Annotated in this window: 87 protein-coding genes (2 of these 87 running past the window's edge); 42 read left to right on the plus strand and 45 right to left on the minus strand. The window is 46.9% G+C overall.

From position 1 onward, the window contains the following. The 4 genes from folP to SGRA_RS13400 form a co-directional block, all read left to right on the plus strand. Positions 1-529, plus strand: partial view of a dihydropteroate synthase gene (gene folP / locus SGRA_RS13385; protein ID WP_015693272.1) — the 3' portion only. 326 nt of this gene lie to the left of the window's left edge; the window shows 529 of its 855 coding nt (coding positions 327-855); its start codon lies beyond the left edge, outside the window; it ends in the stop codon at positions 527-529. Positions 530-532: 3 nt separating this feature from the next. Then, positions 533-1,135, plus strand: coding sequence for a MiaE family protein (locus SGRA_RS13390; protein ID WP_015693273.1), 603 nt, complete (start codon positions 533-535; stop codon positions 1,133-1,135). A gap of 494 nt (positions 1,136-1,629) precedes the next feature. Then, a complete protein-coding gene (locus tag SGRA_RS13395; RefSeq protein WP_015693275.1) occupies positions 1,630-4,533 on the plus strand; it encodes a hypothetical protein in 2,904 nt (967 codons plus the stop codon). Positions 4,534-4,612: 79 nt separating this feature from the next. Then, positions 4,613-5,734: a hypothetical protein gene (locus tag SGRA_RS13400; RefSeq protein ID WP_041329927.1), complete on the plus strand. Its 1,122-nt coding sequence runs from the start codon at positions 4,613-4,615 to the stop codon at positions 5,732-5,734. A 247-nt stretch (positions 5,735-5,981) separates the two neighbouring features. On the opposite strand, the gene SGRA_RS13405 is transcribed toward SGRA_RS13400, so the two are convergent. Beyond that, on the minus strand, positions 5,982-8,021 hold the full coding sequence (locus SGRA_RS13405; RefSeq protein WP_015693277.1) for a DUF5689 domain-containing protein: 2,040 nt from the start codon (positions 8,019-8,021) through the stop codon (positions 5,982-5,984). 188 nt (positions 8,022-8,209) lie between these two features. After that, complete coding sequence (locus tag SGRA_RS13415; protein WP_015693279.1) at positions 8,210-11,065, minus strand: carboxypeptidase regulatory-like domain-containing protein; 2,856 nt, start codon at positions 11,063-11,065, stop codon at positions 8,210-8,212. A gap of 299 nt (positions 11,066-11,364) precedes the next feature. On the opposite strand from SGRA_RS13415, the gene SGRA_RS13420 reads away from it, so the two are divergent. From SGRA_RS13420 to SGRA_RS13465, 7 genes are all read left to right on the plus strand, one after another. After that, a complete protein-coding gene (locus SGRA_RS13420) occupies positions 11,365-12,426 on the plus strand; it encodes an endonuclease/exonuclease/phosphatase family protein (RefSeq protein ID WP_015693281.1) in 1,062 nt (353 codons plus the stop codon). A gap of 487 nt (positions 12,427-12,913) precedes the next feature. After that, on the plus strand, positions 12,914-15,325 hold the full coding sequence (locus SGRA_RS13430) for a TonB-dependent receptor (RefSeq protein WP_015693284.1): 2,412 nt from the start codon (positions 12,914-12,916) through the stop codon (positions 15,323-15,325). Between the two features lie 594 nt (positions 15,326-15,919). Beyond that, entirely contained in the window at positions 15,920-16,300 is a 381-nt protein-coding gene (gene gcvH / locus SGRA_RS13440; RefSeq protein ID WP_015693287.1) for a glycine cleavage system protein GcvH, read from the plus strand. Continuing rightward, positions 16,293-16,628 carry a VanZ family protein gene (locus SGRA_RS13445; RefSeq protein ID WP_015693288.1) on the plus strand — a complete coding sequence of 112 codons (336 nt, stop codon included), beginning with the start codon at positions 16,293-16,295 and terminating at the stop codon, positions 16,626-16,628. Before gcvH ends, SGRA_RS13445 begins: the two co-directional genes overlap by 8 nt. Before the next feature lie 30 nt (positions 16,629-16,658). After that, on the plus strand, positions 16,659-17,645 hold the full coding sequence (locus tag SGRA_RS13450; RefSeq protein WP_015693289.1) for an energy transducer TonB: 987 nt from the start codon (positions 16,659-16,661) through the stop codon (positions 17,643-17,645). 505 nt (positions 17,646-18,150) lie between these two features. After that, complete coding sequence (locus SGRA_RS13460; RefSeq protein ID WP_015693290.1) at positions 18,151-19,857, plus strand: AMP-binding protein; 1,707 nt, start codon at positions 18,151-18,153, stop codon at positions 19,855-19,857. A 59-nt stretch (positions 19,858-19,916) separates the two neighbouring features. After that, positions 19,917-20,699 carry a hypothetical protein gene (locus tag SGRA_RS13465; RefSeq protein WP_015693291.1) on the plus strand — a complete coding sequence of 261 codons (783 nt, stop codon included), beginning with the start codon at positions 19,917-19,919 and terminating at the stop codon, positions 20,697-20,699. Between the two features lie 385 nt (positions 20,700-21,084). Here SGRA_RS13465 and ychF read toward each other — a convergent pair whose 3' ends face one another. After that, a complete protein-coding gene (gene ychF / locus SGRA_RS13470; RefSeq protein WP_015693293.1) occupies positions 21,085-22,188 on the minus strand; it encodes a redox-regulated ATPase YchF in 1,104 nt (367 codons plus the stop codon). 113 nt (positions 22,189-22,301) lie between these two features. Then, complete coding sequence (locus SGRA_RS13475) at positions 22,302-23,378, minus strand: 3-oxoacyl-ACP synthase III family protein (RefSeq protein ID WP_015693294.1); 1,077 nt, start codon at positions 23,376-23,378, stop codon at positions 22,302-22,304. Between the two features lie 540 nt (positions 23,379-23,918). Between SGRA_RS13475 and SGRA_RS23840 the strand changes: the two genes are divergently transcribed. Both SGRA_RS23840 and SGRA_RS13485 read left to right on the plus strand, forming a co-directional pair. Then, on the plus strand, positions 23,919-24,086 hold the full coding sequence (locus SGRA_RS23840) for a hypothetical protein (RefSeq protein WP_015693297.1): 168 nt from the start codon (positions 23,919-23,921) through the stop codon (positions 24,084-24,086). A 196-nt stretch (positions 24,087-24,282) separates the two neighbouring features. After that, on the plus strand, positions 24,283-24,738 hold the full coding sequence (locus SGRA_RS13485; protein WP_015693298.1) for a hypothetical protein: 456 nt from the start codon (positions 24,283-24,285) through the stop codon (positions 24,736-24,738). 249 nt (positions 24,739-24,987) lie between these two features. On the opposite strand, the gene SGRA_RS13490 is transcribed toward SGRA_RS13485, so the two are convergent. The 8 genes from SGRA_RS13490 to SGRA_RS13530 all read right to left on the minus strand — a co-directional run bounded on the left by SGRA_RS13490 (position 24,988) and on the right by SGRA_RS13530 (position 34,494). Next, positions 24,988-25,527 carry a TrmH family RNA methyltransferase gene (locus SGRA_RS13490; protein WP_015693299.1) on the minus strand — a complete coding sequence of 180 codons (540 nt, stop codon included), beginning with the start codon at positions 25,525-25,527 and terminating at the stop codon, positions 24,988-24,990. A gap of 62 nt (positions 25,528-25,589) precedes the next feature. Next, the gene (locus SGRA_RS13495; protein WP_015693300.1) at positions 25,590-26,807 is read right to left on the minus strand and encodes an acyl-CoA dehydrogenase family protein; all 1,218 of its coding nucleotides are present in this window, start codon (positions 26,805-26,807) and stop codon (positions 25,590-25,592) included. 370 nt (positions 26,808-27,177) lie between these two features. Then, positions 27,178-28,827 (minus strand): S8 family serine peptidase, encoded by a 1,650-nt coding sequence (locus tag SGRA_RS13500; protein WP_015693302.1) that lies wholly within the window; start codon positions 28,825-28,827, stop codon positions 27,178-27,180. A gap of 341 nt (positions 28,828-29,168) precedes the next feature. Continuing rightward, entirely contained in the window at positions 29,169-31,562 is a 2,394-nt protein-coding gene (locus tag SGRA_RS13510; protein WP_015693303.1) for a hypothetical protein, read from the minus strand. A gap of 316 nt (positions 31,563-31,878) precedes the next feature. Continuing rightward, positions 31,879-32,352, minus strand: coding sequence for a TlpA family protein disulfide reductase (locus SGRA_RS13515; RefSeq protein WP_015693304.1), 474 nt, complete (start codon positions 32,350-32,352; stop codon positions 31,879-31,881). Positions 32,353-32,355: 3 nt separating this feature from the next. After that, positions 32,356-32,934, minus strand: coding sequence for a hypothetical protein (locus SGRA_RS13520; RefSeq protein WP_245538558.1), 579 nt, complete (start codon positions 32,932-32,934; stop codon positions 32,356-32,358). A gap of 134 nt (positions 32,935-33,068) precedes the next feature. After that, entirely contained in the window at positions 33,069-33,677 is a 609-nt protein-coding gene (locus SGRA_RS13525) for a hypothetical protein (RefSeq protein WP_015693306.1), read from the minus strand. A 22-nt stretch (positions 33,678-33,699) separates the two neighbouring features. Further along, positions 33,700-34,494 carry a M48 family metalloprotease gene (locus SGRA_RS13530; RefSeq protein WP_015693307.1) on the minus strand — a complete coding sequence of 265 codons (795 nt, stop codon included), beginning with the start codon at positions 34,492-34,494 and terminating at the stop codon, positions 33,700-33,702. A gap of 183 nt (positions 34,495-34,677) precedes the next feature. Between SGRA_RS13530 and SGRA_RS13535 the strand changes: the two genes are divergently transcribed. The 4 genes from SGRA_RS13535 (at position 34,678) to SGRA_RS13550 (ending at position 39,413) form a co-directional block, all read left to right on the plus strand. After that, complete coding sequence (locus tag SGRA_RS13535) at positions 34,678-35,088, plus strand: hypothetical protein (RefSeq protein WP_015693308.1); 411 nt, start codon at positions 34,678-34,680, stop codon at positions 35,086-35,088. A 91-nt stretch (positions 35,089-35,179) separates the two neighbouring features. Further along, complete coding sequence (locus SGRA_RS13540) at positions 35,180-36,046, plus strand: helix-turn-helix domain-containing protein (protein WP_015693309.1); 867 nt, start codon at positions 35,180-35,182, stop codon at positions 36,044-36,046. A gap of 379 nt (positions 36,047-36,425) precedes the next feature. Continuing rightward, a complete protein-coding gene (locus SGRA_RS13545) occupies positions 36,426-37,286 on the plus strand; it encodes a PorV/PorQ family protein (protein WP_015693311.1) in 861 nt (286 codons plus the stop codon). A 27-nt stretch (positions 37,287-37,313) separates the two neighbouring features. Beyond that, a complete protein-coding gene (locus tag SGRA_RS13550; protein ID WP_041329668.1) occupies positions 37,314-39,413 on the plus strand; it encodes a ComEA family DNA-binding protein in 2,100 nt (699 codons plus the stop codon). Between the two features lie 208 nt (positions 39,414-39,621). Here SGRA_RS13550 and SGRA_RS13560 read toward each other — a convergent pair whose 3' ends face one another. The 4 genes from SGRA_RS13560 to SGRA_RS13575 form a co-directional block, all read right to left on the minus strand. Then, entirely contained in the window at positions 39,622-40,275 is a 654-nt protein-coding gene (locus SGRA_RS13560; protein WP_015693313.1) for an HNH endonuclease, read from the minus strand. Positions 40,276-40,277: 2 nt separating this feature from the next. Beyond that, positions 40,278-41,477 carry an AAA family ATPase gene (locus tag SGRA_RS13565; RefSeq protein WP_015693314.1) on the minus strand — a complete coding sequence of 400 codons (1,200 nt, stop codon included), beginning with the start codon at positions 41,475-41,477 and terminating at the stop codon, positions 40,278-40,280. 55 nt (positions 41,478-41,532) lie between these two features. Next, the gene (gene lipA, locus SGRA_RS13570) at positions 41,533-42,423 is read right to left on the minus strand and encodes a lipoyl synthase (protein ID WP_002657330.1); all 891 of its coding nucleotides are present in this window, start codon (positions 42,421-42,423) and stop codon (positions 41,533-41,535) included. 371 nt (positions 42,424-42,794) lie between these two features. Then, positions 42,795-43,544, minus strand: coding sequence for a hypothetical protein (locus SGRA_RS13575; RefSeq protein ID WP_015693315.1), 750 nt, complete (start codon positions 43,542-43,544; stop codon positions 42,795-42,797). A 179-nt stretch (positions 43,545-43,723) separates the two neighbouring features. On the opposite strand from SGRA_RS13575, the gene SGRA_RS13580 reads away from it, so the two are divergent. Beyond that, a complete protein-coding gene (locus SGRA_RS13580; RefSeq protein WP_041329669.1) occupies positions 43,724-46,321 on the plus strand; it encodes an FtsK/SpoIIIE family DNA translocase in 2,598 nt (865 codons plus the stop codon). Between the two features lie 199 nt (positions 46,322-46,520). On the opposite strand, the gene SGRA_RS13585 is transcribed toward SGRA_RS13580, so the two are convergent. The 6 genes from SGRA_RS13585 to SGRA_RS13615 all read right to left on the minus strand — a co-directional run bounded on the left by SGRA_RS13585 (position 46,521) and on the right by SGRA_RS13615 (position 57,767). Beyond that, positions 46,521-49,541 (minus strand): CHAT domain-containing protein, encoded by a 3,021-nt coding sequence (locus SGRA_RS13585; RefSeq protein ID WP_015693318.1) that lies wholly within the window; start codon positions 49,539-49,541, stop codon positions 46,521-46,523. Between the two features lie 207 nt (positions 49,542-49,748). Then, positions 49,749-53,222, minus strand: a complete 3,474-nt coding sequence (locus tag SGRA_RS13590) for a S8 family serine peptidase (RefSeq protein ID WP_015693319.1) — start codon at positions 53,220-53,222, stop codon at positions 49,749-49,751. Positions 53,223-53,597: 375 nt separating this feature from the next. Continuing rightward, positions 53,598-54,371 (minus strand): triose-phosphate isomerase, encoded by a 774-nt coding sequence (gene tpiA / locus SGRA_RS13600; RefSeq protein WP_015693321.1) that lies wholly within the window; start codon positions 54,369-54,371, stop codon positions 53,598-53,600. 15 nt (positions 54,372-54,386) lie between these two features. Continuing rightward, entirely contained in the window at positions 54,387-55,040 is a 654-nt protein-coding gene (locus tag SGRA_RS13605; protein ID WP_245538559.1) for a SanA/YdcF family protein, read from the minus strand. Between the two features lie 193 nt (positions 55,041-55,233). Next, entirely contained in the window at positions 55,234-56,940 is a 1,707-nt protein-coding gene (locus SGRA_RS13610) for a S8 family peptidase (RefSeq protein ID WP_015693323.1), read from the minus strand. Positions 56,941-57,032: 92 nt separating this feature from the next. Next, positions 57,033-57,767 carry a L,D-transpeptidase family protein gene (locus SGRA_RS13615; RefSeq protein WP_015693324.1) on the minus strand — a complete coding sequence of 245 codons (735 nt, stop codon included), beginning with the start codon at positions 57,765-57,767 and terminating at the stop codon, positions 57,033-57,035. Positions 57,768-58,052: 285 nt separating this feature from the next. Between SGRA_RS13615 and SGRA_RS13620 the strand changes: the two genes are divergently transcribed. Continuing rightward, on the plus strand, positions 58,053-59,195 hold the full coding sequence (locus SGRA_RS13620; RefSeq protein WP_015693325.1) for an OmpA family protein: 1,143 nt from the start codon (positions 58,053-58,055) through the stop codon (positions 59,193-59,195). A 226-nt stretch (positions 59,196-59,421) separates the two neighbouring features. Here the strand turns inward: SGRA_RS13620 and SGRA_RS13625 are convergent, their stop codons facing one another. The 5 genes from SGRA_RS13625 to SGRA_RS13645 all read right to left on the minus strand — a co-directional run bounded on the left by SGRA_RS13625 (position 59,422) and on the right by SGRA_RS13645 (position 62,783). Then, the gene (locus SGRA_RS13625; RefSeq protein WP_015693326.1) at positions 59,422-60,417 is read right to left on the minus strand and encodes a DUF3137 domain-containing protein; all 996 of its coding nucleotides are present in this window, start codon (positions 60,415-60,417) and stop codon (positions 59,422-59,424) included. A 185-nt stretch (positions 60,418-60,602) separates the two neighbouring features. Then, on the minus strand, positions 60,603-60,998 hold the full coding sequence (locus tag SGRA_RS13630; RefSeq protein ID WP_015693327.1) for a c-type cytochrome: 396 nt from the start codon (positions 60,996-60,998) through the stop codon (positions 60,603-60,605). Positions 60,999-61,005: 7 nt separating this feature from the next. Beyond that, positions 61,006-61,641: an SCO family protein gene (locus SGRA_RS13635; protein WP_015693328.1), complete on the minus strand. Its 636-nt coding sequence runs from the start codon at positions 61,639-61,641 to the stop codon at positions 61,006-61,008. 13 nt (positions 61,642-61,654) lie between these two features. Continuing rightward, the gene (locus SGRA_RS13640; protein ID WP_015693329.1) at positions 61,655-62,110 is read right to left on the minus strand and encodes a hypothetical protein; all 456 of its coding nucleotides are present in this window, start codon (positions 62,108-62,110) and stop codon (positions 61,655-61,657) included. Continuing rightward, positions 62,103-62,783, minus strand: a complete 681-nt coding sequence (locus SGRA_RS13645) for a DNA alkylation repair protein (RefSeq protein WP_015693330.1) — start codon at positions 62,781-62,783, stop codon at positions 62,103-62,105. Before SGRA_RS13645 ends, SGRA_RS13640 begins: the two co-directional genes overlap by 8 nt. 202 nt (positions 62,784-62,985) lie before the next feature. Here SGRA_RS13645 and SGRA_RS13650 point away from each other — a divergent pair, with 202 nt between their 5' ends. Then, positions 62,986-63,744 (plus strand): hypothetical protein, encoded by a 759-nt coding sequence (locus SGRA_RS13650; RefSeq protein ID WP_015693331.1) that lies wholly within the window; start codon positions 62,986-62,988, stop codon positions 63,742-63,744. Positions 63,745-64,009: 265 nt separating this feature from the next. Beyond that, positions 64,010-65,809, plus strand: coding sequence for an acyl-CoA dehydrogenase family protein (locus tag SGRA_RS13655; RefSeq protein WP_015693332.1), 1,800 nt, complete (start codon positions 64,010-64,012; stop codon positions 65,807-65,809). Between the two features lie 228 nt (positions 65,810-66,037). On the opposite strand, the gene SGRA_RS13660 is transcribed toward SGRA_RS13655, so the two are convergent. From SGRA_RS13660 to porU, 9 genes are all read right to left on the minus strand, one after another. Beyond that, a complete protein-coding gene (locus tag SGRA_RS13660; RefSeq protein ID WP_015693333.1) occupies positions 66,038-67,072 on the minus strand; it encodes a radical SAM/SPASM domain-containing protein in 1,035 nt (344 codons plus the stop codon). Continuing rightward, the gene (locus SGRA_RS13665; RefSeq protein ID WP_015693334.1) at positions 67,065-67,595 is read right to left on the minus strand and encodes a DinB family protein; all 531 of its coding nucleotides are present in this window, start codon (positions 67,593-67,595) and stop codon (positions 67,065-67,067) included. Before SGRA_RS13665 ends, SGRA_RS13660 begins: the two co-directional genes overlap by 8 nt. Then, a complete protein-coding gene (locus tag SGRA_RS13670; protein WP_015693335.1) occupies positions 67,580-68,173 on the minus strand; it encodes a leucine-rich repeat domain-containing protein in 594 nt (197 codons plus the stop codon). Before SGRA_RS13670 ends, SGRA_RS13665 begins: the two co-directional genes overlap by 16 nt. A gap of 313 nt (positions 68,174-68,486) precedes the next feature. Beyond that, positions 68,487-69,074, minus strand: coding sequence for a hypothetical protein (locus SGRA_RS22000; RefSeq protein WP_081477735.1), 588 nt, complete (start codon positions 69,072-69,074; stop codon positions 68,487-68,489). A 94-nt stretch (positions 69,075-69,168) separates the two neighbouring features. Further along, on the minus strand, positions 69,169-70,365 hold the full coding sequence (locus SGRA_RS13680; protein WP_015691783.1) for an IS256 family transposase: 1,197 nt from the start codon (positions 70,363-70,365) through the stop codon (positions 69,169-69,171). A 521-nt stretch (positions 70,366-70,886) separates the two neighbouring features. Continuing rightward, positions 70,887-72,026 carry a cystathionine gamma-synthase gene (locus tag SGRA_RS13690; RefSeq protein WP_015693339.1) on the minus strand — a complete coding sequence of 380 codons (1,140 nt, stop codon included), beginning with the start codon at positions 72,024-72,026 and terminating at the stop codon, positions 70,887-70,889. A 97-nt stretch (positions 72,027-72,123) separates the two neighbouring features. Beyond that, entirely contained in the window at positions 72,124-73,242 is a 1,119-nt protein-coding gene (locus tag SGRA_RS13695; RefSeq protein ID WP_015693340.1) for a DUF1015 family protein, read from the minus strand. A 224-nt stretch (positions 73,243-73,466) separates the two neighbouring features. Next, positions 73,467-74,744, minus strand: coding sequence for a type IX secretion system outer membrane channel protein PorV (gene porV / locus SGRA_RS13700; RefSeq protein ID WP_015693341.1), 1,278 nt, complete (start codon positions 74,742-74,744; stop codon positions 73,467-73,469). Positions 74,745-75,187: 443 nt separating this feature from the next. Further along, the gene (gene porU / locus SGRA_RS13705) at positions 75,188-79,078 is read right to left on the minus strand and encodes a type IX secretion system sortase PorU (protein ID WP_015693342.1); all 3,891 of its coding nucleotides are present in this window, start codon (positions 79,076-79,078) and stop codon (positions 75,188-75,190) included. A gap of 316 nt (positions 79,079-79,394) precedes the next feature. Here porU and SGRA_RS13710 point away from each other — a divergent pair, with 316 nt between their 5' ends. From SGRA_RS13710 to SGRA_RS13750, 8 genes are all read left to right on the plus strand, one after another. Then, positions 79,395-80,399 carry a PorP/SprF family type IX secretion system membrane protein gene (locus SGRA_RS13710; RefSeq protein ID WP_015693343.1) on the plus strand — a complete coding sequence of 335 codons (1,005 nt, stop codon included), beginning with the start codon at positions 79,395-79,397 and terminating at the stop codon, positions 80,397-80,399. A gap of 60 nt (positions 80,400-80,459) precedes the next feature. Further along, positions 80,460-81,995 carry an SUMF1/EgtB/PvdO family nonheme iron enzyme gene (locus tag SGRA_RS13715; RefSeq protein WP_015693344.1) on the plus strand — a complete coding sequence of 512 codons (1,536 nt, stop codon included), beginning with the start codon at positions 80,460-80,462 and terminating at the stop codon, positions 81,993-81,995. 314 nt (positions 81,996-82,309) lie between these two features. Then, positions 82,310-83,194, plus strand: coding sequence for a mechanosensitive ion channel family protein (locus SGRA_RS13720; protein WP_015693345.1), 885 nt, complete (start codon positions 82,310-82,312; stop codon positions 83,192-83,194). Next, positions 83,187-83,885 carry a DUF4956 domain-containing protein gene (locus SGRA_RS13725; RefSeq protein WP_015693346.1) on the plus strand — a complete coding sequence of 233 codons (699 nt, stop codon included), beginning with the start codon at positions 83,187-83,189 and terminating at the stop codon, positions 83,883-83,885. Before SGRA_RS13720 ends, SGRA_RS13725 begins: the two co-directional genes overlap by 8 nt. 279 nt (positions 83,886-84,164) lie before the next feature. Next, positions 84,165-84,833: a VTC domain-containing protein gene (locus SGRA_RS13735; RefSeq protein WP_015693348.1), complete on the plus strand. Its 669-nt coding sequence runs from the start codon at positions 84,165-84,167 to the stop codon at positions 84,831-84,833. Positions 84,834-84,842: 9 nt separating this feature from the next. Beyond that, positions 84,843-85,589: a hypothetical protein gene (locus SGRA_RS13740; protein WP_015693349.1), complete on the plus strand. Its 747-nt coding sequence runs from the start codon at positions 84,843-84,845 to the stop codon at positions 85,587-85,589. Positions 85,590-85,818: 229 nt separating this feature from the next. Beyond that, on the plus strand, positions 85,819-86,793 hold the full coding sequence (locus tag SGRA_RS13745) for a toxin-antitoxin system YwqK family antitoxin (RefSeq protein ID WP_015693350.1): 975 nt from the start codon (positions 85,819-85,821) through the stop codon (positions 86,791-86,793). A gap of 6 nt (positions 86,794-86,799) precedes the next feature. Next, positions 86,800-87,945 carry a vWA domain-containing protein gene (locus SGRA_RS13750; protein ID WP_015693351.1) on the plus strand — a complete coding sequence of 382 codons (1,146 nt, stop codon included), beginning with the start codon at positions 86,800-86,802 and terminating at the stop codon, positions 87,943-87,945. Between the two features lie 2 nt (positions 87,946-87,947). Here the strand turns inward: SGRA_RS13750 and SGRA_RS24270 are convergent, their stop codons facing one another. Continuing rightward, on the minus strand, positions 87,948-88,070 hold the full coding sequence (locus SGRA_RS24270; RefSeq protein ID WP_015693352.1) for a hypothetical protein: 123 nt from the start codon (positions 88,068-88,070) through the stop codon (positions 87,948-87,950). A gap of 3 nt (positions 88,071-88,073) precedes the next feature. Next, positions 88,074-88,388, minus strand: coding sequence for a YbjQ family protein (locus SGRA_RS13755; protein WP_015693353.1), 315 nt, complete (start codon positions 88,386-88,388; stop codon positions 88,074-88,076). A gap of 384 nt (positions 88,389-88,772) precedes the next feature. On the opposite strand from SGRA_RS13755, the gene SGRA_RS13760 reads away from it, so the two are divergent. Next, a complete protein-coding gene (locus SGRA_RS13760) occupies positions 88,773-89,978 on the plus strand; it encodes a GTP-binding protein (protein ID WP_015693355.1) in 1,206 nt (401 codons plus the stop codon). 525 nt (positions 89,979-90,503) lie between these two features. Here SGRA_RS13760 and SGRA_RS13765 read toward each other — a convergent pair. The 3 genes from SGRA_RS13765 to SGRA_RS13775 form a co-directional block, all read right to left on the minus strand. Continuing rightward, positions 90,504-91,154 carry a hypothetical protein gene (locus SGRA_RS13765; protein ID WP_015693357.1) on the minus strand — a complete coding sequence of 217 codons (651 nt, stop codon included), beginning with the start codon at positions 91,152-91,154 and terminating at the stop codon, positions 90,504-90,506. 5 nt (positions 91,155-91,159) lie between these two features. Continuing rightward, a complete protein-coding gene (rseP, locus tag SGRA_RS13770; protein ID WP_015693358.1) occupies positions 91,160-92,500 on the minus strand; it encodes an RIP metalloprotease RseP in 1,341 nt (446 codons plus the stop codon). Positions 92,501-92,924: 424 nt separating this feature from the next. Further along, positions 92,925-97,586 carry an MG2 domain-containing protein gene (locus SGRA_RS13775; RefSeq protein WP_015693359.1) on the minus strand — a complete coding sequence of 1,554 codons (4,662 nt, stop codon included), beginning with the start codon at positions 97,584-97,586 and terminating at the stop codon, positions 92,925-92,927. A gap of 249 nt (positions 97,587-97,835) precedes the next feature. Between SGRA_RS13775 and SGRA_RS13780 the strand changes: the two genes are divergently transcribed. The 6 genes from SGRA_RS13780 to SGRA_RS13810 all read left to right on the plus strand — a co-directional run bounded on the left by SGRA_RS13780 (position 97,836) and on the right by SGRA_RS13810 (position 106,036). Next, the gene (locus tag SGRA_RS13780) at positions 97,836-98,237 is read left to right on the plus strand and encodes a hypothetical protein (RefSeq protein ID WP_015693360.1); all 402 of its coding nucleotides are present in this window, start codon (positions 97,836-97,838) and stop codon (positions 98,235-98,237) included. A 51-nt stretch (positions 98,238-98,288) separates the two neighbouring features. After that, entirely contained in the window at positions 98,289-99,137 is an 849-nt protein-coding gene (lgt, locus tag SGRA_RS13785; protein WP_015693361.1) for a prolipoprotein diacylglyceryl transferase, read from the plus strand. A 390-nt stretch (positions 99,138-99,527) separates the two neighbouring features. Continuing rightward, on the plus strand, positions 99,528-99,827 hold the full coding sequence (locus tag SGRA_RS23345; protein ID WP_148268352.1) for a hypothetical protein: 300 nt from the start codon (positions 99,528-99,530) through the stop codon (positions 99,825-99,827). Positions 99,828-100,148: 321 nt separating this feature from the next. Further along, a complete protein-coding gene (locus tag SGRA_RS13800; protein WP_015693364.1) occupies positions 100,149-103,163 on the plus strand; it encodes a hypothetical protein in 3,015 nt (1,004 codons plus the stop codon). 67 nt (positions 103,164-103,230) lie between these two features. Further along, on the plus strand, positions 103,231-105,093 hold the full coding sequence (locus tag SGRA_RS13805; protein ID WP_015693365.1) for an AAA family ATPase: 1,863 nt from the start codon (positions 103,231-103,233) through the stop codon (positions 105,091-105,093). Continuing rightward, the gene (locus SGRA_RS13810; protein ID WP_015693366.1) at positions 105,077-106,036 is read left to right on the plus strand and encodes an HNH endonuclease; all 960 of its coding nucleotides are present in this window, start codon (positions 105,077-105,079) and stop codon (positions 106,034-106,036) included. Before SGRA_RS13805 ends, SGRA_RS13810 begins: the two co-directional genes overlap by 17 nt. Here the strand turns inward: SGRA_RS13810 and aroB are convergent. The 4 genes from aroB to SGRA_RS20735 all read right to left on the minus strand — a co-directional run bounded on the left by aroB (position 106,025) and on the right by SGRA_RS20735 (position 108,849). Further along, the gene (gene aroB, locus SGRA_RS13815; protein ID WP_015693367.1) at positions 106,025-107,113 is read right to left on the minus strand and encodes a 3-dehydroquinate synthase; all 1,089 of its coding nucleotides are present in this window, start codon (positions 107,111-107,113) and stop codon (positions 106,025-106,027) included. The genes SGRA_RS13810 and aroB overlap by 12 nt on opposite strands. Before the next feature lie 455 nt (positions 107,114-107,568). Beyond that, a complete protein-coding gene (locus tag SGRA_RS13825; protein ID WP_015693369.1) occupies positions 107,569-108,096 on the minus strand; it encodes a 1,2-dihydroxy-3-keto-5-methylthiopentene dioxygenase in 528 nt (175 codons plus the stop codon). Between the two features lie 12 nt (positions 108,097-108,108). Continuing rightward, complete coding sequence (locus SGRA_RS13830) at positions 108,109-108,411, minus strand: DUF4286 family protein (protein ID WP_015693370.1); 303 nt, start codon at positions 108,409-108,411, stop codon at positions 108,109-108,111. 18 nt (positions 108,412-108,429) lie between these two features. Continuing rightward, positions 108,430-108,849: a Fur family transcriptional regulator gene (locus SGRA_RS20735; RefSeq protein ID WP_015693371.1), complete on the minus strand. Its 420-nt coding sequence runs from the start codon at positions 108,847-108,849 to the stop codon at positions 108,430-108,432. Positions 108,850-109,143: 294 nt separating this feature from the next. Between SGRA_RS20735 and SGRA_RS13840 the strand changes: the two genes are divergently transcribed. The 6 genes in view from SGRA_RS13840 to nqrF are tightly spaced (at most 52 nt apart) and all read left to right on the plus strand, a layout consistent with a single transcriptional unit that may run on beyond the window. Next, positions 109,144-110,787 (plus strand): Na(+)-translocating NADH-quinone reductase subunit A, encoded by a 1,644-nt coding sequence (locus SGRA_RS13840; protein ID WP_015693373.1) that lies wholly within the window; start codon positions 109,144-109,146, stop codon positions 110,785-110,787. A gap of 52 nt (positions 110,788-110,839) precedes the next feature. After that, positions 110,840-112,141: an NADH:ubiquinone reductase (Na(+)-transporting) subunit B gene (locus SGRA_RS13845; RefSeq protein ID WP_015693374.1), complete on the plus strand. Its 1,302-nt coding sequence runs from the start codon at positions 110,840-110,842 to the stop codon at positions 112,139-112,141. After that, positions 112,131-112,940 (plus strand): NADH:ubiquinone reductase (Na(+)-transporting) subunit C, encoded by an 810-nt coding sequence (nqrC, locus tag SGRA_RS13850; protein WP_015693375.1) that lies wholly within the window; start codon positions 112,131-112,133, stop codon positions 112,938-112,940. The genes SGRA_RS13845 and nqrC overlap by 11 nt, the downstream gene beginning before the upstream one ends. 48 nt (positions 112,941-112,988) lie before the next feature. Beyond that, complete coding sequence (locus SGRA_RS13855; RefSeq protein ID WP_002657242.1) at positions 112,989-113,654, plus strand: NADH:ubiquinone reductase (Na(+)-transporting) subunit D; 666 nt, start codon at positions 112,989-112,991, stop codon at positions 113,652-113,654. A gap of 43 nt (positions 113,655-113,697) precedes the next feature. Beyond that, positions 113,698-114,303 carry an NADH:ubiquinone reductase (Na(+)-transporting) subunit E gene (gene nqrE, locus SGRA_RS13860; protein ID WP_015693376.1) on the plus strand — a complete coding sequence of 202 codons (606 nt, stop codon included), beginning with the start codon at positions 113,698-113,700 and terminating at the stop codon, positions 114,301-114,303. A 40-nt stretch (positions 114,304-114,343) separates the two neighbouring features. Next, positions 114,344-115,343, plus strand: the 5' portion of a protein-coding gene (nqrF, locus tag SGRA_RS13865; RefSeq protein WP_015693377.1) for an NADH:ubiquinone reductase (Na(+)-transporting) subunit F. It continues 329 nt past the right edge of the window; 1,000 of the gene's 1,329 nt are visible here — the first part of the coding sequence; the start codon lies at positions 114,344-114,346; the stop codon falls past the right edge of the window.

The raw sequence follows: 115,343 nt of genomic DNA on the forward strand, positions 1-115,343 counted from the left end.
AGCAGCCGAGGGCATTCATTTGGTCAATGATATATCGGCGGGCTCCATAGACCCTAAACTTTGGTCGATAGTGGCCAAGTTGGGATTGTCTTATGTATTGATGCATATGCAGGGTAGGCCAGAAACGATGCAAGATAAACCCCAATATGAGTCAGTAGTTTTAGAAGTCTATGACTTTTTTGTGGAGCGTCTGGGCGCCTTGCGTCAGTTGGGCGTTAAAGATATTATATTGGACCTTGGCTATGGTTTTGGAAAAAGCCTGGGGCAGAACTACCAGTTATTGGCGGGGGGGCAAGCTTTTCGGCAGTTAGGACTGCCTATTTTAGCGGGGGTTTCTCGCAAATCTATGCTGTACAAACTTTTGGATAGCCAGCCGCAGGAAGTTTTGCCCGCTACTACTGCGGCGCATATTTTTGCCCTAGAAGAAGGGGCTCGCATTTTGCGGGTACATGATGTAGAAGCGGCTCGTCAGGCTATTGGAGTTTGGCAGGCCTATCAGGAAGCAAAAGAAGAATTAAAGATAAACTAGTTTATGGAACTAACAACTAAACGTGTTTTGGGCCTAGAACTACCTACCGACCCACGTTGGGTAGATTTGGCGGCCATGCAATTGGAAGATATTTTGACCGATCATGCTTATTGTGAGCAAAAGGCGGCGACCAGCTGCATTTCGCTTATTCAGCGTTATTCGGATTACGAGCGCTTGGTGGCTGAACTCGCCCCCATTGTTACGGAAGAGTGGGGCCATTTTCGTTCGGTTTTGAAAGAGCTCAAAAAGCGGGGCTTAAAGTTGGGGCGGCAGCGCAAAGATGAGTACGTCAATAAGTTGTTTACCTTTGTGCGGAAAGGGGGGCGTCCAGAAGCGGCCTTATTAGATAAGCTTTTGGTTTGTGCCATGATTGAGGCTCGAAGTTGTGAGCGTTTTCGTTTGTTGGCCACCCAATTAGAAGAAGAGCATCTGCGTAAGTTTTACCATGGTTTTATGGTTGCTGAGGCGGGGCATTATAAGCTTTTTTTATCTTTGGCCAAAGAGTATTGTGGAGAAGAAACGACCATGGCTCGTTGGAAAGAGTGTTTGGCTTTTGAGGCGGAGATTTTGGCCAGTATAGAACTACGGGCCGACCGCATGCACTAGTTTGGGCAGGCCTTGCTCCCTTTGGATGGAACAGGGCGCGCAGCGCCCGCAAAGGAGCGTAGCGACTGGCTATAGCCAAATTTAAACGCACTCACTTTTATAGTTTGCAGCAATTTCCCGCTAGTCGGCCCTATTTTTCTCGGCCATAGCGAAGGCTATGCCCTTAAAAAATAGCTGGCCTAGCCAAAAATTCATAGCAAACTATGGCCAAAGCAGCGCGATTAAATCTGGCTGAGGGATGGAAAGGGGGGCGGCGCAGCCGCAGACCCAAGGCAGGCATCGCCTGCCTGCAGGGCCGAGCGAAGAGCGAGCCCCGACACAGCCCGACCCGAGCCGATAGGCGAGGGGCAGCCCCAAAAAAACAATAAGCATAGCCTCCTTAGGGAGGAGAACTCTTAAAATAGGGGCTTCTCGGCGGCTTTTGTCCTTTTTTCTGTAACTTATGAGGGTGTGAAAGACTTATCCCTTTAATTTTCCCCAAAATATATATTTATATGCGTCATATTCTACTTTTATTGATGGGCTGTATGCTAATGGCTGGCCCCTCGCTTTTTGCTCAGCAGGGCTGTAATACCGTTTTTGACCAAAAAGTAAGCATGAGTGATCGTCAAAAGATTCGCTCCAAATCTATTATTGTACATAGTCAGACCTCTTTGAGTTATCAATTTGTTTTGCAGGTTGATGATGACGGGATTATTTTGGAAGTAACCTCTACCGATGAGCACCCTTTGGAAAAGGGGAACACTAAAATCATGTTGATTTCGACTAGTGGGGAAAAGCGTTTGTACGACTTTATTTCGACGGCGGAGCAGATTAAGGTAGGAAACCGCAAGGGCTACCAAAACAGTATTCAGCTCAATATGGAAAACCTCAAGTGGTTGGCGGTGAATAAAGTACGCACCCTTCGATTGGTAGACATGACCGTGAGTAAAATGTATGTTCGTCCAGTTTCGAGTACGCGTCAGGAGGAATTGAAAAACACGGCTTATTGCTTAACGCAGGTGATCAACCAAGACCTCTTGCCCTATAAAGAAGTGAATGTTACCATTGCTGGGGCGAAGAAATCGGGGCCAGTGGCCTCTTCTAGAGGGGGGGAGAAGCCCAAGGAGGACCCCAAGAAAAACAACTCTACGGCATTGATTGCCCGGGCGCAATCTTCTCCTTGCGAAGAATTTTCGGATGAGGAGATTAAGAAATTGAAGTATGAGTTGAATGTACAAAAAGAATTGACGCAGGAAGCGATTCGGAACGAAAAGCAGAAGGCGGCGGATGCTCGGGAGAGCATTCAGCGTTCTTTGGCTACGGCTCGGGAGAATGCTTCTAAGGAAAAATCGGCCATTGCGGAAGAGGTAGTTGCAGTGCGTCAGAAGGCCCAGGAGGAGATTGCCAAGGCCAGAGAGGCTATGCGCAAAGCCATTGAGGATGCGCAGGCCACCGCCAACAGCTTGATTGAAAAAGCGCAGTTGGAGGCCATGCAAGTGCGGCAAAAGGCGGATGCTAAAATCAGTGAGATTCAGGCCAATGAGGCTAAGAAAGTAGCCGAGGCCCAAAAGAATGCTGCCGAGCGCATCAAAAGTGCCAAAGAGCAGTACGTATCGGCCAAGGCGCAGTATGATGCTGAGGTAGAGCTAGCCAAAGAAACCTCTGATGAAAAAATCAAGAGCATTCAGGAAGAAATGGCAGCGGAAATTGCGGCGGCTAAAGAGAAGGCCAAAAAGCAACAAAATTTAACGGCTGCGGATGTAGACCAGTCTCGCAAGACGGCTGCAGAGAAAATTGCCGAGGCCGAAATTGCGGCTGCTAAAAGCATTGCGGCAGCCAGAGAAAAAGCGGCCAAGGAAAAAGAATTGATTCAGATGGATGTTTTGGAGGCGCGCCGCAAAGCCGCTGAAGACATTGCCTCTGCTCAGGAGAAGTCGGCCCAATCGGTGGCGGCAGCCCTAGAAAAGGCGGCCACAGAAAGAGAGGCCATTGCCGCTCAGATTGAGAAAGAGCGCAAAATTGCCGCCGATGAAATTGCCCGAATTAAGTCGGAAGTTAGAGACGATAAAGCCGATGCAGCCAAAGAAAAAGCCCAAACTGCCGAAGAGGTAGCCGAAGCGAAAAAGAAAGCCGCTGCGGAAATTGCCAACTCTAAGGAATTGACCAATGAGGAGGTGATCAAAGCTAGAGAAGAGGCCCAAAGCATGAAGCGAAAATTGGCAGCCGATGTGGCCACCGCCAAAGTGAAGGCCGAAGAAGAAATTCAGCGTATCCAGAAAGAAATTCAGGAGCAAATTAAGGCCGCCAAAGCCAGAGAGGCTGAAATTAAGGCCGCTGCCGCTAAGGAAATTGCCGAGGCCAAAGAAAAGGCCGCCGAGCAAATTGCCGCAGCAGATGCCGAAGCTCAAAAAGAAGCACAGCAGGCTAGTAAAGATGCCGCCGCTGCTAAGGCCAGATATGCCGAGGCGGTACAGGAAGCCCAGGCTGAAGCCGTGAAAAAGCAGAAGGAAATTCAAGAAAAGGTACAATCTGATATCATTACGGCTAGAGCCAAGGCCGATGAGGTGAGCCGTATGTCTCAGGACGAAATGAAAGAGACCAAGGAAATTGCCGCCGAGGAGGTCCTTTTGGCCCAAGAAAGAGCCCTAAAAGAGATTGCCGAATTGCGCAAAAAGGTCGCTTCAGAAAAGGCGGCCGCCTATGCCGATATGGCTGCCTCTGATCAGGAAAAAGCCAAGAAGATTGCCGAAAATAGAGAGGCTCAAGCCGAGGCCATCCGCGCCGATAAGGAAAAAGCCGCTATCGAACGCCAAAAGATTTTGAGCGAAGTGGCCGCCACCAAAGAAACGGCCGCCTTTGAAATTGCAAAAACGAAGGAAGAATCGGCCAAAGCCATTCAGGAGATTCGCAGCAAGACCGTTTTGGCCGAAAAAGCCGAAACCGAACGCCTACTTAAGGTGAAGGAAAATGTAGCCAACCAAATTGCCGATACCAAGGAAAGAGGCGCTAGCGAAATTGCCCTGGCCAAAAAGGAAACGGCAGCCAAAAAGCAAGAATTGCAAGACTCGCTCAATGCAGTCATGAAACTCAATGCCGAGCAAATTGCCAAGGCCCAAGAAAATGCGGCCCAGAAAATTGCCGAGGCCAAAAAACGCTCTGAAGAAGAAATCAAAAGCATTCAGGCCGATAATCTTGCCGCCAAACAAAAACTAGCCGAAAACCTCAAGGCCGTGGAGGTGGAGAATATGGCGAAGATTGAAGCTGCACGCAAAGCCACCCAAGAGCAACTGGATAAAATTCAGGCAGAAATTAAAGAGAAGGAAAATAAATTGGCCTTCTTGAGAAAACAGATTGAAGATGAGGAGAATGCCCTCAAGAAAATCAAATCTGAACGCCGACTAGAAGAAGGCAAATAGCGCCTGATTTAACTAGTTTAGAGCCCGATTTATCTGAGGATGTCGGGCTCTTTTTTTGATCTTTTTTGACTCTTTTTTTATGCCTAACAGCAAACGCCTTTCCCTAATTGCTCGCCTTTGTGGCCTGATGTTTTTTGCTCAATTGCTGCTCTCGGCCCCTGCTTGGGGCTTGGGCCAACGTTTTTTTCCTATGCAGGGCCTCTTGCCCTTGCCCCTGGGCGCCCCCTATTTTTATGCCTTAGTTTTGGCCCTAATAGCAGTTGTATTTCGCCCCAACCGCTATAGTTTATCGGCTGCGGCACTCCTTTTGGCCTATGGATTTTTGGCCGACTTACAACTGCTACAAGCCTGGAGCTATCAGTATTTTTTCTTCTTTTTGGTCCTGGCCTGGGCCCAATGGCAAAGCGATAAAGAGGGGCTGGTTCGGCAGCTTTTGGCGCTCTTTATGGCTTGCTGCTACCTTTGGGCGGGCTTGCACAAAATCAATCCGCTCTTTGCTACAGAGGTTTTCCCTTGGCTAATGGGCATTTTTTCTTGGACCGAAAGCTGGGCCGATTGGCCCATGGGCGGCTACCTCCTGGCCATTTTTGAGGCCCTTTTGGGCTTGAGCTTTTTCTTCCCCAAATTGGCCCGTTATAGCCGCTGGCTGCTCATTCCCTTTCATTTGGGCATCTTGCTTTTCCTCTTTTTCGACGACTGGAACCGGGTGGTTTATCCTTGGAATTTGGGCATGCCGCTCTTGGCCCTTCTACTTTTTGCTCCTCAAAAAATGCCCGCATCTATGCCCTACAAGCAGCCTGCTTTTCTGCTCAGTTTCCTGCTTTTTGGCCTGCTTCCTAGCCAGCGAAGCACGGGCTACTGGCCCTATCCGCTGTCTTTTTCCATGTATTCGGCCTGTTCTACGGAGCTGCATTTGGGCTTTTCGGAGGAGCAATTTAATGCCCCCAGCCTCAAGCGACAAATTCCGCTCAAGGTCCTAAAAACGGCCTATCGCAGTGGGGGGCTATACTGGCTATCTGTAGATGATTGGAGCATCATGGAGTACGATTTACCCAGCTTTTCCAACAAGCCTTATTTACGAGCTTGGGCCAAAACTTATTTGTCGCAAACGCCCTGGCCAGCCATTCAGTTGAGGTGGGTAGAGCGCAAGGGACTTTGGCCCAAAAAGGCCGAGGAGGAGCTAGAGGTATTGAGGAAGTAGGGGAGGGGCTGCCCCTACGGCCCTTTGGGCCTTCGGGTCGGGCTATGTCGCAGCTCGCTCTCTGCTCGGCCCTGCGGCGGCTTTGCCGCCTAGGTCTGGCCTTCGGCCACTGCTTTCTATCCCTCAGCCTGCGGGCGCTTTGCGCCCTGTAGGTCGCAGAAAGGGCCAGTAGGGCAGGGCCAAAAAAAAGATGCTCACTAGCTAAAAGCTAGTGAGCATCTTTTTATATAAACTATATCCTTATGGTCTACTGAACATCAGCAGTGCTACGGATAAGGATTTGGTAATCGGTATTGTATTGGCCCAAGATTCCAGTAATATTTACAGTGCCCGTAGGAACAGTTTGTCCTTTGAAGTTTGCACCATTGCTGGTATAGAAATCCATAGTACCAGAAGCATCAGTAATATCATTGAAGCCATAGGTAGCATCACCGCCAATAGTAGCGCCGGTGATTTGGACCAAAGTAGATTCCCAGTCTTCAGCATTGGCCAAAATCTGAGCAACAGTAGCTGTGCGAACAGCAGGAGTTACCCCAGAAGCGATAAGTGTAGCGTTGGTGGTCAACAAGGCATCTACTTGAAGAAGACCGTTGTACTCACTTACTACACCGTTATTCAAGATCACCTCTACAGAGTCACCTAGGTTGAAAGAGTGGGCATTAGAAAAACGAAGGGTAATCCCTGCTGTACCATCTTGGATCACCAAGTTTTGGTTATTGATATTGCCATTGGCTGCATCAGAGATAACAACACCACTTACTTTTTTGGCATTTACAGTAACATTGCTACCCGTATAAAGCATACGGATGCTATCAATAGTAGTCAAGTCGGCAGGACCAGCAGTACAAGTAGTACCGCCTACCACATCATTAGCGGGGTTACGCAACTGAAGTTGGTAGCTAGTAAATTGGCCAACAATAGCCGTTACTTCTAGGGTGCCGCAAGGAACGGCATCGCTAGCGAAAGTAGCGCCAAAGCGAGTGAAGAGATCCATAGTACCGGTACCATCATCGATAATCAAGTTGCCAGAGTAAGTAGCTCCACCAGAAAGGCTAGCATTAACTACTTTGACAAGCATAGACTCATAAGTTTCGGCATTGGTATTTAGGTCGCTAAGCGTTACGGTAGTAGCGGGAACAGCGTTATTGCTGCTCAAGATGCCTACATTGGCGGTGTTTACGCCTTCTAGTTGTAGCAAGCCGTTAAACTCGTCCAAAGTAGCGCCATCGATACCAATTTCTAGTTGGTCCCCTTCATTGAAGTTATGAGCAGAAGAGAAACGGATAGTGATACCAGCGGTACCATCAGTAACGACCATATTTTGGTCTACCAAGTTATCTGTATTGCGGTCAGAGATCACATAAACATTGATCTTAGAGTTGGCGGGAGCTACCGTAGTGCTACCGGTATAAGCAGCGCGGAGGGTCGTCAAGTCGATGAGGTTACCACCAACAGTTACGCTACAGCGGGCATCATTAAAGTTGATATCATCGGTATCGCGGATATAAAGTTGGGCATCAGAGCCAAAGTTAGAGTGGATACCGAAGATAGTACCTTTTCCGCTAGGGGTAAGTTCGCTAACGAAGTCAGAGTAGCCAGAGCTACGAAGGAGGATAGACTCTCCATTACAGTCTACGATAGTGCGGTTAGCAGATTGCTGAGCGGCTGCATCGGCATAGGGTTGGCCAGCGTCTGCAGTAGCGAATTGGGCATCATCGATTTGGACCAACATATTACGGTACTGCGTGCTGCTTTTGATGTCGGCGATAGTCACAACAGGAGCGTTGATGGGTTGGTCACGTTCACCGGCGACGATAATCTCGGGCAAAAGGCCTTCGGGGATACGGTCGCCATTGGCGTTGATGGTCAATTGGTAGTTGCCTTCATAATCGCCTAGGTAGAGGCCATTACAGTTGATCCAAACTTGGCGGCCAACGGGGTAGTCGTTGTAGAGGTTGTTCATTTCTATGCGGATTTCTACACCACCGGTAGCATCCTGAACGATAAGTTGCTTATAGAAGTTACCGGCTTCATCGGAAGAGACGACAATGGCCTCGACGATGATATCGCCAGAGATAGAGTCGGCGGGGTCGCCGATCGTGTGCATAGCTTGTAGCTGGGCTACGGTTGTGTTGCCAGTAAGGCTAGGGAGCTCACGGATGGGGGGCTCATCAAAGTCTTTCTTACAACTTTGGAAATTGAGGCCAAAAAGCGTGAGGCCCAAGAAAAGCGCAAAAATGCGATAAGACATACTTTTCATAATATGGTATTTTTCAGTAGAAGTCATTGAGGCTGGTTTGGGGGCATCCGGGCGGCCATTGGCCTAGCGATGTGCAGCAGTGGCCGTCAGGCCAGACCGAGGCAGCGGAGCTGCCGAAGGGCCGAGCGAAAAGCGAGCTGCGGAACGTAGCGCCCGCCGCAGGCGGGAGGCCCCAAAACCAACTAAATAAAAGTCAGAAAAAAATGAAGATTCATCTACATAGGTAGACGGTAAGTAATACTTGCGAAGTAATTGATGCCGTAGCTATAGAAGTAACGAGTAGGGAACTTCTCGGGATCTTTTTCTTCAAAGTCGTAACGAAGTTGTTCAAAGCCACCGCTAACCATGTTGCGGTTGTTCAAGATATTATTTACCCCTAGGTTAAAGTAGAGGAAGTAGGTTTTGCCTTTTTTGGTTTTTAGGCGAAGCGACTTACCTGCGAAAAGGTCTACGGTAAAGGCGGCGGGTAGTTCTTCTTGGGCCAAAATGGCATTCCACTGATCAGAGTCGGGGACAACGGCCTGTTGTTGGTAAGTGGGGTCGGCGCTGTAGGTAACGGCTTCATAAGTGCGGCGGTCGGGGTTAATATCGACGAAGCTGCGGGCCATATAGTTGAAACTGAGGTTCACAAACCAGTATTTAGGTGAGCGGTAGTTGATTGCAAAAGAAGTTGCGATTTGGGGAGATCCGGCTACATAAGCGTTATTCATGTAGGCGGTACGGCTAGACACCTGAGTATTGGGGTCATTATCTAGGTAGATCGAGATATTGGGGCGGCTGGTGTAGATATTTTCGCCAACAGCGGCAACGGCTCTTAGTTTGAGGCCGGTAAGTACTTCATATTCTCCGGCTAGTTCGAGGCCCATATGGCGGCGGTTGATACCATCCATAACAAAGTTTACATAACCGCTTTGTAGGCTTCCGTCATCGGCGGCAAAGGCGTTATCAGAGAAGAAGCTACGGTTATAGAATTCGTTTTGGAAAGCGGTATAGTATCCAGAGATACGAGCCTTGGCCTTAGGTGCTTTGAGGAGGTAACCTCCTTCTACGCCATAAATCGTTTTGCTTTCTAGGCCGGGAACGATTTGGTCGCGGGTACGAGCCGAAACATAAGAGTTGCGGAAATAGGGGGCTTTTGTGCCATAGCTTCCGTTGAGGAAGAAAAAGTTGCGGCCATCTAGTTTATAGGTGGCGCCCGCCTTAAAGTTGTAGTTGAAATCAGAGAAAACTTCACCTTTACCTAGAGAGTTATCGGGGAAGCGGCCATTGCGCATATTTCCTTCTCTCCAGAACTGGGTATAGCTAAGTTCGGCAGCGCCGAAGAACTCGAGTTGTCCGTATTTGAACTGACCTTGTCCCCAGGCGGCAACATTTTGGATATGCGACTCATAGTCGTAGCCAAAGACATCGCCTTCAGAAAGTTCTGCATTGGGGTTATCGAGATCATTTTGGTAGAAATCTTCATTTTGGGCCGAGTCGCGTAGGGCAAATTGGTCTACATCTACATAATAATCAGCACCGAGAAGATCGTTCAGGATCTTGTAGTTGTGGCCGATATAGTATTGGCCATTAACACCAGCGTTGAGAGTTACATTTTCGTTGAGGAAATTGCGGTAGATACTATTGAAGTTAAATTGTTTCACATCGTAGCGACGTTCTTCAACGATATACTTTGCGCGAGTTTCTGTGCTAGAAATAGACTCATCGTAGCTATTGCGGTTTACTTCATAGAAGTTATCCCAATCGAGTTGTAGTTGCTCGGGGTTGGCTACATACTGTGCACGTAGGGCATCGGCAGTAGCTTGGTCGGTATTATCAAAATAGCTAGGCCATTTGCGGTAGTACTCGGGGCGGGGGTCAGAGGCATTATACCAGTTAAGGGCAGTGCTTCCGTTTTCGCCAAACTGATAGCCAAAGCTAGTGGTCAATTTAGAAGAAGGCGTGATTTTCCAGTCATGCGTAAGCATAATAACGGGAATATGCGTGTAAGAGTAGCGAGAGTTACGCTTTACCCGGCTGCCATCTTCTTGAGTTTGCCAGCCCCAGTAAGGGTTGTAAAAATAGCCATCATCGTCATTGGCTTCGCGGGCAATTTCTTGCATTTCAGCGGTAACAGGGGCATTTTTACCTCGGGCTCTAGGAGCGCCAAAAATAGAAAGGTTGATCGCATGTTTTTTACCAATGCGCTTTTCAGCGGCAGCATAGTAAGAACCAGCATTATAGTAGGTACCGTCTACCTGTCCTTGTTCGGCCAAACGCAAAGATCCACTTACAGAAAAGGCCCAGCCGTTAGGCATTAGGCCAGTAGAGTAGATAAACATAGGACGAACGCGGTAAGAGCGGTTAGAAGCAGCTAGACCCACGCGAAGTTGCTTCCATTGTGTAGAGGCACGCATATCAATTTGAGTAGCGCCACCAATTCCACCAAAGGTATAATCAGTAGGGGCCAAACCAACGGTATTACTACGGTTGCGCATAGCGTCATTAAGACCACCCCAAAGGCTCCAAGTAGCAAAGCCGTTCTCGGGAGAGTTCATGGGCAATCCATTGATATAAACCGTAGAGTGCTCAGAATCATAGCCACGAATACGGAAACGCAAGGGGCTAAATGCAAAAGCGGCAGTACTATAAAATACATCTCTAGAAGAAGTCAATAGACCAGAGACATTAGAGCCGCCAGCACCAGAGCCTCCAGAAACATCTTGGTCCGAAAGGCTAACAGTGGGAATGAGGTCCTCACTAGAAAGCATATCAATGCCTCCTTCTTGGACCATGATGATTGTCCCTAGATCTTTGGTTCCTTCTGTAAGGTTTACATCTAGGCGGTAGGTGTTCCAACCTGCTTTGCTAAAAATAAGGGTGTGGCTACCTGCCGATAGCCCAGATAGCTCAAAGTAGCCCTCTTCATTAGAAGAACCGGCAGCTTCTTGGCCATCTACACTTAAGGCAACTCCATCTACAGGCCGGTTGTCACTATCCTTAAGCGAGCCTTTTAGCCCCGCCCCAGATTGTGCCCAAACCGTCTGCCCTAAGAGCAAAAGCAAGGCGAATAATGTGGTTAACTGTTTCATAAGCAGAATACTGTGCTATTTTAATAGTAAAATGAAGACCAACCTTTACCCTTGGCAAATCGATGCAAGCAAAAGCTAGCCCCTCCTTTTCGGGGGCAAAGTTAGCACAAATAAGAGAGAGCCCACCGAAACTTTCTTCGGAATTAACAATAAGTTAAAGTCATATTTGAACGAAACAGCACCTAAAAGCGGCCCAAGCCTTTATCTTTGCCTCGTTTTGGCCCTGTTTTGGCCCATCCGCTAGCAGCTTCGGCTGATTCAGATCTTATTTTTTTGCTCGAAACTAAAGAACGACTATCATGCACGCTCTCTTTAAACTTCCTGTTTTGGCCCTAGGCCTTTGCCTCTTGGCTTTGCAGCAACCCCTTAGCGCCCAAGATTATCAGGTGGCGCCAATCGGCTTTTATAACCTCGAAAATCTTTTTGATACCCTAGATACTCCCGATAAACGAGATGAGGAGTTTACGCCCACAGGCCGCAATAAATACAATACAGAGGTCTATCAATCCAAAATGAATAACCTCTCTAAGGTGATTAGCGAAATGGCTACCGATATTACCCCCGATGGAGTAGTTATTCTGGGCGTTTCCGAAATCGAAAACCGCAAGGTGCTCGAAGATTTGGTCCAACAACCCAAAATTAAAGACCGCAATTATAAAATTATCCATGAAGAGTCTCCCGATGCCCGCGGTATCGATGTGGCCCTGCTCTATAACCCTCGCTATTTCCGCGAACTTAGCCACAAAACCCTAGCCGTGAATTTTCCACGCAATGAGGGCGATGGCACTTACCACTCTCGCGATATCCTTTGGGTAGAAGGTGTTCTCGGCGGTACCGATACTATGCACATTTTTGTCAATCACTGGCCCTCTCGCCGTGGCGGAGAAAAACGCTCTTCTCCCCGCCGAGAACATGCCGCCAAACAATGTAAGGCCGTGATCGACTCGCTCATCAAGATTAACCCCAATACCAAAATCTTTATTACTGGCGACCTCAATGACGACCCCGTTAGCCCTTCTGTAAAAAATGTTTTGCAAGCCAAAGGCAAAAAGAAGGAGGTGCAAACTGGCGGACTCTTTAACCCCATGTGGAAAAAATACAAGAAAGGTAATGGTACCCTGGCCTGGAACGATAGCTGGAACCTCTTCGATCAAACGATCATTTCTTCGGCTTTCCTCAATAAAAAACAAGAGGGCTTTTTCTTCCAAAAGGCGGTGGTTTTCCGCAAAGGTTACCTTTTCCAAAAAGAGGGCAGATTCAAAAATGCCCCCAAAAGAACTTACTCTTTTGGCACTTTTATCGGCGGCTATAGCGATCACCTTCCCGTCTACAGCGTTTTCCTCCGCCGAGTACAACGATAAGCAATTAAACTTTTTCTCCACAAAAAGATCTAAGGCCCATGCTTTAGGTCTTTTTTCTTTTGGGGCTGCCCCTACGGCCCTTTGGGCCTTCGGGTCGGGCTGTCCGCAGCTCGCTGCTCGCTCGGCCCTGCAGGCTTTTTCGCTTCGCCACAAAAGCCTTTGGTCTGCCGCCTTCGGCGGCCCTGCTCTCATCCCTCAGCCGCGTCGCTGCGCTCCTTTTCAGGCCGCTGCGCGCCCTGCTAAATCCAAAAAAATAAGGCCCCATCAAAAATAATCGCCCCCCATTCTATTCGGCGGAGCAGCCTTCGCCCCACCAAATATTGTTTTTTGTTTGGCTTCTCTTAACAAAATTTATAAAGTTGTTTTTTAGGGCAATCCCCTTGAAAAAGGCTATTTTGGCCGCCGTAGAGCAGTTAAGCAAGGGAAATTATAACATTTCTCTAGGCTTCTCTTTTTATTCAAAAACGGACTACTGATAATTTTATCAATGATGCAGAATTTTAAAATGAGCAGCCTCTTTTTGCTGCTTTTTGGCCTCTTTTCTTTTAGCCTTATGGCCCAAAATGGCGGAATAAGGGGGACTCTTTTAGATGATGAAACGGGAATGCCTATCCCTTTTACCCCCGTCTACCTCAATAACGGAGAGTATAATGCCCTCTCTGGAGATGATGGCTTCTATACCATCGCTAATGTGCCTGCAGGCAGCTATCAACTCAAATGCCGTAGCCTCGGCTATGATAGTTTGGTAGTAGATGTAGAGGTTGTCGCCGGTAAGTTTATGACCGTAAACCTCAATATGGTCCCCTCAGCCGAACAGGTAGGTACGGTAACCGTAGATGCAGATAAGGAAAAAGCCCAAAATACAGTGCGGGTCTCTGTGGTCCAAGTTACCCCCAAAGATATTAAACGCCTGCCCTCTACAGGTGGCGAGGCCGATATCGCCCAATACCTACAAGTTATTCCAGGTATTGTCTTTACCGGCGACCAAGGCGGACAGTTCTATATCCGTGGTGGCGCCCCCGTCCAAAATAAAATTCTACTCGATGGCATGACCATCTCTAACGCTTTTCACTCTATCGGCTTTTTCTCGGTCTTCGAAACAGAACTGATCCGTAGCGCCGATGTCTATACCGGCGGCTTTAGCGCCAAATATGGCGGCCGCTCTTCCGCTATTGTCGATATCCGAACCCGAGATGGAAATAAAAAGCGCACAGCGGGAATGATTAGTATCAACCCTTTTGTCGCTAAAGCCCTAATTGAAGGCCCCATTATCCCCCTAGGCGATGATGGCGGAAGTAGCCTCTCTTATTTTGTGACAGCCAAGCATTCTTACCTCAATGAAAGCTCTAAGTTACTCTATAAGCCTATCCTCAGCCGTGAAGGAACTGCCGTTTCTGATAGCACACTCCCTTATAGCTTTACCGATTTTCACGCAAAGCTCTCTTTTAATGCCGCCAACGGTAGCCGACTAAATGCCTACGGCTTTAGCCATAATGATGTGGCCAATTTTGGCGATGTAGCTAAGTATAGCTGGAATTCTGCCGGCGGTGGAATCAATTTCCGTATCGTCCCCGGCGCAGCCAAAATTATTATGGATGGTACCCTGGCCTACTCACTCTATGGCTCTAACTTTGAAGAAGGCGACGGTAGCCGCGAACGCCGTAGCGATATCTCTAATTTTAACGCCAACTTTAATTTTACCTATTATATGGGCCTCTCTAGAGAGCTCAATTATGGCCTAGAGTTCAATAGTGTCGGTACCGATTTCGCCTTTGTGAACAATAACGGTATTCCCATCGGCCAAACTCAATCGAATACAGAGGTGGCCGGCTATCTCCGCTATCAAGGCCGCTTTGGCAATTTGGTGATCGAACCTAGTTTGCGCGCTCAATATTATGCCTCTTTGGGCGAGTTTAGAGCAGAACCCCGCCTGGGCCTTAAGTATAATATTACCGAAAATATCCGCATCAAAATGGCGGGCGGGATGTACTCCCAAAACTTAATCAGCTCTGTAGACGAACGAGATGTAGTTAACTTGTTTGTCGGCTTTTTGGGTGGCCCCGACCAACAGGTGTTCCGAATTACGGGCTACGATGAAGAAAGTCAATCGCCTGTTTATGAGGCCACCAATTCTAAACTGCAAACTTCTATTCATGCTATCGGCGGTCTAGAGTTTGACGCAGGCAAACATTTGGTCTTTAATGTAGAACCCTATATCAAATGGTTTCCCCAAATTATTGGCTTAAACCGCAACCGCACCGCCGATACCGACCAACTACAACCCACTTACATCGCCGAAGAAGGAAAAGCCTATGGCCTCGATCTCTCCGGAACTTATGAAAAAGATCAACTTTATCTCTATCTGGCCTACTCTCTAGGCCATGTCCGCCGAGATGATGGCCTGCAAGAGTTTCCCGCTCACTTCGACCGCCGCCATAACCTCAACTTTGTGGGCGCCTATAAGCTGAAGTTTAAGTCCCTACCCGAAGACCTTTCTGCAGAGGAACGCCGCAGACGTACCGAGTACCCCCTAGAGCTCTCGCTCCGCTGGAACCTCGGCTCAGGTTTCCCCTTTACGCAAACTCAAGGCTTTTTTACTAATTATAGCTTCCAAGACGGCATCAATAGCGATTATATTACCGCCAATAATAATCCCGATACCGAATTGGGCGTGCTCTACAGCGATGAACTCAACGGTGGCCGCCTGCCTTATTACCATCGCCTCGATTTCTCGGCCACTTATACCTTTGACCTCGGCCGCTATAGCAAGCTGCTCCTCAATGCCAGTGTGACCAATATGTACGATCGGGCCAATATTTTTTACTTTGATCGCGTCCGCTACCAAAGAGTAAATCAATTGCCTATCCTCCCCGCCCTAGGCGCTGTACTCAAGTTCTAAAAGGAACTATTATATATATAGAAAAGCCCGATTCTTTAGAGTTGGGCTTTTTTTATTGTTTTTTGGGGCCTGCCGCCTGCGGCGGCCGGGCCATTGCGCAGCTCGCAGTTCTGCTCGGCCCTGCGGCGCTTGCAGCGCCTTGGTCGGCCGCTTTGCGGCCCTGCTACATGTCCCTAGGCCTGCGGCGGCTTCGCCGCCTGTCCCCCGCAAAAAAATACCTTTTTTTAAAAAGGCGGCCACCAAAATACAAGCCGCTTACATCTAGTTAAATAGAGAAAGCGCTTAAAGGAGAAGAAGACGGCTCTGCCGCCTCTGGCCCAGAGAAAAAAAATACTTTTTTTTACAAGGCAAGCACCAAAATACAAGCCGCTTACATCTAGTCAAATAGAAAGTTCTTAAAGACGAATTGGGCGGCAATATATGCAGCCCCGCAAGGAAAAAAGCGAAATTAAAGGAAGTGCTTTAGTGATTTCCCCAAAAAAAAATTATTTTTGGCAGCAAATGCCCCAAAATGGCGGCCCAATAACTTCGGGCCAATCTATTCTTGTGGGCCAATCACAATTTTAATATCCTTTAATTAAGCTAGTTTCGCTTATGAACATTCCAGAAAATCTGAAGTACAGTAAGGACCACGAATGGGTTCGCCTAGAAGGGGAGTTCGCTTTTGTTGGTATTACTGATTTTGCCCAATCCGAACTCGGAGATATCGTTTATGTTGATATTTCTGAAGAAGGGGAGGACCTAGACGCTGATGAAATCTTTGGCTCTGTAGAAGCTGTGAAAACAGTTTCAGACCTAATGATGCCTATTAGCGGAGAGGTAGTAGAATTTAACGAAGGCCTAGAAGATAGCCCCGAGTTGGTTAACTCTGATCCCTACGGCGAAGGCTGGATGGTTAAAATCAAAGTTCGAGATGCTGCCGAAATGGACGATTTGATGGATGCCGCTGCTTATAAAGCAGCCATCAATGCTTAAGCGACTTTTTTCCTCAGCCTATTTTTTGGCCCTGATTGCCTTGGTCTTGCTCTCGCTTTGGCCCCTGCAATTGCCCGCTAGCCTAAATGGCTTGGGCTGGGATAAATTAGCTCATTTTCTTTTTTACTTTGGCCTACTGCTCTTGGGCAATAGCGTCTGGACCAAAAAAAGAAATAATCTCTATTTTAGCCTCGCTTTGGGCCTTCTCCTAGAGTGTTTGCAAGACCTTAGCCCTTACCGTCAATTTGACTATTGGGATCTGGCCGCAAATACAATGGGCGCCCTGATGGGCTACTATTTATTAAGGAAATATTCATTGTTTCAATAAACTATTTTTTTCACCCAAAACCACAGAATTATGCTGTTAGGATTCCTCTCTAACGACTTTCTGATGGCGAGCATTATGGTCTCTGGAAGCCAAATTGTAATTAGCCTCGTTGGGCTGATTGCGGTTTCTGCCGGAGCTATTTTTGGCTACAAATCCTATTTGGCTAAGCAGAGCGAAAAGCTCATGCAGGCCAAGGAAGGAAAGGAAGATGCCAATTACTCGGCCATTACTAGAAAGTACGAGGAGGTGAATGTGTTTAAGCACTCGCCCATGGTGTACCGGGCAGGTTTGGCATGTTCGCTCTTTGTGGTCTTCTTGGCGCTAAACTGGACTCAAACCGAATGGGAAGAGTTTGCTTTTGAGGAGGAAACGGTGATCGAATCAGAAGAAATTCTGATTGATGTGCCTAACACGCCACCACCTCCGCCTCCGCCACCACCGCCACCACCACCGCCACCTCCTCCCACGCAGGTACAAATTGATGATACCAAGCCGGAGCCTCCCCCTGAGCCACCTTCTCAGGATGATGAGCAACAGGATCAGGAAGGAGATAAAGATGGTAAGGAAGGAGGAACAGGTGCTCCACCTCCCCCTCCGCCCCCGCCACCTCCTCCCCCCCCTCCACCTCCCCCCAAAGCCCCCGAGGTTTTTGAGTTTGTGGAGCAGTTTCCTCGCTTCCCCGGTTGTGAGGATAAGGAAGGCTCTGATGCAGAAAAGAAGCAATGTGCTGATTTGAAGCTCCGTGCCTATTTGGCCAAAAAAGCAGGTTATCCCGCTATGGCCCGTGAAAATGGCATCGAAGGAACCGTTTACGTTCGTTACATCGTACTAGAAGATGGCCGTATCGCCAATGTTGAAGTCGTTCGCGACATGACTGGCGGTGGAGGACTAGCAGAAGCTGCCCTCCGTGCTGTGAAAAGTATGAATAGTATGAAGGAAAAATGGACCCCCGGTCGCCAAAGAGGTAATCCCGTACGTGTACGTATGGTAGTGCCCATCAAGTTCCAATTGAACTAAATCTTGGCTTAGGCCAAACGCTATAGAGCTACTCCCTTGGGAGTAGCTTTTTTTTTGGCCCAAAGCAAGGCATCTTGGCCCAAAACGACCGAAGGGAGTAAGGCGCGCAGCGCCTCGGCTGAGGGATGGAAAGCAGGGGCCCGAAGGGCCAGACCCAGCCGCCAAAGGCGGCGCAGGGCCGAGCAGACCTGCGAGCTGCGACACAGCCCGACCCGAGCCGATAATTCATGAGGGTTTCAACCCTCATTTTATATCGCTTCGCAAAGCGATACCGCTTTGCGCTGGGTTTCAACCCGGCGGAAGGGGCAGCCCCAAAAAAATAGCCTCCTAATAAAAATGAGGGCCAAAGCTTAAATAAAAAAGAAGATTGTGTATATTTTGGGTCTTGGAATCAAAAGTTTGTTTGCTTCCCACTAAACTGACATCAACAATCAATTTAAGCTGCTGCTTAGTTGCCTCATAATTAGGCAGTAAGGAGGCAGAAGATAGAAAAACAACAAAATATATGTCTACTGTAGAAAAACGATGGCTGAAAAATTACCCCCAAGGCGTTCCTCATGAAATCGATTTTGGAGGATACACCAGCTTAGTAGATTTGGTTAATGAGAACCTGAAAAAATATGCAAACCGTCCCGCTTTTAGAAGTTTTGTGGGCAGTTCAGAAAAGGCCCTTAGCTTTGCGGAGGTAGATCAGTTATCGAAGCAGTTTGCGGCCTATTTACAAAATGATATGGGCCTTAAACCTGGCGATCGCTTGGCGTTGATGATGCCCAACCTTCTACAGTATCCTATTGCTCTTTTTGCGGCTATGCGTGCGGGTTTGACCATTGTTAATACCAATCCGCTTTATACAGCCAGAGAAATTGAGCATCAATTTAATGATGCAGAGGTAACTGCGGTGATCATTGCCGAAAACTTTGCGGCCGAGCTCGAAAAAGTAATCGATAAGACCCAAGTGAAACGCAATAAGGTGATTGTTGTGAGCATTGGGGAGATGTTTGGCGGCTTTAAGGGCTGGCTGATCAATTTTGCGGTGCGCAATCTTAAGAAAATGGTCCCTAGCTATAATTTGGCTGGGCATATCAAATTTAAAAAGGCCCTCAATAAAGGGAATGCTAGCCAGCTCAAAATGGCTACTGGCGGCCAACTCGATGATGTAATTTGCCTACAATATACGGGCGGTACTACTGGGGTGGCCAAGGGGGCCGAACTGACCAATAAAAACCTATTGGCCAATGCTTTTCAGGTAGAAGGCTGGATCAAGAGCGCCAATATCAAAGAAGGACAGGAGCGTATCTTAACCCCGCTTCCGCTCTATCATATTTTCTCCTTTACGGTAAATTTACTTTGTTTGGGGACTTCTTTTGGTGCCTGCAATGTTTTGGTGGTCAATCCTAGAGATTTACCCGCGGTGGTGGACATCATGAAAAAGACGCAGCCGTCTATTATGACTGGCGTAAATACCTTATTTAATGCCCTTTTGAATCATGCAGAATTTGCGCAGCTCGATTTTTCTAAGCTACAGATTGTTATTGGGGGAGCCATGGCTATCCAGAAACCCGTGGCTGAAAAATGGAAAAAAGTAACGGGTTCTACCTTGACAGAAGGTTACGGCATGACCGAAGCCTCTCCGGTGGTTTCTGTCAATCCGCTCTATGATGAGGGCCGTATTGGCACCATTGGTTTGCCTATTCCCTCTACCGAAATTCGCATTTGCGATGAAGAAAATAACCCCTTACCTTTGGGCGAGGCTGGAGAAATTCAAGTTCGGGGGCCTCAGGTGATGAAGGGCTACCTCAACCGCCCAGAAGCTACGGCCAAAACCATTATTGACGGTTGGTTGCGCACTGGAGATGTGGGCATTATGGATGAAGATGGCTTTGTAAAAATTGTGGACCGCATTAAGGACATGATTTTGGTTTCGGGCTTTAATGTTTATCCCAACGAAATTGAGGAGGTCCTTGCTGCTCATCCCAAAGTTTTGGAGGTGGCCGCAGTTGGCGTTCCCGATCCCAAATCTACGGAGGCCGTTAAGGTCTTTGTGGTTAAAAAAGATCCTTCTTTGACCGAAGAGGAGCTACGGGCTTTCTCTAAAGAAAACTTTACGGGCTACAAAAAGCCTAAGCATTATGAATTTAGAGAGGAGTTGCCCAAGACCAATGTGGGTAAAATCCTTCGCCGGGCCCTAAGAGATGAGGCCAAACAGGCATAAGAATTTATTTAGGACGAAAAGGGGCTTCGGCCCCTTTTTTTTGGAGAAAAAAAAGCAGTATGCTCCGATTTATGCTCATTCGGCTTCTCAAATGGAGCCTTTTCTTACTCTTGATTGGCCGAGCTTGGCAGCACTTTTTTTGGTCGGCACCCTATGAATATATTTTACCCGCCAGCTGGGGCCCCGATGGGGTCGACCGCTTTACGCATTTGATGGGCTGGTTTTATATTTTGGGCGCAGCCGCCACGGTCTTTAGCGATAGCCGAAACAAGGGCCGCATTTTTATTTGGCAGGGGGGCGCACTGATGGTCTTGGCTTGGCTTTACCAAATTGAAGCCGGCGCCTATTGGCCCAGTTTTTTTGTGCACAGTTTGCAGTTTTCTTTGCCTTTTAGCTACTATTTATTGCTCTTTAGCAAAAAACCGGTGCAGAAAATTGTCTGGCGAATGAAAATGGCCCTTAGCCTCAGTCTCTTGGCCTACGCCTTTTATGCCCTAGATATTCATGCGCCCAATCAAATCAATTGGCAGGAGGCCCTACAAGATAGTTTTGGCCTAAGCTATGGCCGCAGCCGCCTGATTTTACAAATTATGGGCGGAGTAGAGCTGGCCCTGATTCCCCTACTTTGGTTTAAACCTAGCCAAAAAGCGGCTTTTTGGGGCATTTTTGCCTGGGGAATATTTATCATGATCAGTAGCATTGGCCTACTATTTTGGGAGCTGCCTTACTGGAAATCCATGCTCCGCTCTACCTGGGAGCTCCTCTGCCTAACGCCCAACCTAGCCTTTTCTTACGTCCTTTGGCGCTATGTCGTTTTCCGCCAAAAGTATGAAGATTTTTAACTGAATTTAGCCTAGCTTTTTGCTGGGCTATTTTTTTGGGGCAGCCCCTTCGGCCTGCGGCCTCGGGTCGCTATGTTGCGGGGCTCGCTGCTCGCTCGGCCCTGCGTCGCTTCGCTCCTCGGTCTGGCCTTCGGCCACCCACTCCACAGCGCTCAGCCGCTCCACCTCATTTTTTGCTCAGAACAAACAGCTTCGGCCCTAAAACAAAAAAAGCAAGCAGCTTCCCCAAGCTACTTGCTAAATATTAATCCCCATGATTTACCCCAAACTTAATTGGATAAGACAAGGTATTTCCTTCTTGTCTATGACAAAGATAGGGCAGGGGGCATTATCTTTTTTGCTGATAAGACCTAATGCCTAAAAATAGGTAGTCTAGCCTATCGATCTAGGTATTATGCATAAACTCAAGAAGGTCACCATCTTGGACCAGATATTCTTTACCTTCTTGGCGCATAGCGCCTACTTCTTGGGCGCCTTTCCAGCCGCCTAGCTCTACAAATTTTTCATAGGCTACGGTACGGGCCTTAATAAATCCTCTTTCAATATCAGAGTGAATAACACCAGCTGCCTGAGGCGCTTTGGTTCCTCTGCGAATGGTCCAGGCACGGACTTCTTTCTCGCCAGCCGTAAAATAAGTAATCAGCTCGAGTAGGTTGTAGCAAGCCCGAATCACACGGTTTACGCCAGGTTCTTCTAGGCCCATATCGGCCAAAAATTCTTTGCGCTCTTCTTCTTCTTCTAGCTCGGCAATATCGGCCTCAATAGCAGCAGAAACGAGAATCACTTCTGCGTTTTCTTTGGCTACGGCTGCCTTGAACTTTTCGGTATGCTCATTTCCTGTAAGTACAGAAGCCTCATCCACATTACAGATGTAAATAATGGGCTTGGCCGTAAGCAATTGCAATTCTTTAAAGAATTTTTCGTCATCTTCGCTGTCTAGCTCATCAAAAGAACGAGCAGGCTGCTCTTGCTCCAAATGCGCAATGAGTTCTTCTACAATTTTGAGTTGGCGCAAAACGGTACGGTCTAGGGCTTTGGCTAGTTTTTGCAGACGTTGTTTGCGTTTTTCCAAGGTTTCCATATCCTTGAAAATCAATTCCAAATCAATGGTTTCTTTATCGCGAACGGGATCTACTCCACCGTCAACATGTGTTACGTTTCCATCGTCAAAGCAACGGACCACATGCATAATCGCATTGACTTCACGGATGTTAGCCAAAAACTGGTTGCCCAGGCCTTCGCCTTTACTCGCACCACGAATGAGGCCCGCAATATCTACAATCTCTACGGTAGTAGGAACTGTTTTTTGGGGTTGAACAATTTCCTCTAGCTTGTCCAAACGATAATCCGGAACAGTAACCACCCCAACGTTGGGGTCTTTGGTGGCAAAAGGATAGTTGGCCGCTAGTGCGCCAGCCTGAGTAAGTGCGTTGAAGAGTGTCGATTTTCCCACATTGGGCAAACCTACAATACCACATTGAAGAGCCATATATAGCGTATAGTTTTGAGGGCCTCAAAAAGAAAGGGGCCGAAGCCCCTTGTATTCATTTGCCGCAAAAATAGCGAACTTATAGAAAAAAGGGCAGAATTCCCTCTTGTTTTTTAGACATGTTTATAAACGATGCAGTTAGCGTGCATCCCACCACCTACTGAAGAGAGAATAATATGGTCTCCCGCCTCAATTTGGTGGCCGTCCAATTTTCCTTTTAGGATATGGTCCAATAACATAGGGACCGTGGCCGCCGAACTATTTCCCCATTTGCCTACGGTCAAGGGAAAAACGGTTTCGGGCATTTGGCGGTCGTGCATGCTGTATAACTTTTTACACAACTGACGAATCATTTTTTCATTGGCCTGATGAATCAAAATCTGCTTGAGGTCGGCAATATCTACATTCGCCTTTTTTAAACAGGCATCCATAGTGGCCGGCACCTTTTCCATCGCATATTTATAAACAGAGCGGCCATTCATTTTTACAAACAGACGGTCCTCATCTACTTCTTCATTATAAGAAGCTCCCATCCGAAGAAAATCGGCTCCCTGCACGCTATCGGTTACCGTTTTATGGCAGAGAATTCCCGCAGGCTCTTCCGATTCAAAACGCTCCAAAATAACCGCTCCGGCACCATCGCCAAAAAGCATAGAGTCCAAATCATGCGGGTCCAATACTCTAGACATCACATCAGAGCCAATCACCATCACCCGCTTGGCATCGCCCGAACGCAAATAATAATCCGCCTGAATTACGCCCTGTACCCAACTTGGGCAACCAAACAAAATATCATAAGCTACACAGTCCGAATTGACAATCCCCAATTTTTGCTTGACCTTAGCCGCAACATTGGGGAGCATATCAGTATAATGCGTCTTCGAGTTGACATCACCAAAATTATGGGCCACAATAATATGGTCCAAACTTTCGCCATCTATTCCAGAGCTCTCCAAAGCATTTTTGGCCGCCAAATAAGCTAAATCAGAGGTGTTGATATGCTCTTGGGCATACAAACGCTCGGTAATGCCAGAAATTTCAGCCAATTTGGCTACAATTTTCGCTGGCTCCTTTAGATTCTTCTCGCCATTGGCCTTATAAAATTGATAGTCGGTAAAATCTTGATTGGGGACCACGACTTGAGGCTCATAAGAACCTGTTCCCACAATCTTACTATAGTATGCACACATATTAAAAGCAGCTAATTATTGGTATTTAGGATATTGTTGGCCGAGTTTGCCCTCCGCCTAGGCACAAAGGTAATATTTTTAAAACGATTTCTCTTTTAGTGAGATACTTGTTGGCCCTATCTGCCCCTAGTCTGGACCTTAATATAATTTTTTTTCTATTATTTCTTTTGGGGCCCGCGGCCAGTTCGGCCTTCGGCCTCAGTTGGCCGCCGCTATGCTGCGCCGCTCGCAGGTCTGCTCGGCCCTGCGTTTTTTTCGCTACGCTCAAAAAACTGGGTCTGGCCTTCGGCCACGGCTGCGCAGCGCTGGGCCTGCACAACCTTAGTTTTTTCTCTGGTCTTTTTTCTTCGGCCCAAAAATTCCCCTTTCAATTAGCGGCTTTCAATTAGCAGCTGGGCCAAAAACTGCGGTGGTCTGTAGGTTGAAACCTACAGCCAGGCAACAAAAAGGGATTTCATTTTAAATGGAGGTTTAAAAACCTCCATAAAAAAACAGGGATGACAATTTCTTTTGGGAAAAATCAGTGGACCAAAAATCATCATGTTCAAAGCGGCAGAGGATTTTAATCCTCTCCGCACTATAGATGTAGAATGGAGTTGTTGTATGGCTGTGGGTTTCAACCCACAGATTCAAAACAACAACCGCCCAAGCACAACCGCCAAAAAAATCCCCTCGAATGAGGGGATGACAATTTTTTTCTTAGCCTAGGGCCTTGTCCCTAGGATTCCTATGAAATTTATGGGGGAGATAAAATTCCCCTTTCAATTAGCAGCTTTCAAATAGCAAGCGGCAGAAAAATCAAACTAATTTTTCTGCCGCTTTTTTGTCTAAAAAATTATTAGTCAGTCTATTGACATTAGTGTTTTTTAGTCTTAACTTTAAGAACAACAAAAAATATAGCCCCATGATAAATCTCCAGCAAAAATTTCAGGATTATAAACTGAGCAAAAAAATGCTCAAGGAATTTTACGGCATTTCTTATCCGACCTTGCGCAAACGCCTAAGAGATGCGGGTTTGGACGAATTTATTGGCCGCAGAAAATTTATGTTTGGGGAGTTTCTCCTCATTTTTCGGGCATTGGGCCAACCCGAACAAATTTTTACGGAGCTGCAAGAGCTAGCGCAAATTTATGAGCAACTCATTAACTTGGGTTTGTTGCAGGGGCAATCGCAAAAAGATTTGCCGCAAAAAGGGCAAAAAAAGGAGGAAAATCTTCCTTCTTCGCCAAAATTATGGCTTTTGCAAGCTCCTTTGACTTTGCTCCACCGCTTTATTGCTCTTTATTATCAAGTTTTGCTAAAAGGCTGGGATCTATTGTATGGTCCAACAAAAAAATATGCTGCTCAAGAAGCTGCATAATAAAACAAGAAGCAAAACTGCCGAAGAAAAAAGCCCAAAGAAAAAAATTAGATGAGCGGATGAGCGATGCGCAGCAGTGGCCGAAGGCCAGACCAAAGCGGCGAAGCCGCTGCAGGGCCGAGCAGACCTGCGAGCTGCGAAGCGTAGCGACCCGAGCCGAAGGCGAGGGGCAGCCCCAAAAGCTTATAAAAAGCACTAAAAAAAGCGAAAGAGGATTTTATCACTCTGTTCGCTCATTTTTTTCTAGACTTAGCGTCCCAAATATTGTCTGCGCATTTCCCAAAGTAAAACGCCCATGCTCACCGAAACATTTAACGAATGTTTGCTGCCAAATTGCGGAATTTCAATGGCGCCATCTACCAAAGGCAAGAGTTCGGCATCCACGCCTTTAACTTCATTGCCAAAAATGAGGGCAATGCCTTCTTGGGCGCTCCAAACAAACTGTTCTAAAGAATGGCTGCCAAAAGTTTGCTCCACGGCATACACTTTATAGCCTTTTGCTTTGGCCGCAGCTATAGCCGCTTTATTTTCTTCAAAATATTGCCAATCTACAGCTCTATCGGCGCCCAAAGCCGACTTCATAATTTCTCTTTGGGGCGGTTGGGCCGAAATTCCCGTCAAAAAAATGCCTTCAATGCCAAAAGCATCGGCGGTGCGAAAAGCAGCGCCCACATTTAGGGCCGAGCGCAAATTATCTAAAATGAGGAGCAAAGGCATTTTGGGTTGTTGCTTATACTCTTCAATGCTAGGCCGCTGTAGCTCTAGCATGCTCTTTTTTTTCAGTTCCATAATTTTGCAGACAAAAAAGCCTCCTCTACTTGATAGAGGAGGCTAAAGTTTATTGATTTCGCTTATTTAAAGGCGTTCAAACCCGTAACATCCATACCCGTAATGAGCAAGTGAATATCGTGCGTACCTTCGTAAGTCAATACCGTTTCTAGGTTCATCATGTGGCGCATGCAGGGATACTCGTTGGTAATTCCCATTCCACCATGAATTTGGCGAGCTTCGCGAGCGATGTCTAGTGCCATGGCCACATTATTACGCTTGGCCATAGAAACTTGAGCGGGAGTAGCTTTGCCGGCATCCATCAAGCCACCCAAACGCCAAAGCAAAAGTTGCGCTTTGGTAATTTCGGTAATCATTTCGGCCAATTTTTTCTGAGTCAATTGGAAACCAGCGATGGGTTTACCAAACTGCTCGCGCTCCAAAGAGTAGCGCAAAGCCGACTCATAACAATCCATAGCGGCACCCAAAGCACCCCAAGCAATGCCGTAGCGGGCTTTAGTGAGGCAAGACAAAGGACCTTTCAAGCCTTTTACATTGGGCAAAAGATTGGCTTTGGGGATGCGCGCATCTTCAAAAACCAATTCGCCAGTGATAGAAGCGCGAAGAGAAAGTTTTCCGTGAATTTCGGGTGCAGAAACGCCGGGGGTGTCCATATCGACAATCAAACCACGGATAACGCCTTCTTCATCCTTGGCCCAAACCACGGCCACATCAGCGATAGGCGAGTTGGTGATCCACATTTTTGCGCCATTGAGGATATAATGATCGCCATCTTCTTTGATGTTGGTAATCATGCCGGCGGGATTCGATCCATGATCGGGCTCGGTCAAGCCAAAGCAGCCGATAAATTCGCCAGCGGCCAATTTGGGCAAGTATTTCATGCGCTGTTCTTCGCTACCGAAGCGATAGATGGGGTACATGACCAAAGAACCTTGCACAGAAGCGGCAGAGCGAATGCCTGAGTCGCCACGCTCCAATTCTTGCATCATGAGGCCGTAAGTGGTTTCATCGGTACCTGCGCAGCCGTATTTTTCGGGCAAAGAGGGGCCAAAAGCGCCCAATTCTGCCAAACCTTTGATCAGGTGGCGGGGATAGATGGCTCGTTCGTAGCAATCCTCAATAATGGGAGAAATTTCGCCACGGACAAATTCGCGGACGGCATCGCGAGCAATTTTCTGCTCATCCGTTAGCAAATCGTCAATCATATAATAATCTTGGCCCTTAAAGCGGTCTTGTTTGGCCGAACGTTTAATGCTGTCTAGCAATTCTTGGTTTTGCATAATTGTACTATTATTTAGCTGTTAGCTTATCTTAATTTTATTTTTTTGGGGCTGCCCCTTCCGCTAGGTTAAAACCCAGCGCAAAGCGGTATCGCTTTGCGAAGCTATACAAAATGAGGGTTAAAACCCTCATGAATTATCGGTCGGGTCGCTCCCCTTAGGGCTCGCAGGTCTGCTCGGCCCTGCAGTTTTTTCGCTGCGCTCAAAAACTTGGGTCTGGCCTTCGGCCACCCTGCCGGGCAGCTCAGCCTGCGGCGGCTTCGCCGCCTGTCCTCTGCAAAAGGACCTCATTGTTGTTTTAAATGAGTGGTTTAGTCTTTCTCTAGCAAAGCTAAAAAAAACTACGAATGAGTTCAATATTTTCTAGGGCCTACTTAGTCAAAAGGGCTTTTTTCTTGGCGGGCCCCATTTTTAGTTCTAGTTGATAAAGGCCTGCGGGCAGTGTTTTCCAGTTTGGAATTTTGCATAAAAAGCGTTGTCCAAAAACGGCTTGATATTTTTTTGTATAAATCAATTGGCCAATTGGGCCATAGAGTTTTACTTCTACTTCTTCGTCAATGGCTTCGGGCCAGATGATAAAGAAATCTTCTTGGGCTTTGGCCATGGGCAGATAATAGAGATCTTCTTTTTCTTGAACCTCTAGATAGTGGCCGGCTCTGGCTTTTTTCCAGGCATCGAAAAGGGCGGGCACCCCATAGCCTAGGGCGGTATCGGGTTTTTTGTATTGGCTGCCTAGGCTTTCGGCTAGGCGAATGAGTTCTACATTGCTGTATTCGGGTAGGGCTTGCCAGAGGCAAGCCATGGCGCCGGCCAAGATGGGGGAAGAGAAAGAAGTTCCCGAATTAAAATTGTGTCGATAGCGGCCAACTTGGGCCACAATAGCGAAAAGGCCTCGGGCGGCTAGATTGGGTTTGACCAAATAGCTAGAATCAAAACCATAGGAGCTAAAAGCGGCATGAAAGCCATCGCGATCGGTGGCGCCAACGGTCAGGATGCTATCGGCATCGCCGGGGGCGGAGAGGTGGTGCCAGGGATCATTGCCTTCATTTCCGGCCGAAGTAACGACCAAAATGCCACGGCTAGCGGCTAGGTCGGCGGCTTGGGTGATGGTGGTGGTATTGCCATCTAGGTCTACATAGGCATAATCCATTTTGTCGTCATCAAAGTCGGCATAGCCCAAAGAGGAATTGATCAGGTAAACGCCAACGCTATCGGCAAATTCTGCGGCGGCCAGCCAGTTATATTCTTCAATGCGATATTCTCCGCCGGAGTCTTCGGTTTTGCATAAAAAGTAATTGGCTTGTGGGGCTGTGCCCATGACTTGGCCGGGCAAATTGGCGGCCATACAAGAGAGGACATCTCGGCCATGTTCGGAGCCTTCATAGACAAAGGTATCGAGTTGAACAAAATCGTAGCTGCCTAAAATTTGGCCCTTTTGGCGGAGCGAATCAAAGGCGGGGGTTTCTCTGAGGTCGGAAAAACCGCCATCAAAAACGGCTAGGGGCATATTTTGGCCTGCAAAACCGAGTTGGTGGAGATAATCGACTTGCAGCATATGGATTTGGTTTTCGCTCAGGCCATAAAAGTCGTCTTCTTTGGTATATTCGGATTTATATTCTCGGCGGCCGATGTAGTTGGTCCCTTCATTTTTTTTGCGGCTAAAGCCGACGGCTGCTGTTTTTTGGACAAAGGGCAGTTCTTGGACAAACTTGAGTTTTTGGCCATTGCCACGGATCACGGCGCCGTTTTTCCATTTGGAGCTATACTGAATGGCAAAGCCTTGGGCCTTTATTTGGGCCAAATAGCTAGGATCTACAGGTAAATCTAGGCTGTCGATCTTTATACCCATCTTTTGGCGGCGCTCAATGGCGGCGGAAGAGAGATACTCTTGAGGGTGAAAAATGCTGTAGGGGCTATTGTCCTTATGGTCAAATTGCACCCAAAATAAATCGTAATCTCTTTGGGCGAAAATAAGTTGGCTAGAGAGGAGAAAAACTAAAAGGTAGAGTTGCTTTAACATAGGCATTTTTATTCGTTCAATGCGGTTGGGGTTGCTTATTCTAATTTAAGCAAGATGCGGACATATTACAAAGCTTTGGGCTAAAGTTCGACCAATGGCAAAAAAAGAGGGCCAAAATGGTCTAGGGGGCGGCGCAGCCGCCCGGCTGAGGGATGGATAGTGGTGCGGCGTAGCCGCAGACCCAAGGCTTTTGAAGCAAAGCGAAAAAGCCTGCAGGGCCGAGCAGACCTGCGAGCCACGACACAGCCCGACCCGCCCGTAGGGCGGGGCAGCCCCCCAAAAAAATAAAAAAGGCCAGCCCTCGAAAAGAGGACTGGCCCAGCTGATTTAGCTTAAAAAGATTAGCCTTTACAATCTTTAGGTTTTTCGCCAATGCCAGATTCTTCGATGAGTTCGGCTAGGCGTTTTTCATAGAAATCGAGCAAAAGGTTGGTAATATTTAGCTCTACATCTACGCGGCGGTACTCGGCTCCACGCTCTTTAGAGGGGTGCTCATAGGCGCCAATTGTGATAGGAACCTTCATGAACTGAAGTTGTTCGCGGACCGTCCAGGCGCGGGCGATACCCAACTCCATATTGCTTTTTAGGTCAAAGCTCAATTCGCGTTCAGTTTTCTTCACGATAGTGTCGGCGGCTTCTTTTTCTCCCTTGCCTACAAAGTGCGTAAACTCGGTACCTTTGGGAACGCCCAAAGACTTTTTGTAGCGGTGGAAGCTAAAGGGGTGGCCATCGGTATGGCCTTCTAGGTAGATATAAAAATCTTTTTTACAGCGCATATTGGCTTCGCAGTACTTGCTTAGTACTTCGGTGTCTACCCAGGTAGCAATTTTCTTATAGTACTCGGGATCGCCCATTTTGGCGAGGTCGGTACCTTGGCAAAGGAAGGTCTGGATGACGTAGCGCACCCCAATTTTTCCGAGGGGCTCATAGAGTACCTCTGTATTACAGGGAAGTTTGTCGTTATTGAGGTCTAGGCGCATCATTTCGGCAGATTCGGGGCCAAAACGCTCGCGTTCTTCATGAGTTTCTTTTTGTGCTTGGCGCACGAGTTCCCAGTAGCGGCAGTCCCAAATTTGCTGACGAAGGCGAGTGATGCGGCAGCTCAATTCTTGATCGTATTTGAGCTTATAAGTTTTGGTATAGCTATCAATTTTGTCCATATATTCTTGGCCTTGCTCGCAGGTATTGACATTACCAACTAAGCACCAAGATTTCACCTGAGTAATTTTATCGCAGTAGTAGGGTTCTACGGTAAATTCTTCATAGATGGTGTCATTATTTTGGATAAAGCTGGCCCAAAGTTTATCGAGGGCAGCAATATCGCCACGGTATTTAGCCACTACAACTTTGAGATCCTCCCATTTGGCTTTGGTATCGGCTTGTAGGCTAGGCTTGGCCGAGGCCATCAATTTATCAATATCGGCTAGGCGTTGTTCGCCTTTGTAGCAAGCATTTACGCGGCCATCCATGATATAGGCACGGATTTGTGCTTCTTTATCGCAGTATTCAAAGGCAAAATCAATGCTATTGAGGGTATCTTGAGGAACAAACTCGGCCCAAGCTTCTTCTAGTTTAGCTTGGCGGGCGGCATCTTCCTTGACCAATTTTTCTAGGGCCTTAATTTTGGCCTTGGTCGTGGCGTCTAGGGTTGGATTATACTCTTTTTGCACCTCTGCAATTTTGCCGAGCATTTCTTCTCCAATGTTACAGTAATCTAGGGTTCCGGCCATGGTATAGGCCTTAATTTGCGCATCTTTTTCGCAGTATTCGCCCATATATTTTAGACTGGGGTCTACTTTTCCGCTGCTCGTAAATTGTCCCCAAGCTTTGTTGAGCACGGCCAAGTTTCCGTTGTATTTCTTCACTTCGGCTTCCAACCAACCGATTTTCTCGGCCAAATCGGCGGGAATATCATGGGTATTTTCGGCTTCTAGTTCTTTAATTTTGGCCAACATTTCCGAGCCATTTTTACAAACATCTACCATAGCCCGCAGCATATAAGCCTTCATATTGGGAATGGTATAACAGGTATAAAGAGGAACTTCGGGCTCAAAACCAGGCGATACATCGCTATCCATATAGGTTTTCCAAGCTTTGTTGAGCTGTCCCAAGACCTTAAAATGGGCCTTAGAGCGCTTAATTTCGCCGGGTAGACCTTCTACATCGGCAGCTTGCAAAGAGGTTTTGTCTACAATGCGCATGGCTTTGTTTTCAAACTGATTGAGGGCTTCCACCTCATTGCCTTCGCAATAATAGGCCATCGACATCATCTGATAATATTTGGCCAAGGTCCCTTTTTCACAAACTTTGCGGCCTTCTTCGGCGGCTTCTAGTTCGCCTCTAGAGACATCAAATTTCTGCAAATGACGCTTCCAAAGTACATCGACTTTGTAGTAGGCTTTCATTTTTCCTTCCAAATCGGCCAAGCGCTGCGAAAAGCCAGGATATTTATCGTACTGCGATTTATCCATACTTTTGAGCTCTTTCAAATAGCTTTCTGCATCAATCAATTCGTCGGCACAAAAGCTAGAGTTGGCATACATCAAATGATATTTGGCATAATCGCCCACGCTAGATTTTGGCGGCTTGGGCAGTTCAGAAACAGAGGCCGTCAGAGGGTCTTTTAAGAAGGCCTGCCAGGTTTCTTCAAAGTTGATGAGCTGGGCCTGCGCGCCTATACTCCCCATCAACTGAAAAATAAGCAGCAAAAACGCTGACTGTAAGATGTTTTTCATTTTTATTGGTTTTAATGAAACAGATATATGAGTCTTTCTGTGGGGTTAATTTTTTTGGGGCCCGCGGCCGGCTAGGCTTTGCCTAGGTCGGCCGCCGCTATGCTACGGGGCTCACAGGTCTGTTCGGCCCTTCGCAGGCTTCGCCTGCTCGGTCTGGCCTTCGGCCACCCACTCCGCAGCGCCAATAGGGCCTAAAGCTTTAACGAACTCTTAAAAATAGTATTTTAGCAAAGAGGAACAAAAGATTTTCAGCCTGCGCAAAAACTCGACCTAAAAGCAGGGGAACAAAAAAAACAGCCCCTAGGGGCTGTTTAGCTTAGCGGAGCGCTTTCCAGATGCGCTCTAATTTTTTGGCCTTAAAGCCAGAAGATAAAATTTCATTTTCTGCATTGAGCAGGACCAAAAAAGGCGGCTGTCCTTTTAGGGCAAAGGCTCGGCGAGCCGTGGCTTTATAATCTGTAGCATGCTGAAAAAAGGGCGTCTGTAATTGGTTGCTACTATCTTGCACATAGGTCCAAAATTCTTCTTTTTGGTGGGCAAAGGGAAAAATCGTAACAACTTGAATATCCTCTGGTGATTTGTCTTTTAAAAACTGCTCTACTTTGGTCAGGCCCTGCTGACAATGGCTACATTGGAAATGCCAAAAAAAGAGCAGGTAGTACTTGGCCTTACGGTTCTCCTTATAGTCAAAGCGTTGCTCTTTATGGTCTTGCAATTGAAAGTCAGGGGCTGCCATTTGCCCAAAAAGAGGAGCGCTAAGCAGCAAGAAAAAGAAAATGCGCCAAATCATAAATTAGTATTTATCAATCATGTATAAATCTACTAGTGGTTCTTCATTGAGAAAAACATCGGCAATGAAAACGCCTTGGTCCTTTTTGCCAGAAAGAGAGACCACATAAAAGCTAATTTGGGTCGATTTTTCTTCGGGCATTAACTTAATGGCTTTATACTGAAAACGACCCACTGCATCTTGGTTGCCTAGGGTGGTGGTCCAAACGGCCCGACCATCTACTTTTACAATTAGTTGTTTATCGCCAGCATTGGGGCGAGGCGCATAGGCAAAAACAAGGCTGTGCGGTTCAATGCTTTTTAGCTCCACATCTTGCCGAATGCTAGAGTTTTCGTCAATTTCGACAAAAGAGGTGCCTACAAAGTTATCGGCTAAGCCAAATTTTTTATAATCTGCTTCATCCGATAAAATTTGGGCCTTAATGCCGGGGCTCCCATTGCTGAGCAGAATTTCCCAACCCTCTAGGCTGTTTCGGAATTGACCATTGTTGATGAGGTTTTCTTTGTTTTGGGCAAAAAGTTGTAGGCTGAGGCTACAGAAGAGAAGTAAAACTAGGTTTTTCATTAGATGTTTTGCTTTCATAGTGTATAATATAAAATGGGGGAGGGTCTTGCTTCTAATCCAAAAATGAAGCCTTTTGCACCCTCTCCAAGACTTTTTTTCTGAAAAAGTTTAGGGAGCTAAAATGAGGATGAAAGCTGTTCTTCTAGAGCGAGTTATTTTTGTTTTTTAAGGATAGATTTTTGGAGGATAATGCTGTTTGCTGCGCTTACTTCAAAGCTTTCTTTGCCAATTTTAGCCGAGCTTTTTCGAACTTTATCTTTAGGGGCCATAATAATTTCTTTGTAGAGGGTATTTCCTTCTAGGCGGTCTACGGTAGTAATTTTATTATTGCCCACTTCAAATTGGCTATACAAGCTATTGCCCATTAAAATCATGTCAATTAGAATTCCATCTTGTTCATCGAGGATATAATGCCCTTGGGCTTGGCTTTTATCTTCTATTAAGAGGTAGTCTTTGAGAACCGCTTTGGGGACGAGTTGGCTAGAGTCAAATTCGGTGGTCCAGCTCCAAACGCCAGGCTTTTTGGCTAAAACCTCATGTCGGCAAGGAATTTTGCCTCTTAGTTGGCCATTGACGTACCAATGCATTTCGCCTTCATAGCGGCCTTCCCAATCTTTAGGAAATTGGCTAAGGCTATCTTTTGGAGAGAGAGAGGTAGCACTGGCTTCAGGGGTCACATTAGGCAGCACTTTTTTTTCTTGTTCTTTGCTTTGGCAGGCCAAAAGGCCTAGGGCCAAAAATAGGAGGATACTTTTTTTCATAGGGGAAATAGGCGCTAAAGGGTTAAGGAAGTTGATCTAAAAAGGATAAATAATTATTGCTAGAAAGCATAGTGGGAGAGAGGGGGCAGTTATTATTGCTAGCTAGGGCTGCGGACCAGTCAAAGTCAGAATTAAATCGCCAAGCCCAATCAAAATCATTTTGTCCTTCTACTCTTTGCAAAAAAGAGCGCATACTGTCAGGAGAGCTATCAATTTGGCAGAGCAGGGCTTCAAAGAGGGGTTCTAGCTGCTGCATTTCTTCTTTTTTGTAGGCTACGGTTTCTACTAGGGCCAAAAGTTGGGCGGGGGCATCGGGTTCGGCCCCAAGGGCAAGGTCCAATAAATAGCTAATAGAAAAGGCTTCTTGTAGTTGTTGGCTAATAATTCGTTGGTCAATACTGAGCATGGCATGGGCCAAAACGGCCTTTAGTTCTTCTTCATTGGCCAAAAAGCGAAGGAAGTCCGTAGAAAAATAAAGATAGCCGCCCGGGGCAACAAATAACTGCTCTTTTTCTGCTGCCTGAAAAATACGCAACTGCCAATTAAAGGTTTGGGCATGCTCAAACTGAGGCTGGGCCAAACAAAACAACAACTGACTATCTAAGTAGTTATAAGCTTGGGGGTAGTCCGTGGGCTGCAGCAGCTCTACTTCGGGCAAACTATCCCAATGGGCTACAAATTGTGCATCTATAGCTTGCCCAATTCGACTATCATCAGCAGCTTGCAACTGATGCTCAATTTTGGGGGCCTGCTTTTGGCAGGCACTCAAACTAAAGAGGATAAAAAAAGCAAGCAGATATATTCTAAAGACTGACATTTATAAGTAGTTAAACAGGCGTTAAAATGGGCCGCAAAATACAAAAAAAGGTGGCTATTTTATAATGGCTGTTTGTATCACTAAAGCGGACTAATTATCTAAAAAAGGGGCTAGGTTACTTCGATCACTTTTTATTCTGCCCGAAAGTATTATATTGTCTCCAAATAAAACCGTAGAGTCATTTTGAAGCAATTCGGATTATATTTACTCATCTGTACTTTGCTCTTGCCCCTTAGTCGGCCTTTGCAAGTATACCTTTCCTATAAGCTACAGCAAGAGCTTATAGCAGAGGAGTTTTGTGTAAATAGAAACATTCCCGATGAGTTTCCTATGTGCCAAGGTAAATGTTACTACAAAGAGCAGCTAAATAATTGGGCCGAAGATGCTGAAGAGCAGGAAGAACAAGGCCTAGACTCGAAAAAAGAGCTGCACATTAACTTTTTGTATGAGGAATTGCGTCCAGCTACAACTAGACTGAGCAATGCCCTTATTTCCATTCCCTTTATTTTAGAACCTGCCCCTTTTCCAGCCTATTATTTTTCTGAAAATCCTGGGCCAGGTCTCTCTGTCTTTCATCCTCCACTTCTAGGATAAATTCAATCCAGCATTTGAATTTTATGGTGTTCAACAAGCTAAAAATCAGTTTGTTGGGCCTGTTTTTATTATCCTAATAAAGTGGAATCTCATGACTATTCACGCTATATATCAGCCCCAAGATGGGCCGCAACTTATTGATATGCAATTGATTCAGCCCAAAGCTGAATTGCAACTTCCTTTGCTAGAAGGAGGCTATAGTTTCTTTTATTTGTCGGCTGGCCAACTTAAGATGGAGCTCAACCGTCGCCAAACAACCTTAAAAGCTGGCCAAGCACTTTTGCTTCGCCCCGATCAAATTCTGCTTTCTGCAGAAGGAGAGGCCGCAGAAGGCTATCTGTTTTCTTTTTCGCCTGCTTTTTTCGAGCAACGCTATCACAATAATATTCTCAAGGCTTTTGCCTTTGTGCAAAAAGGCCTTTTGGCCCTAGTCGATTTGCCTCAGGATGCGGTAAGCAAACTAAATGTTTTGCTGGCCTGTATGTATAATGACTACCAGCAAGAGCCGCAGCAATTGGCCGTATTGCGCTCTTATGCCAATATTATTTTCTTTGAATTGCAAGAGCGTTTTGCTCCCGAAAAAATGGCCCGCAATATTCAATTGGCCCGTCCTAACCGACAAGAAGAAAAAATGCTAGAGTTTGAGCAATTGGTAGAGGAGCATTTCCAGAGCTCTAGAGCCCCCTCTTTTTATGCGCAAAAGTTATTCATTAGCACCAATTACCTCAATAAATTGTGCAAACGCGTTTTTGGCAAAACCTCTGGGGCGGTTATCCGCAAGAGAGTGCAACTAGAAGCCGAGCGCCTGCTTTGCCATAGCAACCTCACTATTGCCGAAATTTCTCAGCAGTTGGGTTTTGAAACGCCCTCTTATTTTATTACGTTTTTCCGTAAGAGCCAAGATTGTTCTCCAGAGCAATATCGCCAAGGCCTACAACAAGAGTTGGTTTCTGCCTAAGCCTCATTTTACAGCTAAAGAAAAGACCCAAAATCCTAGATTTTGGGTCTTTTCTTTTTTAGCGGCCCAGTCTTAAGGCCGTGAACGACAAGCTTATTTTTTGTCTGCTGCTTTAATTAAACTTTAAGAAAGCCAAGCCTCTTTTGTAGAAGGCTACTGAATTATGTAATTTGTTGGGCGGCCAAGCGCTGGCTGTTTCGCTCTATTTGGCCGAAGGCCAAAATGGCCTAGCGATGCGAAAGGGGGCGGCGAAGCCGCAGACCGAGGAGCGGAGCGACGAAGGGCCGAGCGAATAGCGAGCCCTGAAGCGTAGCGCCGCAAGGCGAAGCCGCAGCGGAGGCCCCAAAAAAACGAACATCATCAGCAAATTACAGAAACTATGAGAACGCTTTACACCCTTCTTTTGGCCAGTATGGCTTTTGGACTTTTTGCCCAGCAGGGCCAACCTCAATCGGCTGCGGCCAGAGGGGCGGCCTTGGGGAATGCTTCGGTTGCTTTTACCGACATCAATGCTGCTTATAGCAACCAAGCGGGCCTTGCTTTTTTGGAAGAATTGAGCTTTTCTGCCTATGGCGAGCGGCGATTTTTGGCCGAGGGGCTCAACTCCTTTTTGTTTGCGGCGGCCTATCCCTTAGAAAATAATCAGGGGACCTTTGGGTTGACGCTAAACTACTTTGGCTTTTCGGCCTATAATGAGCAAAAAATTGGTCTGGCCTATGCCAGAAAGCTATCGGAGCGTTTTGCTTTGGGCGTACAATTAGATTATTTGGGGACAAGGATTCCGACTTATGGCTCGGCCAATAGTTTTACCTTTGAGTTGGGCTTGACGGCCAAAATTAGTGAAGAATTGACATTAGCAGCGCATGTATATAATCCAGTACATGCCAAATTGGGCCAATTGGACGAGCGTCTGCCGGCCCTTTTTAATTTGGGTTTGGCCTATCATCCCTCTGAAAAAGTGGGTATTTATGCGGCCCTAGAAAAAGACATTTACAATCAGCCTTTTGGGGCTAAGGCTGGTATTGAGTATCAGGCGCATAAGATATTTAAGTTGCGGGCGGGCATGCAGCTCAGTGATTTGAGCCAGCTTTCTTTTGGTTTGGGCTTAGACCTAGACGAGCTGCAAATTGATTTGGCCACGGCCTATCATCAGGTACTTGGGTTTACGCCTTCTTTTGCCCTAAGTTATCGCTTGCAAAAAACTGAAAAAGCCGCCGAGGCCAAAACAGAAGAAGAATAAAATTGCCCATTTAATACTTTGTCCATTATGTTAAGACGATCATTATTGGGCCTGTTTATGGGCCTGACTGCCAGCCTTTGGGGGCAGGTAGATACCACAGACGCTCCTTTAGATGACAATAGCGCCACGCAAATCCAGATTGAAAACTTGGTGGATGATGCGGATGCGCAAGAATTTGATTTTGATACGGAATTTGAAAACCTCGAAATCTATCAACGCAACCCTTTAGACATCAATAAGGCGAGCCGGGAGGAGCTACAGGCGCTGAATTTACTGTCGGCCATTCAGATTCAGGCTTTGATTAACTACCGAAATCGCTTTGGCCAAATTTTTTCGCTCTATGAACTCCAGGGCGTGCCCACTTTTGACCAAAGTAGCATTGCCAAGATTCTGCCCTTTGTCAGTCTAGAAGCTACTAAGGAAATGGAGGCTTTTAGCTTTAAACGGGCCTTTAAATATAAGCGGCAGCAAGTCTTTATGCGCTATCAGCGAAATATAGAGGATCAAGCTGGCTTTTTGCCTCAGGATGGGGAAGATCCCGACTTTTTGGGGAGCCCCGATAAACTTTATTTGCGCTATCGCCTGACCTACAAGGACCGTTTGAGTATGGGCCTGACTTTAGAAAAGGATGCGGGCGAAGAATGGCTGACGCCTTTTAGTCAGAAAAATCAGACGAAATTACCCGATTATTTTTCGGCCCATTTCTTTATCAAAGATTACAATAAATGGGTCAAAGCCATTGCCTTAGGCGACTATCAGGTCTATTTTGGGCAAGGGCTCACCACCTGGAGTGGCTTTGGTACCCGAAAGGGGGCGGCTGTGCTTAACATTAAGCGCTTGTCCAATAAAATTCGCCCCTATAGCTCGGTCAATGAGGCTTTGTTTATGCGGGGTGCTGCGGCCACGATTGGCGGCAGCAAATGGGAGGCGACAGTCTTTGGTTCGCACCGTTTTAGAGATGGCAATATCTCTTTGGTCCAAACCGACAGCCTAGATGATTCTTTTGAGGTTTTAGAGGTTTCTTCTTTGCAATTGAGTGGTCTGCATCGAACCGAAAACGAATTGGAGGACAAAAATAGCTTGCAGCAAATTACCACAGGGGCCAATATGACCTATAAGGCCAATACTTGGCGAATTGGCGCAAATGTAGTCTATAACCACCTTAGCGATTCTTTGGTCCGCACGCCTCGCCTTTATCAAAAGTATGCCTTTAATGGGCAGTCGCTGCTCAATGCTAGCCTAGATTATAATCTGGCCTACAAAAACTTACAGTTTTTTGGCGAAACGGCGGTTAGTGATAATGGCGGTTTGGCAACCATCAACGGTCTGACGGCGGCCCTAGACGAAAAAGTGAGCATGGCCCTGATTTATCGGAATTATGCCAAAAACTACCAAACCCTAACGGGCAATGCCTTTGGCGAGTCTTCTGGAACCAATAACGAAAAGGGCCTATATATGGGCCTGAATGCCAATTTGGGCCGTGGCCTGAGCTTTAGCGGCTATTTTGACCTCTTCGTTTTTCCCTGGCTGCGCTCCAATATTGACGCGCCCTCCAAGGGGCATGAGTATTTTGTTCGCCTAGATTATCAACCTGCTTACCGCTGGAACCTCTATTTTCAGTATCGCTTTGAGCAAAAAGAAGGCAACCGCTCTGATAATGCCACGCCTTACGATTATCTGATTAACAAAAAGCGGCAAAATGCCCGCATTCATTTTCGCTATCGCCTGAGCCGAGAGTGGGAAATCCGCAGCCGAGCCGAGCTATCTTTCTATGAGGATCATGAGTTCAGCAAGGGATTTATGATGTACCAAGACTTGGTTTGGTCGGCCCGTTTTGCGCCCCTCAAGGTCCAAACTCGATTTGCCGTTTTTGCCACCGAGGATTATGACACTCGCATTTATGCCTACGAAAATGATGTGCTTTATGCCTTTTCGGTGCCCGCTTATTATGGCCGTGGCAGCCGATTTTACATCAATACGAGCTATAAATTTAATCGAAAACTAACGCTTTGGGTCCGTTATGCACAAACCTATTGGGCCGATCGCGAGGAGATTAGCTCGGGCCAAAATCTAATTCTAGGCAATACTCGCTCAGAACTAAAAGTGCAGCTCCGCCTGAAGTTTTAAGCCATTTTGCCCCATTTTTTAAGCAGCAGTTCAGTTTTGGACTGCTGTTTTTTTTGGGGCCTCCCGCCTTCGGCGGGCGGGCCCTTTCAGGGCTCGCAGGTCTGCTCGGCCCTGCGGGCTCATTTCATTTCGCCCTAGGTCTGCCGCTACGCGGCCCCCTTTCAGGCCCCTAGGCCGACGGGCCTTCGGCCCTTTTTGCAGATTTTCTTTAGATAGCTACTAAGCTATAATTATTGGTCGAATCAAAAGCAGCAGGATGCGTACCTTGAAAATTACTAATAAGCTCTTCAATCACTTCTGGATGCCCTTGAAAGATAGTGTACCAAAGGCTAAAAAAGCCATGAGTTTGCGCTACTCTTACAACCCACTTAGAGGCTATCTCTCCATTTTCATAGTCTTCAAGTATATTTTGAGCAATTCCTGCTGTTTCAAAACGCTTTTCGTAACGGTCATCGCCTAGCGTGGCTGTTCCAGCTACATCTGATAAGCGAACAAGCTCGATAAATGCTTGGCCTTCTGGATTGTTAGCCGAAATTAAAGAACTATCTGGATCAACTTCGAGGTCTAACATCAGGTTGTTTGTATGGGGCAACCTAATGCCTAAAGTGATTGGGTTTTTTATGCCTTTATGGATATTACAGCTAGCACAGGCTAAGAGAAAGTTATCCCAAACGCATTCTAAATTAGGGACCAAAGATTTGGGTTGGATATGCTCTACCTGTAATGCTTTTTTATCATTGATATGTCGCTCACAGTAGGAGCAATATTCTCCTAAAGCTTGAATTAGATCTGCTTTGGCTTCTCCATAAGGAGAATCATCGGTATAGTTAGGCGCAGTAGTTGGCTTATTAAGGGGGCGCATAATTAGAGGTTTAGTTTGGCGGCCAATAGGGCGACATAAGCGGGGTCTTTACTATACTGTTTAGATAGTTCTTGGTATTTCTTTTTTGCCTCTGCAATGGCCTCAGGATTATCTTTTTGTTGGGCCAGTTTAAAAAAGGCCGTTGCTGCGGCTTCCATCTCCTTAAATTGCTGACTACGTTGAACATCCTTAACACCCATTTCTCGGCTAAGTACTTCCTCCACACTATAGCGAAAAGGGTCTTCTTCTAGGCCGATGACAGACTCACTATCTAAATTAATAAGAGACTCACTTTCTAAGCTACGAATGATTATAGGCGAGTGTGTGGTGATAATGAATTGAATGCCTGGAAATGTTTCTATGAGTTGATGACGTAATTGCTCTTGCCATTTAGGGTGTAGGTGTAGTTCTAACTCATCAATAAGTACAATTCCTTTTTCATTTAGAGGGGCATTAGAGTTAGGATAGGCCATGAAAAGTCGCATCGCTAAATCACTAGCAATGCTAACTATATTTTTTTCTCCAGCAGATAGTTGAAAAATCGAAAACTCATCATCTCCTTTTCGAAAAAAAAGGTCTGAGCTATCTTCATTTTTTCTAATGAAGATTTCGTAATCATTTCTACAAAATAAATTTTTAATGGCCTGGTTTACTATGGACAGTTTTGTTTTTGAGTCTCTGGCAGGCTGTCGGATACTTTTTTCTGACTGGCTAATCCAGGAGTAAAAAAGACTGAAATTAGCAAGTTCATTTAATGCATCTACATGTGCGTCTTTAGCCCCTTGGTTTAGATAGTTTTTAGTAGGTGTTTCTCGGAAAATTCGATCAGTAGAAAAATATACTAGCGGTTGTATAGCTGGTGTACTAGAATGCTTGGGGGTGATTTCTGTTTTTTTACCATCACATGTAATAGTATAGCTAAAAGACAGTCCTTCTTTGTTTTTAAAGAATGCCTCAATTTTGAGTGTTGAACTTTTCCTGTTGAGGTCTCTTTGTCCAATAACTTGACGGTAAGATTGACGGCGATCATATTGTTTGTCTGCAATTATGGCTAAAGGAATTCTGATAGCTTCTAAAATAGATGTTTTACCAGCACCATTTGCAGATACAATAACTAAAGGGCTGCCATCTTCTGGGAAAAGGATATCCTTTTTTTCTCTGAAGCCTCTAAATCCTTCGATAGTTAGTTGGGTGATTTGCATGCCTTAGATTTCTAGAGTGATTATAAGCTAAAAAAAGGCCCCTAGGGGCCTTTTTTTATTTCTTCTGATTGGGATAAACATGTCGTTCTGCATGATAAGAAGAGCGGACGAGAGGCCCACTTTCTACAAAGTCGAAGCCTTTTTCTAGGCCGACTTGCTCATATTCTGCAAAGAGGTCGGGATGGATATACTCGGCCACTTCGATATGCATTTTGGTGGGTTGCAGGTATTGGCCAATAGTGAGGACATCGCAGCCATGTTCGAGCAGGTCGTCCATGATTTTGAAGACATCTTCTTTGCTTTCGCCTAGGCCGACCATAATGCCGGTTTTGGTCCGTTTGCCATAGTCTTTGATGCGTTGGATTTGCTCTAAGCTGCGTTTGTACTTTCCTTGAGGGCGTACTTTGCGGTAGAGCGACTCTACGGTTTCCATATTATGAGAAACCACCTCTTGGCCGGCAGAAATCATGGTTTCTAGGGCCTCCCAATTGGCGCGCACATCGGGGATGAGGGTTTCGATGGTGGTTTGGGGCGATTGTTCTTTAATGGCCCGAACGGTTTGATGCCAAATAGCAGCGCCTCGGTCCTTGAGTTCATCTCGGTTGACGGAAGTGAGGACCGCATGTTTGACCTGCATGAGGCGGACGGCCTCGGCCACTCTTTGGGGTTCATCCTCGTCATATTCTGGTGGGCGGCCCGTGGCTACGGCACAGAAAGAACAAGAGCGGGTACAGACATTGCCCAAAATCATAAAGGTGGCAGTACCTTCGCCCCAGCATTCGCCCATATTGGGGCAGTGGCCACTTTGGCAAATGGTATGCAGTTTATATTGGTCCACTAAATCACGGACCTTTCTATAATTCTCGCCGATGGGGAGTTTCACCCGAAGCCAATCTGGCTTTTTGCGGCGTTCTTTTTTAGATTCAACGATTGGAAGTTCGAACATACAGCAAGTTTTATTTTGAGAACAGCAGAAATTGGCTTCTGTTCGGTTAGCTGATGGAAAAGAATGGGGGCAAAATTACTGTTTTTTGCCCAAAAGCCGAGGAATTTGCTCCAATTAAGTTCAGTTAGGCTGCGCCGAAGGCGCAGTGCGGCGCAGCCGCAAATTGGCCTAGCGATGTGCAGGGGGGCGGCGCAGCCGCAGACCCAGGCGCTTTGCGCCGCAGGGCCGAGCAGACCTGCGAGCCCCGGAACGTAGCGCCGCAGCTTTGCTGCGGAGGCCCCAAAACATCTGCGAGCCTTGGAACGACAACAAGCCCTTTAGGGCGCAGTTCGACGACCGAAGGGAGTAACCGCCGCAGCGGAGGCCCCAAACTACCAGCGTTTACCTAGATAAAAGTGGATAAAAATATTGACAAAAAGGCGTTCGTCGGGCTGTTCGAGCATAATGGGCATTTCTTGGAAAAAATAATCGGCAGAGAGGCCAATTTCTAGGGCTTTGGCGACCTCATCGCTGGGGCCAAAATCAAAGTAGAGGCTGCCTTGGAAGTATAGGCCTGTGCGGCCTTGTAGCTCGTCCCAGCCCATAGAAGAGCTAGATGCGCCGTTAATATCTAGAGGGTCTAAAAACTTATAGCGATTATCTTCGGAATAGGTTTCGGAGCGGATAATCACGCCATCATTGCTCGTTCTGTAGATGAGGTCCAGATAATAGGGTTTGAGCAGGCCGAGATTGAGGCCGGCGCTATAGCTCCAAGCGAGGGCGAGATTTTGTTTGCGAGTTCTGGGCGAGAGGAAAAAGCGTTGGCCAGCGCCTAGGCGGAGGCTGTAGAGGCTATTTTGTTTGCCAAAAGTGTATCGGCTTTGGCCGCTATTGCTGATAGAAATATTGTTGTCATTGTCCATCACCCGCTCTTTGGGGTGCTTGATATAGGCAAATTGGGCCTGGCCTAAAAGGGCGCGTTTGGGTTGATAAAAATGGCTGTAGGTCCCGCCTAACATATAGCCTCGGCTGTGTATGCCGCCCCCAAGAACCACCTCATGTTGATGGTTGGGGCTATTGTCATTTTGGGCAAAGGTAGAGAAAGCGCCAAGGAGGCAAAAGAGGTAGAGGATAAATTTCATAGGCGGTGGAGGTTTGCGGGGGCTAAATGAATTAAAAACGTAAAATTTGGGGTCTTTGTTTCGCTTTTGCGGCCCTAGGTCTAGGGCTATAGGGGATAAACGAGCTTTTCTTGCTAGAGGACTGGCAAAGCTACTAATTTTCCTTAAATTTGGGTTTCGCAAAACTTTCAGCAAAAAGCATGTCTAAAGCCAAGAAAAAAAAGAAGTCGGGAGGACAAATCTCCATGAATTTTTATAAAGACGAGCGCTGGCCCAAAATGATTGGGTTATTTCTCATCTTTATATCACTTTATCTATTGATTGCCTTCACTTCTTATCTGTTTACCTGGAAACAAGATTGGGACAAAGCCTATTGGGCCATCCTGCTTCGTCCGCAAGAGATGAGCAACTGGCTCGGGCGTTTGGGGGCGGTGCTTTCTCATAGCTTCTTTTATTGGGGCTTTGGGATTTCCTCCTATGTTTTTGTGGGCTTGTTTTATAAAACGGGCTACAATTTGGTGATGGGCGAGGGGATTCGTTCTATGCTCAAAATTTATCGTCGGGGCTTGGTCAGTATGGTTTGGACCAGCTGTTTGCTGCAATTTATTTTTCAGTCGGCTAGCTCTCAGTTTCCTTGGGGCGGAAGTTTTGGTGCCCTGATTATTGGCTCGCTCTCTTCTTTTGTCGGGACGGCTGGTATTGTGGGCATGCTGGTTTTTATTGCCCTAATTATTTTGGTCTGGCTACGCAACCCCAACTTTCAGGAATGGACCCCGCAGTTTTTTATGTCGAGCCTGGCCCCAAAAACAGTGCTGCGCAGCCTAAGCCGAGTGTTCAATAATTTTCTTAAGGGAGAAAGCCCCTTTCAGGCCGAACAACTGCCCAAAAATCAGCCTAAACCCAAAGATGTAAAGGCCGCAGGCGATAAAAACGAAAGCCTCAAAGAAAAAGAAGAACCCAAAACGCTTCGCCCCCGAACGCAAGAAGAGCGAGAGGCTGAGCTGCCCAAGCATACCGAAGATCAACGCCTGCGGGCCGAGGGACTTGTGGTGGAAGAAGCCCAACCCGAAAAGAAAAGCAAGAGCAAAGAATTGGAAGAACGAGTGAAGGGCCTCACTGAAAACCAACTCGAACTCAACCTAGAGGCCAAAAAGAAAGAACAGGCCGAATCGGATGGAGAACTAGATGTAGAACTTTTGTCTGATCAAGACAAATTGGCCCAAGATGTAGCCATCGCCGAGGAAAACTCCGACCATATCGAGCCCTATGATCCCACTCTAGAGCTGCCCCGATACGAAAGCCCCGTTTTGGATTTGCTAGAAAGCTATGAGGACCAAAAACCCGTTATCGACCGGGCCGAACTAGAAGCGAATAAGGACCAAATTATTGAGACCTTACTCAACTATAAAATCGAAATCGTTAAAATTAAGGCGACCATCGGGCCCACCGTCACCCTCTATGAAATTGTGCCCGCCCCAGGGGTGCGCATTTCTAAAATTAAGAACTTAGAGGATGATATTGCCCTGAGTTTGGCCGCTTTGGGGATTCGGATTATTGCCCCTATTCCTGGCCGGGGAACGATCGGTATTGAGGTGCCCAACCGCAATAAGCAGATTGTTTCGCTCAAAGAGGTCTTGGCCTCGCCCAAATTTAAAAATGCCAAAATGGACCTGCCCATTGCCTTGGGTAAATCCATTTCTAATGAGGTTTTTGTCGCCGATTTGGCCAAAATGCCTCACTTGCTGATCGCAGGGGCCACGGGCCAAGGTAAATCGGTGGGAATTAACACCATCATTGCTAGCCTGCTCTATAAAAAACACCCCTCTCAGCTCAAACTCATTCTGATTGACCCCAAAAAGGTAGAACTTTCGCCTTATAATGCCATCGCTTCGCACTTTTTGGGCTATCTGCCCGGCGAAGAAGAGGCCATCGTGACCGAAACGGCTCAGGTGATTCAAACCCTCTACTCCCTAACCGTAGAGATGGATGAACGCTATAATTTGCTCAAAAAAGCAAGGGTGCGTAATCTCAATGAGTATAACGCTAAGTTTGTGGCCCGCCGCCTCAATCCCGAAAAAGGCCACCGCTTTTTGCCCTTTATCGTTTTGGTCATTGATGAATTTGCCGACCTCATCATGACGGCGGGCAAAGAGGTCGAGCTGCCCATTGGCCGCCTCGCACAGCTGGCCCGAGCGGTGGGCATTCACCTGATTATCGCCACGCAGCGCCCCTCGGTAAATATTATTACGGGGGTCATTAAAGCCAACTTCCCCGCCCGTTTGGCCTTTAAGGTGGCCTCAAAAATTGACTCCAGAACCATTCTGGACGCTGGCGGAGCCGAACAACTCATTGGTCGAGGAGATATGCTGCTTTCTTCGGGCTCTACCTTGCTCCGCCTCCAATGTGCTTTTGTCGATACCCCCGAAGTGGAGCGAATTATTGACCATATTGCCGAGCAACCCGGCTATCCAGAACCCTATTATCTGCCCACTTATGGCGAGGAGGGCGGTAGCGGTGGCGATCAGCTTAGCCAGGTGCTGCACGATTTGGATGAGTATTTTGAGGATGCGGCTCGCCTGGTCGTCATCAACCAATCGGGCTCTACGTCCATGATCCAAAGACGCCTCAAATTGGGCTACAATCGCGCCGGCCGCATTATGGACCAACTAGAACATACTGGCATCGTGGGCCCCAACCAAGGCTCCAAAGCCCGAGATGTCCTCTTCATGGATGAAATCGAATTGGAGGAATATCTCAAACATCTTAAAGACCAAAAAAATAAGTTGAGCTTCAAATAAAGAAAAGCCCAGTACGCTAAGTATTGGGCTTTTTTATGCTGTTTTGGGGCCTCCGCCTCCCTTCGGTCGTCGGCGCTACGTTTCAGGGCTCGCAGGTCTGCTCGGCCCTTCGTTTTTCGCTACGCTCAAAACTCGGTCGGGCCTGCGGCCCCCCTTTCACATCGCTAGGCCAAGGCGCTTCGCGCCTTTCTGGACCAACTTAGGCTTCCTGCTTTCTTCTTCTTTTTATCCAAAGAAAACCGCCGCCCAACAAAAGAACTCCCGCAGCGCCTAGGCCATAAGCCCAAAGCGAAGAAGGGCTGTTCATGGGCTGGCTATCGCCAATCAAAATATAAGGCGACCACAAAAAAGGATGCGAGGTCTCATGATTGCCCGCTGCCAAAAACATGGTTTTGGCTTTTTGTAGGGCTTGGTCTTTGGGCATGCCCTGCTTGAGGTTGTAGTAAAAGTTTTCTACCAAAGCCGAGGTGGCTTGGTCATTTACCGACCAAAGAGTGGTGAAAATACTTTTGGCTCCAGCATAAGAAAAACTCCGAGCCAAAGAAATACTGCCCTCGCCTTCATTGAGCTCTCCCAAAGCTGTTTCGCAGGCAGAAAGGACCACCAAATCGGCTTTGAGCTGCATATTATAAATATCGCTCACATACAAAAACTCATTTTCTATGCTATCGGAAATTTCGGTAAAGGCCAAAAGCGAGAAATCTGGATCTTGGTCGTTGGCCATGCCATGGGTGGCAAAGTGAATAATTTTATAGTCTTCACCCAAGGCCTTAAACTTATCTTCAGTTGCTGCTTGGCCCATAAAAATATCGCCTGCGCCCCAAATTTCACGGACCCGTTCCACCTCTCTTTTATTATAAGTAAGTGGAGAAAGCGCAAAGCGCCGACCCCGCACAAAAGAAGCTGCTCCCTGCCCAAACTCAGGGGCAAAAGCCAAAAGTTCTTTTTTAGCCTTAGCGCCTTTGCGTTCTTTCATTTCTTGCCAAAGCGTAGCCGAGTAGTTGTAGCTAATGGCGTGCTTCTGGACCAAATAAGGGTGCGTCTGATAATTTGTGGGTTGATCTACTTCAGCGGTAATCATCGGCTCAAAGGGCAAAGTAGCCAAAGCGCCAGCGGGCACAATAATGAGCCGTTCGGGCAGTTCGCCTAGGGGCGCAATAAGGTCCTGATAAAAAGCCAAACCTTGCTCATAAAAAGCCTTTGCATCTTCTTTGTAGCTCTCCTCTGTTTTTTTGCCTAGGCCCAAATAATGCCCATAAATGCTATTGCGGTAGCTTTTGATGCGTTTCTTTAGCCCATTTCGGCTAATTTTATGGCGTTTTAGCTGGATTTGGTCCTTTTGGATACCAAAGCTATAAGTATATTCTTCGCCAACAAAAAACTCTAGCAGTCCTTGGTTTTGGGCCAAGGCCGCTTGGCAGCTCTTTAGGTCGCGGATAGGCAACTCATACTGCATTTGATAGTAGGCCGGATAATCTTCTTGCAACTCTTTTTGAAAGTGACTAAAGGCGGTTTCTTGGGCCAATAATTCTTTTTCCAAATTTTGGGCGGCTTGCTCCTTACTGCGTCCCGCCTCTTTATACTGAAAAATATCCTGCTTGAGAGTAGTGATTTTTTGGCGGAAGCCCTCCTCTTTATCCAGCAGTTGCTGAGGCAAGCCCGCTTCTTGTCTGGCTTTTGCTGCCTGAAAAGACTGTAAGAGTAAAAAGCTTTTGGCCCGCTCTGAGTAGTAAAAAGCCTTTTCTAGGTATTTAGGGTCTTCTTGGCCCAAAATATAGCAGGCATTGAGCGCATAGCTGTAATCGGATACTAAGAACGTAGACCAAGCCATTTGCCCTCCAGATTCATCAACCTGTTTGCGGACTTCATCCACTACAGCATCATAGACCTCCATAAGGGCCAAGCTTTTTAGCAAAAGGGCTTTGTCTTTTTCTTGGGTGTATTGCTCCTGGTAGAAGCGTATTTTTCGGGCCACAACAGCAGAAAGTAAATCAAGGTTGATGACATGATCGACCCAGTTTTTTGAAATGTTTTCTCCTACTTTGGCCTCTTCTTTTAAGAGTGCACGGCCTGCCTTGTCTAGCAGTTCTTGGGTGTTAGTCCATTTTTTTTGAGCAGTAGCCAATTCTGCAAGGAGGATAAATAAATTACATTTATCAAATGCAGTAAGCTCTGCTTCTTTCATGAGCTCAGCAATATCTTGTTCTAATGCCTTGGCCTGAAAAGCACTATTTTGAGTATGGCCACTAATTAAAACTGCAGAACGGAAGTAGTTAATCAGCTGACTTTTGTTTAGCTCCTTTTTATCAACCTGACTAAGAATTTGAATACTTTTCTCTAGCTGTTTTTTGTCATTATTATAGATGTATATATTTTGGTATCGTTCTGCAAGGTTGAGTGTGCTGTACAATATATTGGGGGCATCTTGGTTTGCTGTATAGAATTGCAGTGCTTTTTTCTCTGCATAAAGTGCATCTGTAAAGTCATCTATTTTTATTGCAACAGCCTGAATTGTATTGGCCTTTGTTAGGTAGAAATAGGCCTTAAGTTGTTGATTAGCGGCATTATTTTCTAATTTGCTTAGTTGGGGCTCCATACTATGGAATAACTGTAGCGCCTGTTTATACTGTAAAAGTTGGCTAAAGGTACTGGCTAGCTCAACTTTGATCCGAAAGGTAATTTCTTTGGCTGTATTTTGTCTTTCCGCTAGTATTAAGCCCTGTTTGAGCTTTTCATTGCTTCTTTGATAGCGAGCTGTTCTACTATAGACTACGCCTAGGTTGTAATAATCTCGAAAGAGTTCGGGATCATTGGGGTTAGCTTTTTCTCTTAGTGCCAGGGCTGTTTCTAGGGCGGGAGTGGCATCAATCAGGTTATCTTCATAGTAGTAGGTATAGCCTAGGTACTTATGAAGTAGGGCCATACCTTGACCTTGCATACCCAGCATTTTTTGGCCTTCTTTAATGGCATTTTCTAGCAATTTTCGGCTATTGGCATAGCCTAAATCATTCATTTGGCCCTTAATCCATTCGGCTTGGGCTTGTAGATATTGATCGGCTTGTCCTTGGGCCTTAAATTTTTGGGCCGCTTGTTGGTAAAGGGCCTGGGCTGCGGCTGGGCTTTCTGCTGATTGGGCCTGTTCTAAATACTCTTCGGCGGTTTGGGCCAGCAGAAGATTGGGCAAGAGAAAGGGGAGGAGGTAAAGGCTTTTTTTTAGCATAGTTAGGGGAGTTTTTGGGGGGGTGGGGCCGAAGCAAGAAGCTTAGATTTTGCTCTGCCGTTGAGCGGCCTAGCGCTGTGTAGGGGTGGCCCGCAGGGCCAGACCGAGCCGCCAAAGGCGGCGAAGGGCCGAGCAGACCTGCGAGCCCCGAAACATAGCGCCGACGAGCGCAGCGAGGCGGAGGCCCCAAAAAGTAAATAGAAAAACCTACTGCTTGATCCATTTTTGAACCTGTAGGCGATCATTTTGACGAGATTCGATCAGGTACATGCCAGCGGGCAAGGCCGAGAGGTCTAGGGTTTGGCTAGTTTGAAGCTCTAGTTGCTGCCAAACTTTGCCGTCTAGGCTCAGAATGCGAAGCCTGAGTGGACCATTTAGGCTTTGCAAGCGAATTTGGCCTTGGCTAGGGTTAGGAGAAAGCCAGAGCAGGCGCTCCTCTTCCTGGGCAGAATCATAGATGCGCTCTTGGCTCAAAACATAGTTGTCTGAGCAAGTTTGACGATCAATGGTGTTGTACAGAATTTGGCGAGCATCTTGGTAATGCAGACGACCTCCAGAGCTAAGTTTTAGGCTATCATCCGATTGTAATTTTGTGGCGGCCAACAAGAGGGCATTGCGTACTGCACAAGCCGAAGCATCGGGAAACTCATCAAAAAGTTGGGCGGCTGCACGTGCTACCTGAGGAGCGGCAAAAGAGGTCCCTGACTGGCTTTGCATAGTCGTTTGGCCAGGAACAAAGGCATCTAGCTGCCCATCGGCAGCCAAATCAATGTGCATAGCGCCATAATTGGAGTAGCTGGCCAAGAAATCGGGGTTGTTGGGGTTTAGAGAAGCCACGGCCAAAACATTGTCGTTAAAGCTCTCCTGAGGGTCCTCCTGCCAAGGCGAATTAGAGGGCCAGTGCTTTTGATTAGCTGTATTATAGCCATCGTTTCCAGCAGAAGTGACCAGAAGCAAATGCTCCTTACTGCCTGCATATTTAATCGTGTTTTCTAGCAAAATACAAGGTTCTCCATAATAGCCCCAGCTTGCATTGACCACGCGGATGCGGGCGGTATCGCCAGACGGAAGAACATCGGCATAATCGCTGGCTTGGCGAAGGGCACAAGCGGCTTCAAACACAGAGCCTGCTCCTGTTCCATCGGTATACTTATAAGGCACAATGGCAATATCATCATTGCTGCTGCTATTGGGGAGGATATTGGGGCTAGAAAAACCACCTAAAACAGAGGCTACAGCGGTTCCATGTCCGTGGTCGTCATAAACATTGCCGTTGCGGTCTAGGTAGTTCCAACCCCAGCCATTATCTATTTCACAATCGCCATCATCATCGATGCCATTGTTATCATTATCTTCTGTATTGACCCAGATGCGTTCTTGTAGGCTACTATTGTTATAGTCAATACCTGCATCAATCATCCCAATTAGAACAGGATTATTGTTGGGGTGGCTGGGGGCAAAGTTCGGGGCCGCAGCACTGCCATTACCGCCTGGGCCGAGGAGTTGGTAATTGGGGTCGGCGCTGAGGAGCTCTGCTTGTCCTCTAGTTGTACTTGCTGTATTTCTTGTTCCGAGTCCTACATTTTCCACCAAGGCCTGATTAGAAGTATCGCTAATTTCCCAAAGCTCAATAGAACCACAAACACAAGAATCAATCAGGCTAACGCCTAGCTCTTCTCTAAGGGCCAGTTTTGTTTCTGCCGAAACCGTATCTTGAAATTGTACCAGCATTTGCTGGCAGTTAATAGGAGCGCCCAAGCTATCAAAACAGTTGCCCACAATTAGGCGTTTGGGCCGGCTAACAAAGCTCTTGAGCGGAAAAGAATCATGACGCACCTCGGCAAAGTATTTCCAGACAGAATGCGCTGCCGAATCCAGTGGTCCCACTCTCAAAATATTGGGATGATCAATATCTGGCCCAGCCAAAAAGCCTGTATCTGTGGCCGTAACGGGGAAAATGGTATTATCAAAACCCTGTGGCGTGCCATCAGAGGCTAAGCCGCCTAGGCTTTCTACAGTGACGCCCTTCATTCTAAACCAACGAACCGTATTCACCAAATCGGGATCAAAGCCTACATTGGTGGGCAAAGAGACATATTTGCCAATGCCTCTCCGACGAACACCGCCCACTCCAGCACTATCAATACCCACTCCATAGGTAAAAGCAGCTAAGGTATCAAAAGGAAGACCCGCGCCAGCTCCACTATTCCAATAAGGCGGAATATAATGACTCACTGGGCCCGTAGTTCCCGCAGGAAGGTTGTTGTATACCGTAAACTGTGGGGCATTTACCGCCCGAACTAAGGTAAAGAAGTCATCAAAATGAAAGCGGTTGCCATCTATACCAATGCGCTTCAAGTTGCTAAAGTTACGAGCATTGCCAGAGGTGGACTGTAGCTTTCTAAAGTTACAATTAGAAATATCTAAGGTCTGTAAAGGGGCGTTTAAGTCCTGGGCGGTTAGAAAATCTTCTAGGGGAAAAATACCAAAGAGCCCAGGATTGCCAGAAAGGTCCAACACCTCCATAAATTCAGCGGTATTATCCGGAAAACTACTGAGCTGCCCATAAAAAAAGTTGTTATTTAAGCGCAACTCCTCAATTTCTCGATACTTATCCAAGAAGTTGTTGTCCAAACGACAAAGAATAGTATTATGAGACAAATCTAGATACTCCAAGTGATTAACGCCATTCTGCAAAGGATAAACACTATCCAACTCATTATGCGAAAGGTTGATGTATATCGCAGTCGCTTGGTCAATCAGCTTATCCAAATTGGCCGTGCCATCAAAGTTGTTGTGCGAAAGGTCCAAATGAAGGTCGTAAGGCACAAAGTTGGGCGTTGGGTCCGGAAAAGGATAAGTGGTTCCCAGCGCCACATTCATCGCAGAACTGGCCTCCAAACGACTCAAAGGACAGTTTTCTAGCAGCTCCTCAATATGAGCGCTTGTGGTCATCGCATTATTACTAATGTCAAGCAAATCTAAAGCGGTCGCATTGGAGGTGTTGATAATGCCTGTAAAGGCATTGTCCTTGGCCTTCAATACCTCTAAACTACTCATTGCCGATGCCATATCTAGCTGCCCCTCAAAGCCGTTTCCACTAATATCAAGTATTTTAAGGTTCTGAGAAGCAGCTGGATAAAAGGAAAATAAAGCGCTAGGCGTAACAAAGGTATTATGGCAGTAGAGCTCTTCCAATCCCGATTGCCCCGAAAAATTGACACTATAAAAACTGCTATCATAGGATAACATATTATTACTAATGTCAACTACTCGGAGCGCTTGCTGCCCTCCCTGAAACATAGCAGTAGGAAAAGAACCCAACAACCCACAACTGTCTAAGTAAATTTCTTCCAAAAAGAAAAAATCAGCCAAACTATAGCTCGTTAGGGGCATAGATAAAGGCAATCCACTCAAATCAATCCGAATGACATTCCCCGCAGCATCTGTATCTACCCCATACCAATTAGAGGCGGGGTTGCTAGGCGTCCAAACTTCTGTGCTCGCCAAATTAGTCGGAGAGTTCCAACTGTTGGCTATAGGTACGTTTTGTGCATCTAAGCCACCAAATTTTTGAGCAAATTCTACTAGCTCTAGAGAGTCTGTAGCGCTAATTTGTGCTTGCCCAAAAAAAGGCAAGAACATAAAGAGAAGGATAAAAGGGTAAGGGGATTTCAACATAGTTTCAGTTAGTTTAGGGTTGATTTGCTAAATGCAAAAGTCGCAGTCACAAAAATAGGGCAGGATTAGTAGTTTAGCGCAATTTATTTACTTTAACGTAAGTCAATGCCTATTTATAAGCTATTGCTACTATTATTTTATTTTCTATCTGATGAGGTTTTGGGGCTGCCCCGGCCTTTGGCCGGGTCGGGCTGTGCCGCAGCTCGCAGGTCTGCTCGGCCCTGCGCCGCCTGTGGCGGCTGGGTCTGGCCTTCGGCCACTGCTATCCATCCCTCAGCCAGCGGCTTCGCCGCCTCTAGATGCAAAATGGACCAAAGAAAAAAGCCCTTGGCAAGTAATTGCCAAGGGCTTCAAGCTAAAAAGTAGTCACACTAATTATAGTTCCTTGCGTCCAGCTTCTACAATGGCCAAAAAGTCTTCGGCATCCAAAGAGGCACCGCCCACCAAAGCCCCATTGATGTTGGGCTGGGCAAAAAGAGCTGCCGCATTGCTGGGCTTGCAACTTCCACCATACAAAATAGTCGTTTTCTGGGCCAAGTCCTCAGAAAATTGTTTGGCCAAATAAGCCCGAATAAAAGCGTGCATTTCTTCGGCCTCTGCCGGACTAGCCGTCTGCCCCGTGCCAATGGCCCAAATCGGCTCATAGGCCAAAACAATCCGCTCCATCTGCTGGGCATCTAGCTGTCCCAAAACTTCCTGCAATTGCTGCTCTACAAATGCTTGGGCTTGGCCCTCCTTCCGAACCGGCCAAGGCTCTCCAAAACAATAAATTGGCTGCAAGCCCTGACGCAAAGCTTGCTTGACCTTCTCCGTTAGCATTTTGCCATCTTCCGCAAAGTCTCTTCTTCGCTCAGAATGGCCCAAAATCACATACTTTATACCTAAATCAGCCAACATAGGCGCCGAAATCTCTCCCGTATAGGCGCCCTCTTTCTGAACATGGCAGTTCTGTGCCCCAATATATACATCAAAACGATCTTTGGCCAAGGTCTGGGCCGTCTGCAAATGAATGTAGGGCGGACAAATCACCATTTCTTTGCCCTCGGGCAAAGGATCTAGGGTCGAAATAATCTGATTGAGTAACATGATCCCCGGAACATAAGATTTATTCATCTTCCAGTTGGCTACCACTAATGACTTAGCTTTCATTTTTTATGGGCGGTTTTAAACTTGAATATCTATTTTTTCTCCCAAATACTTGGGCGCAGTTCCCAAGATATATAAATCTACCCAAGCCCCCAAACGGGCCAAATATTCTCTGTAAATCACTTTTTTATTGGACCATTTCGGAAAGTCAGCATCATAGGCAATGGCATCTATGCCACAGGCGCTAGCAATCCATAAAGCCCGAGGGTTATGAAAGCCCTGGGAAATAATAGTAATCTTTTGCTGCTGAAAAATCTTTTTGGCCCGCACCACCGAGTCTAAGGTCCGCAAACCCGCAAAATCCATCGTAATGGCCGAGGCGGGCACCCCCAACTTAATGAGTTTGTCGCGCATATCTCTGGGCTCATTATAATTGTGGTTACTGTTGTCGCCACTCACTAAAAAATGCTTGACCTTGCCCGCATGATAAAGCTCGGCAGCGGCTTTCATGCGCAAACTAAAAAAAGGGTTTTCATAGCGGCCATCGACCGAGCGAGAGGTGCCCAAAACTAGGGCCACTTCTCGGGCCTCAATCTGCTCCACATCTTGGTAAGATTGCCCTTTGGCCCAGCTCAACATAGCATAATTGACCGAAAGGAGTAAAATAAGAGCCGTAGCAGAAAGCGCTAAAGCCAAATAGGCCATTTTTTTCCAATGCTTTAATATTCTCATAGTTGGTAAATTGGTGGTTCAAATAGGGGCTTGGGAAATGGGGAGGCGGCAAAGCCGCCTTGGCCGAAGGCCAAAAATGGCCTAGCGCTGTGCAGGGGGGGCCGTAGGCCAGACCCAGCCGCCGCAGGCGGCGCAGGGCCGAGCAGACTTGCGAGCCCCGAAACATAGCGCCGCAGCTTTGCTGCGGAGGCCCCTAATGCTGCAGAATCAACTTTGCCGAAAACTGCTCGCTTTTTCGTCCTTTGGGCCAAAGATTGAGCAAATAACTCCCTTGGGGAATGGCCGAAAAATCTAGTGGCAAGCTGCGGCCCAAAAGTGGCGCATTGCCTCGGGCGACCTCTTGGCCCAATAAATTGAATAGGCGATATTCTATTTCATCATAGCTATCAGGCAATAAAACAATGAGTTTTCCTTGGCTAGGGTTGGGCAAGATACTCAATTTGTAGGCATTATCTTCCATGATGGGGTAGACTAAATTGGGACGGACCAAGGCCAGCGCCCGCCAAAGGTCTAGGCGGCCCCAACCTGCAGTAAAATTGGGATGGGCATCCTGGGCCAAGCCTCCACAATCTTCGCCAGGCAAGGGCAAGGCCGACTGCCGCAAAATTTCTTCTATGCGCTCCACATCTCCCTTGAGCTCGGGGGCGGCAGAGAGCAAAAGGGCCACGGCCGCAGCCACATGAGGGCCCGCCATACTGGTTCCCGAAGAGCTGCTGTAGCCTTCATTGAGGACCGAAGAGCGGATATTGACCCCGGGGGCGGCAATATCGGGCTTGGGCTTGTCGTTGCTTGGGGTCAGCGATGGCCCGCGACTACTAAAGCCTGCAATTTGGTCATCTATATTACTGGCAGCTACCACAAAAGATTCTCCAAAAATAGCGGCTGGATTTTGAATACTGCCGCAGCTAGGGCCCTCATTTCCAGCCGAAACCACCACCATAATACCGGCTGCTTTTAGGTTAATTACCGCTTGGCGAAGCAGGGCAAAGTTATCGGGATGGCAGCCTTCTACGGGGGGGCAGCCCCAAGAATTATTGATCACATCGGGGGCTTTGCTAGGGTCTGCATCGCTACCGCTAAGGTTTGTAGGGGCCAAAAACCACTCAAAGCACTCCAAATAGCTGGCGGGGCTCCCCCAGCCTCGGTCCATATTTCGGCAGCCAATCCATTGAGACTCTGGGGCAAGACCAATCGTTTCGTTGGGGGCAAGGCCCGCCATGGTCCCCATGGTATGGGTACCGTGAGCATGGTCGTCGCAGGGCGCTTGGGCATCAAAGCCACAGGGATTATCTGAAGTATTGTGCAAGGGGCTGGCCTCATGAATGGCATCATGCCAGTTATAATTATGGTCATTTTGGGCGGTTCCTCTATATTGGCTATTGATGGCTGGATGCTCCCAATCGTAGCCTGTATCTTGGCCAGCTAGCACTACCTCAGCGCCCTTAAAGCCCAAGGCCCAGAGAAGCTGCGCCCGTACCTGCTCGATGCCCCAATTGCTATAGCTTTTGCTGCCATGAGCTACTGGAAAACTTGCCTGCATATTGGGATTGGGAAGAATGCGGGCAATATCGGCTCGTTGGGCCAACTGTTCCAAATCGCTTGCTTTGGCCCAAACTCTTATTGCATTGACCACTAAAAAAGACTGATGCTGAAGCTCTAAATCCTTTAATTGGGCCAAAATAGGCTCCTGTGCAGCCTGCGCTTTTTGGAGTTGGGCAAAGACATAGCGGCCCTTGGCCAATTTGTCTTTTTTGGGCAAGTTCGGAAACTCAGCCTGCTGCTCCAACAATAAAAAACAATCAATTAAAGACTTTTGCTCCAGATCAATAATGGGCGAAATCTTTTGGGCCCAAAATAAGGTCGGTAAAGCAGAGAAAAAAAGCAGGTAGATGATGCGCATAGAACAAGTTGGTTTAAAATAAGGTCTGTAAAATTTTTAGCCATTGCTTAAAATACGTAGCCAAAAACTAAAAAGTGGGCTGCCCCCTAAGTTTAAGGCAGAAAAACATAGCGCTTTTGCTGTACCTCCCAAACTAAAGGCTGTTTTTGCTCTTCAAACAACTGATAAGCATCGGCCAAATTGGACCAAAAATCAAAGTAGGGGCTATCTTTATGCTTTTCTAAAGCAGCTGGCGCTAAGGCAAAGGGATAACAATGAACCTGCACCGAGGATTGTCCCGCAGATAAAGCCGCCGCTACCGCCCCATAAATTTCCTCAATCGCCGCATCGGTCATGGCATAACAACCAATAGAAACACAGTCGCCATGTACCATTAAATAAGAACCCGTCCGCCGATGGGCCCGATCATAGGCATTCGGATACCCCAAATTGAAGGCTAAATGATATTTGCTCTTGGGGTTGAGCTGCGATTTTTGGACCTCATAAATGCCCTCTGGCGCCCGACCATCGCCCTCCTTGAATTTTGGCCCCAAGCCCTTTTTTCCATAATTGCAGATAGGATAATTTTGTACTAAAATGTAGTGAGCCCCCTTCTCTTTTTGCATCCATAATTCTAGCCGCCGCTCCGCTTTGAAGATCCGAATCAAGACCGGATCCCCTAAATGCAAGCCCTCTTTTTCTAGCTGTTTGGTTAAGCTTCCTCTGGCCTCTATTTTCGCCAAATTAGACTGGCAAGAAAGCAAGAAGAAAAAAATGAATGGAAAAGATAAATGGCAAATATGGAATTTGGCCAACAAATTGGTGGTTGTTGAAAAGTAATGCAACATAAAAGTTTTATTTAAAGCAGCAGACAAGTCACTAATAAATAAAGATAAACATCCATCGTTTTTCTACAAATGTTAATTCGGAACGGCTTGTTAACCAATTTGTTGGAGATGCAAAGGGAATAGCTTATCTTTGTCTCCCGTTCTATTTGTCCGCCTCAATAGAACTCTACAGAAGTAGTCTTTTTTTGCAAGTTTTGGTCGCTAAACAAAATAATATCGCTTTATAAACGTCCTGCTAGCTGATAAACGCTCTTTTTTATGAGTTCGACATACAAACATTTGAAAATGAAATCATTTTTCCCCCTTTTCCTAGTTTGCAGTCTCCTCTTGGGTTTTTGGCCCAATACGACTACTGCTTGGGCTAGCCCCCAAGGCCCAGCAGAGGATTATCGTCCCCTCATTGATGATCATTTCTCTCATGTGGATTACCTCCCCCGATATCGTGAAAAAAACAAAAACTTTATTATCTCTAAGGTAGAATATGGCGCCAAAAAGGTCGTCTTGCATTGTATTTATATTTCTACCCATAACGATATGCTGGAGTTTGTCGGTCACGACCTCCCTTATGCCTGGGCTCTAGAAACCCCCAAACGGCCAGGTAGCCAACAAGAGGCTTTGCGCAAATTGGCCACGGTTAAAAATATTCGCCTCAATAATGAATTGCAATTAGCCGAGCTAGGAGCCGAACAACGCTTTCCTATTATGCCCCAAAAAGGCGATGTCCTTAGCTGTGAGTTGCATGTAGAAAATTTACCCTATTTCGTTAAGGTGGTTAACCTCACTGGCGGACCACAAGATGCCAATTTTAGAACGTATTTCGAGGTGAGTGACCTCATGCTAAAGTCGGCCACTAGCCCCACCCTAGGCAGCCAACAAGAAATGAAAACGAAGCTGGATAATTTCTATACAGCCTTTAGCTACGCAAAGTCTAAGGTCTATGAGTCCGAAGAACTCATCCCCAAAGCCGAAAACCTAGGCGAACGCCCCAATATGCCCATTCAATCGGCAATGCAGCCCGTAGATTATATGCCCAATATGCTCAATACGGTAGAAGATCTAGAATGCCAAAAACGGGTGATCCTCAAAAATGTCTATTTCCACGACGATAAAGCCCGCTTTTCTAGACGGGTACAGGCCATGAAAACCTTGGGTATTGTCCAAAATTATCTAGAACGATATCCTTCTGCTAAGGTGGTTTTGCACGGACATACCGATATTTTTGGCGATGCCTACAATAATCTCATCCTTTCTAAGGAACGAGTTTTGGCCGTCAAAAGAGCCTTAATCCAAAAAGGGGTGGATCGCAAAAGAATTATTACCCTACATCATGGTGGCTCTCAACCTTTGCCGCATCACGAAAATGGCGGGGCCGTTAATCGCCGAGTAGAAGCCGAAATTATTTGTGGCGAACAAGATGGTCCAAATTAAGTAATGGTCCAGATTCAAAAAAATAGCCCTCAGTAGCTGCTGCTGCTGGGGGCTTTCTTTATTCTTTTTTGGGGCCCGCGGCCGGCTAGCCTTCGGCTAGCTCGGCCGCCGCTATGCTTCGCCGCTCGCAGGTCTGCTCGGCCCTGCAGCCGCCTGCGGCGGCTTGGGTCTGGCCCTTCGGGCCACGGCTGCGCAGCGCTGGGCCAAATAAGGCCTGGCCGAGGAGCTAAGAGAGTTGCTGGGCCAATAACTCCATATAATGTTCAATTTCCTGAAACTCTTGTAAAAAAACTTTGGCCTCTTGCCGTACTGTTTCTGCACTCAATGGCTGACGAACAGATAACTCAAACCGCTTGCCCTTATGAGATAGGCCCAAATATGCTGTCTGGTCCACAAAAGCAAAATAAACAGGCCGCTCCCAACGAGCCGCAATATCGAGCAAAACCTGCTGTAAGTCCAAACGCAATAGCTTGCGGCTGCCCTCAGGGCTGTCGCCATAAACGGCATAACGCTCCGAAAATTCGGGTAGGCCCTCAATTTCAATATGCTTTTGCTTAATCTGAAGCAGCGAAAGTGCATCATTTACCCAAGAAAACCATTTAGAATTTTGGGAGTTTTTGATCAATTGTGGAATCACTAAGGTGGACCCAATTTGGCTGCTATTGGGCAGGCGAATACGGCCAAAAATTCCCTTAAACACAACAGAAATATTGACCTTTTTCTTGTTGCCACTGCGGTTTTCTGTCCGCCTTTTGGCCTCTATTTCTGAAAAATCGACGGGAAATTTACCAATTTGGCCCACAAACAAGTCTTCGCCTTTTAGGATATTGGGCGGTGGTTGAAACAAGCCCGCTCTGCGCAAGTCATCTAGGGTTAAGCTATTTTTTGGCCGATACTCAAAATGCGGATGCTGGCCCAAAAGCGGCAGCAAAAGCGCTTCTTTCACCTCGCTCCTCAGGCGGTCCAAACGATTGCGGCCCGCTCTAGAAAAGAGCACAATTGCCCCAATAAAAAAAATAAAGGCCGCCACCCCAGTAGGAATCGGAATTGCCTTGCTATCTAAATTGCTCAGAGCAATATAGGCAAAAAGCAAAGCGATGGCCAAGGGAATTAGGGCCAAGGATTTGAGCAAATAGTAGGGGATCAGCTTGCGTTTGCGCAGCTTTTCGGCCTTAGGAATCAGCTGTTCAATTTCTTGGATATGCGCATTGAGGTCAAACATAAAGAGGGAATTAGAGCAAAAAAATGGTCCAGTAGGGCGGCGAAGCCGCCCTGGCCTAGCGATGTGTAGGGGTGGCCGTAGGCCAGACCGAGCCAGCTTGCTGGCGAAGGGCCGAGCGAATAGCGAGCCCCGAAACGTAGCGCCGCAGCAAAGCTGCGGAGGCCCCAAAACAAAATACAAAAAAATTACTTTTGGCAATTTAAAAGTTGCTCTTGCACCTGATCGAGTTGTAGAAACTCCCCCTTATTGCCCCAAGAATTGCGCACATAATTGAGCACATTGGTAATTTCTACGGCGCTAAGGGCTTTATTTTCGGGCATTTCATTGTCAAATTCTTGTCCATTGACGAGAATAGGGCCATGCAGGCCGTAGCGGACCCAGCAGGCGGCGGCCGTACCGGCCTGCATCAGGGCATCGGCTTGGGCGAGGGGTGGAATCAGTTCTTCTAGGCCTTCGCCTTGGTCGCCATGGCAGTTGGCGCAATGTTTTTCGTAGAGCATGGCGCCATCGCCGTAGGCATTGGGTTGCTCGCAGGCAAAAAGGCCCAAAAGCAGGAAGGATAAAAGGAAAATGGGACGCATAAGCGGCTTATTTTTCGGCCAAAAGGATGGCAATATCTTTAATGAGGTCCTCCATTTTTTCGGGATCTGTACCATCATACATTCCCCGAATACGGCGGTGGCGATCGACTAAGGCCAGGGCCCCGCTATGGTCAAAACCACCGGGAGCGCCCTCATCGACCAAGGCCGCAATGAGATATTCTGGTGAGAGCTTATAGATATCCTCATGTTTGCCCGTGAGCAAATGCCAGCTTTTGGCGTCAATATTAAACTTATCGGCATACCAAGCGAGGCGGCCAATAGTATCGTGTTTGACATCGATAGAGTGGGAGAGGAGCAAGAAATCATCTCGGTCTTTATATTCCTTGTACACCTTTTTGAGATTGGCCTTCACCTTTGGGCAGATCGTGGGGCAGGAGGTAAAGAAGAAATCGGCGACATAGACCTTGCCCTCTACGGTAGCCTGGGTAATATTTTCGCCTTCTTGGTTGTAGAGGCTAAAATCTGGAATTTTATGTTCTGTAGAGTCATAGACGGTTTTGCCATCAACGGTTTTTTCAGTCACTTCGGGCTGGCCCAAAACGGGTAGTTTTTTTTGTGGGCTAGAACTACAGGCGCCTAAGGTTGCTATGGCGAGCAGAAAGATGAAAAATTTAGTATTCATAGTAGGACAATCTTTATTTAATCTCTTCAAGGAAGCCTTTGGCGTTTTGCATACTGCTTTGCATTAGCCTTGTGACCTCTTCAATCTTTTCTTCTTCAGTTTGTAGATAGCTCCAAAGTTCTTTTTCTGAGCTTTGGGCATAAAAGTCCTCATTGAGGTGAGGATTTTTAAAGGCATTCATCCAGTCAAACATGGCCTCATGTCCTTTTTTGAGCTGGGCCAAAATGAGCAGAGCGGCCTTTTTTTGTTCTGCGGGCAGGCTATCTGCGGCAGATAATTTACGCAGCTTAAATTGATAGGCTTCTAGCTGCCCAATTTCGGGCATAATGCTATCGTGTTTGGCCACGACAAGCGTATAGAGCGAATCTAATTGGGGAGAAAGGCCGCTTTGATTGTTGGGGGCAGGGGCGGGATTTTGGCAGGCTGCAAGTAGGAGCAAGCCAAGAAATAAAGCGTGGAATTTAGCCATTTTTTTGTTGATTTTTTAGCCATTTGAGTCCTTCTCGTCGAGAAAGACCCGAGAGTTTAGCTTCATTTGTATGAATAAAAGTAGTAACAGCTGGGCCATCGGTTTTAGAGTACTCTCGGAGCGACCAGCCGATTGCTTTTCGGATAAAAAAGTCGGTTTCGGGGGCTAGTTCTAGAATAAATTCTTGCAAGAGGGGCCAATCTGTTTTGTCTTTATAGCGAAGCTGAAAGAGCAGGGCCGTTCTTCGGAGCCAGAGGTCTTCGGATTGAACCCAGTTTTTTACCTCTGTTTTAAGGGCTGGAAAACGTTGCAAATAGGAGCCAATGAGTTTTGGACCAATATAATCGCAGCTATCCCACCAACTATTGCCTTGTAAGAGCTGGAGTAAAAAGGGCAGCAGCTCTGCATTTTCTGTTTTTTTCAAGGGCTTTTCTAAGAGCTCCATAGCCTGATAATGCAACTCTCGATAATCCTGCGCCCAAAGTAATTGTACAAAATCAAATAAATCTTGTCCCTGAGGCAGCTGCCTTTTAGCCCAAAATACTTTTTGGGTCGTTTTCCGAATAGGGGCAGGCAAGCCCAAAAAGCTAAACTGATTCCGCATATAAGCAGACATAGGCGCAGCCTTCTCTTTAATAGCCGCTTGCTGAAAACAAGAAACTAAGGCAAGCATTAAACGCTGAACTGTTTTGTCGGTCTGTTTCAAAAGTTTACAAAATTTTAATATAGGTGGGTTTAGTGAAATTTTGTTTTGGGAAATTTAAGACTTAGCCATTTTTGAGTTAATTTTAGTAAAGTGAGGAATACCCTTAATTTCTAATAAAACATTTTGCTAATCCCCCTAGAGCGTCATTTCACTCCTAAACTTAATTTTTATGAAGAATAGTTATTTGATGTTGCTCCTCTTTAGCCTCTCTTCTACAGCACTGCTAGCACAACCAGCCGAGGCCTACCTCTCAGAAGAACATTACAAAAAATTAGATGGCAACTTAGAGCGCCTTTTTCATCTGCGTCAAGGTGTTTTTCGGCAAAAGAATAAAGCCCCTAATGGCGAGCTAAAATCATGGTACGTGAATTCTGGCCAAGATAGTGTGATGCTGTATACCGTAGCCCTAGGGAATAAGTACCGAGATGGCTACTGGCTGTTGCATTATCAGTTTATGAGCAATTTGCCCGATATGCCAGTTTATACCGCCCTAGAACATATTACAGAAATTAACCGCGATAGTTTACATGGGCAAATGTATAAACTTCCTGTAGAAGTTAAATTGAGCCAGCTCTTAAAAAAGCCCAAAAAAACCCTAGGCAAAATTAAATTAGATCTAGAAGAATTAGAGGCTCTAGATGAGGAAATTTTTTATTGGAAAAGGGACTATAACAGCTTTGAAGGACACTCTTTACCCTATTTCCAAAACCAAGCAAAAAGAGAAGAGAAAAAATATACCGTAGACTACTACTATATCCACCTAGATGCCCTTTGTTTTATGGCCAAACCCGCCAAGAAGAAGGTTAGTATAGAGGTGGTCAAAAAACATATCCCTAAGGTAGAAGGCTATAAAACCTTTTTGCTCCGTAGCCAACCCTACCAAACCGCCATTTTTGAAGACTATTTTAAAAAGCCTAAAAAACGCTAAGCAGATTTTACTCCCCAAAAAACTATGTTTACCAAATTAGTTGATTATTTATTGGCCTAAATGACTGCAAATAAAAATTATTATCGGCTTTTTTGCTTAAATGCAAACAAAATGCTATTTTTAGGGTTGTGAAGATAGCCCTAGCAATAGGCGCTTTCCCATTAAAGAAGAGATAAGGCCCAAGGCCCTATCTCTTCTTTTGGGTTTAAGGAGACCCCTTAAACTATAGTAATTCTGAAAGTATAATCTATAAAAACATACAATCATGGCAGAACTTGTTGATAATAAACAAACAGAGGTGCTAAAAGGTGCGGAGTATTTGGTCCGCGATAGCCAAGCAAAAGAAACTTATATCCCCGAAGAAAGTAATGAGGAGCAGGAGATGATTCGCCAAATGGTGAAGGATTTCTGCGAAACGCATATCTACCCCAATTACGCCAAAATCGAAAAGCAAGAAAATAATATTGCTAAGGATCTTTTGGCTGTAGCAGGGGAGCAGGGCCTTCTCAGCGCACATATTCCCGAAGAATATGGCGGAATGCCCATGGATAATAATACCAATACCATTATTACCGAAGAGGTGGGCCGCTCGGGCTCTTTCTCTGTAGCTGTAGCCGCCCATACGGGTATCGGTATGCTGCCCATCCTTTATTATGGTACCGAAGAACAAAAACAAAAGTACTTGCCCGGCCTTTGCTCTGGCCAAATGGCCGCCTCTTATTGCCTTACCGAACCCGGCTCTGGCTCCGATGCCCTAGCCGCTAAAACAAAGGCAATCCGCTCTGAAGATGGAGAACATTTCTTTATCACCGGACAAAAAATGTGGATCACTAACGGCGGTTTTGCCGATGTATTTATCGTCTTCGCTCAAGTAGATGGCGATAAGTTTACTGGATTTTTGGTAGAACGTGGAGCCGAAGGCCTTAGCCTTGGCGCCGAGGAAGATAAACTCGGGATCAAAGGTTCTTCTACTCGCCAGGTGTTCTTCGAAAATGTAAAGGTGTCTAAGGATGCCGTTTTGGGAGAAATCGGAAAAGGCCACCTAATCGCCTTTAACGTACTCAATGTGGGCCGCTTTAAGTTGGGCGTAATGACCCTAGGCGCCGCTAAACGCAATGCCGACCTAGCCGTGCAATACGCTAACGAACGCCATCAATTTAAACAGCCAATTAGCAATTTTGGGGCTATCCAACATAAGCTGGCCCAACAAGCTACTCAGATTTATGCCGCAGAATCGGCGCTCTACCGTAGCTCTATGCTCCTCCAACAAAAGGCTAAGGCCCTTATGGAAGCAGGCAAAACTTTTGCCGAGGCCAAACTAATCGCCGCCGAAGAATATGCCGTAGAATGCGCTATGCTTAAGGTGATTGGCTCCGAAATGCTCGATTATGTAGTAGACGAAACGGTCCAAATCCATGGCGGAAATGGCTTCTCTGAAGAGTATTCTGCTGCCCGCGCTTACCGCGATGCTCGGATCAACCGCATCTTTGAAGGTACCAACGAAATTAACCGCCTGCTCACTTTCTCTATGACGATGCGTAGAGCTATGAAAGGCGCTATCGATATCACTGGCCCCGCTTGGGAGGTGCAAAAGGAGTTGGCTAGCATGCCCAAAATCGAAAATCTAGACGGCCCCCTCGCTCAAGAAATCAAAACGGTTAAGCAGCTCAAGAAAATGGCCCTTATGGTGGCCGGTGGTGCCGCTAAATATCAACTTGATGGCAAATTGGACCTCAAAAATGAACAGGAAATCTGCATGAATATCGCCGACCTGATGATCGACGCTTTCGTGGCCGAGTCTTTCCTTCTCCGGGTCCAAAAATTAGCCGAACTCGGAAAAGATAATAGCAACCCCGAAAAAATGCTTAAGATTTTCCTTAACGATGCCCTCGATCGCGCCGCCAAAAATGCCAAAGATGCACTCTGCTCTTTCGCCGATGGCGATGCCCTCCGCATGATGCTCAATGGCGTGAAACGCTTTAGCAAAGGCGGACAATATAATGTCAAAAATCTAGCTCGTGAAGTAGCCAAAACTTTTATCGACGCTAATGAGTACTGCTTCTAATTAGCAGAATATCAATCAAATTCAAAAAGGTCTGCCTCCTCAGAGGTAGACCTTTTTTGTTTGGGCCTTGGGGCTGTCCTGTATCCGAATAAAGTTTTACCCTAGGCGAGTCAACTTCATGAGGGTTTCAACCCTCATCTATATATTATTGCGTAGCAATACCATTGTTGCTGTAGGTTTCAACCTACAGTGATTGCAGTTCTCTAAGCCTTCAAGCGCTCCACCAAATCAATCCTCCGCCCAAACTTTACAACCCTCTGTGCAGTTCTGACAAATGTCTATCTGATCCCGCCCCCTAAATAGCAATTCTCTAAATTCCTGATAGGCCTCCGACCACCAAATTTCCTCAAAACTTGCCGACTGCAATTGCCCCAACTCATGCTGCGCATCTTTGTCAAAACAACAAGGCAATACCCGCCCATCCCAACTAATCACACAAGAGTGCCAAAGCTTCCAACAATGGTTCAATAACTCATTCTTAATGATATAACTGCCATCCGCCTGCTTGGCATAACGAGCATATTTATTTTGTGTGGGAATCAAGGGGTTGCCCTGCTTGTAATCATAGATCTGGGCGGTCTTCAATTTAACCTCATCGACCCCTATCTCTTCCGCCAAACGATAAATGTCTGGTATCTGATGCTCATTGGGCCGAACTACCAAAAACTGAAAGATCAAATAGGGCGTTTTGCTCTTCAGTTTCTTGCGCCACTTGACCATATTCCTGGCCCCCTGCAAGACATTCTCCAATTTCCCACTCTTCCGATAGGCCGAGTAGGTCTCCTGATCACTGCCATCTATAGAGATAATCAAACGGTCCAAACCAGATTCTACCGTTTTCTTCGCATTGGCCTCATTCAAAAAATGTGCATTGGTAGAGGTGGCCGTATAAATGCCCTTTTGCTTGGCATAAGCGACCATCTCCAAAAAGTTGGGATTGATGTAGGGCTCTCCCTGAAAGTAAAAGGTTAGGTAAAAGAGCTGCCCCCCCATTTGGTCCATCAAACTCCTGAAAAAATCAGCCTTGAGGTTGCCCGTTGGCCTAGAAAAGTTGCGCAATCCACTAGGGCATTCCGGACAACGAAGGTTGCAAGCCGTGGTCGGCTCTATGGCAATAGAAAAAGGCAAACCCCATTGCTTGGGCCGCCCCAATAAACGACTATAATAATAGGAGCTGTAGACTTTGACTAGATTCCAAAACCGTTTGGGCCCAATACGACGCCCCAAATTCCAGGCATCCTGCAATTTGGCTAGTTTAGACATAAGGAAGGTAACGTTCTTCTAATATATTACGATGATGACTCTCATGACCCAAGATGATGTAGGCCAAGGCCCGAACCGAACAAGTTTTGCCACTAGCTACTCCCCGCTTTAGCCAATCTTCTGCCCGAAGATGTAGGAAAAACCGCTGACTAAATTGTCGCAAACTCTGCCAATCCACTAAGAGATCGGAAAGCTTGCGCTGCTCCAAATTAAGGGCCGCAACATAGGCGTCTTCATCAAATCCCGCCAAGGCCTGCCCATCGTTCCGAACAAAACGCAGGGCTCTATATAACATAATTTGCTCGGTATCTATGCAGTGCTGTACCAATTCCTTTATGCTCCATTTGCCCTCTGCATAGGCAAAGTTGCCCGCCTCTAAAGGCAAATGCCCCAATAGCTCAAGGGTTTTGTCCATGTTCAACTGAAATTGCGGCAAGAGCGGCCTAGTCGGAACCAAGTTGATGTAGTTGGCATAAAAGGGCGCAAATTCTCCCGCTTCCGGAGGTGCTACTGTTTGTTCCATTGACAATGAATTTTCTTTTCTTTAAATAGTTCTTCCCAAGCTGCTCGACTTTCATCGGTCTCCAAACTCAAAGGGTTGCCCTGCACATAAAGTTTTTTCAAATTGGGTAGGTCTTCTAGCCAAGCAGGCAGCTGCTCCAACTGATTATCCCCCAAATGCAGTTCTTCCAAATCTTGCAATTGCCCCAATGCCTCAGGCAGTTGGTCAAGCTCGTTTTGGTCCAAATATAAAATGCGCAAGGCCTGCAAATTCGCAATGCTAGCCGGCAAAAAGGCCAGCTCGTTCTCACTCAAAAAGAGCTGCTCCAACTGCGGCTGATACTGCAATTGCTCCAAAATGACCGGCAGGTCCATATAACTCATCTTCCTCAGCCAAAGCCGCCTCAACCCCTTGGCCTGCCGCATCTCCTTGGGCCAGTCTTCTAGCTCCTTTTCATATAAATAAAGAACCCGCAAGCTGTCAAATTGCTCTCCCGCTAAGCCTGCCAAATCCCGACAAGCCCAAGATGGCGGCTGCGCTTGCCCCATCGCAAACTGCCAAAACAAAAGAAAGCAAAACAAAAAATATAATCGCCTCATCAATATCGTTTTTTGTCAAAATAAAGCCGCTCAAGCACTGAACTACCCTCAAAATACTGCTTTTCTAAAGATTTTAAAACCTTCTCTTCGGCTAAGTCCCTAGATGCTTCCCCTTTTCGCCAGCCTATATCCCCTCCCCAGCTACATCATCTCCAAAATACTACTCTTTTTTCTGCCTTTAGGAGGCTGTTTTGGGGCTGCCCCTGCGGCCTTCGGCCTTGGGTCGGGCCATTGCGCAGCTCGCAGGTCTGCTCGGCCCTGCAGCGCTTTCAGCGCTTTGGTCTGCCGCCTTCGGCGGCCCTGCTACAGCCCCTCAGCCGGCGGCTTCGCCGCCTCTAGACGCAGAATAGCTTGCCGCAAATGGAATATCCCATTTTGCAGCTGCAGAATAGCTTCCTCCAAATGGAATATGCCGTTTTGCAGCTGCAGAATAGCTTCCTCCAAATGGAATATGCCGTTTTGTAGCTGCAGAATAGCTTCCTCCAAATGGAATATGCCGTTTTGCAGTTGCAGAATAGCTTCCTCCAAATGGAATATGCCGTTTTGCAGTTGCAGAATAGCTTCCTCCAAATAGAATATCCCATTTTGCAGCTGCAGAATAGCTTCCTCCAAATGGAATATGCCGTTTTGCATCTGCAGAATAGCTTGCGGCAACTGTAATATGCCGTTTTGTAGCTGCAGAATAGGGCATAAAGGTTTTAATGGGGTGTTTTGCATCTGCAGAATAGGGCATAAAGGTTTTGATGTGCCATTTTGCAGTTTCAGAATAGGGCGTAAAGGTTTTGATGGGGTGTTTGATCTCTGTCCAATAGGGCAAAAAGGTTTTGATGAGGTGTTTTGCATCTGCAGAATAGGGCAAAAAGGTTTTGATGAGGTGTTCTGCATCTGCAGAATAGGGCATAAAGGTTTTGATGGGCTGTTTGGCGGGACTGTTCAGGATTTTGTGTATCAGAATAAAATTTGGTCAATAGAGACTAGGAGGTGAGTGGTAAAATTTAGATGACCCGGTCAGGGAAACAGACACAAAGCTGGCTGAAAACTTTGGTCCAACCAGCTCGTTTGACCTTCCATCGTTTTTGAATTTGCATAGCGGCTAAATAGATAGATTTTATGGCCGCAGCATCATTTGGAAATGAGCGTTTGTTATTGGTATATTTTCTCAGGCCAGCATTAAAGCCTTCAATAATATTTGTGGTATAAATAAGCTTTCTGATTTCTTGAGGATAGTATAAAAAGACAGTGAGATTGTCCCAGTTTTTCTCCCAAGATTTAATGATGTAAGGATAGCGATCACCCCATTTTTCTTCAAAATCTTGAAGCCGATTTCTAGCCTCAGCTTCATTAGGAGCTGTATAAATGAGCTTAATATCTTTGGCCACTTTTCTTCTATTAGAGGCTTCGACAACCTTCATAGAATTGCGAATTTGATGGACCACACAAATTTGATGAGCTGCCTGAGGAAAGACGGCCTCAACGCTTTGGTCCAAGCCAGCTAGATTGTCTGAGCAGATAAATAAAACATCCTTTACCCCTCTTGTTTTAATGTCATTCAAAGTTGTGGCCCAATTTGCAGCAGTCTCTTTTTCAAAGAGATACATGCCAATAATGTCTTGATAGCCTGCTAAATTAACCCCAAGGACAATCATGCAAACCTTGCTTTTAATCTGCCCATCTTCTCTAATTTTATAGTGAATCCCATCAATCCAAAGAATCGCATATTTCTCATCAAGAACCCGATTTTGCCACTCTCGAATACTATCTAAGAGGCTATTAGTAATGGTTGTAATTTGACTCTTAGAGTACTGCTGCCCATAAATTTCATCCATATACTCTACTATATCAGACAGGCTCATACCTTTAGCATACAATAGTGTAATCACACTCTCCAGCTTAGCCGTCATCGACTTGTGTTTGGGGACCGTTACAGGGTCAAATTTACCCTCTCGATCTCTTGGTATTTCTATTTGTAATTTGCCACTTTCCGTCTTGATCTTCTTTGAAGAATGGCCATTTCTGCGATTTTCTCCTTGGACTTCTTCGCCACGAGCATACCCTAAATGCGCTGACATTTCTCCTTCTAACAAACTTTGAATTCCTCGTTTTTTGAGGTCATCTGTTAGCTTGTCTAGCTCCTCAATGTTCTTCACATCTCCTAGTAGGCGGTTTAATAACTCTTCTTGTTTCTTGTCCATAGCGGTACTTTTTTTCTAAGTAATTAAATTGATATTAAACCTCCTAATCTTTACCCCTTTTTTAGCCCATACACAAAATTTTAAACAGTCTCTGTTTGGCTTTGGCCATGTGGCACTGCCGCTACCTGCAGCCTAAAGGCCGCAGCCAATCTTGTTGGGCCATCATCTTGCTCGCCGCAGCGGCTTAAAAGCCCCTGCTTCATTGGAGATGGGCGAAAGCATTCGGTTTTCAGGTCCTGCGGCTTTTAAGCTGCAGGCCATGGGGTGGCCAAAATCTAGCTTAGTGGTTCCGAAATTGGCTGCGGGTTTCAACCTGCAGCCATGGCCGAAGGCCAAACGGCCTAGCGATGCGGCGGGGTGGCGCGTAGCGCCAGACCCAGGCGGCGAAGCCGCCGCAGGGCCGAGCAGACCTGCGAGCCCCAAAGCGTAGCGCCTGCCGAAGGCAGGAGGCCCCAAAACAAAAAAAAAGAGCCACCGAAAAACGGCAGCTCTATATCGTATAGATTCCAAAAGGGGAGGACCTATCCTAGGGCCTTATCTAAATCAGCCAAAAGGTCATCGGCATCTTCTACCCCAACAGAAAGGCGAATGATCGAGTCGGTCAAGCCCACTTTGAGGCGCTCTTCGCGGGGAATAGCCGCATGCGTCATGCTAGCAGGATGGCCAATGAGTGATTCTACGCCACCCAAAGACTCGGCACAAGTGAAATAATGTACTTTTTCGAGCACCTTAGCGGCAGCTTCTGCGGTATCCTCCTTGAGATTAAAGGAAAGCATAGCGCCAAAGCCGCGCATCTGCTTTTTGGCAGTTTCATGTCCCGCATGATGGGCCAAACCAGGATAATACACCTTGTCTACCTTGGGGTGCTGCATCAAGAAGTCGGCAATTTTAGCGGCATTTTCGCTCGCTCTTTGCACCCGAAGATGTAGAGTTTTGATGCCACGAAGGACCAAGAAGCAATCTTGGGGACCAGGAACGGCGCCCACAGAATTCTGGATAAAGTAGAGTTTTTCGGCCAAGGCTTCATCCTTGACCACCAAAGCACCCATCACCACATCAGAGTGGCCACCTAGGTATTTAGTCACCGAGTGCATGACGATATCGGCGCCAAGGTCCAAGGGGTTTTGGAGGTAAGGCGTAGCAAAAGTATTGTCTACACAAACCATGATATTGTGCTTTTTGGCTACGGCACAAATGGCCTCAATATCAATAATATTGAGCATGGGGTTGGTGGGCGTTTCTACCCAAATGAGCTTAGTTTTTTCGGTAATATGGGCCTCAATTTCGGCGGTGCCCTGCATCCCTACAAACTGAAACTTGATGCCATAGCGGCTAAAGACCTTCGTAAAGAGGCGGTAAGATCCGCCATAAAGGTCGTTGGTAGAAATCACCTCATCGCCTGGATCGAGCAGGTGCAAAAGGGCAGCTTCTGCGGCAAGGCCAGAGCCGAAAGTAAGGCCAAACTGTCCATTTTCTAGGGCAGCCAAGTTATCTTCTAGGGCTTTGCGGGTCGGGTTGAGCGTTCTAGAATACTCATAACCTTTATGTTGGCCCGGAGAGCTTTGGGCATAAGTAGAAGTCTGATAAATGGGCGTCATAATCGCTCCCGTTGCGGGATCGGGTTCAATACCTGCGTGAATGACTTTGGTTCCGAATTTCATAAAAATAAGTCGTTTAATTCGATTCTTAAATGAAGTTAGGGGAAGATACAAAAGTAGGGCTGTCTAGCCAAGTTCTAAGCGTTCATTAAGACTACACTTAGATTTTGCTATACATTTGGGCGGTAAAGCCGTTGCGCATACGGGGCTCTACATAAGTAGATTTTGGGGGGAGGGTCCCTCTGAGGTCCGAGATAGAAATGAGGTCTTCCATAGCCACGGGATAGAGGTTGAAGGCGGCCACGGCCGACTCTTCATCTACCTTTCGCTCTAGGGCCGCGGGGCCTTTCACGCCCCCTACATAACGGACCTCCACATCATTGCGGACATCCTCAATGCCCAGGATATCTTGTAAAATATAGCGATTGAAGAGGTGGACATCTAGGCTATCGGCCACGCTGGTTTCATCGCCGGGGCTATATTCTTCCTTTAAAATGAGCTTGCGCCAACGGCCCTTAATATAGCAACCCATTTCGCCACGGCGGAGTGGGCGGAAGGCCATGGGTTCTAGGCTGACCTCATAATATTTCTCTAGTTTTTGCAAAAATTCCTCTTCGCTAAGTCCTTTGAGCGACTTAAGAATGCGATTATAGTTATGGATCAGGATCTCGCTAGCGGGAAAATAGGCGGCCATAATATAGTGGTAAGGATTTTTGGCCTCCTTACTTTTATGTTGGGCATACAGCCGTTCGGCGGTGGTCATGCGGTGGTGTCCATCGCAGATATAGCTGCTTGGAATTTTATCTTTAAAGAGTTCTTGCAGCCGCTGTACATGCTCTTCTTCCTTGAGCAACCAGAATACATGTTGGTCGTCTTCAAAGGGAATTTTAAAGCTAGGGGGCATAGAAATCGTGATGCGGTTAATCAGAGCATCAATTTCTAGCACATTGGGGTAAGTGAGCAAAATGGGTTTAATCACACCATTGCGCTCCTCAAAAAGCTCCTGCATCCGGGCCTCCTTATCGGCCAAGGTAAACTCATGTCGTTTGATATGGCCCTGAATATAATCCTCTACATGGGTGCAGGCAATAATACCGGTATGGCTGCGGTTGTGTCGGATAATTCGATAAATCAGCAGGCTAGGTTCTTGGTCCATTTGGTAGTAGCCATCTCGGTAATAGAGGGGGAACTTGCGTTTGGCGGTACCAAAAAAGTCGTCAAAGGAAATAATGTCGTTGAGGTCGGGCAAAACTGGCCGAAAAGGGATAATGTTAGCCATAATAATGTTGTTTTCTGTTGTTTGTTAGTCGATATTTTGGGGCCTCCGCAGCGCTTCGCTTGCGGCGCTATGTTGCGGGGCTCGCAGGTCTGCTCGGCCCTGCGCCGCCTGTGGCGGCTGGGTCTGGCCTTCGGCCACCCCTCCACAGCGCTAGGCCATAAAAAAGGCCAGCTCCAAGGGGGGAGCTGGCCAAATATATTACAAACTTTTTGTAAAAAAGCAGTTTATTTTTTGGTATCAAATTCAGGGGCCTCGCCAAAGTCAAAAACAAGCGAAAAGCGAAGCGTATTATCTAGGGGATTGCGTTGGGCGGCTACGGCAGGCACTAGATAAGAGAAGTTGATATTAAAGATGTTATACTTCAGGCCAAGGCCTACCGTAAAGTACTTGCGGTTTCCTTTAGTCGAGTGCTCGTTATAGTGGCCGGCACGTACAGCAAACTGTTTGTTGTACCAATACTCCATACCAATAGAGTACATCAGTTCTCTAAACTCTTCGCCAGCGCCAGCGGGGGCATCATTAAAAGAAGAGAAAATAGAGCTAGGGACAGACTGCTGTTTGTAGTCGGCGGTACCATCTCCTTGGCCCGCATCTCCATCGCTGTCGTATTCTGGATTTTCGACTAGGTTGCCGTTTTCGTCCTCGATGCTACGGGGAATGGGCGTGGGCACCATCAATTTATTGATATCTAGGGCAAAGGTGATCGAGTTATGCTCATCAATATCATAGGTAAAGGCAGAGCCTAGGCCAATATTGGCGGGCAGATAATCGCGGTCGGCAGATTGGGTATAAGAGATTTTAGAGCCCAAGTTGGTCATGGCCAGACCGATACGCAGATTGGCTTCCTTGTCATTGACCTTCAAGGGTTTGTTGTAGGTAAAGGAAACATCGGCAGCAAAGGCGTGGGCGGGCGTGAGGGTTTCTCCACCAGCGGCTACGCCTGTTCCTAAGCTAGAGTAAATATACTTAAGGTTAAGAGCGGCCGAAAAGTTTTGGCTCATTTTACGGGCATAGGCGCCAGTGAGTTCAAACTCTCTGGGGCTAACCGTTTGCAGGGCGTTTCCTTGATCGTCGGTATATTGGATTTCTCCTAGGGAGAAATAGCGGAGAGAGCCGCCTAGGGTTTGGCGGTCATCTAGGTGTTTATAGACCGAGACATAAGAGAGAAAAACGTCATTGAGGCCTAGGGCGCGAAGCCAAGGCGTATAATTCATAGATACTCCTACATCGCTAGAGGCCCAGGCGAGATTAGAAGAGTTGAAGTGCATAGAGTTGGGGTCGGCATCTAGGGCGATACCGGCATCGCCCATAGCACCAAAGCGAGCATCTGGGGTAATGCGCAAAAAGGGAACAGCAGTAATAATGGTATTCGAGCAGGGGCTGCCATCGGGTTGAACGAGTTGTCCATCTTTAAGGATACACTGCGCTTTAGCTTCGGGCAAACCCAAAAATATTCCTAGGCCTAGAACAAAACTAAAGGCCTGCAAGATTCTCTGTTGCATAAGAGGTTAGATTAAATTTAAGATGATAATAGTTGGGCTGGCACCTAAAGGTATTAGCCCCAAAGTAAAGCTGCTACATAGATGAGAATTAAGTTATAAGTTTTGAGGGAGGGGAGCCCTTTTGTTTATTTTTGGCTGAGGATAAGTTGTGCGTTTTTGTGTTTTGGCGCCTAAAAATAGGGCTAAATCTTTGAGTTTTGTTAAAAAAAATGGACAAACTTGGGCCTAAGCTACTTTAAGCGGTATTTCTAGCGCTTGAGGACCAAGGCGCAGGCAGGCCCTAGGCCTGCCTGCTCGGCGCCCTAGGGGCGCCTTTCACGGATGAGCGATGCGCCGCAGTGGCCCTTAGGCCAGACCCAGCCGCCGCAGGCGGCGCAGGGCCGAGCAGAGAGCGAGCTGCAGAGCGTAGCGACCCGCCCGCAGGGCGGGACAGCCCCAAAAAATTATTTTAATAGCACTAATTTTTGGAAGCTAGCTTCTTGTTTAATTTCTGTTTCATCCTCTGCAGACAGGCTTTCGGCCCTCAGGCTGAGTTTATAGATATAGACGCCTCGGGCCAGTTGGTCGCCAAAGTCGTCGCGGCCATCCCAGTGGATGCCATCGATGCGGTAGCCGGTATTTTCGGCGGCGCTAATAGGTTGTTGGATTGTTTTGACCAATTTGCCAGAAACCGTATAGATTTGGACCATCACCTCTAGTTCTTGGCCGGGCAAATTATGTTCAAACATAAACTCGGTATGATCCGTAAAGGGGTTGGGATAATTGAGAATATTATTGAGGGCCATTTGGGCATTATCGGCCACCACAAACTCGGTTTCGCCTTGGCCCATATTATTATATACGTCCCAAGCCTTCACTTGGACCTGATGCAGGCCTTCGGGCAGATTACTTAGGGGATATTCTATGCTCCCCTTGCGGAAATCGTCTTCTTCGGCCTGATAAAACTCATTGAGATTATAGCTATAAGTTTGTTCATCGATAGTATAGGTAAGGACGCCCGTGAGGTCGTGGCCGATGCCATTGCCTACGGTATTGATGCCGTTATCATCCTCTAATTGGACCAGCAAAAGCGGGTTGCGGTCAGTGATTCCGCCCTTGGCAAAATTGAGATCATTCATATAGACCTTAACTGTTGGGGGCTCGTTATCTTCGGCGGCATTGGGGTTGGTTCCGCCCACCACAATACCGTTGTAGTGGCCGCTAGCGTCTATGCTCTGGCCATCTTCGGCATAATAAGATATTTTGCCATAGCCCAGGCTATAATTGATATCTCTAGGGACCATAAAAGAGAAGCTAAAGCGGCCATTTGTCACGCTGGCTCTTCCTTTAAAGATCACCTTCTTTTGGAGGATAAAGTTGCCGATTTGGCTATCGCTATCATTGGCTCTTGTTTTTGCGGTATCGGCTTTATCGAAGACGGTGGGGTAGAGGGTGCCGTTAAAATTGGAGAGTAGTTGTCCGTTTTGGTCTTGCACTTCTCCTTCAATTTGGACCAACTGCAGGGCGCTGATACTATCGGCGCCGCTGGGGGCTTGTCCGTTGATGCTGGTGGTGGCTACTTGCATTTGGGGGTAGGCTAGCGTCATGGAGGGGTCGCCGAGGAGCACATATTTTCTAGAGTTAGATGCGCTAAGGATTCCGCTATTATTTTTGGCCCTTTGGAGGACTTCGCCTAGGGTGGGCATGCGGTTGCCGACGGGTAAAAAGAGCTGGTCAAAAGTATTGGCGGTAAGGTGTTGGTTAGCATCGGCGAGTACTACGCGAGTTGTGGTAAGCAGGGCAATAGCGCCGGCATCGGGCTTGAGGATGAGCTGTTCGCCTGCGCAAAGATTTTTGGGATCATCGAAGGGGGCGAAAGAGCAGGTGGCAGTAACAAAGAGGGGTAATTTATTGTGATTATTCATTTGTTGAATTTCGCTGAGGGTAAAGATTCGCTCTTGAGCGAGTCCGTCCCAGCCTCCATGGCCCAGATAATTGACCACTAATGTTCCTTTGAATAAATCTTGCAGGATAGCGGCATTAACATCGGGGTATCGGCTACCGCCAGAGGTACTTTGTTGCTGATAGGCATCCAAATAAATCTTATTGATATTATAGTTGGGGTGATTAGCGGCTACAGTTTGGGCAATATTATCGGCATCATTGATATGGATATTATTATCCTGATCATCGGCCCAAAAGGTCAGGCGGTTGCGCCAATCTTGCTGTGTTGATGGATTTGTATCATAATCTATAATTTTATCGACCATTGTTCTGGCTTCGCTTAGGCTAGCGGCGGGTAGTCTTCCCACGCCAATATCTAGGGCTTGGTTGGCATTGGGATCGCCTTCGCCTAGGTCCAAAAGGGCAAAAAAGTCGTCAGAGGTGTAGGTGCGCAGGGGTTCTAGGGTGTTGGGGGTTTGGTAGCTAGGCACAAAATTGAGATGTTCTGTTCGTTTTTTGCTTAGGCCTTTGGGGTCGAAACTCCCATCGCCAAAGAGGAGCAGATAGCGCAGGCTATCGTTTCCGCTAGAGCGTTCGTAGAGCATACGGCAGAAATTGCGTAGGGCAGTGGCATCTTGCTGGCCAGAAGAAAACTCATTATAAATTTGGTTGATATCTACGGTTAGGCTCGTGATGCCGCTATGATCTTGGCGGTGTTGGGCCAGACGTTGGGCTTCGCTAGCAAAATCGGGATGATAAATAATGAGTAATTGGGGGGCTTGGGTAATATTATGTAAATTTTGATTGTCTAGAGGGCCAAGAAGGCTAGGTGCGCCAATATTATCTGCCTGAAAGAGGACAAACTCTCGGAGGGTATCGGCTGGGGCGACAAAGCTGATATTGCTGCCTGTTTGGCTAAAGCTTTGGGCCTTAATATTGCCCCATTCTGTGAGGTCCCAAAGTTGGAGATTGGCGCCTGCATTTTCAATTTGATATTGGGCCTGATTGGCGCTAAGGCTGCGGCTATCTCTAAAAAAGAGGGGCGTATTTTCGTAGCGGAGATTGGCGCGAGCTTGCAGGCTGATATAATCTAGCCAAGCTTCTGCCCCAGAGCTAGGGTGATTAAACTGATAATTGAGGCTAATACTTCCGTTGCTAGCGGGAACAAAACTAAAACTCTGATTAAGTGTTTGGGCATAAAGTGCGTAGACATAGCTACTGACTGTGCCTAGGGTTCCGGTTTGTCGGCTTTGGTTGCCTTCCGAGATGATTAGGCTGCCACTACCTGTTCCGCTAATCAGGCGGCCCAAAAAGCTAGATTGAACGACAACCTCTTCATTGGGAAGGCGGTTGGGAATATCGAAACTAAAGTCTTGGCTTCGGCTAATTTGGAAGGGGTCGCCAAGCCAGAGGCGGCCACTGGGGGGCAGGGCGATCACATCCTCCATGAGTGCGATTTCATCGGTTTCATAATGGGCCAGGGCATCATAGCTGCTGCTGTTGTAATCTGGGTTGCTGCCATTATTTCGGCTACTAATACGGCGGCCATTTGCGCTATTTATCTTAATAAAATAGCAGGCTTGATCGCTATAAATATTTTGTTGGTGTTGGTAGCGGTCTGTATTGCTTTGGTACTGCCAATTTCTGGGGCCTTTGGCATAAAAAAGCACAAAATCATTTTCATCAAATCGGCCATCTTGTTCGCCTTCCACCCAGATGGCTAATTCTTGGAGGTCGTCAATCATTTGGGCATGGCCAATAATTTCGGGAACCATTTGGCCACCATTGCCAAAGATTTGAATTTGCTGAGGGTTAATGCTGTTGGGGTCCCAGCCCATGGCGCTTAGGTCTTGGCGGCTAATTTTATAGAGGCCCGATTCGCTTACGGCCAGTTTATAAATTTGGCCACTAGCTAGGGCCGATTGTTGGACCGGGTGCAGAATAGATTTGCGGGCCAGGGGCGAGGGGCTAGGCGAGAGGCTAATTTTTAGCTCGGCTTGCACTAACTTCTCATACTGTCCGCTATTACTATTATAGCGAATAGGTAAAACTTTAACTTGGGCCAGGGGCTGCCCTCTTTCAAACAACTGTTCTGTTTGGATAGCTGCGGGCAGTTGGGGCCGCCAGTTGGCGGGCACGGCTAGAGGTTCATAAATGGCCCCTTGCAATTCGGCTTGAATTTGGCTTGTTTGTCGCAGGCGAAGGCTATAGGTCCAATAAGGCAGCATTTCGTTCTCATCATAGACGGCCCCTTCAAAATGGGGGTACTGTTGTTGTGGCAACTGAGCATCTGCAGATTTGAAGCTAGGGCTCCAATCTAGTTGTATTTGAACAGGGGTTAAGTTTTGCCCAAATAATGAACTCGCTAAGAGTAAAAAGAGGGGCAGAATAGAAAGAGAGGAGTTAGGCATACTGGAAAAGTCTAGATGAATGTTAGGTGAGAATGTACGCTTTTGTATTTTGGGCCGTTTCTTAAAGCAGAGAAGCTGCTTTGGCTTAGCGCTGTGAAGGGGTGGCCGAAGGCCAGACCGAGGCGGCAAAGCCGCCGATGGGCCGAGCAGACCTGCGAGCCCCGAAACATAGCGACCCGAGGTGCCAAGAAGGCCCAAGGGCCTTCTTGGCGACCGAAGGGAAAGCCCCAAAAAATCGAAAGATAGAAAAATAGCGTTTAGTTTGTAGGCTAAACGACTCAATCAAAATAACGTCTTGACTTAAAAAAGTGTTGGCATGCTCAAGTTTTATCCTCTCCTTACTCTTTGTTTATTTCTCCTTAGTTGGGCTCCTTTGCGGGCGCAAGATCCTGTATTTAGCCAGTTTTATGCGGCCCCATTGCAGCTCAATCCCGCTTTGACGGGTTTGGAAGATGCCCCCGTATTTCATTTGAATTATAGAAACCAATGGCCGAGCATTTCGCAGGCTTATGTGAGTTATGCGGCTTCTTACAGCCAGTTTTTTAGCAAGCAGAATAGTGGTTTTGGGGCCTCGGTTTTGGCCGATGTGGCGGGCAATGGCATTTATGCTAGCACGCAAATTGGTCTGCACTATACCTATTCGCTCTATTTGTCAGAGAATAGCCGGCTGCGGATGGGCCTAGAGGGGCAGTTTATCAATAAGCGCCTAAATTGGGATGAACTGGTTTTTTTGGACCAGCTAGACCCCGCCACGGGCTCGGTAGATGGCTCGGGCAATACCAATGCGACCCAAGAAGCCCGAGGCGCCAATAATTTGAGCTATATGGATTTTGGAGCGGGTGTTTTGTACCAAATGCCTTACTTTTATGGAGGATTCTCGATTAAGCATATCAATGCCCCTAGCGAAAGCTATTTATCGCTAAATGAAGTGGCGGCTACCCTGCCCATTCGTTATACCTTGCACTTTGGGGGGCAAATTCCACTTTCCACAGGAAAAAAAATCAGAAAAGCCGCCTATATCTCGCCCAGTATTTTATATAGCCAACAGCGTGATTTTAAGCAGCTAAACTTTGGCGCCCAAAGTCAATATGATATTTTTTTAGGGGGAATTTGGTTTAGACATACTTTTTCTAATGCCGATGCCGTTATTTTTATGCTTGGCGTTCAGCAAGGGCCAATTAAAATAGCTTATAGCTATGATTGGACGCTCTCCGGTCTTGCCAATGCCTCTGGAGGCGCCCATGAAGTCTCGCTGATTCTTAACCTAGCATCCGATAAAAAACGCATAGACTATAACGATTGTCTAAAAATGTTTAGGTAGTCTGCTTTTTTTTATAAATTTGTTTTCGCCTTTTGTTCAGAAAAAAAAACCTTGCTTAGCATGAAAAAACTATTGCTGCTTAGTTTGGCTGGCCTCTTACTAGCTACAACTGCTTGCAAACGCGAACAGCGCTCTCAGTCTACCGGCTGGGGATATAACTCGCAAGAATGGGGTGGTTTTGAAAAACTCCCTAACTATAAAGGCCAGATTACTGGACCTAATCTCGTTCTTATTGAAGGGGGTACCTTCAATATGGGACAAACCGAAGAAGATGTCATGAAAGACTACCGAGCTGCCCCTCGCCGTCAATCATTGGCCAGCTTCTATATGGATGAAACCGAGGTGACCAATATCGATTGGTTGGAATACCTCTACTACCTCCGTCGGGTGTACCCCTCTATGCCGCAAGTGCATTTGCAGGCCCTACCCGATACCCTAGCATGGCTAGACGAACTTTCTTATAATACGCCTTATGTAGAAAACTACTTGCGCCACCCCGCCTATGAGGATTATCCCGTAGTTGGTGTTACTTGGTTGCAAGCTAACGAATTCTGTAAATGGCGCTCGGACCGTGTGAATGAGATGTTGCTCATCGAACAAGGTAAAATTGATCCTACTTCTATTGAAGGACAACAAGGAGAAAATACCTTTAGCACGGGCTCTTACCTCTCTGGTATCTATCAAGCACAACCTGGCCCCAAACCTGCCGTAAACCCCGCCACTGGCGAGGAACGTGCCGTCCGCTTTGAAGATGGTATCATGCTTCCCGAATATCAGTTGCCCACCGAGGCACAATGGGAGTTTGCCGCACTCGCTCTTTTGGGTAACCAAAGTGCCGCCCGCGACGAAAATATCACTGACCGCCGTATCTACCCCTGGGATGGAACTACCGTTCGCTATCCCCAACATGGCCGCTATCAAGGAGCCATCGTAGCTAACTTTAAGCGTGGCCGTGGTGACTATATGGGTATGTCTGGCGCACTAAACGATAACGCAAGTATTACGGCTCCTGTTCGCTCTTATGTGCCTAACGATTTTGGTCTCTATAATATGGCCGGAAACGTAAACGAATGGGTGCGCGACGTTTACCGCCCCACTACTTCACTTACCCTAGAGGATAATAACGAGTTGAATAGTTTCCGTGGTAATGTCTTTACGCAGGTAGAACGCAATAGCAACGGTACTCCCGTTGGTGTAGATAGCATCGGCCGCCTAAAGTATAAGCCACTAGACGAAAACGAGATCAAAGACCGCCGCAACTTTACTAAGTCTAATGTAATTAACTACGGTGATGGCGATATCGAGTCTCGCCTCAATTATGGCGACTCTAAACTCAATAACGAAACTAAACATATGTACCAGTTTGGCAAGCACTCTCTTATCTCTGATAAGGCCCGTGTTTACAAAGGAGGCTCTTGGGCAGATCGCGCCTACTGGCTCTCTCCCGGCCAACGCCGCTTCCTAGATGAAGATAAGGCTTCTGCTACTATCGGTTTCCGTTGCTCTATGCTCCGCGTGGGTTCTCCCTCTGGTAACCGCTTCAAAGGTGGAAATCAGATCAAAACGCGCAAAAAACGCACAAAACGTAAGTTCTAAGCTTTGCTGACTTACCCTAAGGTCCAATTCTTTTTAGAGTTGGACCTTTTTTAGGTTTTGGGGCCTCCTGCCTGCGGCAGGCGCTACGTTGCGCAGCTCGCTCTTCGCTCGGCCCTGCAGCGCTTCGCGCTTTGGTCTGGCCTACGGCCACTGCTGCACATCGCTAGGCCATGCACCCTCCCTCTTCGCCCAAAAAAGATCGGCCCAAAGCATAACGGAAGAAGAAAAGCAGCTCTATAGAACTGAGTTCTAAGGCAAATCTTGTATTTTTGAGCCGCCAAAATAATTTATTAGCCCCCTAAATTTTTTTTCCTATGATTGACTATCAAGCGCTGCTGACCAACCTCTTTAATATGGTGATGGAGTATGCGCCCCGGCTGATGCTAGCCCTTGCCTTACTCTATTTTGGCCTCAAAATTATTGGCCAAGGAATGAAGCTGATTAACAATCTGCTGAAAAAGAATGATTTTGATAAAGACCTCCGCCCCTTTATTATTAGCCTAGTTTCGGTGGCCCTCAAAATTCTGTTGGCCATTTCGGTGGTGGATATTGTAGGGGTAGAAACTACCTCTTTTGTGGCGGTTTTGGCCTCTATTGGTTTTGCCGTAGGTTTGGCCCTGCAAGGCAGCTTAAGCAATATTTCTAGTGGCATCCTCATCCTGATTTTTAAACCCTTCCGCACCGGCGATATGGTCCGTGCTGGCGATTATATGGGCCGAGTAAAGGAAATTCAGATCTTTAATACTATCCTAGAAACCTTGGACCATCGCCGCATCGTCATCCCCAATAAATTACTCACCGATGAGGCCCTAGAAAATATTTCGGCCGCCGGAATTATCCGGGTTTCTGCCCCAGTGGGCATTAGCTATTCGGCAGATATTGACCAAGCCCGCCGAGTGGCCCGTGAAGTAATTGCCGGCTGCCCCTTTGCCGTTTCCGATAAAGCTTATCAACATCAAGTGAATGTTTTGGCCCTAGGCGCCTCTTCTGTAGATCTAGAGGTTTGGGTTTGGGCCAAAGCCGATGATTATTGGGAGACCCTATTTTATATGGAGGAATACCTCAAAAAAGCCTTTGATAAGGCCGGAATCGAAATTCCATTTGCTCAAATGGATGTAAACTTTAAGCCGACTTCAGAATATCGTCTAGCGGTAGATGCCGTGCTGCAGCAAAAAGGAGGAGAGCAAGAACATGAATAGTTTATACGAGAGGCTGCAGCTATATGGCCAAGATTTGCTCCATAGTATTCATCCCATTGATTTAGTGATCAATTTATTGTTGGTGACCTTGCTGAGCTGGCTGCTAGCGGCCATTTATGTCCGCTATGGCCGAGCTTTGTCTAATCGCAAGCGCTTTGCCGCCAATTTTATGCCCTTGGCCCTAACCACCATGCTCGTCATGCTGATTGTCAAATCTTCTTTGACGCTTTCCTTGGGCTTGGTGGGTGCGCTCTCTATTGTACGATTTCGAGCAGCAATTAAGGAGCCCGAAGAGCTCAGCTATTTGTTTATCGTGATTGGCTTGGGCCTAGCGGCTGGGGCCAATCAGCCCTTTTTGGCCCTCATTTTATTTAGCTTTCTGAGCCTGGCCATTTTGGCCAATTACTGGATGCGGCCCGCCGCTTACTACCAAAAAGAAGGGGCCATTTATTTGGAGCTCCGCACCGATTTGGAAGAGCCCCTTTTGATTGAAGAAAGTTTGAAGAAAATACTGGGACCAAAATTGCAGCTTCGCCGAATGGATGCCCTAGGCGAGGGGATGGGCCTAGAGCTCTCTTTTTCTTTGCCCGCCTGCGAAACCGCCCAACTGCAAGCGGCCCAAAAAGCCCTGCAAGCACTTTCGGCCAATACGAGCTTTTTGGTGGTGTCCCAAACCGACCTGCCCCTTTAATGGACCTAGGGGAGCAAAGCGACCGGCCACAACAAGGCTGCAAGCCGCAGTTCGACGACCAAAGGGAGTAACCGATGTGTAGCAGTGGCCGTAGGCCAGACCGAAGCGCGCAGCGCTGAAGGGCCGAGCGAAGCGACCGGCCTAGCGATGTGTAGCAGTGGCCGTAGGCCAGACCCAGGCGGCGCAGCCGCCGCAGGGCCGAGCGAGCAGCGAGCTGCGAAACGTAGCGCCGACGAGCGTAGCGAGGCGGAGGCCCCCAAAAAATATAAAAGTACCTGAATGTCTTTAAAAGAGCAAACGGCTTGGCGATACGAGCGTAAGTATGTAGTTTTAGGGTATCGGCCAGCAGAGATAGAAATTTTGCTGCGGCAACTGCCCTTTGCTTGGCGAAAAGCGCATGCCCCTCGTTGGTTGCATAATATTTATTTTGATAGCATAGATTGGCATTGTTATCGGGCCAATTTGGCGGGCAGCAGTCGGCGCTATAAGTATCGTTTGCGTTTTTATGGGCCTTGGCAAAATGCTTGGCAGCCGGCCCGTTTGGAGCTAAAGCAAAAAACGGGAGAATTGGGCCGAAAGCAAATTTGGGAGCTGTCTAAGTTGGATGTTAACTCGCCAAAAATGCAGTTAGCCGCTCTGCTCGAGCATGCTCCGCATAAGGGCTATGCTTGGGCCCCCAAGGTCTATAATTGCTATTATCGGCAGTATTATTCGGCCCTAAATGGGCGTTTGCGCCTGACCCTAGACAGCCAACAAGCTGCAGCTGCCATTTGGCCCAGTTCCTATTGGCAGCCCAAGGGAAAAAAAGCGATGGACGGCCTAATTATAGAGCTAAAATATGGTCCAGAAGAGGCCAATTTAGCAGAAGAACTGGCCCAGCAAATTCCCTTTCGACTAAGCAAAAACTCAAAGTATATACAGGCCGTGCAGCAATGCTACCGCCTTTAAATAGAAGTTATGGCAAAGAAAAAAAAGAGAATACCCAAGGAAGATCGCCTGATTGAACTGGAGGTGCAAAAGGCCGCCCAGGCCTATCTGGAGCATTATTACAAGACCCAAGAACGGCCCAAAGTGCTCTACTCTAATCTGGAAGAACGGACCAAGCATAAATATGGTATGAAGCGAGCCGATGGGCTTTTGGCCTACCCCATGAGCAAAACTAAAGCCTATGTGGTGTCTATGGAGGCCAAATCGCATAAAACCTTAAAGGCCTTAAAACCGTATCGAATAGACAAGCTTTGGGTAAAAGATAGCCTTTGGCATGGTTTGCTCTTCACGATTTTGTCGGGCGTTATGTTTTTTGTTTGGCGAATGACCGATGAATCCTTCTGGATTCGATTTGTGATCCCTATGGTGGTCCTCCTTGGCGCCTCTGCGCTTTATGCCTATATTTTTAGAAATAGTCATAAATATCAGGAGATGAAAGTGATTCATCAGGTATTTCAATATCCTGCCAACGAACAATGGCTATCGCTATCTAATGACTCTTTTGAGATGATTGATCCTAAATTGCAAGATAATCTGATTAAGATTTGTAAGGCTAGGGGAGTAGGCGTTTTGATGGTGGACCCCAAAAAGAATGTGGCCATGGTGCATGGGCCAAAAAAACGCCCCAAGCGCTGGTTTAGTGACTATTTACACTTCTATCATGCCGAAGAAGAGATCAGAAAGCAATTAGGATTGAAGATAAAGCAAAAAAAGTAATTCTTTGTGACATTAGTGAGGTGCCTAAAGATAGATTTACTTTAAAAAATAGAATAGAAAAGCGTACCTTATATAATAAGCTTCCGTAGACCACTAAAAGTAATCTCATTCGCTTAATTTAGAACTACTTGCGCAAGAAATAGAATTCTACTTATACGATATATTTTTCAGATCTAAAAGTGTAACTTTGCGGGAAGATCTGCTCTAACTTTCTACAAAAAAGCAAATTATGCATTATCTTATATATTCATTTTGCACCATTCTTCTTTGTGCTAACTTCTCGGTCCTTCAGGCACAAAGAGAAGTAAAGGAACAATGGCCCAATGGTCAGCTTAAGGCCAAAGGGCAGCTCAATGCCGACAATAAAAAGGTGGGCCGCTGGGAGTATTATTACGAAAATGGAAATAAAGAGGCCGAAGGTAGCTATAATGGCCGTGGAATTTCTAAAACTATTGAGGTCTGCAAAAAATCAAAACGCAGCGCCCTAGAAGAAGACTATAGCGCAAGAGAAGGCCAATGGACCTTTTTCTATGGCTCTGGCGATAAGAAGGCAAGCGTAAGCTATCAGGGCGGCTGCCCTAGCGGAAGGATGCAGCGATGGCACAAAAATGGAAAAAAAGCCGAAGAAGTAGAGTATGTTGATTGCCGCCCTATTGGCGCAAGAACGCTCTGGGATAAAGAAGGACGCAAGTATTTTGAAACCCAATTGCTAGGCGAAGGCAAAACCATGGATGTAGAATGGTACGCCAATGGCCAAATGAAATCTCAAATTCCTTATCGCAATGGCGACCAGTACGGCCGCGTTAAACGCTGGTACGCCAATGGCCAAAAAGAAGAGGATGTCATGATGAAGGAAACCCGAGTACACGGTAGCTACCGCTCTTGGTACCCCAATGGCGCCCCCCAACGACAGTTTTTCTCGATCAATAATGTAATGAGTGGAGAGTATAAGGAATGGAGCGAGTCGGGACAGTTGGTTCGCGAAATCGTAGAAATGCAAGACGAAAAAGCCATCTTGGTCAAAAGCTACTGGGATAATGGCCAACTCAAATATCAAGGGAAGTCCAATATGCCCGCCTCTCTCAGTATCCACCGCTGGTCGCAAAGCCGTCATGGAAGCTGGATCTACTGGGATAAACAAGGTAATGTTATGAAAACCGAATACTACGATAATGGCCGCCTAAGAACTACAGAAATGCCCTAATTTGCTATGCAAGAAGATTTTAGCAGTATCCAAAAATGGCGCTTGCTCCTCGGCAAAGCAGCCGAAAACCCAGAAGATAAAACCGAGCTCTCCGCAGAGGCCAACGCAATGGACGAATGCCTAGGGGCTCTCTATAACCAAAATGATGGACAGGCTGGCTTGGGCGATTCTTCGCCCCAGCTGAATCGCTGGCTGGGCGATATCCGAAAGTATTTTCCCGCCCCCCTGGTCCAAATTATGCAAAAAGATGCCTTCGACCGCCTCGGCCTAGAAGAAATGCTGCTAGAACCCGAATTGCTGGAGTCGCTAGAACCCAATGTGGAGCTACTCAGCACTTTGCTTTCGCTCAATAAGGTGATTCCCGAAAAAACAAGGGAAACTGCCCGCCTGCTGGTCCAAAAAGTAGTCGAAGAACTCAAAAGAAAACTCGAAAATCCCCTGCGCCAAGCCGTTAAAGGCGCCCTGAACCGCTCGGTCCGCAATCGCCGTCCCCGACATAAGGAAATCGATTGGCTAAGAACCATCCAGCTCAATCTTAAGCATTACCAACAGGATTATAAAACAGTGGTGCCCGAACGCCTTATTGGCTCTGGCAAAAAAGGCCAATCCCTTAAAGAAATTATTCTTTGTGTAGACCAAAGTGGCTCTATGGGCAGCTCGCTGGTCTATAGCTCCATTTTTGGCGCTGTGCTCGCCTCTCTGCCCGCTCTGCGCTCCCAAATGATTGTCTTTGATACCGAAGTAGTCGACCTTAGCGCCTATATGCAAGAACCCGTAGACCTCCTTTTTGGTACCCAATTGGGCGGCGGAACCGATATCAATAAGGCCCTGGCTTATGCCCAAAAGTCTATCCGATCTCCCCAAAATACAACCATAGTCCTCATTAGCGATCTCTATGAAGGTGGCGATAGCCAAGCCCTACTCCAAAGGGTAGCCCAACTCAAAAAAACAGGCGTGCAGCTCATCTCGCTACTCGCCTTAAATGACCAAGGTGCCCCAATCTACGATCGAGATATGGCCCAAAAATTTGCCCAATTGGGTAGCCCAGCTTTTGCTTGCACTCCCCAACAGTTTCCTCGCCTGATTGCCGCAGCCCTAGAGAAAAAAGATATTCACCATTGGCTCAATCAAGAAGGAATTAGCCCCAAATAAGACTAATTGTCGCGCTCCTCAAAGTTTTCCTTTTTGCGCTTGTTTACCTTCAAAGACCAAAAGTAGGCAATCAAAATCAATATGCAAAGGGTGGTCCCCCCATAAATAACAAATACAATCTGCATCTTTTATCCTAATTTTACAGCCGTTCCATAGGCCAATACCTCAGAAGCCCCCTGAGAAATAGTTGAACTCGTAAAACGTACATTTACTACAGCATCCGCCCCCAAATTTTCCGCATCCTGAATCATCCGCTGCAAGGCCTGCTCTCTAGCATCCGCCTGTAGCTTGGTGTACTCTTCTATCTCGCCTCCAACAATGTTCTTGAGGCCAGCAAAAAAATCACGACCCACATTCCGAGCCCTAACCGTACTGCCCCGAACCAAACCCAAAACTTCTTGGATCTCTCGGCCTGGCAGCCCTTCTGTATTCGATATAATCATATTGGAGGAGTTTAAGTTTCTCCCAAATTACAGTTTTCTATTTAGACTTTCTCTTTTTAAGCCCATTTTTTAGTGGGGCTGCCCCTCGCTACGCTCAGGTCGGGCTATCTCAGGGCTCGCTGCTCGCTCGGCCCTTCACAAAAATGCTGCGCATTTTTGCTCGGTCTGGCCCTGCGGGCCACCCTTGCCTATCCCTCAGCCGTTCTGGGCTTCGCCCAGTATAAAGGAACCCCAAACGCTAGAATTCGCCCGCCCGCCGCCAACTGAATCTTCCTTCGGTCCAAAAATTAAATGCCTGTCGTCAATAAAATGCAACAATGTTGCATTTTATTGACTCACTTTGTTTATATTTGCAACATTGTTGCATATTTATAAAAGAGAAAAATGGCAGAACAGCAGTTGGGCGTAACTATTCTTAGTGGTTTCCTGGGCGCAGGAAAAACTACTTTGCTCAAGCATATTCTAGAAAATCAAGAGGGCCTAAAGGTGGCACTGATCGTTAATGATATGGCCGAGCTCAATATTGATGCTCGCCTCATTAAGCAAGGCCAAGCCCTTAGGCAAACAGAAGAAAAAATGATCGAGCTGAGCAATGGCTGCATTTGCTGCACCCTCCGCGAAGATCTAATTATAGAAGCAACGGCCCTAGCCAAAACTGGCGATTTCGATTATCTTCTGATCGAAAGTACGGGCATTAGCGAGCCCGTTCCCCTGGCCCAAACCTTTAGCCTAGAAGGTATTGAGGGCAATGAAGAGCTGCGCTCCCTTTGTCGCCTAGATTGCATGGTGACAGTGGTAGACGCTAGCCGCTTCCTTCAAGATTTTTCTAGCGCCGACAATATCGTCGATCGCCAACTTACCGATGACCTTAACGATACTCGTCCTATCGTTAATTTGCTTACCGAACAAATCGAGTTTGCCAATCTGATTCTCCTCAATAAAACAGATTTGGTCACTCAAGAAGAAAAGGAGCAGTTGATCCACCTTTTGCGCAAGTTTAATGCTGGGGCCAAGATTATAGCTACGCAAGAGTCTAAGGTAGACCTTAAGGAGCTGATCAATACCCATAGTTTTGACTATGAAGAGGCGGCCCAATCTGCGGCCTGGATCCAAGAGCTGCAAGGAGAGCATCATCCAGAATCTGAGGAGTACGGCATTGGCTCTTTCGTTTTTAGAGATCCTCGGCCCTTTCATCCCGAACGCTTCTGGAACTGGCTCAGCCAAGAGTTTCCCCAAGATATTCTGCGCTCTAAAGGCATGTTTTGGATTGCTAGCCGTCCCAAACTGGCCCTGAATTGGTCGCAAGCGGGCGGTAGCTTAAGAGCCGATTTGGCTGGCTATTGGTGGGGCAGTTTTACGCAAGAAGAACTGGACCAACATCCCGTTTTTCAGGCCCATAAAGAAACACTGATGGCCCGCTGGAACGCTCCCTTTGATGACCGCCTCAACGAATTGGTTTTTATTGGTCTAGACCTAGATGTCCCTACTTATCGCAAGGAGCTGACGGCTTGCCTTTGTACCGAAGAAGAGATCCAAGCTTGGAAAGATGGCGAGTTTTACGCCACTGACCCCTTTCCAAGATTTTCATAGATAGTTTTTTGGTTTTTTGATTGTGCGCTTCTGCCCAAAAGAGGGGAGAGGCGCTTTTTTATGGTCCAATATAGGCAGCTTGCCTGCCTTGGCCGAAGGCCAAATGGCAAAGGCCAAATGAAAGCCCTGCCACTTCTATCCTTTGATTTAATTTCCTGCTATTCTGCGTTATTTTTCTCCCCCATAGCTAGGGCTATGCCTTTAAAAAATGCCTTGACTAGCCTGAAATTTTTATCAAAGAATGGCCGAAGCGCAGGACTTCCATTTGGCCTAGCGATGTGCAGCAGTGGCCGTTAGGCCAGACCGAGCCAGCTTGCTGGCGAAGGGCCGAGCGAATAGCGAGCTGCGAAACGTAGCGCCGACGACCGAAGGGAGGCGGAGGCCCCAAAATAGCAGCGAGCTGCGCAACGACAACAAGCCCTTTAGGGCGCAGTTCGACGACCAAAGGGAGTAACCGCCGCAAGGCAAAGCCGCAGCGGAGGCCCCAAAAAAAATCCCTTCACTAGAAAAGTAAAGGGATCAAGTTTATTTTTTAACGACAAATTTTAGCGAAATGCGCTCCCGCTTTAAGGCCTTTTTGCGCTTGGCATAATGCCAGTAGAAGGAGGCCGAAAAGGCCGCGACGAAAAGGCTAAACCCAAGGGTCATGCCCAGCAAAAGTGAGCTAGATAAATTGGCCTGCGCCCCAAAATAGAGGCCCGCCAACAATAGGTTTGCCAAGGGAAAAAGCCCCAGCATGGCCCAACGCAGCTGATGCCTGCCCTGCTGGTATTTTTCGATAGCCGTCTCTACTCCAGAGAAAAACGGATTATGCGATTGTAGCCGCAAACCCTCCTGGCAAAGGGCCAAGCTCCGTTCATAATCAGCTGGTTTATGCTCGGCCAAATAACGCAATTTATAGGCATCGGTTAGCAATAAATGACAAGCCAAATGATAGGGCTCAATGGCCTTGGCCGTTTCCAATTGCTCGATGGCTTTATCGTAGTTTTTTGCCTGATAATAGTTGCTGCCCAACTTAAAACGCTGCTCAAATTCTTGCGCTAAGGCCTTTTTTTCCTCTGCCGTCAAATTGAGTTCGCTCAGGGCAATGCGAAAGTCCTGCTCGCCAAAATGAGTTGGGCGAGCTTGTATTTGGAGTAGCTTCTCCAGGTATTTTTGCAGGACCTTCTCTTCCATCTGTATTATCCTTTAAACCAACGAATAAAGTCCATACCGTTGGCAAATAATAATAGGCTAATGAGCAAGATAAAGCCCACTACCTGCGCCTTTTCCATTACTTGTTGTGGAACTGGGCGGCGCATGATGATTTCTATCAATAAAAAGACCGCATGTCCGCCATCCAAAGCGGGAATAGGCAAAAGATTCATAAAGCCCAAAATGAGCGAAAGGACGGCCGTCATGTACCAGAAACGCTCCCATTGCCATTCTGTTGGAAATAATTTGGCGATAGAGATAAAGCCACCCAAGCTTTCTGTGGCTTTCACATGACCACTGCCCGTAACCATTTGGCCCATCGCCTTGATGTTGGAGTACAAGAAGTTCCAACCTTTTTGTAGCCCCAAGGGGAAGGCCGTCAAAGGCCCATGCTTAATGGTTTCAAATTCCATATAACGATCAGGACTAAAAGGAGCAACCCCCACTTTTCCATTTTCATTAGGCTTCACTTTGAGCACCAGAGGCTTATCTTCTCCCGAGCGAATAACCGTAATGCTCAATTCCTGATCTTTTTGCCGCTGTACTTCCCGAACAAATTCATCAAAAAAGTGCACCTCCATCCCATTACAGGCAATAATAGAGTCTCCTTTTTCCATGCCTGCGGCCTTTGCCGTAGACTCCTTACTGAAGTCTCCAGCTACCATAGGTACCCGGATTTCCATAAAGCCCGCCTTATTTGAGGCCAGTTTGCCGGCGGTGCTATCGGGAATATTTAGCTCAATTCTAGCGCCTTCTCGCTCTACTTCCAAGGTTTTGGCCATATTGATGACAATCTCTTGCAAGACCACCCCAGAGGTAAAATAGTCGAGCTCTTTATTGCCGACCTTCAAGATCTTATCACCAGTTTTTAGGCCCATTTCTTGGCCCAATTCCATCACGGCCACCCCATAGCGAACATTGTTTGCAGGCAGCTTTTTCTCGCCATAAACCCAAAGCAACATCCCAAAAATGAAGAAACCTAGAATGAAATTGACCGTTACTCCGCCCAACATGACAATCAAACGCTGCCAAGCTGGCTTAGAACGAAATTCCCACTCCTGTGGCGGCTGATTGAGCTGCTCGGTGTCCATGCTCTCGTCAATCATGCCCGCAATTTTTACATAGCCCCCCAAAGGCAGCCAGCCCACACCCCATTCTGTTTCGCCTCGCTGCGTCTTGAAAAGCGCAAACCAAGGATCAAAAAAGAGATAGAACTTTTCTACACGCATGCCAAACCAACGAGCTGGCAAAAAATGGCCAAACTCATGCAAGGTGACCAAAATGGATAAACTAAGGATAAATTGTATTGCGACAATCAGATATTCCATATATGAAATGATAAAAGGTGGTGGAGCCAAAAGCTCCCTATTATAAGGTATGCGCCAAGGAATAAAAATTACTCATTTGGCTTTATTTCAGGTCAATTTAACTTCGCAAACTTACTAAAAGTTTGTCAGATTAGCCCTTGGCCCTGTTAAAAACTTCCAAAGGTGGAGACTTTGCCCCTTTTTTGCCTCCTCTTATCTATTCTGCATAGGGCCTAACTATTTGTTTATGAAGATATATGCGACTAATTTGGGGCCTCCGCCTCGCTGTGCTCGTCGGCGGTTACTCCCTTTGGTCGTCGAACTGCGGCTTGCAGCCTTGTTGTGGCCTGCGGGCGCTTCGCGCCCTGCTAAATGCAAAGAACAGCCGTATTTGGACCAAAAAAACAGCCGCCTATTTTTTATAGGCGGCTGTAGGCTTTAGTCCTTAAGGCAAAATATTGATCGCTAAGGGGGTGGCCCATTGCCGCTCTTCCTGCGTATAATAACGGAAAATAGAAGAGGCCGAGCTCTCATAGCTTCCTGGAATATCGGCTTTGAGCGCCAACTGAAAACTGCGCTCTTCTTGGGCCTGTAGTTGGTCCAAATGCAAAACCACAAAGTCTTCAAATAACTCAAAATGCTCAAAATGTCCCTGCTCTTGCAAGGCTTTTAGCTGCTTGAGCTGCGGAGACAAACCTGCGGGGATGCCAATCATGGCCATCACTACGGGCTGGTTTTGCTGCCCTTCTGCCTTCATCAGAACCTCTAGGCTAGCCTGCTGTCCCATCCGAATATCGCTTTGCAAAAGGCGGGTCTGCAAACGTAGCACAGAAGCCGCCGAGTTTTGAGGCTGACTCGTATTATAGGCTAGCTCTAACTCAAAGGGGAGAGCCTGCTTGCAGCCCTCATAACGCAGTTCTATATTTTGCTTACCTGCGCTGAGGTAGGGCGTCAAATCGGGCAGAGTAATTTCCTTTTGGCCCGCTACAAACTCCTGACTAAAGAGCTTTTTCCCATCTTTATACACCAATATACGGCCCGATTCTGCAGCTCGCTTATTCAGTTCGGTATAGGCCAAAATGGCTTTAAGGGCCAAAACAGTACCCTGCGTAGAGCCATAACCATAGTAGTTTTTGCAGTTGGGCAAAAAGTCAATGGCCTTAGTCACCTGAGCCGTCAAGCCATCATAGCGCATAAGGGCTATAGCCGTTAGGGCTGTCGTTTCGGCCAAAAGAGCCTGCCCAGTAGAGTTGACTACAGAACAGCTAGCTCCCTTATAAGCACCATCCTTTTGTTGGGCCGCCCGCAAAAAGGGGAGCAGGCCCTTGCCTCGCTTGTCTTTGGCCGCCCAAAGGGCATTGGCCACCAAAGCGGTTAGATAAGGGTCTTCAGACTTTACCGCCTGCTTATAGCTAGCCGTAAGCTCTTTTTCGATTTCTTGGCCCAAACCAGCTTCCGCCAAGGCCCAAACAATATAGGCATCGGTGATTTCGGAAGTGGCCCAAGAGTGTAGATGGTTGGGGTTTTTCTTCCAGCCCCCTTGGCCGTCACGTCTAGATAATAACCATTTTTGCGTGCGCGCGATCAAAGCGGGGTCCACATCAAATACAGCTTGCATATCAATGAATTGCATCAAGCCATAGGCGGTTAGGGCCTCATGCCCAGGGTCCCGTCCCCACCAATCAAAACCTCCAGAGGGCGATTCATAGCCCGTCAAGCGGCCATAACCTACTTCTAGGTATTCTTTGGCTTGCGCTTCTAGGGCGGGGCGACTCTGATTGCTGCTTCTTAGGTAGTTGAGGGCCAAAAGGTTGGGGTAGTTGCTACTAGAGGTTTGCTCAAAGCAACCAGAAGGCATCCGCATCATGCTCGCAATGCCATCCATGACTTGGTCCAAACTATTGGGATAAACCTTAAACTGCGCCCGAATGCTTCCCGCTACCGGTTTTTCTAAGTGGAGCTGCATGCGGTTCTTTAGGGCCTGTCCCGCATAAACCGAACGGACCGGAAAGCCTTTGTCTAAGATGACAATATCTTGCTCCATGGCATCATTAAAGGCTTCGCCTTTTAGGGCAAGCACTAATTTACCCGATTGGGCCTCTTGCCCAATTTTGACCGCCACAAATTTAGTGATGGCCTTTGCAGGGGCTAGCTCGATCATTGGCTCTAAGTCAGTAAGTAGGCTGATGCCCTCGGGAAGATCGAGGCTAAGCTGTACTTTTTGGAGCTGATCGCTGCGGTTGGCGATGCTAACCGGAATTTCTAAACGATCTTGCTTGAGGACCTGTGCAGGAAGCTTGGCCGATACACTCAGTGGCGTTTGTACAAAGAAGCGACTGTCTTGGCGACCTACACCGCCTGTTTGTCCACAACCCTCTACTACCACTTTAAATTGCGTAATGGCATCGCTACAATAAAAGCTTAGCTTGGCCCGCCCGTTCTCTAGCTGAATTAAGGGCGCCCAGTATAAGGTTTTTCTAAAGTCGGTCCGCTTTTCAGGCATGGCCTGCTCTGCGGTATAAGCAGGGGCATAGAAGGTTCTGGCCCGATCAATTTGCATAATAGCAGCAGAGAGTTGATCTTTTCTTCTTCTTTCTTCTTCTCGTCTAGGCATGGGCTTGGGCATGCGCTTGTTCATGACTTCATCGACAAGAGCAATCTCTTCTCCTGCATCAGCCTTTTCTTCTGGAGCTTCCTCTTCTTCCATTTTTTCATCTATGGCAAGAAGCGCAGGGGGGGGCGGAGGAGGAGGGGGCGGAGGGGGGGGAGCTCCTGCACCTCCAAGCATTCCCATTCTCTCCCCTTCGAGTTCCAAGACAGCATCATCAAACTGAGGAGCTTCTAGCTGTCTTACTTGGGCCCGCTTGCTTCTACGAGCTAGCTCCAATTTGGCAATCGCTCTTTCTTTTTTGCGCTCTACCAAGGCATTTTTGCTAAACTGAAAGTTGGCCCTACGGTTTTCTCCCTTTCCTTGGAGCTGAACCCGCTTTGTGGGCAGCGAGATCTGCCCCTGAACAAGGCGGGCTTCGCTTACTTCTTCCGAAATACTAATTTGGTATTCTCCTTTCTTATTGATCTTGGCCTCGCCTAGGTAGCGACCACGGCCATAGAACTGCAGTTTTCCTTTTTTAAAGTGACGATCAGGCTTTTCTTCCTGCTGTACTTTGCCCGATAGCTTAATTTGGCGATAGTAGAGGATATTGCTCTGTTGGCCATAAACCGAAAAGCTAACGACTTGGTCCAAAAAGCCCTGATTACTCAATTTTGCTTGTACGGCTCCTTGATAGTTGGGCCAGAAGATGTTGTATTCTCCCGCTTCATTGGTGCTAAAACTTTTTCCCCCTAGCTGAAGCTCAATATTGGGGATACCTTGCCCTTGGGCATCTACCACTTTACCCAAAAAGCGAGCTTTTTCTGCCTGATGGGCATAGTTGGGGGCTTGCTCCAACTGTTTCCAGTCAAAGTTGCGCCAACCTTGAGTAAGCAGTAGTTGGTCCAAAGCGGTAGGGCGATGAATATGGGGTTTTTCTCTTTCTAGGTCATCCGCCTCATCAAAGTAAAAGTTAGGCGAAGCAATCTTGCCTTTGAGCTGGCTGCTCAATAGGAGGCTGGCCAAAATATGCGGCTCCTCATCATCGGCAAAGCTGAGCAAACTTTCATCGACTACCGATAAGGCAAATTGGCCATTAACGGCCTTGCCCAGATGGTCCGTTACCCGAATATCTAATTCTACCTTTTCTCTAGGGAGATATTTCTCTTTGGGCGTCTGTATCTGAATTTGCAAACGCTTCTCGGCATTGGCAAAGACTAAACGCTCGGCCATGGGCTGCATTTCTGCATCAAATAGGGTGAGCTGTACTAGGCCCATAGGTAAGTCAGCTACAGGAATTTGCAAAGGGCTAGCTCCTGCAGCCAATTTTAGGTCCTTACTATAATAAGGTTGTTGCTGTTGGTGGAGGACCAAAAAAGCAGCCTGCTCTTTGCTGCTCAAGATATCGATGTCTAGAAACTGACTGTTCTGACTGCGCAAACGCAAACCTAGGCTTTTGCTGCTTTGTACTTGTGGCAGGGCAAAACTATCCTTCTTTACTTTGGGGCTAAGTACTTTGGCATAATAGCGCTCTCCAGCTTTGGGCTGAAATAACAAACTACCCATGCCCGCATGATAGCTGCTAAAGTCTTGTAGGTATTGGCCCTGACTATTAAAGATTTGTCCTGAAACCTTGACGGCCTGCCCCTTTTCATCTATGGCCTTAAAGGCCAAGGTCTGCCGAAAGTTGGGCAATAGATCTCCCCCTTCTGCAAAAAACTGCAAATCTACCTTGCCCATCTGTAGGGGAATGGGCCGAGCAATGGCTTCTTGCTGTCCCTCGAAGGGAAAAAAGATGTTGATGAGGGCCTGCTGCGTAGATTCCTCTTTGGGAAGCTGAGTCTGTACCAAAGCTTGGCCCAGTCCATTCGTTTTTCCTTGGCCTTCCTTTACTTTTCTACCATTTACAATCAAATGATAGCTAAATGCCTGATTGGCCAAAGGTTGTTTGTTGAGCTGCTGTAACTGAAGCTCGGCATTGACCTGCTGGCCTAAGGCATAGGATTTCTCCTGAAAGCGAAGCCGCATATTTAAACGAGGGAGCACAGGCTTTTGGACCTGAATCTCTCGCTCATAAAATTGCTGACTGTTCTTTTGCCATTGAGTGTAGGCTTTTAGCTTGTAGTAACCTCCAGAAAGGCTAGCAGGCAACTGAAAATCGCCAGCAGTTTGCCCATTTTCTAGGGTGTAGCGCTTTTTATCTAAAACCTGCCCTTTGCCATTGAGCAATTCTACATACACAATCTCTGAAATTGTAGAGGGAGAGAGGTCGGCAGGATGACGCAAATAGACCGAAAACCAAAGGTCTTCGCCTGGCTGGTAAATAGGCCGATCGCATTGTAAATAAACCAATTCTTGGCCCCGCTGCTCTTGCTGCTGCTCCATTTTGCTTTGTAGCTGCCTGAGCTTGGGGTGATTGGAAAAAGGCGAGCCCCCAGAAAGGGCATAGCCTATGCCTAAGCTAAAGAGCAAAAGGCTGGATAAGGCTAAAAGCCTAGAATGACGGAATAAATACATAGGGAAATTTAAGTTAAGTGAGTGAAAGTTCCTTAGCCAAGGATAAGAAAAAAATCTATGGCCATTTACAGCCAAACTAGATTATCCTCAACTATTCAAAAAGATGCAGCTCTAGCAGAATCTGGTGCCCATAATGATTAAATCCCCCCCTAATTCAATCAAAAAATGATAGGATAATGCAAAAAAATACTATTTTAATTGCCAGCGAAATCCCTAGCCCCCCAAAAAAAACACTTTTCACACCTTTTAATGGATAATTTTATGGAACTCAAAGGGATAAGTTTACACTACCACCCCAAAGAACACTTTATTGAGGGGAAGTTTACAGGAGTAGCCCTTATTGATACAGGAGCCCAGGCTATGCAAGCTATTATTGCAACCATAGAAAAACATAATTGCCCCTATGTCTTTTTTGATGTTAGTGAGACATTATCTATGCTGACAACCGCAGAGAATTTTGAGTTCGCTACTAGCCTGATGGAAATGGGCTTTTTAGATGATCGTTATCGATGGAGTATTTACTATAAAGCAGACCCTCATATTTATGAGATGCTACACAATGTGATCAAAATGCAAAGCATCGCACATCTCTATATTGATAATGATAAGGAGTCGGCTATGAAATGGTTGATGGATCAAAAAAACAGCTAAGTCAATTATTTTTTTCTACTTTTGTGGCAAGTTATTCTTAAACCTGCCCGTATGAATTTTCTACTCAATTATATCCCCTGGTCCCCCGATCCCGTTTTGCTCCGCTTTGGTAGCTTTGAACTCCGCTATTATTCGCTCTTTTTTGCCTTTGGATTTATCCTCGGCTATATGATCATCCTCCGATTGGTCAAAAAAGAAGGCGAAAAGCCCGAGCTGCTGGACCAATTTCTGATGTATGTAGTGGTCGGGACTATCTTGGGGGCGCGCCTGGGCCATTGTATTTTCTATGATTGGGAGTATTTCTCTCAACATCCGCTAGAAATGTTTCTGCCCGTACAATTTGAGCCCGAATTTCAATTTACGGGCTTTAGAGGCCTAGCTAGCCATGGCGGCGCCTTTGGCATTACGGCCGCTTTGTTGCTCTTGGCCCGCAGACAAAAGAAATCTATTTTTTGGTACCTCGATAAGCTGGCCGTGGTGGTGCCTTTGGCAGGTATGTTTATCCGTTTGGGTAACCTCATGAACTCCGAAATTGTTGGAGAGCCTACCGATTTACCTTGGGCCTTTCAGTTTAGACTCATGAGCTCCCATGATGGCGATCCCATGGAGCCCCGACACCCTTCTCAGCTCTATGAGGCCATTAGCTATCTGGCCATTTTTGGCTTTATGTTTTGGTACTATGCAAAACGCTATGGCAAGGTCCAACAAGGCCAAGTATTTGGGGTTTTCTTTGCCCTCCTTTTCTTTGATCGCTTCTTATTGGAGTATACCAAAATCAATGAGGGAATTAGCGAAGATGCTTTGATTAACATGGGACAAATCTTATCGATCCCTTTCATCCTAATTGGCCTTTATTTGGCTTGGTCCAAAAACAAACCGCCTACTCCCAAGACTTACTAATCTATATAAAGACTCCTTTTTGGGGTCTTTTTTTTTGGGGCCTCCGCCTCGCTTTGCTCGTCGGCGCTACGTTCCGGGGCTCGCTGTTCGCTCGGCCCTGCGTCGCTTTGCTCCTTGGTCTGGCCTTCGGCCACCCCTGCACATCGCTAGGCCTGCGGGCCTAACGGCCCTTTGACCCCGCCCTACAGATCGGTTACTCCCTTTGGTCGTCGAACTGCGCCCTAAAGGGCTTGTTGTGGCCGTTCTGGCCTGCGGCCAGTTAGGGCCAAAGGCCCTAGTTGGACCAAAACTAAATCTTGGCTGCAATAGCAAAGGAGCATTCGCTGGAAAAGAAATGGTCTTTTGGGCTTGCAATGAAGCATTCGCTGGAGAAGAAATGGTCTTTTTGAGTTGCAATGGAGCATTCGCTGGAGAAGAAATGCTGTCTGGGCTTGCAAAGGAGCATTTGCTGGAGAAGAAATGGTCTTTTTGAGTTGCAATGGAGCATTCGCTGGAGAAGAAATGCTGTCTGGGCTTGCAAAGGAGCATTCGCTGGAAAAGAAATGGTCTTTTGGGCTTGCAAAGGAGCATTCGCTGGAAAAGAAATGGTCTTTTGGGCTTGCAAAGGAGCATTTGCTGGAAAAGAAATGGTCTTTTGGAGTTGCAATGGAGTGTTCGCTGGAAAAAAAATGTGCAGAGAGGACTCTTTAGGAGGGTTGGCCCAAGGCCGAAGCTATAAAAAGGGGAGAAAGCTTTGCTTGGCTGGGCTGGGCCCTACTGGCCGCAGGCCAGAACGGCTGAGGGATGGGCAGCAGGGCCGCCAAAGGCGGCAGACCGAGGCGCTTTGGCGCCGAAGGGCCGAGCGAATAGCGAGCTGCGAGACAGCCCGACCCCGAGCAAAGCGAGGGGGCAGCCCCAAAATAACAGCAGAAAAGAAAAAAGGGAAGAAAAAGAAGAGCGATAGAGAGAGGCGAAAAAAATTATCAAATTCGGTAGACTTGATTATTTTAGAGCAAAATAAAATAGCTCCTTATGTTGCAGCCCAAAGAAACCTCCTCCAGCGATCAATTATTTTTAGCGGCCTTGGCCCAGCTCAATGTTTTGCCCTTAGATGAACGGCAACTAGATTTGTGGTTATTGAATGCCTTGGGGGCTGATTTGCCTGTGCGTTTAATGGCTAAATTGCTCAAGCAAAAGGAGTTTGAGTTTGGTTTGGACCTGCGGCAGCACAAGCAGCTAGAAAGTACCGAAAAGGCGAGGCTTGCGGCCATGCAAGAGCGCTTTAGTAGTTTGGCCAACCAGCAGCAGAAATTGCAGTTGGGTTTTCCTTTATTGCTTTTAGAAGATGAGGGTTTGGGCCAATTGGTGCAAGCGCCTATTTTTATATGGGAATTGCAGCTAGAGGCTGCGGAAGATGGGGATCCTCGGCATTGGATGTTGTCCTATGATTCGGATTCGGCCTTGCAATATAATGAATTATTACAAAACTATTTGATTAGTCGCTTTAAGCTAGATTGGGAAGAAATTTTGCCGCCCAAAGAGGAGCTCAAGGCGCAAACCTTACTAGATGCCTTAAATCAGTTGGCCGAAAAGCTAGGTTTGGATGCGCCAGGCTTGCCCAAGCTTTACCCTTGTCCGCATCCGCAATTATCGGAAGAAGAGCGGCCAAAAAACGCCATCTATTGGGCGGGGATCTTGGGGCAATTGGAGCAGCCCAAGCAGTTGGAGCAGGCCTTGCCCTTAGGGTTGAAGGGGAGTCCCAAGCCCATTTGGCACAGCAAACTAGCCGCTCTAGCCGTTAGTGGGCCAGAGCGGAGCTTATTGCAAGCCTTGTACAAGGGCCAAAACGTTCAGCAATTGCAGAGTACTGTTGGGCTACCTCGTTTGCCTATTGCTGCCATTGCGGGCCTATTGGCCGATGGGGGAAATGCCCTTGTCATTTGTCCCTTGAATCGCATAGAAGCCTATCAGAACCAGTTTATGGAACAGGGGGTTTTGCCTGGGCCGGCTTGGGTATGGAAAAACAAAGAAGAGGCTCGGGCGCAGCTATTTAGCCTATTGGCCAAGGAGCCCAAAAAGCAAGGGGGGAAAGAGCAGGCTAGTTATCAGTTACAATTGCAGAAATACCTCTTGCAATTGCAGAAACTGGATCAGGGGCAGGAAGCCTTGGGCCAAGAAGGCCTATTGGGGGAAGATTGGAGCCAGATGTTGGGGCGTTATTTGGGTTATCAGCAAGAAGAAGGCAAGCAATTTTTGTCGAGAATCTTGCAAAAAGAAGACTACATCTTTAGTCCCAAAGAATATGAGGAGCTCTTGCAGGCCATTAGGGAGCAGGAGGCGCTATTTGCCCCTATACGGAGCTTAGCCCACCCCTTGAGCCAGTTGAGAGATGAGCTCTTTTTAGAAAATACAGAGGAGGCGGCCGAGCAGCTTTTGCAGAAGGAATTGCCTTGGAAAACCGAGGAGTTTCGACAGCTACATTTAGATTACAGCAGCTTTTTGGATGCCTACTATGATGAGTTGCTTTTGCATCATCAGCAGCATGCGATGGCCTTGCGCAAGCAACTGGACCGTCTGCAGGAGATGATGGCCATTTATCAGAAGGTCTATGGGGATGAATTTGGAGAAAACAGAGCGGGTTATAGCAATCGCTTGCGCCTGATGTCTGTATTTTCTAAGCGTCATCAGCAACTTTTGGCGGCCAAGCAGCAAATTGCGGAGGAATACGAGCAGCTATTATCGCTTTATGACAGCAAGCAATACTTTGTCTTTGCGCTCAAGGAAATGCGTCAATTTAACAGCATCAATGCTCTTTATCAGCACATTCAGGAGTTTGAAAAGCGGGCGCAGCATTGGAGCCAGCGTTTGCCCAAGCAAATGCGGGAGAAGGTTAATGCCTTGGAGTTGAGCTCTATCTTGCCCTTGGACCGAAAATCGCAATTGCAAACATTGGAAGAGCGCTTGATGGAGGCCTTAGAAGGTCTAAACGCTTTGCCTTTCTTTAAAAAGCGCTTTAGTGTAGGGGCTGATTCTCTGCCTGCTAGAGAACAGTTTTTGCGAGACAGCTTTGCCCAGCTATTGGCCATAGAAGAAGAGTTGCCCAACTTCCTGGCCTATTATCGCTGGCGGAAACATTGGTTATTATTGGGCAAGCGGGGGCGGCAATTGCTCAAAGCCCTGATTGCTAGCCGTCCCAAATCTTGGGAAACGGCCTTCAAGAGCTGGTACTACTATAACTATTTGGCGGCCACCTATTCCTTGGCCTTACCTTCGGCAGGGACCGATTTGCAGGACCTATTGGAGCAGGAGCGCAGTCTGCAGCCACATTTGCGAGAGGCGGCCCGCAAGAACGTAGCTTTGCGGAATGAAGAATTGCATCAGGATTGGAAGAAAAACAACAAGCTGCCCTTATCGCAGGGGAGTAGAGCTTGGCAGGATGAACCCTTGGCGGCTTTGATCGAGCATTTGGGTTGGGAGCGGATTCATCAATTGTCTCCGGTAATCATTGCTACCCCTGCCATGCTAGAAGAATTTTTGCCAGAGCGTTTGGCACATTTTGAATTGGTCCTTTTAGAATCTGGAGAGCAAATGCCTGCAGAGCGCAGTCGTCGTTTGTTGCAATTGGGAGCCCAGCAATGGAGCGTAGGGGAACTGCCTTTGAGTAGTTTTCGGGGGCAATCGGCTGCGGCTTATTCTATGCAGCCCAAGGCCTTGAGTTTGCCGGCCCCTAGTTTTGGTCAGGCCCTCAAAACCTATTTGAGTCGCTATATAGATGAAGAGCGTTTATTGGTCAATCAGAAAGTAGAGGGTGTTTGGGCCAATTTATTGGTGGAATCTAGTCGAGCGGGAGAAAAACCCTTAATCCTTTTATTGGATGGCTGGATGAAACAGCAAGCCCCGGGCGATTATCTATCGGCTGTAGAGGCCAAAAATCGTTTGGCCCAAGAAGGCTATTGGGTGTTGGAGTTGTATTCTTTCAACTTTTGGCAAAATAGAGAGGGGGAGTTGCGGAGCTTGGCTGCGGCCATATTGAATTGGGATAAGTAGGGGGAGTTCGTTTAGGTTCCTTACCTTTGAGCGTTATTATTATTGAGGAGTTAATTTCTGTTGCTTTATGTCGTCTAATTTTGAGTTTTTGAGGGAAGCTATGCCAAAGGCTTATTATTGCTTTTATCGGGCAGAGCAGGCGCTTTTGACGCATCCTTTTGTGGGGATGATGTATATGCGTAAAGGAAGAGGACAGGTGAATATAACTCTCTTTACTGCATTAGAAAAATCTGGAAATACAAAGAGGTGGATAGACCTTTATAAAAAATATAAAACTGCTTCTTTAAGCTCTGATAGCCTAAATATCCTTATTAAGGATAGTGTTTATTGGACAACTGAAGGAAATGCTTCTTTAGTTAATCAGTCGAGCTGGGAAGAGGAGGTTAAATTATTTTTATCGAACTTTTTTGAGTCCTTAAAGAAAACCTTGGGACATATAGAGTATGTCCAAGGTCAAAAGCTACTTAAGGATGGACATCTAATAGAAGAAATTGAATTTGATGCCTCTATTAAGCGAGCTGTTAATGCAGACTTTTTAAGGGAAGATGAGGCGCTTTTTGAGTTTTGGGCTTCGGCCTATCTCCTTTTGATGGAGAAGGAGAAGTTAGCTCAAGAAAAGCCCGCTATTCTCAAAGCTTTTGAAGAGGAGGACCTTGCTTTTTTTGTCAAAGAAAGCAAGGCCTTTTCTGCGGTTTATCTGAATGAAAAAGTAGAGGCGGGGTCGCTAGCTTATTTTGAGTCTGTCTTAGGGGATTTAGATGTTTTTTTGGGGCAAGTCGTTCTGCCTAGGGCGAAACTGAATAGTTTGGTTTTTAGCGATGTATATAGCCTGAAAAAAGTTGATCTTGATTTTGAAGAGAGTCCCTCTTGGATTTTTTTGACTGGAGAAAATGGCTATGGAAAAACTTTGGTATTACAAGCCATAGCCGCAGATTTGTATGGAGAGGATGAGGTGACTTATGAGTTTTTGAAAGAAGGATTAGGTGGAGGAAGTGAAAGTCTTTTGTACCTAAGATTTGGTTATAGTTTTCTTAGTCGTATGGCAACAGCCGTTAATGGTCATTATGACCCTCATCGCAACGTCATTGCCTATGGTTCTTCTCGTTTGGTTCCTCGTCAGGTAGTCAAGCAGGCAGGGGAGTACAATATGGTCCGTTCCTTATTTGAGTCAGATGCTCCTCTTCGGGATATAGAGGATGAGTACATCAACTGGTTTGCCCGCAAGGAGATTCATCCTCGATCTAAGGCACGTTATCAGCAGGTCAAAGCTTTATTTGAGGAGGTGGTGCCCGACTTAGAGCTAGAAATAGATGAGGAAAACTTTGATCGTTTGTACTATCGGTTCAAGGGAGACTGGGCTGAAACGACAGAGCGCTTGCCTTTCAACCGCCTCTCTGCAGGTTACCGAAACATCTTGGCTATTTTGGGAGATTTGGTCCTTAACTTATATGAGTTGCAGCCCACGGTTACGGATATCAAGGCTTTGGGGGGCATTGTATTGATTGATGAATTAGAGTTGCATTTGCACCCTAAGTGGCAGCATAAATTGCCCAAATTATTATCTGATGCTTTTCCGAATGTACAATTTATAGCCTCTACGCATAGTCCAATTCCCTTATTGGGGGCGCCTGAGGGGGCTGTTTTCCTCAAGGTAGATCGGGACCAAGAGCGGGGCATCTTTGTAGAGCGTCTAGAGGGGCTAGAGAAAGAGATCGAGGACCTTTTGCCGAATACGGTTTTGAGTTCGCCTCTTTTTGGCTTGAAAGATTTGCGGTCGATTAAGCATAAGGAGGAGAATCCTGTAAAAGTAGAGGATGATTATGCAGAGATTGAGCGAAAGGCTGCTCTTGAAGATGCTTTAAATAAAAGATTGGCAGAGTTCGACTTTTCAGAGGACTTAAAAAAGGAGCAGGATGAGAAAGGTGAATAAAGATTTTTCAGCAGCACCTCAAAAGTTGGTAGATCAATTTGCAGATGAAGAAGCAAGTTTAATCAGGGCCAAAGAAGACCATTCTTTTAATCCAAGAATTTATAACACAGCCATAAAGAGTGAGTTAGAAGCGCTTTATCATCATAAATGCGCCTATTGTGAGAGTCCAATGGGAACAGAACAGTTTACGGTAGAGCATTATCGGCCAAAAAAGGGGAGGAATGGATATTGGTGGCTAGGGTATGAGTGGAGTAATTTGCTTCCAGTTTGTAAGGATTGCAATGGCCCTAAGGCTGATGTTTTTAAGGTAAAGGGGAAGGATCTACATAACTGTAGTGAAAGGATGAAAGCTCTTAAAATAAGTCAGGGAGGGCCTTTCCGCTCATTGAAACCACCTTATACAGATACTACTAAAACTGCTTTAGATAGAGCTCAAATGCGTGCTGATAGTCCATATTTATTAGCGGAAGGTCCTTATTTGCTTCATCCTGAAATTGATGAGCCTCGAGATTATATAGAGGTCCGTAAAAATGGTGAAATTTATTCGATTGAAAAGGGTAATCAGAGAGCGGAGGAAACAATTAAGCTAGTCAATTTAAATCGATTCAATTTGTATATGAGTCGATTGGGTATTATCGATGCGGCTAAATTTGCTATTGTTGAAGCTATTAGTAGCTCTTTTATCTTACTAGATGAACTTGATATACCTATTCCAGAAGGGAAACAAAAGGAAGTGCTGCTAACTATAGCAAAGAGGCTAATAGCGTCAGAAATTAAGAAGCTTGAAAAAAAACTAGCCCCGAATGCCCCTTACACTTTAACTACTTATTCTTTACTAAAGAATGATTGTGCTTTATTAGAGAAGGCATTAGACGATCAGCAGCGTGATATTTTTAAGTTGGCGCTTATTTATTACAAGAAGAATAAAGCACTAACCCCCTAAAGCAAAAACCACGGCCTCCCAAATACGGTCTTCTTCTGTATAGGGAATGCTTTGATTAAACTGGCCTTGGCCGATAGCGGAAATGAGGGTAAAACTATGGGTTTTACCTTCATTTTTTTTGTCTTGTCGAAGGAGGGGGAAGAAGCTATTGGGGGGAATTTGGGCCAGGGGAAAGCTTGGGTAGAGGGGGCGGATAGCGGCCTCAATTTGGTCCAGTTCCTTTTGGGGAAGTTGGAGGTAATGGGCCGAGAGGTAAGCTTCGGCTAGGAGGCCAAGAGCCACCGCTTCTCCGTGCAGAAGGGGCTGAGGGCTGTTCCAGCTTAGGCTTTCGAGGGCGTGGCCGATAGAATGCCCAAAATTCAGTAGTTTTCGGAGGCCCTTTTCTTGAGGGTCTTGGTCCACAATATGGTCCTTAATCTGGATAGAGTGAGCAATAATTTGCTGCCAGCGGTCCATATCTTGCAGAGGGGGCATTGCTTGAAGTTGGGGCCAGCTTTGGGCATCGGCAATCAGGCTATGCTTAAGGATTTCGGCCCAGCCGCTGCGGACCTCTTCGGGGGGGAGGGTTTGGATAAAGGGGGGATAAATCAGGACCATTTTAGGGAATTGAAAAAGGCCAATCCCATTTTTGAGTCCTTGAAAATCGATGCCTAGTTTGCCGCCCACAGAAGCGTCTACCTGGGCTAGCAGGCTAGTGGGGATTTGGATGAAGTCGAAACCTCTTTTAAAGGTAGCGGCAACAAAGCCGCCCATATCGCCAAGGACGCCACCGCCCAGATTGATGAGCAGGCTATTTCGCTGGGCCCCTTTTTGGAGCAATTTGGTCCAGACTGACTGGCAAGTTTGCAGATTTTTATGGTCCTCTCCGGCTGGAATTTGGAGCAATTGCGGGGAGTAAGGCGCCAGGGCGGGGGCCAAAATGGGCCAACAATCTCTGGCGGTATTTTCATCGAGGAGGACGAAAAGCTGCCCATAATTTCCGCCTTCTATCTGCTCCTTAAGTGCTTGAAAATCGGCCTGAGCAAAACGGATAGGGTAGGGGCTGTGCAGAGAATTGCTTGGATCATTTGGAAACATGGCTATTGGGCATTTAGGACCTATATATATTAGAAAAGGATTTGGGGCTGCCCCGGCCAAAGGCCGGGTCGGGCTGTGTCGCAGCTCGCAGGTCTGCTCGGCCCTGCGCGGGCTGCGCCCGCTGGGTCTGGCGCTTCGCGCCCCTGCTATCCATCCCTCAGCCTGCGGGCCTTTGGCCCTGTCTGCCGCAGAAGAAGGGCTGCGCAGCGGCCCTTGGCCGCAGGCCAAATGGCCTAGCGATGTGCAGCAGTGGCCGTCAGGCCAGACCGAGCAGGCGAAGCCTGTGAAGGGCCGAGCGAAGAGCGAGCTGCGAAACGTAGCGCCTGCCGAAGGCAGGAGGCCCCAAAACAGCAGCGAGCTGCGCAACGACAACAAGGCCTTTAGGCTGCAGTTCGACGACCAAAGGGAGTAACCGCCGCAAGGCGAAGCCGCAGCAGAGGCCCCAAATAAAAAACTTATTCTGCGGCATATTTTTGGGCCAAGTCGCTACCGGTATAATGGGGGACCCAGCCCTCCATATCGATAAAAATGCGGATAGCTTTGACCGAGGGATTATCTTTACCGGCATCGAACCAGTGTTTGCTATTGGCGGGGACAGAGATCAGGTCGCCGGCTTGGCAAAGCACATTAAAAACGGGGGAATTGGGCAGGTGGAACCAGAAAAGGCCTTGGCCTTCCACGAAGAAGCGGACCTCATCTTCGGTATGGGTATGTTCATCGAGGAACTTGGCTCGGATAGCGGGGTAGTTGGGGGTTTCGCTATTGATATTGATCACGTCGGCCACCTTATAGCCATTTTGATTCATATAGGGTTGGAGGACATGCTCGTAGGCGGCGAGGACCTCTTCTTGGCTAGCTTGGAGGGAAAGGGTTTCTTTGGCCTGCCATTGATCGAAGAGGATGCCTTTTTGGGCCAGAAAATCTTGAATTTCCTTAGGGTTTTTGGATTGGAAATTCTGGTCGGGAATACTGAGAATAGCCATAATGGGTAAAATTTATTGGAGTTCGAGAACGGTACGAAAAGAGAGGCATTTCGTTCCATATTTTTGGGCCATTTGGGCCTGGAAATCGTTGGAGAACTTGGCTTGAAAACGTTGGAGCAGGCGAAGTTCTGGGCAATGGAGTTGGATAGCGAAGCTAGCGCCCTCTTCATCTCTGGGGAAGAGGACCTTAGTAAATTTAAAATCGGTAAAGAGCTGCGTATCCATGATAGCGGGGATATGCTCTTCTTGCATCCAGTTCTTCCATTCTTGGAGGATATCGGCATCCACCTTATGTGTAATATTGAGAATAAACATAGCTAAACTATTCTTGTTTTAATCTTGGCAATTGGGACATTGCCCGATGAGTAAAATTTGTTGTTCTTGGGCGGTAAATCCTTGGGGGAGTTCGATATTGGGGATGGGGTTATGATTGAGGCAGAACGTGCGTTCGCATTTTGTGCAGCGAAAATGCAGGTGATCATCGCTATGCTTATGATTTTGGCAATTGCTATCTTGGCAGAGGGCATATTGGATACTCTCTTGTTCGCTAGCGATACGGTGGATCAGGCCATTTTGTTCAAAGGTTTTGAGGTTTCGGTAGAGCGTCACTCGGTCGAATTGGCCATCGAGGGCTTTTTCTATTTGGGCATGGGAGAGGGCGTAGTCTTTTTGGATAAAGACCTGCAGGATGGCTCTACGGATGGCTGTATTTCTGATTTTGTGTTTTTTTAGGAGTTGTAGCGGGGTTGACATATATAAAGTAATTTAGACTTCTTCTAAATAAAAATAGAGGTTAATAAAAGCTAAAAAGGGGGCTAAAGAATGTAAGAGTAAATTATATATTTGCGCAAAGTCGGTCAGAGGTCTATAAAACTGTGACTAATGCTACAAAACAAAGGCGTTAAATTTTTTTGGACGCCTTAGATTTGGTAGTTTTGCGCAACTTTGGCGGGGCTTCTGTCTATAGCAAAGTTAGAAAAGCTAGCATTTATAATGAGGGCTTGACACACAATTTTTATTGAATTGAAATAAAATTTTGAGAATTAGATGACCTGGGGAATTATCATTGCGATAGTGTTGGTGTTATTCATCTTTACACTATTGACGCTAGGAGACGGGCTGTTGAAAGTAACGGCAAGTCAGGCTGGGGAAGACACCAGCGGCTACTCTGTATTGCCCTCCAGCTTGCAAGAGTTATTGGGGTTGGGCAAGAAAAAGGGGGAGTATGTACCGGACGATGCGCCTGTAAAGCGCCTCAAACGTGGATTTGATGTCAACTTGGCTGGAGGACCCTCTTTGGGCCAGACGGGCATTCGGGAAGTACGTTCGGCTACTTATGCGCTAAAGCCTAAGGATTTCATTGGCATGTCGCCAATTCCTAAGGTAATGCCAGAATTGGGGGCTACTGTTAAGGCAGGGGAGCCCTTGTTTTATGACAAGAAGCATCCTGAGATCATTTATGCTGCGCCAGTGAGTGGAGAATTCATTGAGTTGCGTCGTGGGGAGAAGCGTTCTATCAACGAGTTGGTTATTTTGGCTGACCAGGGAGAGATGCAGTACCACAAGCATGAGGATGTACCTAATTTGGAGACGGCTAGTCGTGCGGACTTGGTTGATTTCTTGACGGCGAGTGGGGCATGGCCTTTCTTGCGTCAGCGTCCTTTTGACATTGTTGCAGATCCTAGCATGACGCCCAAGTCTATTTTTGTATCTACATTTGACACGGCTCCTTGGGCTACAGATGCAAATTTGTCTGTAGCGGCTAAGGAAGCTGCTTTTCGCAAGGGGCTAGAGGCTTTGGCGATGCTTTCGGCTACTAAGGTACATTTGGGAGTAAACGGCATGGCTCAGCAGCGTCCGTCTGATGCTTTCTTGAAAGCGGATGAGGTAGAAGGTGTAGAGATTCATTATTTCCAGGGGCAGCACCCTGCGGGTAATGTAGGGGTACACATTCACCATGTAGATCCTGTTCTTCCCAATGGTCAGGTAGTATGGCATACCGATGTGCATGGCGTACTATTGATTGGTCAGTTGTTATTGGAGGGTATTTTTGATACCTCTAAAGTAATTGCTGTAGCGGGTGCTGAATTGCCCGGTGAAGAGGGCTACTATGCTCGTGTTCATCAGGGAATACAGATTGCTGCGCTATTGGAAGGCATGGCAGATGATATGACTACAGAAAAAGCATATGTACGTAATGCTGAGGGGCAGAAAGAGGAGAAAATGGTAGAGGTGCGTAGCATCCGCATTGTCTCTGGCGATCTTTTGTCTGGTAAGCAGGTGGAGCGAGAAAGCTTTTTGGGCTTTTACGACGACCAACTATCTGTAGTGAAAGAAGGTAATTATTATGAGTTGTTTGGTTGGTTGGTTCCTCAGACGGGGCACCCCACACGTTCGCGGACATTCCCTGGTGGATTTTTTCCCGACACTCATTATGTTCCTGATACAAACACCAATGGAGAGAAGCGTGCCTTTGTAATGACAGGGGAATATGAGAGCGTTTTGCCCATGAATATTTATCCTCAGCATGTAATGCGTGCCATTTTGGCCAAGGACTTTGAGAAAATGGAAGGTCTTGGTTTGTTGGAGCTAGGCGAGGAAGATATTGCTCTTTGTGAGTATGTATGTACTTCTAAGCAACCTTTGCAAGCAATTTTAAGAGAAGGCCTAGACGAGCTACGTGCTCAATAGGGTTTGATTATAAAACGTTGGATTCAGCCACCTAAATAAGAACTAATTTGTTATGGCATTAATAGACTTCTGGAAACGGATTGAGCCTAGCAAGGAGAATCAGTTTCTTCATGCTACTTATGATGCCTTTTTTACCTTTATGTTCAAGCCAAACTTGACGACCAAGGGAAAAGGGGTGCACATTCGTGATGCTATGGATTTGAAGCGCACTATGTTTCATGTAGTGATCGCTTTACAACTCTGCCTATTGGTAGGAACTTTTAATATTGGCCATCAGCACTTTGTTGCTCTTGGTATTCACACTGGTTTTATTGAAGCTTTTCACCTCAAGCTCGTTTTTGGCTTGGTGCAATTGCTTCCTATTGTTATTGTTGCTAATGTTGTAGGACTCGGAATCGAGTTTTACTTTGCTGCTCGAAGAGGCCATGCTGTAGAAGAGGGCTTCTTGGTATCGGGTATGCTTATTCCTTTAATCATGCCCCCCGATATTCCTTTGTGGATGTTGGCTTTGGCTGTAGCTTTTGCTGTAGTGATTGGTAAAGAAGCCTTTGGTGGAACGGGTATGAATGTATTGAATGTAGCGCTTTTGGCTCGTGTATTTATCTTCTTTGCTTATCCTACAGAAATCTCAGGGGACGGTCCTTGGGTTGCTGCTTGGGCTTTGGCTGAAGATGGAGCGACTAAAGTAGCCGATTACTACTGGGCGCACACTATGTTTAATCCTCTTTTTGATGCTGCCGGATGGAGCACCTTTGTACAAGGAACTCCCTTTGTAGCGGGCTATTCTGGAGCTACACCTTTGGCCCTTGGTGCCGCACAAGGTTGGGCGCAGGTAGATGCAGCTACTGGTGAAGTAACTGGTGGTATCCTTTCTCAATATTCTGCTTTGCAGATGTGGATGGGCGGTATCCCCGGCTGTATTGGTGAAACTTCTAAGCCTGCAATTATCTTTGGGGCCATCTTCTTGTTGATTACTCGAGTAGCAAGCTGGAGAGTCATGCTTTCTTTCGTTATTGGTACAGCCCTTACCGGGATGATCTTTAACGCTTGGGATGCTACCGTATTTATGAATGTACCTTGGTATCAGCACTTCGGTATGGGCGGTTTGCTCTTTGCTATGGCATTTATGGCTACTGACCCCGTTACTGCTGCCCAAACCAACCGTGGTAAAATTATCTATGGCTTCTTGATCGGCTTCTTTGGTATGGTCATCCGCGTGATGAACCCCGCCTATGCTGAGGGATGGATGCTTGCGATTCTACTCATGAACGTTTTTGCTCCATTGGTAGACCACTATGTACTCGAAGGAAATATTAGTAAACGATTGAAACGCGCGAAGGAATATGCAAAGTAATACTCAAATCTATTTGTATGTGCTCAAGCTAACTGGAGTTATTGCCATTGTGCTTTCGCTCTTGTTCAATAGTTTGAACCCTATGTTCTTGAAGAACAAAGAAACCGCTAAGAAAAAAGCAATTCTTAGCTGTATCCCCGGCCAAGATATGTCTGCCGATGTGCAGTCTGTCTTTGACCAAAAAGTGAAGATTTCTATCTTGGATGCCAATGGCAATATTCTCTTCGCTCAAGAGAAGTCGGCCGCAGAATCTGAAACAGAAATTAAAGCCGCTCTCGATAAACTCAATGAACGTGGCCAAGGCGTAAAGTATAGCAAACTCGCCGATATTGACCTCGCTTCAGAAGAGAAGTTCGCCGCTGAAAATCGCGTCTATCCTATCTATAAATATGAAGGAGACGAAGGCAAAAACTACTTTGTACTTGCTGTTCGTGGAAACGGACTCTGGGACAAAATCTGGGGCTATGTCGCTCTAGAGTATGCCGACAAATGGCAGGTGGCCGGTGTAAACTTTGACCACAAAGGAGAAACGCCCGGTCTTGGTGCCGAAATTAAAGATAATGCCGACTTCAAAGCTCAATTTGAAAATAAGCAGATCTTTAACGAAGCGGGCGATTATGTGTCTGTACAAGTGCTAAAGAAAAATATCAAACATCCCGAATATCAAGTAAAGGCCATCTCTGGCGCTACAGTTACTTGTGATGGTGTGTCTGAAATGATGCAGCGCGGTATCGGCAATTATTTGCCCTACATTAAAGGCCTTCAATCTGCCGATAATAAAGCAATCGGACAGCGCTAAGCCGCTCCCGCATTGCATTTGATCTCATTTGTTTAAATTTTTAGCATTATGGCTCAAGATACACAACAGCTAGCCGAGGCGGAGAAGAAAGAACCCGCCTTTGGCTTCGGTAAAGAGGAACGTCAATTACTGACGGACCCCCTTAACGATAATAACCCCATTACCGTACAGGTTTTGGGTATCTGCTCGGCCCTAGCGGTTACCTCTCAGGTTTATCCTTCGCTAATTATGGCTGTAGCCCTCATTTTTGTTACTTCTTTCTCTAACCTGATTATCTCGATGCTCCGCAATAGCATCCCCGGCTCAATCCGTATGATTGTCCAACTTCTCGTTATTGCAGGCCTCGTTCAGGTAGTAGAAATCGTTCTCGGTGCTTTCGCTTATAGCGCCTACGAAAGCTTGGCCGTATTTATCGGTCTTATTATTACTAACTGTATCGTAATGGGACGCCTAGAGGCTTTCGCTATGGCCAACAAGCCTTGGCGCTCTTTCCTCGATGGTCTCGGTAACGGTATTGGCTATGGTGTCGTTCTCGTCGCTATGGCTATTGTACGTGAACTCTTTGGAAAAGGAAGTTTTATGGGCTGGAAAGTTATGCCCGATGCCTATATCGCCAATAACCTAATGGTGCTACCCGCGGCTTCTCTTTTCATTATCGGCATCTTTATTTGGATTCAGCGTAGCCTGAACCCCAAACTTGTCGATGTATCTTAGATCTGAACCTCTTTTTCCAAACGCTAATTAATATTCAACTATCATGGATGCGTTGAACGTATTTATCAAAGCGGCCTTTATCGATAACATGATCCTAGCCTATTTCCTAGGAATGTGCTCTTATCTAGCCGTATCGAAAACTGTAAAAACAGCCTTCGGTCTCGGCCTCGCCGTTATCTTTGTTCTCGGTATTACCGTGCCTATCAACTGGCTACTCAATACATATATTCTCCAAGATGGAGCTATCGTAGAAGGCGTAAGCCTCGTATTTTTGCGCCTGATCCTCTTTATCGCTGTTATCGCCTCTATGGTGCAGCTGGTAGAAATGATTATCGAGAAGGTCTCCCCCTCTCTCTATAACTCCCTGGGGATCTTCCTGCCGCTCATTACCGTAAACTGCTCGATCCTCGGTGGATCTCTCTTTATGGTGTCTAGAGAGTATGAGTTTGGTACTTCTGTATCTTTTGGCCTCGGGGCCGGACTTGGGTTCTTCCTCGCTATTGTCGCTATCGCCGCAATCCGCGAAAAACTCAAAACCGCCGCTATCCCCCCCGCTCTACGCGGCCTGGGTATGGCCTTTATCCTTACAGGCCTAATGGGCCTTGCCTTTATGAGCCTCATGGGTATCGATCCCGCGGCTTTTAACTAATCAAAGCGATTTTCGTCTGAATTAAAAAATAGCTGACCTCATGGAAATTATTATTCCTATCATACTGGCAGTCATTGTCTTTTCGGTACTCATTCTCTTTATGTCCGCCGGATTGATCTCTGCCCGTAAAAAACTTCTCCCGCAAGGAGATGTCAAGATTAAGGTAAATGGCGAGAAAACATTTGAGGCTAAACCCGGCGGAACACTCCTCGGGGTACTCTCTAGCCAAAGTGTTTTCCTCCCCTCTGCCTGTGGTGGTGGTGGTACCTGCGCCATGTGCCGCTGTCAAGTAGATAACGGCGGTGGAGATATTCTCCCTACAGAGCTCAACCACATCTCTCGTAAAGATGCCCAAGATAACTGGCGCCTAGCTTGCCAAGTGAAAGTACGCGGCGATATGGAAATCCGTGTCCCCGAAGAAATCTTCGGTATCCAAAAATGGGAGTGTACGGTTGTCTCTAACTATAATGTAGCCTCTTTTATTAAGGAGTTTGTAGTCCGCCTCCCAGAAGGCGAAGAGATGAACTTCGACCCAGGTGGATATATCCAAATCGATGTGCCCAAAATTACTGTGGATTACAAAAATATCGATATCGAAGCCCACCCCGAACACCATGGCGATGACCCCAATAAGTTCCAAGATGAATGGGATACTTACAAACTTTGGGACCTCCAAATGGTGAACGATGAACCGCAGTTCCGCGCTTACTCTATGGCTAACCACCCCGCAGAAGGGAATATCGTAATGCTTAACATCCGTATCGCTACACCTCCTTTCAAGTTTAAGCAGGTAGATGGCAAACGCGTATGGGACGGCTACCAAGATATTAACCCCGGTGTCTGCTCTTCTTATATCTTTAACCAGAAACCTGGCGATAAGGTAGTGGTTTCAGGCCCCTACGGTGAGTTCCATATCAAACCCACCAAAAAGGAAATGGTCTACATCGGCGGTGGTGCCGGTATGGCGCCTCTGCGCTCTCACCTTTTCCACCTCTTCCACACCCTCAAAACAACCGACCGTAAGGTGTCTTTCTGGTATG

This window comes from Saprospira grandis str. Lewin, assembly GCF_000250635.1.
Classification (GTDB): domain Bacteria; phylum Bacteroidota; class Bacteroidia; order Chitinophagales; family Saprospiraceae; genus Saprospira; species Saprospira grandis.

What these genes read in the sequence shown, in the direction of transcription:
- nqrC (WP_015693375.1), top strand. Translation starts at nt 112,131, where the DNA reads ATGCAAAGTAATACTCAAATCTATTTGTATGTGCTCAAGCTAACTGGA.
- porV (WP_015693341.1), bottom strand. Translation starts at nt 74,744, where the DNA reads ATGCAACAGAGAATCTTGCAGGCCTTTAGTTTTGTTCTAGGCCTAGGA.
- SGRA_RS13745 (WP_015693350.1), top strand. Translation starts at nt 85,819, where the DNA reads ATGCATTATCTTATATATTCATTTTGCACCATTCTTCTTTGTGCTAAC.
- SGRA_RS13490 (WP_015693299.1), bottom strand. Translation starts at nt 25,527, where the DNA reads ATGGAACTGAAAAAAAAGAGCATGCTAGAGCTACAGCGGCCTAGCATT.
- SGRA_RS13780 (WP_015693360.1), top strand. Translation starts at nt 97,836, where the DNA reads ATGGATAATTTTATGGAACTCAAAGGGATAAGTTTACACTACCACCCC.
- SGRA_RS13690 (WP_015693339.1), bottom strand. Translation starts at nt 72,026, where the DNA reads ATGAAATTCGGAACCAAAGTCATTCACGCAGGTATTGAACCCGATCCC.
- SGRA_RS13765 (WP_015693357.1), bottom strand. Translation starts at nt 91,154, where the DNA reads ATGGAAGAGAAGGTCCTGCAAAAATACCTGGAGAAGCTACTCCAAATA.
- SGRA_RS13810 (WP_015693366.1), top strand. Translation starts at nt 105,077, where the DNA reads ATGAGAAAGGTGAATAAAGATTTTTCAGCAGCACCTCAAAAGTTGGTA.
- SGRA_RS13670 (WP_015693335.1), bottom strand. Translation starts at nt 68,173, where the DNA reads ATGAGGCGATTATATTTTTTGTTTTGCTTTCTTTTGTTTTGGCAGTTT.
- SGRA_RS13405 (WP_015693277.1), bottom strand. Translation starts at nt 8,021, where the DNA reads ATGACTTCTACTGAAAAATACCATATTATGAAAAGTATGTCTTATCGC.
- SGRA_RS13400 (WP_041329927.1), top strand. Translation starts at nt 4,613, where the DNA reads ATGCCTAACAGCAAACGCCTTTCCCTAATTGCTCGCCTTTGTGGCCTG.
- SGRA_RS13755 (WP_015693353.1), bottom strand. Translation starts at nt 88,388, where the DNA reads ATGATTATATCGAATACAGAAGGGCTGCCAGGCCGAGAGATCCAAGAA.
- SGRA_RS13430 (WP_015693284.1), top strand. Translation starts at nt 12,914, where the DNA reads ATGATGCAGAATTTTAAAATGAGCAGCCTCTTTTTGCTGCTTTTTGGC.
- SGRA_RS13695 (WP_015693340.1), bottom strand. Translation starts at nt 73,242, where the DNA reads ATGGCTAACATTATCCCTTTTCGGCCAGTTTTGCCCGACCTCAACGAC.
- SGRA_RS13760 (WP_015693355.1), top strand. Translation starts at nt 88,773, where the DNA reads ATGGCAGAACAGCAGTTGGGCGTAACTATTCTTAGTGGTTTCCTGGGC.
- SGRA_RS13500 (WP_015693302.1), bottom strand. Translation starts at nt 28,827, where the DNA reads ATGTTAAAGCAACTCTACCTTTTAGTTTTTCTCCTCTCTAGCCAACTT.
- SGRA_RS13680 (WP_015691783.1), bottom strand. Translation starts at nt 70,365, where the DNA reads ATGGACAAGAAACAAGAAGAGTTATTAAACCGCCTACTAGGAGATGTG.
- SGRA_RS13665 (WP_015693334.1), bottom strand. Translation starts at nt 67,595, where the DNA reads ATGGAACAAACAGTAGCACCTCCGGAAGCGGGAGAATTTGCGCCCTTT.
- SGRA_RS13415 (WP_015693279.1), bottom strand. Translation starts at nt 11,065, where the DNA reads ATGAAACAGTTAACCACATTATTCGCCTTGCTTTTGCTCTTAGGGCAG.
- gcvH (WP_015693287.1), top strand. Translation starts at nt 15,920, where the DNA reads ATGAACATTCCAGAAAATCTGAAGTACAGTAAGGACCACGAATGGGTT.
- SGRA_RS13740 (WP_015693349.1), top strand. Translation starts at nt 84,843, where the DNA reads ATGGCAAAGAAAAAAAAGAGAATACCCAAGGAAGATCGCCTGATTGAA.
- SGRA_RS13655 (WP_015693332.1), top strand. Translation starts at nt 64,010, where the DNA reads ATGGCAGAACTTGTTGATAATAAACAAACAGAGGTGCTAAAAGGTGCG.
- ychF (WP_015693293.1), bottom strand. Translation starts at nt 22,188, where the DNA reads ATGGCTCTTCAATGTGGTATTGTAGGTTTGCCCAATGTGGGAAAATCG.
- SGRA_RS13550 (WP_041329668.1), top strand. Translation starts at nt 37,314, where the DNA reads ATGTTAAGACGATCATTATTGGGCCTGTTTATGGGCCTGACTGCCAGC.
- SGRA_RS13445 (WP_015693288.1), top strand. Translation starts at nt 16,293, where the DNA reads ATGCTTAAGCGACTTTTTTCCTCAGCCTATTTTTTGGCCCTGATTGCC.
- rseP (WP_015693358.1), bottom strand. Translation starts at nt 92,500, where the DNA reads ATGGAATATCTGATTGTCGCAATACAATTTATCCTTAGTTTATCCATT.
- SGRA_RS13845 (WP_015693374.1), top strand. Translation starts at nt 110,840, where the DNA reads ATGGCATTAATAGACTTCTGGAAACGGATTGAGCCTAGCAAGGAGAAT.
- SGRA_RS13610 (WP_015693323.1), bottom strand. Translation starts at nt 56,940, where the DNA reads ATGCGCATCATCTACCTGCTTTTTTTCTCTGCTTTACCGACCTTATTT.
- SGRA_RS13520 (WP_245538558.1), bottom strand. Translation starts at nt 32,934, where the DNA reads ATGAAAGCAAAACATCTAATGAAAAACCTAGTTTTACTTCTCTTCTGT.
- SGRA_RS13645 (WP_015693330.1), bottom strand. Translation starts at nt 62,783, where the DNA reads ATGCTTGCCTTAGTTTCTTGTTTTCAGCAAGCGGCTATTAAAGAGAAG.
- SGRA_RS13855 (WP_002657242.1), top strand. Translation starts at nt 112,989, where the DNA reads ATGGCTCAAGATACACAACAGCTAGCCGAGGCGGAGAAGAAAGAACCC.
- lgt (WP_015693361.1), top strand. Translation starts at nt 98,289, where the DNA reads ATGAATTTTCTACTCAATTATATCCCCTGGTCCCCCGATCCCGTTTTG.
- SGRA_RS13525 (WP_015693306.1), bottom strand. Translation starts at nt 33,677, where the DNA reads ATGAAAAAAAGTATCCTCCTATTTTTGGCCCTAGGCCTTTTGGCCTGC.
- SGRA_RS13565 (WP_015693314.1), bottom strand. Translation starts at nt 41,477, where the DNA reads ATGCAAATCACCCAACTAACTATCGAAGGATTTAGAGGCTTCAGAGAA.
- SGRA_RS13615 (WP_015693324.1), bottom strand. Translation starts at nt 57,767, where the DNA reads ATGTTGCATTACTTTTCAACAACCACCAATTTGTTGGCCAAATTCCAT.
- SGRA_RS13620 (WP_015693325.1), top strand. Translation starts at nt 58,053, where the DNA reads ATGAAATCATTTTTCCCCCTTTTCCTAGTTTGCAGTCTCCTCTTGGGT.
- SGRA_RS13750 (WP_015693351.1), top strand. Translation starts at nt 86,800, where the DNA reads ATGCAAGAAGATTTTAGCAGTATCCAAAAATGGCGCTTGCTCCTCGGC.
- SGRA_RS13390 (WP_015693273.1), top strand. Translation starts at nt 533, where the DNA reads ATGGAACTAACAACTAAACGTGTTTTGGGCCTAGAACTACCTACCGAC.
- SGRA_RS13475 (WP_015693294.1), bottom strand. Translation starts at nt 23,378, where the DNA reads ATGTGTGCATACTATAGTAAGATTGTGGGAACAGGTTCTTATGAGCCT.
- porU (WP_015693342.1), bottom strand. Translation starts at nt 79,078, where the DNA reads ATGCCTAACTCCTCTCTTTCTATTCTGCCCCTCTTTTTACTCTTAGCG.
- SGRA_RS13825 (WP_015693369.1), bottom strand. Translation starts at nt 108,096, where the DNA reads ATGGCTATTCTCAGTATTCCCGACCAGAATTTCCAATCCAAAAACCCT.
- SGRA_RS13720 (WP_015693345.1), top strand. Translation starts at nt 82,310, where the DNA reads ATGATTGACTATCAAGCGCTGCTGACCAACCTCTTTAATATGGTGATG.
- SGRA_RS13640 (WP_015693329.1), bottom strand. Translation starts at nt 62,110, where the DNA reads ATGGCTAAATTCCACGCTTTATTTCTTGGCTTGCTCCTACTTGCAGCC.
- SGRA_RS13530 (WP_015693307.1), bottom strand. Translation starts at nt 34,494, where the DNA reads ATGTCAGTCTTTAGAATATATCTGCTTGCTTTTTTTATCCTCTTTAGT.
- SGRA_RS13710 (WP_015693343.1), top strand. Translation starts at nt 79,395, where the DNA reads ATGCTCAAGTTTTATCCTCTCCTTACTCTTTGTTTATTTCTCCTTAGT.
- SGRA_RS20735 (WP_015693371.1), bottom strand. Translation starts at nt 108,849, where the DNA reads ATGTCAACCCCGCTACAACTCCTAAAAAAACACAAAATCAGAAATACA.
- SGRA_RS13575 (WP_015693315.1), bottom strand. Translation starts at nt 43,544, where the DNA reads ATGAAATTTATCCTCTACCTCTTTTGCCTCCTTGGCGCTTTCTCTACC.
- SGRA_RS13515 (WP_015693304.1), bottom strand. Translation starts at nt 32,352, where the DNA reads ATGATTTGGCGCATTTTCTTTTTCTTGCTGCTTAGCGCTCCTCTTTTT.
- lipA (WP_002657330.1), bottom strand. Translation starts at nt 42,423, where the DNA reads ATGTTCGAACTTCCAATCGTTGAATCTAAAAAAGAACGCCGCAAAAAG.
- SGRA_RS13545 (WP_015693311.1), top strand. Translation starts at nt 36,426, where the DNA reads ATGAGAACGCTTTACACCCTTCTTTTGGCCAGTATGGCTTTTGGACTT.
- SGRA_RS13650 (WP_015693331.1), top strand. Translation starts at nt 62,986, where the DNA reads ATGAAGAATAGTTATTTGATGTTGCTCCTCTTTAGCCTCTCTTCTACA.
- SGRA_RS13465 (WP_015693291.1), top strand. Translation starts at nt 19,917, where the DNA reads ATGCTCCGATTTATGCTCATTCGGCTTCTCAAATGGAGCCTTTTCTTA.
- SGRA_RS13630 (WP_015693327.1), bottom strand. Translation starts at nt 60,998, where the DNA reads ATGCGTCCCATTTTCCTTTTATCCTTCCTGCTTTTGGGCCTTTTTGCC.
- nqrE (WP_015693376.1), top strand. Translation starts at nt 113,698, where the DNA reads ATGGATGCGTTGAACGTATTTATCAAAGCGGCCTTTATCGATAACATG.
- SGRA_RS13660 (WP_015693333.1), bottom strand. Translation starts at nt 67,072, where the DNA reads ATGTCTAAACTAGCCAAATTGCAGGATGCCTGGAATTTGGGGCGTCGT.
- SGRA_RS13725 (WP_015693346.1), top strand. Translation starts at nt 83,187, where the DNA reads ATGAATAGTTTATACGAGAGGCTGCAGCTATATGGCCAAGATTTGCTC.
- SGRA_RS13590 (WP_015693319.1), bottom strand. Translation starts at nt 53,222, where the DNA reads ATGTTGAAATCCCCTTACCCTTTTATCCTTCTCTTTATGTTCTTGCCT.
- SGRA_RS13460 (WP_015693290.1), top strand. Translation starts at nt 18,151, where the DNA reads ATGTCTACTGTAGAAAAACGATGGCTGAAAAATTACCCCCAAGGCGTT.
- SGRA_RS13625 (WP_015693326.1), bottom strand. Translation starts at nt 60,417, where the DNA reads ATGTTTGACCTCAATGCGCATATCCAAGAAATTGAACAGCTGATTCCT.
- SGRA_RS24270 (WP_015693352.1), bottom strand. Translation starts at nt 88,070, where the DNA reads ATGCAGATTGTATTTGTTATTTATGGGGGGACCACCCTTTGCATATTG.
- SGRA_RS13510 (WP_015693303.1), bottom strand. Translation starts at nt 31,562, where the DNA reads ATGAAAAACATCTTACAGTCAGCGTTTTTGCTGCTTATTTTTCAGTTG.
- SGRA_RS13735 (WP_015693348.1), top strand. Translation starts at nt 84,165, where the DNA reads ATGTCTTTAAAAGAGCAAACGGCTTGGCGATACGAGCGTAAGTATGTA.
- SGRA_RS13805 (WP_015693365.1), top strand. Translation starts at nt 103,231, where the DNA reads ATGTCGTCTAATTTTGAGTTTTTGAGGGAAGCTATGCCAAAGGCTTAT.
- SGRA_RS22000 (WP_081477735.1), bottom strand. Translation starts at nt 69,074, where the DNA reads ATGCCCTATTCTGCAGATGCAGAACACCTCATCAAAACCTTTTTGCCC.
- SGRA_RS13540 (WP_015693309.1), top strand. Translation starts at nt 35,180, where the DNA reads ATGACTATTCACGCTATATATCAGCCCCAAGATGGGCCGCAACTTATT.
- SGRA_RS13840 (WP_015693373.1), top strand. Translation starts at nt 109,144, where the DNA reads ATGACCTGGGGAATTATCATTGCGATAGTGTTGGTGTTATTCATCTTT.
- tpiA (WP_015693321.1), bottom strand. Translation starts at nt 54,371, where the DNA reads ATGAAAGCTAAGTCATTAGTGGTAGCCAACTGGAAGATGAATAAATCT.
- aroB (WP_015693367.1), bottom strand. Translation starts at nt 107,113, where the DNA reads ATGTTTCCAAATGATCCAAGCAATTCTCTGCACAGCCCCTACCCTATC.
- SGRA_RS13585 (WP_015693318.1), bottom strand. Translation starts at nt 49,541, where the DNA reads ATGCTAAAAAAAAGCCTTTACCTCCTCCCCTTTCTCTTGCCCAATCTT.
- SGRA_RS13420 (WP_015693281.1), top strand. Translation starts at nt 11,365, where the DNA reads ATGCACGCTCTCTTTAAACTTCCTGTTTTGGCCCTAGGCCTTTGCCTC.
- SGRA_RS13605 (WP_245538559.1), bottom strand. Translation starts at nt 55,040, where the DNA reads ATGAGAATATTAAAGCATTGGAAAAAAATGGCCTATTTGGCTTTAGCG.
- SGRA_RS13800 (WP_015693364.1), top strand. Translation starts at nt 100,149, where the DNA reads ATGTTGCAGCCCAAAGAAACCTCCTCCAGCGATCAATTATTTTTAGCG.
- SGRA_RS23840 (WP_015693297.1), top strand. Translation starts at nt 23,919, where the DNA reads ATGTTCAAAGCGGCAGAGGATTTTAATCCTCTCCGCACTATAGATGTA.
- SGRA_RS13495 (WP_015693300.1), bottom strand. Translation starts at nt 26,807, where the DNA reads ATGCAAAACCAAGAATTGCTAGACAGCATTAAACGTTCGGCCAAACAA.
- SGRA_RS13775 (WP_015693359.1), bottom strand. Translation starts at nt 97,586, where the DNA reads ATGTATTTATTCCGTCATTCTAGGCTTTTAGCCTTATCCAGCCTTTTG.
- SGRA_RS13635 (WP_015693328.1), bottom strand. Translation starts at nt 61,641, where the DNA reads ATGAATACTAAATTTTTCATCTTTCTGCTCGCCATAGCAACCTTAGGC.
- SGRA_RS13715 (WP_015693344.1), top strand. Translation starts at nt 80,460, where the DNA reads ATGAAAAAACTATTGCTGCTTAGTTTGGCTGGCCTCTTACTAGCTACA.
- SGRA_RS13830 (WP_015693370.1), bottom strand. Translation starts at nt 108,411, where the DNA reads ATGTTTATTCTCAATATTACACATAAGGTGGATGCCGATATCCTCCAA.
- SGRA_RS13395 (WP_015693275.1), top strand. Translation starts at nt 1,630, where the DNA reads ATGCGTCATATTCTACTTTTATTGATGGGCTGTATGCTAATGGCTGGC.
- SGRA_RS13450 (WP_015693289.1), top strand. Translation starts at nt 16,659, where the DNA reads ATGCTGTTAGGATTCCTCTCTAACGACTTTCTGATGGCGAGCATTATG.
- SGRA_RS13560 (WP_015693313.1), bottom strand. Translation starts at nt 40,275, where the DNA reads ATGCGCCCCCTTAATAAGCCAACTACTGCGCCTAACTATACCGATGAT.
- SGRA_RS13580 (WP_041329669.1), top strand. Translation starts at nt 43,724, where the DNA reads ATGTCTAAAGCCAAGAAAAAAAAGAAGTCGGGAGGACAAATCTCCATG.
- SGRA_RS13485 (WP_015693298.1), top strand. Translation starts at nt 24,283, where the DNA reads ATGATAAATCTCCAGCAAAAATTTCAGGATTATAAACTGAGCAAAAAA.